Source organism: Actinomadura craniellae (assembly GCF_003289645.1).
Classification (GTDB): domain Bacteria; phylum Actinomycetota; class Actinomycetes; order Streptosporangiales; family Streptosporangiaceae; genus Actinomadura_D; species Actinomadura_D craniellae.
The window spans coordinates 621330-733740 of record NZ_QLYX01000001.1; the positions used below are offsets into that span (position 1 = coordinate 621330).

Annotated in this window: 104 protein-coding genes and 1 pseudogene (2 of these 105 only partly in view); 56 read left to right on the forward strand and 49 right to left on the reverse strand. The window is 73.4% G+C overall.

Features of this window, described 5'->3' with window-relative positions; all coding sequences use genetic code 11:
* The 5 genes in view from DPM19_RS02760 to DPM19_RS02780 are tightly spaced (at most 28 nt apart) and all read left to right on the forward strand, a layout consistent with a single transcriptional unit that may run on beyond the window.
* On the forward strand, window positions 1–1569 hold the 3' portion of the coding sequence (locus DPM19_RS02760) for an ABC transporter substrate-binding protein (protein ID WP_199484793.1). 132 nt of this gene lie to the left of the window's left edge; the window shows 1569 of its 1701 coding nt (coding positions 133–1701); its start codon lies off the left edge, out of view; it ends in the stop codon at window positions 1567–1569.
* 10 nt (window positions 1570–1579) lie between these two features.
* On the forward strand, window positions 1580–2533 hold the full coding sequence (locus DPM19_RS02765; protein ID WP_111863154.1) for an ABC transporter permease: 954 nt from the start codon (window positions 1580–1582) through the stop codon (window positions 2531–2533).
* A gap of 28 nt (window positions 2534–2561) precedes the next feature.
* The gene (locus DPM19_RS02770; RefSeq protein ID WP_111863155.1) at window positions 2562–3551 is read left to right on the forward strand and encodes an ABC transporter permease; all 990 of its coding nucleotides are present in this window, start codon (window positions 2562–2564) and stop codon (window positions 3549–3551) included.
* A complete protein-coding gene (locus DPM19_RS02775; protein WP_111863156.1) occupies window positions 3548–5158 on the forward strand; it encodes a dipeptide ABC transporter ATP-binding protein in 1611 nt (536 codons plus the stop codon). The genes DPM19_RS02770 and DPM19_RS02775 overlap by 4 nt, the downstream gene beginning before the upstream one ends.
* Before the next feature lie 19 nt (window positions 5159–5177).
* On the forward strand, window positions 5178–5855 hold the full coding sequence (locus DPM19_RS02780; protein ID WP_111863157.1) for an acetoacetate decarboxylase family protein: 678 nt from the start codon (window positions 5178–5180) through the stop codon (window positions 5853–5855).
* Between the two features lie 15 nt (window positions 5856–5870).
* Here DPM19_RS02780 and DPM19_RS02785 read toward each other — a convergent pair whose 3' ends face one another.
* Window positions 5871–7277, reverse strand: coding sequence for an MFS transporter (locus tag DPM19_RS02785; RefSeq protein ID WP_111863358.1), 1407 nt, complete (start codon window positions 7275–7277; stop codon window positions 5871–5873).
* Between the two features lie 282 nt (window positions 7278–7559).
* Window positions 7560–8447 (reverse strand): CDP-alcohol phosphatidyltransferase family protein, encoded by an 888-nt coding sequence (locus DPM19_RS02790; RefSeq protein WP_199484794.1) that lies wholly within the window; start codon window positions 8445–8447, stop codon window positions 7560–7562.
* 89 nt (window positions 8448–8536) lie between these two features.
* Here DPM19_RS02790 and DPM19_RS02795 point away from each other — a divergent pair, with 89 nt between their 5' ends.
* From DPM19_RS02795 to DPM19_RS02815, 5 genes are read left to right on the forward strand one after another with little or no spacing between them, the layout of a single operon-like run.
* Window positions 8537–9550 (forward strand): zinc-dependent alcohol dehydrogenase, encoded by a 1014-nt coding sequence (locus DPM19_RS02795; RefSeq protein WP_111863360.1) that lies wholly within the window; start codon window positions 8537–8539, stop codon window positions 9548–9550.
* Between the two features lie 5 nt (window positions 9551–9555).
* Complete coding sequence (locus DPM19_RS02800; protein WP_111863361.1) at window positions 9556–9954, forward strand: 6-pyruvoyl trahydropterin synthase family protein; 399 nt, start codon at window positions 9556–9558, stop codon at window positions 9952–9954.
* A complete protein-coding gene (locus DPM19_RS02805; RefSeq protein WP_233509758.1) occupies window positions 9951–11057 on the forward strand; it encodes a glycosyltransferase family 4 protein in 1107 nt (368 codons plus the stop codon). The genes DPM19_RS02800 and DPM19_RS02805 overlap by 4 nt, the downstream gene beginning before the upstream one ends.
* Window positions 11058–11061: 4 nt before the next feature.
* Window positions 11062–11901, forward strand: a complete 840-nt coding sequence (locus DPM19_RS02810) for a class I SAM-dependent methyltransferase (RefSeq protein WP_111863159.1) — start codon at window positions 11062–11064, stop codon at window positions 11899–11901.
* Entirely contained in the window at window positions 11898–12878 is a 981-nt protein-coding gene (locus DPM19_RS02815) for a lysylphosphatidylglycerol synthase transmembrane domain-containing protein (RefSeq protein WP_111863160.1), read from the forward strand. The genes DPM19_RS02810 and DPM19_RS02815 overlap by 4 nt, the downstream gene beginning before the upstream one ends.
* On the opposite strand, the gene DPM19_RS02820 is transcribed toward DPM19_RS02815, so the two are convergent.
* Window positions 12825–13553, reverse strand: a complete 729-nt coding sequence (locus DPM19_RS02820; RefSeq protein ID WP_111863161.1) for a creatininase family protein — start codon at window positions 13551–13553, stop codon at window positions 12825–12827. The genes DPM19_RS02815 and DPM19_RS02820 overlap by 54 nt on opposite strands.
* Window positions 13554–13672: 119 nt before the next feature.
* Here DPM19_RS02820 and DPM19_RS02825 point away from each other — a divergent pair, with 119 nt between their 5' ends.
* The 15 genes from DPM19_RS02825 (at window position 13673) to DPM19_RS02895 (ending at window position 30905) form a co-directional block, all read left to right on the forward strand.
* A complete protein-coding gene (locus DPM19_RS02825) occupies window positions 13673–14326 on the forward strand; it encodes a GTP cyclohydrolase II (protein ID WP_111863162.1) in 654 nt (217 codons plus the stop codon).
* Window positions 14319–15128 carry an inositol monophosphatase family protein gene (locus DPM19_RS02830; protein WP_111863163.1) on the forward strand — a complete coding sequence of 270 codons (810 nt, stop codon included), beginning with the start codon at window positions 14319–14321 and terminating at the stop codon, window positions 15126–15128. The genes DPM19_RS02825 and DPM19_RS02830 overlap by 8 nt, the downstream gene beginning before the upstream one ends.
* A gap of 98 nt (window positions 15129–15226) precedes the next feature.
* The gene (locus DPM19_RS02835; RefSeq protein ID WP_199484795.1) at window positions 15227–16930 is read left to right on the forward strand and encodes a sulfatase-like hydrolase/transferase; all 1704 of its coding nucleotides are present in this window, start codon (window positions 15227–15229) and stop codon (window positions 16928–16930) included.
* Between the two features lie 110 nt (window positions 16931–17040).
* A complete protein-coding gene (locus tag DPM19_RS02840) occupies window positions 17041–17982 on the forward strand; it encodes a hypothetical protein (protein ID WP_111863165.1) in 942 nt (313 codons plus the stop codon).
* An 82-nt stretch (window positions 17983–18064) separates the two neighbouring features.
* Window positions 18065–20545, forward strand: coding sequence for a beta-glucosidase (locus DPM19_RS02845; protein WP_111863166.1), 2481 nt, complete (start codon window positions 18065–18067; stop codon window positions 20543–20545).
* A gap of 191 nt (window positions 20546–20736) precedes the next feature.
* Window positions 20737–21501: a carboxymuconolactone decarboxylase family protein gene (locus tag DPM19_RS02850; RefSeq protein ID WP_111863167.1), complete on the forward strand. Its 765-nt coding sequence runs from the start codon at window positions 20737–20739 to the stop codon at window positions 21499–21501.
* A 50-nt stretch (window positions 21502–21551) separates the two neighbouring features.
* Window positions 21552–23018: an aldehyde dehydrogenase family protein gene (locus DPM19_RS02855; RefSeq protein WP_111863168.1), complete on the forward strand. Its 1467-nt coding sequence runs from the start codon at window positions 21552–21554 to the stop codon at window positions 23016–23018.
* A gap of 14 nt (window positions 23019–23032) precedes the next feature.
* Window positions 23033–23866 carry a mycofactocin-coupled SDR family oxidoreductase gene (locus DPM19_RS02860; RefSeq protein ID WP_111863169.1) on the forward strand — a complete coding sequence of 278 codons (834 nt, stop codon included), beginning with the start codon at window positions 23033–23035 and terminating at the stop codon, window positions 23864–23866.
* Window positions 23867–23990: 124 nt separating this feature from the next.
* The gene (locus tag DPM19_RS02865; protein ID WP_111863170.1) at window positions 23991–25151 is read left to right on the forward strand and encodes a helix-turn-helix domain-containing protein; all 1161 of its coding nucleotides are present in this window, start codon (window positions 23991–23993) and stop codon (window positions 25149–25151) included.
* 219 nt (window positions 25152–25370) lie between these two features.
* The gene (locus DPM19_RS02870) at window positions 25371–25574 is read left to right on the forward strand and encodes a hypothetical protein (RefSeq protein ID WP_146778722.1); all 204 of its coding nucleotides are present in this window, start codon (window positions 25371–25373) and stop codon (window positions 25572–25574) included.
* 279 nt (window positions 25575–25853) lie between these two features.
* A complete protein-coding gene (locus DPM19_RS37015; RefSeq protein ID WP_111863172.1) occupies window positions 25854–26147 on the forward strand; it encodes a helix-turn-helix domain-containing protein in 294 nt (97 codons plus the stop codon).
* A 166-nt stretch (window positions 26148–26313) separates the two neighbouring features.
* Window positions 26314–27459 carry a sensor histidine kinase gene (locus tag DPM19_RS02880; protein WP_111863173.1) on the forward strand — a complete coding sequence of 382 codons (1146 nt, stop codon included), beginning with the start codon at window positions 26314–26316 and terminating at the stop codon, window positions 27457–27459.
* Entirely contained in the window at window positions 27456–28124 is a 669-nt protein-coding gene (locus DPM19_RS02885) for a response regulator transcription factor (protein WP_111863174.1), read from the forward strand. The genes DPM19_RS02880 and DPM19_RS02885 overlap by 4 nt, the downstream gene beginning before the upstream one ends.
* A 354-nt stretch (window positions 28125–28478) precedes the next feature.
* On the forward strand, window positions 28479–28721 hold the full coding sequence (locus DPM19_RS02890; RefSeq protein ID WP_111863175.1) for an ABC transporter permease family protein: 243 nt from the start codon (window positions 28479–28481) through the stop codon (window positions 28719–28721).
* An 18-nt stretch (window positions 28722–28739) separates the two neighbouring features.
* Complete coding sequence (locus tag DPM19_RS02895) at window positions 28740–30905, forward strand: MMPL family transporter (RefSeq protein ID WP_111863176.1); 2166 nt, start codon at window positions 28740–28742, stop codon at window positions 30903–30905.
* Between the two features lie 186 nt (window positions 30906–31091).
* Here the strand turns inward: DPM19_RS02895 and DPM19_RS02900 are convergent, their stop codons facing one another.
* Window positions 31092–31541 (reverse strand): VOC family protein, encoded by a 450-nt coding sequence (locus tag DPM19_RS02900; protein WP_111863177.1) that lies wholly within the window; start codon window positions 31539–31541, stop codon window positions 31092–31094.
* Window positions 31542–31651: 110 nt separating this feature from the next.
* Between DPM19_RS02900 and DPM19_RS02905 the strand changes: the two genes are divergently transcribed.
* Window positions 31652–32665, forward strand: a complete 1014-nt coding sequence (locus DPM19_RS02905) for a helix-turn-helix transcriptional regulator (protein ID WP_111863178.1) — start codon at window positions 31652–31654, stop codon at window positions 32663–32665.
* Here DPM19_RS02905 and DPM19_RS02910 read toward each other — a convergent pair.
* Window positions 32638–33168: a hypothetical protein gene (locus DPM19_RS02910; RefSeq protein WP_146778723.1), complete on the reverse strand. Its 531-nt coding sequence runs from the start codon at window positions 33166–33168 to the stop codon at window positions 32638–32640. The two genes, DPM19_RS02905 and DPM19_RS02910, sit on opposite strands and share 28 nt — an antisense overlap.
* Window positions 33169–33487: 319 nt before the next feature.
* Here DPM19_RS02910 and DPM19_RS02915 point away from each other — a divergent pair, with 319 nt between their 5' ends.
* Window positions 33488–34294 (forward strand): MIP/aquaporin family protein, encoded by an 807-nt coding sequence (locus DPM19_RS02915; protein ID WP_111863180.1) that lies wholly within the window; start codon window positions 33488–33490, stop codon window positions 34292–34294.
* A 60-nt stretch (window positions 34295–34354) separates the two neighbouring features.
* Here DPM19_RS02915 and DPM19_RS02920 read toward each other — a convergent pair whose 3' ends face one another.
* From DPM19_RS02920 to DPM19_RS02930, 3 genes are all read right to left on the reverse strand, one after another.
* A complete protein-coding gene (locus tag DPM19_RS02920; protein WP_111863181.1) occupies window positions 34355–34543 on the reverse strand; it encodes a DUF397 domain-containing protein in 189 nt (62 codons plus the stop codon).
* Window positions 34544–34606: 63 nt separating this feature from the next.
* Complete coding sequence (locus tag DPM19_RS02925; RefSeq protein WP_111863182.1) at window positions 34607–34795, reverse strand: DUF397 domain-containing protein; 189 nt, start codon at window positions 34793–34795, stop codon at window positions 34607–34609.
* On the reverse strand, window positions 34792–35670 hold the full coding sequence (locus tag DPM19_RS02930; RefSeq protein WP_111863183.1) for a helix-turn-helix domain-containing protein: 879 nt from the start codon (window positions 35668–35670) through the stop codon (window positions 34792–34794). Before DPM19_RS02930 ends, DPM19_RS02925 begins: the two co-directional genes overlap by 4 nt.
* Before the next feature lie 454 nt (window positions 35671–36124).
* Between DPM19_RS02930 and DPM19_RS02935 the strand changes: the two genes are divergently transcribed.
* A complete protein-coding gene (locus tag DPM19_RS02935) occupies window positions 36125–36574 on the forward strand; it encodes an ATP-binding protein (protein ID WP_111863184.1) in 450 nt (149 codons plus the stop codon).
* A 214-nt stretch (window positions 36575–36788) separates the two neighbouring features.
* Here the strand turns inward: DPM19_RS02935 and DPM19_RS02940 are convergent, their stop codons facing one another.
* Entirely contained in the window at window positions 36789–37346 is a 558-nt protein-coding gene (locus DPM19_RS02940) for a helix-turn-helix domain-containing protein (RefSeq protein WP_111863185.1), read from the reverse strand.
* A 77-nt stretch (window positions 37347–37423) separates the two neighbouring features.
* On the opposite strand from DPM19_RS02940, the gene DPM19_RS02945 reads away from it, so the two are divergent.
* Window positions 37424–39049, forward strand: coding sequence for a bifunctional NAD(P)/FAD-dependent oxidoreductase/class I SAM-dependent methyltransferase (locus tag DPM19_RS02945; protein WP_111863362.1), 1626 nt, complete (start codon window positions 37424–37426; stop codon window positions 39047–39049).
* A gap of 215 nt (window positions 39050–39264) precedes the next feature.
* Here DPM19_RS02945 and DPM19_RS02950 read toward each other — a convergent pair whose 3' ends face one another.
* A complete protein-coding gene (locus DPM19_RS02950; RefSeq protein WP_111863186.1) occupies window positions 39265–40230 on the reverse strand; it encodes a maleylpyruvate isomerase family mycothiol-dependent enzyme in 966 nt (321 codons plus the stop codon).
* Between the two features lie 70 nt (window positions 40231–40300).
* Window positions 40301–41008: an RNA polymerase sigma factor gene (locus tag DPM19_RS02955; RefSeq protein WP_233509826.1), complete on the reverse strand. Its 708-nt coding sequence runs from the start codon at window positions 41006–41008 to the stop codon at window positions 40301–40303.
* A gap of 402 nt (window positions 41009–41410) precedes the next feature.
* On the opposite strand from DPM19_RS02955, the gene DPM19_RS02960 reads away from it, so the two are divergent.
* Window positions 41411–42328: a hypothetical protein gene (locus tag DPM19_RS02960; protein WP_111863187.1), complete on the forward strand. Its 918-nt coding sequence runs from the start codon at window positions 41411–41413 to the stop codon at window positions 42326–42328.
* A gap of 210 nt (window positions 42329–42538) precedes the next feature.
* Here DPM19_RS02960 and DPM19_RS02970 read toward each other — a convergent pair whose 3' ends face one another.
* The 9 genes from DPM19_RS02970 to DPM19_RS03010 form a co-directional block, all read right to left on the reverse strand.
* Complete coding sequence (locus DPM19_RS02970; protein WP_111863188.1) at window positions 42539–45451, reverse strand: helix-turn-helix transcriptional regulator; 2913 nt, start codon at window positions 45449–45451, stop codon at window positions 42539–42541.
* Window positions 45452–45578: 127 nt separating this feature from the next.
* Window positions 45579–46994 (reverse strand): NAD(P)/FAD-dependent oxidoreductase, encoded by a 1416-nt coding sequence (locus DPM19_RS02975; RefSeq protein ID WP_111863189.1) that lies wholly within the window; start codon window positions 46992–46994, stop codon window positions 45579–45581.
* 169 nt (window positions 46995–47163) lie between these two features.
* The gene (locus tag DPM19_RS02980; RefSeq protein ID WP_111863190.1) at window positions 47164–48390 is read right to left on the reverse strand and encodes a cytochrome P450; all 1227 of its coding nucleotides are present in this window, start codon (window positions 48388–48390) and stop codon (window positions 47164–47166) included.
* 23 nt (window positions 48391–48413) lie between these two features.
* Window positions 48414–50009, reverse strand: a complete 1596-nt coding sequence (locus DPM19_RS02985) for an FAD-dependent oxidoreductase (RefSeq protein WP_111863364.1) — start codon at window positions 50007–50009, stop codon at window positions 48414–48416.
* Window positions 50010–50228: 219 nt separating this feature from the next.
* Window positions 50229–51371 carry a sulfotransferase family protein gene (locus tag DPM19_RS02990; protein ID WP_111863191.1) on the reverse strand — a complete coding sequence of 381 codons (1143 nt, stop codon included), beginning with the start codon at window positions 51369–51371 and terminating at the stop codon, window positions 50229–50231.
* A 17-nt stretch (window positions 51372–51388) separates the two neighbouring features.
* On the reverse strand, window positions 51389–52165 hold the full coding sequence (locus tag DPM19_RS02995; protein WP_111863192.1) for an SDR family oxidoreductase: 777 nt from the start codon (window positions 52163–52165) through the stop codon (window positions 51389–51391).
* On the reverse strand, window positions 52165–53337 hold the full coding sequence (locus tag DPM19_RS03000) for a hypothetical protein (RefSeq protein ID WP_111863193.1): 1173 nt from the start codon (window positions 53335–53337) through the stop codon (window positions 52165–52167). Before DPM19_RS03000 ends, DPM19_RS02995 begins: the two co-directional genes overlap by 1 nt.
* Before the next feature lie 49 nt (window positions 53338–53386).
* Complete coding sequence (locus DPM19_RS03005) at window positions 53387–53869, reverse strand: nuclear transport factor 2 family protein (RefSeq protein WP_111863194.1); 483 nt, start codon at window positions 53867–53869, stop codon at window positions 53387–53389.
* 148 nt (window positions 53870–54017) lie between these two features.
* Window positions 54018–54545, reverse strand: coding sequence for a MarR family winged helix-turn-helix transcriptional regulator (locus DPM19_RS03010; RefSeq protein ID WP_111863195.1), 528 nt, complete (start codon window positions 54543–54545; stop codon window positions 54018–54020).
* 100 nt (window positions 54546–54645) lie between these two features.
* Between DPM19_RS03010 and DPM19_RS36905 the strand changes: the two genes are divergently transcribed.
* The 3 genes from DPM19_RS36905 to DPM19_RS03025 all read left to right on the forward strand — a co-directional run bounded on the left by DPM19_RS36905 (window position 54646) and on the right by DPM19_RS03025 (window position 57380).
* The gene (locus DPM19_RS36905; protein ID WP_111863196.1) at window positions 54646–55539 is read left to right on the forward strand and encodes an LLM class flavin-dependent oxidoreductase; all 894 of its coding nucleotides are present in this window, start codon (window positions 54646–54648) and stop codon (window positions 55537–55539) included.
* On the forward strand, window positions 55536–56879 hold the full coding sequence (locus tag DPM19_RS36910; protein WP_111863197.1) for an FAD-binding oxidoreductase: 1344 nt from the start codon (window positions 55536–55538) through the stop codon (window positions 56877–56879). The genes DPM19_RS36905 and DPM19_RS36910 overlap by 4 nt, the downstream gene beginning before the upstream one ends.
* Window positions 56880–56957: 78 nt before the next feature.
* Window positions 56958–57380: an ML domain-containing protein gene (locus tag DPM19_RS03025; RefSeq protein ID WP_146778724.1), complete on the forward strand. Its 423-nt coding sequence runs from the start codon at window positions 56958–56960 to the stop codon at window positions 57378–57380.
* Between the two features lie 104 nt (window positions 57381–57484).
* Here DPM19_RS03025 and DPM19_RS03030 read toward each other — a convergent pair whose 3' ends face one another.
* Both DPM19_RS03030 and DPM19_RS03035 read right to left on the reverse strand, forming a co-directional pair.
* On the reverse strand, window positions 57485–58204 hold the full coding sequence (locus tag DPM19_RS03030) for an alpha/beta fold hydrolase (RefSeq protein ID WP_111863199.1): 720 nt from the start codon (window positions 58202–58204) through the stop codon (window positions 57485–57487).
* 163 nt (window positions 58205–58367) lie between these two features.
* The gene (locus DPM19_RS03035) at window positions 58368–59957 is read right to left on the reverse strand and encodes an SMI1/KNR4 family protein (protein ID WP_146778725.1); all 1590 of its coding nucleotides are present in this window, start codon (window positions 59955–59957) and stop codon (window positions 58368–58370) included.
* A 171-nt stretch (window positions 59958–60128) separates the two neighbouring features.
* Here DPM19_RS03035 and DPM19_RS36715 point away from each other — a divergent pair, with 171 nt between their 5' ends.
* The 4 genes from DPM19_RS36715 (at window position 60129) to DPM19_RS03055 (ending at window position 64820) form a co-directional block, all read left to right on the forward strand.
* A complete protein-coding gene (locus tag DPM19_RS36715; RefSeq protein WP_111863201.1) occupies window positions 60129–61520 on the forward strand; it encodes a carboxylesterase/lipase family protein in 1392 nt (463 codons plus the stop codon).
* Between the two features lie 182 nt (window positions 61521–61702).
* Complete coding sequence (locus DPM19_RS03045; RefSeq protein WP_111863202.1) at window positions 61703–62344, forward strand: hypothetical protein; 642 nt, start codon at window positions 61703–61705, stop codon at window positions 62342–62344.
* Window positions 62344–63708 (forward strand): radical SAM protein, encoded by a 1365-nt coding sequence (locus DPM19_RS03050; RefSeq protein WP_199484797.1) that lies wholly within the window; start codon window positions 62344–62346, stop codon window positions 63706–63708. The genes DPM19_RS03045 and DPM19_RS03050 overlap by 1 nt, the downstream gene beginning before the upstream one ends.
* The gene (locus DPM19_RS03055) at window positions 63705–64820 is read left to right on the forward strand and encodes an SUMF1/EgtB/PvdO family nonheme iron enzyme (RefSeq protein ID WP_111863366.1); all 1116 of its coding nucleotides are present in this window, start codon (window positions 63705–63707) and stop codon (window positions 64818–64820) included. Before DPM19_RS03050 ends, DPM19_RS03055 begins: the two co-directional genes overlap by 4 nt.
* An 18-nt stretch (window positions 64821–64838) precedes the next feature.
* On the opposite strand, the gene DPM19_RS03060 is transcribed toward DPM19_RS03055, so the two are convergent.
* Entirely contained in the window at window positions 64839–66269 is a 1431-nt protein-coding gene (locus tag DPM19_RS03060) for a WGR domain-containing protein (protein ID WP_111863203.1), read from the reverse strand.
* 144 nt (window positions 66270–66413) lie between these two features.
* Window positions 66414–67592 (reverse strand): hypothetical protein, encoded by a 1179-nt coding sequence (locus DPM19_RS03065; RefSeq protein WP_146778726.1) that lies wholly within the window; start codon window positions 67590–67592, stop codon window positions 66414–66416.
* Between the two features lie 558 nt (window positions 67593–68150).
* Here DPM19_RS03065 and DPM19_RS03070 point away from each other — a divergent pair.
* The gene (locus DPM19_RS03070) at window positions 68151–69584 is read left to right on the forward strand and encodes a PepSY-associated TM helix domain-containing protein (RefSeq protein WP_199484798.1); all 1434 of its coding nucleotides are present in this window, start codon (window positions 68151–68153) and stop codon (window positions 69582–69584) included.
* Between the two features lie 6 nt (window positions 69585–69590).
* Here DPM19_RS03070 and DPM19_RS03075 read toward each other — a convergent pair whose 3' ends face one another.
* The 5 genes from DPM19_RS03075 to nhaA form a co-directional block, all read right to left on the reverse strand.
* A complete protein-coding gene (locus tag DPM19_RS03075; protein ID WP_111863206.1) occupies window positions 69591–70316 on the reverse strand; it encodes a hypothetical protein in 726 nt (241 codons plus the stop codon).
* Window positions 70313–70837, reverse strand: coding sequence for a SigE family RNA polymerase sigma factor (locus DPM19_RS03080; RefSeq protein ID WP_111863207.1), 525 nt, complete (start codon window positions 70835–70837; stop codon window positions 70313–70315). Before DPM19_RS03080 ends, DPM19_RS03075 begins: the two co-directional genes overlap by 4 nt.
* A 109-nt stretch (window positions 70838–70946) precedes the next feature.
* Entirely contained in the window at window positions 70947–71999 is a 1053-nt protein-coding gene (locus DPM19_RS35605; protein ID WP_199484799.1) for a peptidoglycan-binding domain-containing protein, read from the reverse strand.
* Between the two features lie 151 nt (window positions 72000–72150).
* Window positions 72151–72522 (reverse strand): YciI family protein, encoded by a 372-nt coding sequence (locus tag DPM19_RS03090; protein WP_111863208.1) that lies wholly within the window; start codon window positions 72520–72522, stop codon window positions 72151–72153.
* A gap of 126 nt (window positions 72523–72648) precedes the next feature.
* A complete protein-coding gene (gene nhaA / locus DPM19_RS03095; protein ID WP_233509760.1) occupies window positions 72649–73857 on the reverse strand; it encodes a Na+/H+ antiporter NhaA in 1209 nt (402 codons plus the stop codon).
* 187 nt (window positions 73858–74044) lie between these two features.
* On the opposite strand from nhaA, the gene DPM19_RS03100 reads away from it, so the two are divergent.
* Window positions 74045–74410, forward strand: coding sequence for an ArsR/SmtB family transcription factor (locus DPM19_RS03100; RefSeq protein WP_111863209.1), 366 nt, complete (start codon window positions 74045–74047; stop codon window positions 74408–74410).
* A 70-nt stretch (window positions 74411–74480) separates the two neighbouring features.
* Here the strand turns inward: DPM19_RS03100 and DPM19_RS03105 are convergent, their stop codons facing one another.
* Window positions 74481–75518 (reverse strand): NADH:flavin oxidoreductase/NADH oxidase, encoded by a 1038-nt coding sequence (locus tag DPM19_RS03105; RefSeq protein WP_233509828.1) that lies wholly within the window; start codon window positions 75516–75518, stop codon window positions 74481–74483.
* A gap of 189 nt (window positions 75519–75707) precedes the next feature.
* On the opposite strand from DPM19_RS03105, the gene DPM19_RS03110 reads away from it, so the two are divergent.
* Window positions 75708–76052, forward strand: a complete 345-nt coding sequence (locus DPM19_RS03110; RefSeq protein ID WP_111863211.1) for an ArsR/SmtB family transcription factor — start codon at window positions 75708–75710, stop codon at window positions 76050–76052.
* Here DPM19_RS03110 and DPM19_RS03115 read toward each other — a convergent pair.
* The 4 genes from DPM19_RS03115 to DPM19_RS03130 all read right to left on the reverse strand — a co-directional run bounded on the left by DPM19_RS03115 (window position 76037) and on the right by DPM19_RS03130 (window position 80491).
* Window positions 76037–77284, reverse strand: coding sequence for a cytochrome P450 (locus DPM19_RS03115; protein ID WP_199484800.1), 1248 nt, complete (start codon window positions 77282–77284; stop codon window positions 76037–76039). The genes DPM19_RS03110 and DPM19_RS03115 overlap by 16 nt on opposite strands.
* Before the next feature lie 229 nt (window positions 77285–77513).
* Window positions 77514–78887 (reverse strand): tannase/feruloyl esterase family alpha/beta hydrolase, encoded by a 1374-nt coding sequence (locus tag DPM19_RS03120; protein WP_199484801.1) that lies wholly within the window; start codon window positions 78885–78887, stop codon window positions 77514–77516.
* 201 nt (window positions 78888–79088) lie between these two features.
* Window positions 79089–79730 carry a 3-oxoacid CoA-transferase subunit B gene (locus DPM19_RS03125; protein ID WP_111863213.1) on the reverse strand — a complete coding sequence of 214 codons (642 nt, stop codon included), beginning with the start codon at window positions 79728–79730 and terminating at the stop codon, window positions 79089–79091.
* A complete protein-coding gene (locus tag DPM19_RS03130) occupies window positions 79730–80491 on the reverse strand; it encodes a CoA transferase subunit A (protein ID WP_111863214.1) in 762 nt (253 codons plus the stop codon). The genes DPM19_RS03125 and DPM19_RS03130 overlap by 1 nt, the downstream gene beginning before the upstream one ends.
* A gap of 273 nt (window positions 80492–80764) precedes the next feature.
* On the opposite strand from DPM19_RS03130, the gene DPM19_RS03135 reads away from it, so the two are divergent.
* The 7 genes from DPM19_RS03135 to DPM19_RS03165 all read left to right on the forward strand — a co-directional run bounded on the left by DPM19_RS03135 (window position 80765) and on the right by DPM19_RS03165 (window position 88172).
* Entirely contained in the window at window positions 80765–81523 is a 759-nt protein-coding gene (locus DPM19_RS03135) for an ABC transporter ATP-binding protein (protein ID WP_111863215.1), read from the forward strand.
* The gene (locus DPM19_RS03140) at window positions 81510–82220 is read left to right on the forward strand and encodes an ABC transporter ATP-binding protein (protein ID WP_199484802.1); all 711 of its coding nucleotides are present in this window, start codon (window positions 81510–81512) and stop codon (window positions 82218–82220) included. The genes DPM19_RS03135 and DPM19_RS03140 overlap by 14 nt, the downstream gene beginning before the upstream one ends.
* Before the next feature lie 80 nt (window positions 82221–82300).
* A complete protein-coding gene (locus tag DPM19_RS03145; RefSeq protein ID WP_111863216.1) occupies window positions 82301–83539 on the forward strand; it encodes an ABC transporter substrate-binding protein in 1239 nt (412 codons plus the stop codon).
* A gap of 58 nt (window positions 83540–83597) precedes the next feature.
* Window positions 83598–84461: a branched-chain amino acid ABC transporter permease gene (locus DPM19_RS03150; protein WP_111863217.1), complete on the forward strand. Its 864-nt coding sequence runs from the start codon at window positions 83598–83600 to the stop codon at window positions 84459–84461.
* Window positions 84458–85438 carry a branched-chain amino acid ABC transporter permease gene (locus tag DPM19_RS03155; RefSeq protein WP_199484803.1) on the forward strand — a complete coding sequence of 327 codons (981 nt, stop codon included), beginning with the start codon at window positions 84458–84460 and terminating at the stop codon, window positions 85436–85438. Before DPM19_RS03150 ends, DPM19_RS03155 begins: the two co-directional genes overlap by 4 nt.
* 5 nt (window positions 85439–85443) lie before the next feature.
* Window positions 85444–86223: a 3-hydroxybutyrate dehydrogenase gene (locus DPM19_RS03160; RefSeq protein WP_111863372.1), complete on the forward strand. Its 780-nt coding sequence runs from the start codon at window positions 85444–85446 to the stop codon at window positions 86221–86223.
* Window positions 86224–86273: 50 nt separating this feature from the next.
* A complete protein-coding gene (locus DPM19_RS03165; RefSeq protein WP_111863218.1) occupies window positions 86274–88172 on the forward strand; it encodes a helix-turn-helix domain-containing protein in 1899 nt (632 codons plus the stop codon).
* A gap of 69 nt (window positions 88173–88241) precedes the next feature.
* On the opposite strand, the gene DPM19_RS03170 is transcribed toward DPM19_RS03165, so the two are convergent.
* On the reverse strand, window positions 88242–89012 hold the full coding sequence (locus tag DPM19_RS03170) for an RNA polymerase sigma factor SigF (protein WP_111863219.1): 771 nt from the start codon (window positions 89010–89012) through the stop codon (window positions 88242–88244).
* Between the two features lie 101 nt (window positions 89013–89113).
* Complete coding sequence (locus DPM19_RS03175) at window positions 89114–89275, reverse strand: hypothetical protein (protein ID WP_233509768.1); 162 nt, start codon at window positions 89273–89275, stop codon at window positions 89114–89116.
* A gap of 182 nt (window positions 89276–89457) precedes the next feature.
* On the opposite strand from DPM19_RS03175, the gene DPM19_RS36720 reads away from it, so the two are divergent.
* Window positions 89458–90168, forward strand: a complete 711-nt coding sequence (locus tag DPM19_RS36720) for a DUF3618 domain-containing protein (protein WP_111863221.1) — start codon at window positions 89458–89460, stop codon at window positions 90166–90168.
* Window positions 90169–90238: 70 nt separating this feature from the next.
* Here DPM19_RS36720 and DPM19_RS03185 read toward each other — a convergent pair whose 3' ends face one another.
* On the reverse strand, window positions 90239–90676 hold the full coding sequence (locus DPM19_RS03185; protein WP_111863222.1) for a VOC family protein: 438 nt from the start codon (window positions 90674–90676) through the stop codon (window positions 90239–90241).
* A 223-nt stretch (window positions 90677–90899) separates the two neighbouring features.
* Here DPM19_RS03185 and DPM19_RS03190 point away from each other — a divergent pair, with 223 nt between their 5' ends.
* From DPM19_RS03190 to DPM19_RS03200, 3 genes are all read left to right on the forward strand, one after another.
* Window positions 90900–92312 carry a family 2B encapsulin nanocompartment shell protein gene (locus tag DPM19_RS03190; protein ID WP_407642469.1) on the forward strand — a complete coding sequence of 471 codons (1413 nt, stop codon included), beginning with the start codon at window positions 90900–90902 and terminating at the stop codon, window positions 92310–92312.
* An 89-nt stretch (window positions 92313–92401) separates the two neighbouring features.
* The gene (locus DPM19_RS03195) at window positions 92402–93820 is read left to right on the forward strand and encodes a family 2B encapsulin nanocompartment shell protein (RefSeq protein WP_111863223.1); all 1419 of its coding nucleotides are present in this window, start codon (window positions 92402–92404) and stop codon (window positions 93818–93820) included.
* Entirely contained in the window at window positions 93817–94857 is a 1041-nt protein-coding gene (locus DPM19_RS03200) for a family 2 encapsulin nanocompartment cargo protein polyprenyl transferase (protein ID WP_111863224.1), read from the forward strand. Before DPM19_RS03195 ends, DPM19_RS03200 begins: the two co-directional genes overlap by 4 nt.
* Before the next feature lie 179 nt (window positions 94858–95036).
* Here DPM19_RS03200 and DPM19_RS03205 read toward each other — a convergent pair whose 3' ends face one another.
* From DPM19_RS03205 to DPM19_RS03225, 6 genes and pseudogenes are all read right to left on the reverse strand, one after another.
* A complete protein-coding gene (locus DPM19_RS03205; RefSeq protein WP_233509829.1) occupies window positions 95037–95729 on the reverse strand; it encodes a biliverdin-producing heme oxygenase in 693 nt (230 codons plus the stop codon).
* Window positions 95712–96008 (reverse strand): annotated as a pseudogene (locus DPM19_RS36060) (DUF2470 domain-containing protein); the annotation flags it as partial. The gene DPM19_RS03205 and the pseudogene DPM19_RS36060, both read right to left, overlap by 18 nt.
* Entirely contained in the window at window positions 95978–96880 is a 903-nt protein-coding gene (locus DPM19_RS03210; protein WP_111863225.1) for a heme ABC transporter ATP-binding protein, read from the reverse strand. The pseudogene DPM19_RS36060 and the gene DPM19_RS03210, both read right to left, overlap by 31 nt.
* Entirely contained in the window at window positions 96877–97992 is a 1116-nt protein-coding gene (locus DPM19_RS03215; protein ID WP_111863226.1) for a FecCD family ABC transporter permease, read from the reverse strand. Before DPM19_RS03215 ends, DPM19_RS03210 begins: the two co-directional genes overlap by 4 nt.
* Entirely contained in the window at window positions 97989–99017 is a 1029-nt protein-coding gene (locus DPM19_RS03220) for a heme/hemin ABC transporter substrate-binding protein (protein ID WP_111863227.1), read from the reverse strand. The genes DPM19_RS03215 and DPM19_RS03220 overlap by 4 nt, the downstream gene beginning before the upstream one ends.
* On the reverse strand, window positions 99017–99631 hold the full coding sequence (locus DPM19_RS03225; RefSeq protein ID WP_111863228.1) for a hypothetical protein: 615 nt from the start codon (window positions 99629–99631) through the stop codon (window positions 99017–99019). Before DPM19_RS03225 ends, DPM19_RS03220 begins: the two co-directional genes overlap by 1 nt.
* A gap of 115 nt (window positions 99632–99746) precedes the next feature.
* Here DPM19_RS03225 and DPM19_RS03230 point away from each other — a divergent pair, with 115 nt between their 5' ends.
* From DPM19_RS03230 to DPM19_RS03240, 3 genes are all read left to right on the forward strand, one after another.
* On the forward strand, window positions 99747–100517 hold the full coding sequence (locus DPM19_RS03230; RefSeq protein WP_111863229.1) for a hypothetical protein: 771 nt from the start codon (window positions 99747–99749) through the stop codon (window positions 100515–100517).
* Window positions 100518–100585: 68 nt separating this feature from the next.
* A complete protein-coding gene (locus DPM19_RS03235) occupies window positions 100586–101572 on the forward strand; it encodes a WxL domain-containing protein (protein ID WP_111863230.1) in 987 nt (328 codons plus the stop codon).
* 65 nt (window positions 101573–101637) lie between these two features.
* Entirely contained in the window at window positions 101638–102615 is a 978-nt protein-coding gene (locus DPM19_RS03240; protein WP_111863231.1) for a WxL protein peptidoglycan domain-containing protein, read from the forward strand.
* A 1184-nt stretch (window positions 102616–103799) separates the two neighbouring features.
* Here the strand turns inward: DPM19_RS03240 and DPM19_RS03245 are convergent.
* Together DPM19_RS03245 and DPM19_RS03250 are read right to left on the reverse strand one after the other, a co-directional pair.
* On the reverse strand, window positions 103800–104576 hold the full coding sequence (locus DPM19_RS03245; protein ID WP_111863232.1) for an ABC transporter permease: 777 nt from the start codon (window positions 104574–104576) through the stop codon (window positions 103800–103802).
* Window positions 104573–105493 (reverse strand): ABC transporter ATP-binding protein, encoded by a 921-nt coding sequence (locus tag DPM19_RS03250; protein WP_111863233.1) that lies wholly within the window; start codon window positions 105491–105493, stop codon window positions 104573–104575. Before DPM19_RS03250 ends, DPM19_RS03245 begins: the two co-directional genes overlap by 4 nt.
* Window positions 105494–105599: 106 nt before the next feature.
* On the opposite strand from DPM19_RS03250, the gene DPM19_RS03255 reads away from it, so the two are divergent.
* Both DPM19_RS03255 and DPM19_RS03260 read left to right on the forward strand, forming a co-directional pair.
* The gene (locus DPM19_RS03255) at window positions 105600–106283 is read left to right on the forward strand and encodes a HemK2/MTQ2 family protein methyltransferase (protein WP_111863234.1); all 684 of its coding nucleotides are present in this window, start codon (window positions 105600–105602) and stop codon (window positions 106281–106283) included.
* The gene (locus tag DPM19_RS03260) at window positions 106261–106497 is read left to right on the forward strand and encodes a CDGSH iron-sulfur domain-containing protein (RefSeq protein ID WP_111863235.1); all 237 of its coding nucleotides are present in this window, start codon (window positions 106261–106263) and stop codon (window positions 106495–106497) included. Before DPM19_RS03255 ends, DPM19_RS03260 begins: the two co-directional genes overlap by 23 nt.
* Window positions 106498–106524: 27 nt before the next feature.
* Here the strand turns inward: DPM19_RS03260 and DPM19_RS03265 are convergent, their stop codons facing one another.
* The 4 genes from DPM19_RS03265 to DPM19_RS03280 all read right to left on the reverse strand — a co-directional run.
* Window positions 106525–107538: an iron-containing redox enzyme family protein gene (locus DPM19_RS03265; RefSeq protein WP_111863236.1), complete on the reverse strand. Its 1014-nt coding sequence runs from the start codon at window positions 107536–107538 to the stop codon at window positions 106525–106527.
* Window positions 107535–108719: a carboxylate-amine ligase gene (locus DPM19_RS03270; RefSeq protein WP_111863237.1), complete on the reverse strand. Its 1185-nt coding sequence runs from the start codon at window positions 108717–108719 to the stop codon at window positions 107535–107537. The genes DPM19_RS03265 and DPM19_RS03270 overlap by 4 nt, the downstream gene beginning before the upstream one ends.
* A gap of 99 nt (window positions 108720–108818) precedes the next feature.
* Complete coding sequence (locus tag DPM19_RS03275) at window positions 108819–111629, reverse strand: AAA family ATPase (protein WP_111863238.1); 2811 nt, start codon at window positions 111627–111629, stop codon at window positions 108819–108821.
* 438 nt (window positions 111630–112067) lie between these two features.
* Window positions 112068–112411, reverse strand: partial view of an RNA degradosome polyphosphate kinase gene (locus DPM19_RS03280; RefSeq protein ID WP_111863239.1) — the final stretch only. 1720 nt of this gene lie beyond the right edge of the window; 344 of the gene's 2064 nt are visible here — the last part of the coding sequence; the start codon falls outside the window, past its right edge; its stop codon occupies window positions 112068–112070.

Here is a 112411-nt window from a genome sequence, read left to right on the forward strand (position 1 = left end):
CTCACCGTGCTCAACCAGGGCGGCCTGAACGAGTTCGACCCGGCACGGCTCTACACCTCGGGCGGCGGCGCCCTGCCGACGCTGGTCTACCGCACGCTCACCACCCGGCAGCGAGTTCCCGGCGAGCCCGGCACCCGACCGGTCCCGGACCTGGCCACGGACCTCGGCACGCCCAGCGACAACGCCAGGACCTGGAAGTACACGCTGAAGGACGGGCTGAAGTTCAGCGACGGCACCCCCATCACCGCCGCGGACGTCAAGTACGGCATCGAGCGCTCGTTCTCGCCCGACCTGCCCGGCGGCGCCCCCTACCTGCACGACTGGCTGATCGGCGGCGCCGACTACAAGGGCCCCTACACCGGCGGCGAGCTGAAGTCGATCGAGACTCCCGACGCCAGAACGATCATCTTCCGGCTGCGGCGGCCGCACGGAGACTTCCCCTACCTCGCCACCGCCACCCAGTTCGCCCCGGTGCCCAGGGCCAAGGACACCGGCGTCAAGTACAAGAACGCCCCGGTCTCCAGCGGCCCCTACACGGTCGAGAAGTACGAGCAGGGCAGGAAGCTCATCCTCGCCCGCAACCCGCACTGGTCGCGGGCCGTGGACACCCAGCGGCTGGCCTGCCCGGACCGCATCGAAGTCACCTCGGGCCTGGACAAGACGGTCATCAACCAGCGGCTGGTGAGCGGCACGGGCGCCGACGCCAAGGCGATCACCACCGACACCACCGTGGGACCCGAGCAGCTCGCCCGGCTCGACGGTGACCGGCGGCTCGCCGGGCGGGTGGCCCGCGGGGTCTTCGGCGAGACCAAGTACCTGGCGTTCGACCCCACCAGGAAGCCCTTCGACGACGTCCGGGTACGGCAGGCCTTCGCGTACGCGATCAACCGGCAGTCGGTCGTCAACGCGGTCGGCGGCACCGCGCTGGCCTCTCCCGCCACCACCTTCCTGCCCGAGGACAAGGCGTTCGGCCACCGGCCGCACGACCACTTCCCGGCCGGGGCGGCCGGGAACCCGGCCAAAGCCAGGGAACTGCTCGCCCAGGCCGGCCACCCGAACGGGCTGACGGCCGAGCTCACGTTCCCCAACACCGACGCCGGAGGCTACGGCCCCAAGGTCGCCGCGGCGGTGCAGGACGCGCTCAAGCAGGCGGGCATCACCGTCAGGCAGCAGCCACTCGGCGAGGAGGACTACCGGACGATCACCGGCAAGCCCGCCACCCAACCGCCGCTCACCCTGCAGTCGTGGGGAGCCGACTGGCCGGCCGGCGGCCCGTTCCTCATCCCGATCTTCGACGGGCGGCAGATCCTGCGCGACGGCGGCAACTTCAACCTCGCCCAGCTCGACGACCCCGCGGTCAACCGGGAGATCGACGCGATCAGCCGGCTGACCGACCTGGACCGGGCCGCGCCGCGCTGGGGTGCCCTGGACGCGGAGATCGCGAAGAAGGCCCTGCTCGTCCCGCTGTACCACCCCCGGACCGTGGTGCTATACGGCAAGGACGTCAAGAACGCCTACATCGACCGGTGGCGGGGCTGGTACGACGTCTCCATGGTCTCGGTGAGGTGACCCGCTCGCCGTGACACTGCTGGACACCGAACTCGCCCCCGGCGCGGAACCGGCGCGGAAGGTCCCGCTCCGGGGGCGGCAGACATGGCGGCGGCTGCGCGCCGACCGCCCGGCGATGGCCGGCCTGGCGATCGTGGCCTCGATGATCGTGGTCGCCCTGGCCGCCCCGCTGCTGTGCGCGCTGGAGGGGCAGGACCCCACGACCTTCCACAGCGGGCTGCTCGACTCGGCCCGCGGCGGGGTGCCGCACGGCGCGTTCGGCGGGATGAGCGGCGACCACTGGCTGGGCGTCGAGCCAGGGACGGGCCGGGACGTGTTCGCGCGCGTCGTGCACGGCGCCCGCGTCTCGCTCGCCGTCGCGCTCGGCGCCACCGTGCTGGAACTGCTGGTCGGGATCGCGATCGGGCTCGGCGCCGGGCTCGGCGGGCGCCGCGCCGACGCCGTCCTCAGCCGCCTGATCGAGCTGTCGCTGGCGTTCCCGCCCTTCCTGCTCGCGCTGGCGCTGATGGCGATCGTCCCCCAGTCGGTGCCCCGCCCGCTGCTGCTCGCCTGCGTGCTCACGGCGGTGAACTGGGGGAGCGTCGCCCGCGTCACCCGCAACCAGGCGATGGCGCTGCGCGGCCGGGACCACGTGGCGGCGGCCCGGCTCAGCGGCGCCCGACCGGCCCGCATCGCCGTCCGCGAGATCCTGCCGGGGCTGGCGGCGCCGCTGCTGGTGCTCGCCGCGCTCAAGGTGCCGGCCAACATGATCAGTGAGGCCGGGCTGTCGTTCCTCGGCGCGGGCGTCCGGCCGCCCACCCCCTCGTGGGGGCAGATGCTGTCCACCGCGACGACCTGGTTCCGCACCGACCCGGCGTACGTGATCATCCCGGGCGCGCTGCTGTTCACCACCCTGCTGGCCTGCACCCTGCTCGCCGACGGCGTGCGCCGGGCCGTGGACCCGCGCTGGAACGGCCGGTCATGACGGTCCCGCGGCCTCGGGGGAGGAACACGTGATCTGGTACCTGCTGCGCCGGCTCGCAGCCGCGGCCGTGGTCCTGCTGGCCCTGTCCGCGATCGTGTACGCGCTGTTCTACCTGTCGCCGGGCGACCCGGCGGTGCTCGCCTGCGGGCGGGGCTGCGACGGGGAGCGGTTGGCCCTGACCCGGGAGAAACTCGGCCTGGACGACCCCGTCCACCTCCAGTACTGGCACTTCCTCGAAGGGCTGGTGGCCGGCCGGGACTACTCCGCGGGCCCGGACGTGGACCACTGCGCCGCGCCCTGCCTGGGCTACTCCTTCCAGACCGACCAGCCCGTCACGACGATGCTGCTGGACCGGCTGCCCGTCTCGGCCTCCCTCGCCGCCGGCGCGGCGGCGCTGGCGCTGCCGCTGGGCGTCTCGGCCGGGCTGCTGTCGGCGCTGCGGCGGGGCCGGCTCACCGAGCGGGTCATGACGGGCGTGACCCTGCTCGGTTTCGCCACCCCGGTCTTCCTGATCGGGCTGGTGCTGCTCATGGTGTTCTGCGCGTACCTGCAGTGGCTGCCGTTCCCCGCGTACGTGCCGCTGACCGAGAGCCCGGCGCGGTGGGCGCAGAACCTCGTCCTGCCGTGGGTCGCGCTGGCGCTGATCCAGGCGGCCGTCTACGCCCGGATCACCCGGGCCGGCGCCCTGGAGACGCTGGTGGAGGACCACGTCCGGACGTTCCGCGCCTACGGGCTGCGCGAACGCCAGGTGATCCGGCGGCACGCGCTGCGCGGCGCCCTGATCCCCCTCATCACCCTCACCGCCCTGGAGGTCGCGCAGGTCATGACGGCCGCCGTGCTCACCGAGACGATGTTCGGGCTGCCCGGCATCGGCAAGCTCACCGTCGAGTCGGTCAACTCCGTGGACCTGCCGGTCGTGGTCGGGGTGACCGTGCTCGCCGGCACCGTCGTCGTGGTCGCCAACACCGTCGCCGACCTGCTGCACGCGGCCGCCGACCCGCGGGTGAAGCTCGCGTGAGCCCGGTGCTGCGGGTGCGCGACCTGCGGGTGCGGTTCGGCGGCTTCGAGGCGGTCAAGGGCGTCTCGTTCGACCTGGCGGCGGGCCGGGCCCTCGGCGTGGTGGGGGAGTCCGGCTCGGGCAAGAGCACGCTGGCGATGTCGCTGCTACGGCTGACCGAGGGGGCGGAGACGACCGGCGAGATCCGGGCCGGCGAGACCGACGTGCTCGCCGCGCCGAAGGCGGAACTGCGGCGGCTGCGCGGCGGCCGGATCGCCATGGTCTTCCAGGACCCGCTGTCGTCCCTCGACCCGTACCTGCGCGTCGGCGACCAGATCGCCGAGGTCTACCGGGCGCACACCGGGGCCACCCGCAGGGCGGCCCGCGCCAAGGCCGTCGAGGTGCTCGACCGGGTCGGCATCCCCGACGCGGCGCGGCGCGCCCGCGCGTACCCGCACGAGTTCTCCGGCGGCATGCGCCAGCGGGCGCTCATCGCGATGGCGCTCGCGCTCCGGCCGCGGATCCTGATCGCCGACGAGCCGACCACCGCGCTGGACGTGACCGTCCAGGCACAGCTCCTCGACCTGCTCGGCGACCTGCGGGCCGCCACCGGGATGGCGCTGCTGCTGGTCAGCCATGACGTCGGTGTGGTGGCCGGGAACGTGGACGAGGTCCTGGTCATGCGCGACGGGGAGGCCGTCGAGCACGGCCCGGTGGGGACCGTGCTCCGCGCGCCGCGGGCCGGCTACACCCGCGAACTGCTGGCCGCCGTGCCCCGGATGGACGCGCCCCGCACGGCGGCGCCCACCCCGGGCGAGCCGCTGCTACGGGTGACGGACCTGCGCCGCGAGTTCGTCCTCGGGCCGCCGCTGCGCCGCCGGGCCGTCCCCGCGGTGGACGGCGTCACGTTCGACGTGCGGCGCGGCGAGACCCTGGGGATCGTGGGGGAGAGCGGCAGCGGCAAGAGCACCCTGGCCCGGTTGCTGGTGCGGCTGCTGGAGCCCACCTCCGGCCGTGTCGTGTTCGACGGCCGGGACCTGGCCGGGCTGCCGGAGCGGCGGCTGCGCCCGCTCCGCCGCGACCTCCAGCTGGTCTTCCAGGACCCGGGGGCGTCACTGAACCCCCGCCGCACCGTGGGCGACAGCATCGCCGAGCCGCTGCGGGTCCACGGCGAGCCGGATCCCGGCGGGGCCGCCCGCGCCCTGATGGAGCGGGTCGGGCTGGACCCGCGGCGCGCCCGGGACTACCCGCACGAGTTCTCCGGCGGCCAGCGGCAGCGGATCGGCATCGCCCGCGCCCTGGCGCTGCGCCCCCGGCTGCTGGTCTGCGACGAGCCGGTCACGTCCCTGGACGTCTCCACCCAGGCCCAGGTCCTGGAACTGCTCACCGACCTGCGCCACGAGTTCGACCTGACGCTGGTCTTCGTCTCCCACGACCTGGCCGTGGTCCGGCAGGTCAGCGACCGCGTCGCGGTCATGCGGCACGGCAAGATCGTGGAACTGGCCGGCACGGACGCACTCTTCGAGTCACCGGAACACCCCTACACCAGGGAACTCCTCGCCGCCGTGCCCACCCTGGACCCGCGGATTCCGCACGGGAGGGGCGGAGCCCTTGAGGCGCCGATTTAGAACCTGTTCTACTTGAATCATGTATGTGATTCAGAATCAGAAGATCGCCATGCCGGTCGAGATCCGGCATGCCCGGGTGGCGTCCGCGATGTTCCCGGTCCCGGCCCGGACCGCGCAGGAGGTCGTCGGCTACAGCGGTCTGGCGGTCACCGCGACGCTCGGCCGGTCCCTGTGCTCCCTGGCCTTCATCGAGTACTTCGACGGGGACCTCGGCCCCTACCACGAGTTCGCCGTCGCCTTCCTGGTGGACCAGCCGGACACCCGGTCCCCGGGCGCCTTCATCCACTGGCTGCCCGTCGACGGTTCCTTCACCCTCGACGCCGGCCGCACGATCTGGGGCTTCCCCAAGGTGCTGACCCACCTGCCGATCGACTGGTCGGCCCCGCACCGCGCCGCCGTCCACGAGGGCGGCCGGCCGGCCGTGGCGATGCAGGTCAGGCCGGGTCTCCCGGTTCCCGACGGGGCCGGTGCCCCCAAGATCGACGCCTACTCCCACCTGGACGGCGTCACCCGCCGCACGCCCTGGACCATGTCCCCCTCGGGGGTCCGGATGCGTCCCGGCGGCGCCGTCGTCCGGCTCGGCGACCATCCGGTCGCCGAAGACCTGCGGCGGCTGGGGCTGGACCGTACTCCGGCGCTGTCGAGCACGACGGTCACCCACCTGACCATGAGCTTCGGCGAGGCCACCGCGCTGTGACGGACCCCGCCGGCGTCACGCTCCCTTCGCGGTCGGTGCGGTCGGTGCGGTCGGTGCGGTTGGTGCGGGCGGGCGTTCGGCGGTCGCGGGCCGGTCTCCGGCGGGGATGGGCTGCGCGCCGCGGGGCAGGGCCAGGGTGAGCAGGGCCGCGACCGCGGAGGCCGCCGCGCCGATGACGAAGGTCGCCTGGAAACCCGACTCGGCCGGTACCGGGACCGAGCCCAGCTGCGTCGTCATGTTGGCCAGCACCGCGCCGACGACCGCGCTGGAGGTCGAGGTGCCGATGGAGCGGGCGAGGGCGTTGAGGCCGTTCGCCGCCGCGGTCTCCGACAGGGGGACCGCCCCCATGATCAGCGCCGGCATGGCGGCGTAGGCGAGGCCGATGCCCGCGCTGATCAGCAGGCCGAAGATCGTGATCCCCCATGCCCAGTTCATCAGCACCAGGCCCAGGCCGTACCCGCCGGCCATGACCAGGCCGCCCAGGAGCAGCGCGGCCCGGGGCCCGCGGGCGCCCGAGAGCCGGGCCGCCAGCGGGGCCACCACCATCATCGCGAGGCCGCCGGGGGCCATCCACAGCCCGGCCGCGAGCATCGACTGTCCCAGCCCGTGGCCGGTCTCCGCCGGCAGTTGCAGCAGCTGGGGGCCGGCGAGGGAGGTGGCGTACATGCCGAAACCGATCAGGACCGAGACGAGGTTGGTCACCAGGACCTGCCGGCGGGCGCTGGTGCGCAGGTCGACCAGCGGGGACCGGGTGCGCAGCTCCCACCACCCCCACAGCGGCAGGACGGCCGCCGCGGTGGCGAACGATCCGACGGTCGGGCCGCTGGACCACCCCCAGTCGGCGCCCTTGGAGATCCCCAGCAGGAGGGCCACGAGCCCCGTGCACAGGCCGATCGCGCCCAGCAGGTCGAACCGCTCGCGCGTCCGCGCGGGCGAGTCCGGGACGACGAGGAACAGCAGCAGGCTGACCACGGCGCCCAGACCTGCGGAGACCCAGAAGAGAACGTGCCAATCGGCGTGCTGGGCGATCAGCGAGGCCACCGGGAGCCCGAGCGCGCCGCCCACCCCGAGGGACGAGCTCATCAGGGCCATCGCCGAGCCGAGGCGCTCCTGCGGGATCACGTCGCGCATGATGCTGATGCCGAGCGGGATGATCGGGATGCAGACGCCCTGGAGCGCCCGGCCGATGACCACCGGGACCAGCGAGCTGCTCAGCGCGCAGATCACCGACCCGAGGGTGAGCAGGACCGCGCAGAGCACCAGGAACGGCTTCTTGCCGTACATGTCGCCCAGGCGGCCGAGGACGGGGGTCGACACGGCGGAGGCGAACAGCGTGACCGTGATCGCCCACGAGGCGTTGGCGGCGCTGGTGTCCAGGAGTTGCGGCAACTGGGGGATCAGCGGGACCACCAGGGTCTGCATGATCGAGACCGTGATCCCGGCGCCGGCCAGCACACCGATGATCAAGCTGCTCCGGGGCGCCGGGGCTGGAGTGTCCACGCTGACTCCGTCGGGGGAAGGACCGGGCGCTGTGCACCCTACCCTTCGTATGCATGATGCATAGATCGCGGGGGTGGGTTTGCCGCGTTCCAGGACGTGGCCATGGGTGAGGGCACGCCAGGAGCCCGCGCTCCAACCGTGCCCGGCCCCGTGCGGCGACCGTCGTGAACCTTCGCGGAGGCGGAGCCGTCCGCGGGCCGCGGGTCAGGCGGCTCCCGGCATGCCGGCGGGGGCCGTCTCCTGCCGCCCCTGGAGGAGGCCGCCGGCCCAGGAACGGTCGCCGGCCGGCAGGGACGCGGGCGACGCGCCGGCGCGGAGCGCGGGGAGGGCAGGGAGGGCGGCGGGGAGGCGAGCCGGGGTCCGGTACTCGATCCCGGCGGGGCGGTGCCGCCACAGCCATCCGGTGTCCCGGCCGAAGGACCACGAGAGCGTCGCCAGCGCCAGCCCGAGCAGGCCGATCGTGACCGGACGGGGGAGAACCCCGGCGGCGGCGACCACGAGGACGACGCCCTGGACCACGGCCACGGCCTTCCTGGCGAGGCTGGGCGGCAGGGGGGCCCGCAGCCACGGTCCGGCCCAGGCCGCCGCCACGAAGACGTACCGCATGGCCCCGATGGCCAGCACCCACGGCCCGGCCGACCCGGCCATGAAGAAGCTGAGCACCAGGATGAGGAACGCGTCGACCTCCATGTCGAACCGGGCGCCCAGCGCCGACACCGTCCCCGTGCGCCGGGCGACCTGGCCGTCCACCGCGTCGAGGACCAGCGCCGCGGCGGCGAGCGCGACGATGAACGCGACCGGCACCGGCCGGCCGGCCAGGGCCGCGGCCACCAGGGCGGTGACCCCGCCGACCAGCTCGGCGCGGGCCAGGGTGACCTGGTTGGCCGGCCCGAGCGACCGGGCACCGGACCGGGACAGGGCACGGGTGAGGACCGCCGAGAGGACCGCCGCGTAGCCGATCCCCGCGGCCCAGCCCACCGGGCCCAGGCCGACGCAGATCTCCAGCACGGCGAGCAACCCGACCTGGACGCCCACCACGGCGACCGGCCGCCGGGCCGGTGCCTGCGTTCCCCGCCAATCAAGTACGGCCACCGCGTCTCCAGCTCCCTACGCCACGTAGCATTCAGCTGCTCCGAGCCGGAGCAACGATCCGATGCCACCTGGAACGTGTGGGAATGCCGATGGAGTTCAAAGCGTCCGCATTTTGGGTTCGAGCCCCCGGTTCGGGGGAGATCCGGCCGGTCACGGTGGCACCGCCCGCCGCCGGCGAGGTGCTGGTCCGAACCCTCCACTCCGGGATCAGCCGGGGCACCGAGACCCTCGTCTTCCGCGGCGGCGTGCCGGAGAGCCAGTACCGGGCCATGCGGGCGCCCTTCCAGGAGGGCGAGTTCCCCGGCCCGGTCAAGTACGGCTACCTCAACGTGGGGGTCGTCGAGGAGGGGCCGCCGGACCTGCGGGGCCGCACCGTCTTCTGCCTCTACCCGCACCAGACCCGGTACGTCGTCCCGGCCGCCGCGGTGACGCCCGTCCCCGACGACGTGCCGCCGGGCCGGGCGGTGCTGGCCGGCACGGTGGAGACCGCGGTGAACGCGCTGTGGGACGCGGCGCCGCTGGTCGGGGACCGGGTCGCCGTGGTCGGGGCGGGGATGGTCGGCTGCTGCGTGGCCCGGCTGCTCGCCGGGTTCCCGGGCGTGCGGGTGCAACTGGTGGACGTCGATCCGGCGCGGGCGGCCGTCGCCGCGGCGCTCGGGGTCGACTTCGCCCCGCCCGAGCGGGCCGCCGGCGAATGCGACCTGGTCGTCCACGCGAGCGCCACCGAGGCGGGGCTGGCGCGGTCGCTGGAACTGCTCGCCGTCGAGGGGACCGTCCTGGAGCTCAGCTGGTACGGCGACCGGCAGGTCAGGGTGCCGCTGGGCGAGGACTTCCACTCGCGCCGCCTGGTGGTGCGCGCCAGCCAGGTGGGGGCGGTGTCCCCGGCCCGGCGGGCCCGCCGCACCTTCGCGGACCGGCTGGCCCTGGCCCTGCGGCTGCTCGCCGACCCCGCGTTCGACGCGCTGATCACGGGGGAGTACGCCTTCGCCGACCTGCCCCGGGTGTTGCCGCGGCTCGCCGGCGGTGAACTATCCGGCCTCTGCCTGCGTATTGACTACGGGCCCACCAGAGGCCGCTCGGAAGTAGATCTTCCTGGGGGGTGAACCCGCTGTTCAGCGTTACCGTTCGCGACCACCTGATGGTCGCGCACAGCTTCCACGGCGAGGTCTTCGGACCGGCGCAGCGCCTCCACGGCGCGACGTTCGTTGTGGACGCGACCTTCCGCCGGGCCGAACTGGACTCGGACAACATCGTGGTCGACATCGGACTCGCCGCCAGGGAACTCGGCGCCGTGGTGGCCGCGCTCAACTACCGCAACCTGGACGACGAGCCGGACTTCGCCGGGATCAACACCACGACGGAATTCCTGGCCAAGGTCGTCGCCGACTGGCTGGCCGACCGGGTGCACGCGGGCGCGCTGGGCGAGCAGGCCCGCGGGCTGGCCGGGATCACCGTGACGTTGCACGAGTCGCACATCGCCTGGGCGAGTTTCGAGCGTTCCCTGTGAGCGCGGACACCGCCCGGTCGGTGCATGTCGTCCTGCCCGGCGACGTGGCCGACCCGACTGTGCCGAGCGGGGGCAACACCTACGACCGGCGGGTGTGCCGGGGCCTGGCCGACGCGGGCTGGCAGGTCCGCGAGGTCCCCGTCCACGGCGCCTGGCCGCGGCCGGACGGGCGGGCGCGCGCCACCCTGGCCCGGACGCTCACCGCCCTCGCGGACGGCGCCGTGGTGCTGCTGGACGGCCTGGTGGCCTGCGGCGCCCCCGAGGCCGTCGTCCCGCAGGCGCACCGGCTGCGCCTGGCGGTCCTGGTGCACCTTCCGCTGGCCGGCGAGACCGGCCTGGCCCCGGACCTGGCCCGGGACCTGGACGCCAGGGAGCGTGCGACGCTGCGCGCGGCCGCCGTGGTGCTGGCGACCAGCCCGTGGGCGGCCCGCGAGCTGGTCGACCGGCACGGCCTGGACCCGGACCGGGTGCACGCGGTCCCGCCCGGCGTCGACCCGGCGCCGCTCGCCCCGGGCACCGACGGCGCGTCCCGGCTGCTCTGCGTCGCCGCAGTGATCCCCCGGAAGGGCCAGGACCTGCTGGTACGGGCGCTCGGGGAGGTCCGGGACCTGCCGTGGGAGTGCGTGTGCGCCGGGCCGCTGCGCCGCGAGACCGGATACGTCGCCCGGCTGCGCCGGCTGATCGGGGAGCTCGGGCTCGCCGACCGGATCCGGCTCGCCGGCCCGCACACCGGCGAGCGGCTGGCCGAGCTGTACGCCGCCGCCGACCTGGTGGTCCTGCCCTCGCGCGGCGAGACATACGGCATGGTGGTGACCGAGGCGCTGGCCCGCGGGATCCCCGTCCTGGCGACGGCCGTCGACGCCGTCCCGGAGACGCTGGGCCGCGCGCCGGACGGCGGCGTGCCGGGGCTGCTGGCGCCCCCCGAGGACCCGGTGGCGCTCGCGGGCGCGCTGCGCCGCTGGTTCGGCGAACCCGCGCTGCGGCGCCAGGCCAGGACGGCGGCCCGCGCCCGGCGCGCCACGCTGCGCGGCTGGGAGCCGGCCGCACGGCGGCTGGGAGACGTGCTCGACGGGCTCCGGCACCAGCCCCTGAAGGCCGGGTGATCGCATGGACACCGCCGAATTCACCCCGGAATGGCTGGCGCTGCGGGAGAGCGCCGACGCCGCGGCCCGCGCCCGGGAACTGCTCGACCCGCTGCGCGCCCACCTGGCGGACGCCCCGTCGCCCGGCGGCGGCCTGGTCATCCGCGACCTCGGCTGCGGCACCGGCTCCATGGGCCGCTGGCTGGCCCGCCGGCTGCCCGGCCCGCAGTGCTGGATCCTGCACGACCGGGACCCCGCGCTGCTGGCCCGGGCCGCCGCCGGGATCAACGGCCCCACGGGCGACGGCAGCCCGGTCACGACGGTGGCCGAGCGCCGGGACATCACCCGGCTCGACCCCGGGCAGCTCGCCGGGACCTCGCTGGTGACCGCCTCCGCGCTGCTGGACCTGCTCACCGCCGACGAGGTGAACGGGCTCGCCGAGGCCTGCACCCGGGCCCGCTGCGCCGTCCTGCTGACCATCTCGGTGGCGGGCCGGGTCGAACTCCACCCGGCCGACCCGCTCGACACCGAGATCGCCGCCGCCTTCGACGACCACCAGCGCCGGGTGACCGGGGGCCGCCGGCTGCTCGGCCCGGACGCCGCCGTCGTCACGGCGGCGGTCTTCGCGCACCGCGGGGCGCGGGTCCAGGTCCGGCCCAGCCCGTGGCGGCTCGGCGCCGACCAGGCCGCGCTGACCGCGGAGTGGCTGCGCGGCTGGGTCGGCGCGGCCTGCGAGCAGCGGCCGGACCTCGTCCCGCGGGCGCGGGACTACCTGCGGCGCCGGCTGGACGAGTGCGCGGCGGGCACGCTGCTGGTCGTGGTCCACCACGATGACGTGCTCGCGCTGCCCGGGGGCCGCCGATGACGCGGACCCGGGCCTGGCTGCAGCTGCTCGCGGGGGTGGCGATCCTCCTCGTGCTCGCCTGGCGGCTCGGCACCGGGGCGTTCGCGGATGGGCTGCGGCTGGTGGACGGCCGGGCGATCCTGGCCGCGCTCGCGATCGGGCTGCTGACCACTGCGTTCAGCGTCTGGCGCTGGTGGCTGGTGGCCCGCCGGCTGGGGCTCCCGCTGCCGCCGGGCACCGCCCTGGCCGACTACTACCAGGCGCTGTTCCTCAACGCCGTCCTGCCCGCCGGTGTGCTCGGCGACGCCCACCGGGCGGTGCATCACGGCAGGCGCGCCGGCGACCTCGGCCGCGGCGTCCGCGCCGTGGTGCTGGAACGGGCCGGCGGCCAGGCGGTCCTCGTCGCCGCCGGGGTGCTGGTGCTCCTCGCGCACCCCGCGCTGGCCGGCGCGGTGGTGGGCGACCCGGGCCGGGGGCTGGGGGCCGCGGCCGCCGTGCTGGCCGTGCTCGCCGCGGTGGCCGCGGTGTGCGCCTGGCGGGGGCTGATCGCCGCGAAGTGGCCCCGGTGGCACGGCGCGGTCGCGACCGTCGCCGCCGACACCCGCCGAGGCCTGCTCGCCCGGAATACCTGGCCGGGGGTCCTGGTGCTGTCCGCCGGGGCGCTGCTCGGCTACCTCGCGCTGTTCCTGGTCGCCGCGCGCACCGCGGGCGCGACGGCGCCGGCCGGGCGGCTGCTGCCGCTGATGCTGCTGGCGCTGCTGGCGATGGCGCTGCCGCTGAACGTCGGCGGGTGGGGGCCGCGGGAGGCGTTCTCCGCCGTGGCGTTCGGCGCCGCGGGGCTGGGCGCCGAGCAGGGGCTCACCACCGCGGTGATCTACGGGGTGCTGACCTTCGTCGCCGCCCTGCCCGGCGCCGCCGTGCTGGTGTTCCGCCGCCGGTCCGCGCTAACGGCCGGCGCCGCCGAGGACGGCCAGGTAGTCGGCGAACGAGCTCACTAGGTGGTCGAGAACATCCTTCCCCTTACGCGCCGAGGCCCGGGACGGCCTGCCCACGACCCCCGACCGGGTGTAGGCCGCCATGCCGAGCGTGAGCAGGTGCCGGCGGTCGTCGGCGAGGTGGTCGCCCGCCTCGTAACCGGGCCTGACCAGGTGCGGGTGGGCGTGCAGGAGCAGGGACGTCTCCAGCTCACCCGCGTGCATGTCGCTCCAGGCGGAGGTCTCCATGCCGGCCGCCGCCTGCGCCGCCTCCCAGTCCGCGGGCCCCGGGAAGAGCGCCACGGGGAACCCGCTCCCGGCGGACTCCTGGACGACGTTGCCCAGCACGTAGTTCCCGCCGTGCCCGTTGACCAGGACGAGCCCGGCGGCACCGGATCCGCGCAGCGAGCCGGCCACGTCCCGCACGATGGCGTACAGCGTGGTGGCGGAGATGCTGACCGTCCCCGGCCAGGCCGCGTGCTCGTGGGAGCAGGAGATCGTGACCGGGGGCAGGCGCACCACGGGGTAGGCCGCGGCGAGCGCCGCGGTGATCGTGCACGCGACGACCGTGTCGGTGGCGAGCGGGAGGAAGGGCCCGTGCTGCTCGTGGGAGCCGATCGGGAGCAGCGCCACGCCGGAGCGCGGGTCGCGCTCCTCGGCGGCCGTGCCCAGCGGCAGGAAGCCGGCGGAGTCGTTCATGGCTCGCCACCCTCCGCCTCCGCGCGCCGCCGCGCAACCGGCGCGGATCCGCCCGGGACGAACCCCCGGACGAACCATGGACGAAGTCTGGTGAGTATGGAGCTGAGGAGGAGCGACCGATGCATGATCATGACATCCCGCTGGACGACATCGCCGAAGCCGACCTGGTGACCCGCCGCGGCACCTTCCGCACCGTCGCCTTCCGGGACCCCGTCGACGGGCATGAGCATCTCGCCCTCGTCCGCGGCGAGATCGGGAAGCGGGACGGCGTCCTCGTCCGGGTGCACTCCGAGTGCGCGACGGGCGACATCTTCGCCGCGCTGCGCTGCGAGTGCGGCGACCAGCTCGACGCCGCGCTCGACGAGATCGTCCGCGAGGGCAGCGGCGTCCTGGTGTACCTGCGCGGGCACGAGGGCCGCGGCATCGGCCTGGTCGCCAAGGTGCGCACGCACGTGCTGCAGGACGAGGAGGGGCTGGACACCGTCGACTCGGCGACCGTCCTCGGGCTGCCGGTGGACGTCCGGGACTTCGGCCCGGCGGCCCGGGTGCTGAAGTACCTGCGGGTCGGCTCGATCAGGCTGATGTCCAACAACAACGACAAGGTGCGCGCGCTCGAGGCGCACGGGATCGCGGTGCAGGCCCGGGTGCCGCTCCTCGTGCAGGCCAACGACCACAGCATCCGGTACCTGACCGCCAAGCGCGACCGGCTCGGGCACGAGCTGCCGCATCTCGACGCGCACTCCCGCAGCGGGTTCGGCGCCGCCGGTGAGTGACACGACCGGGTACGGCCGGCTGCTGCCCGTCGCGCGGGAGGCCGTGGCGCGGGCGCGCCGGATCATCCTGTCCCGGGTGCCGGACTCGGTCGCGGCCAAGGGCGACCGCGACATGGTGACCGACATCGACCTCGCCGTCGAGGAGGCGGTGCGCGACTTCCTGGCCCGGGAGACCCCGGAGATCGGTTTCCTCGGCGAGGAGCACGGGCGCACCGGTCCCGCCGGCGGCGCGCCGTGGTGGGTCCTCGATCCGGTCGACGGTACGGCGAACCTGGCCCGCGGCATCCCGCTGAACGCGGTGTCCCTCGCCCTGGTGTCGGGCGACCGCGGCGTGCTGGCCGCCATCGACCTGCCGTTCCTCCGGACCGGCTACACCGCGGTGGCCGGGCGGGGGGCGTACGCGGGTGAGGAGCGCATCCGCGCGTCCGGGGTCGGGACGCTCCCGGAGGCGGTGATCTCGATCGGCGACTTCGCCGTCGGCGCCGGCGCGGACGCCAAGAACCGGGTCCGGATCGCGCTGCTGACCCGGCTGGGCGCCCGCGCCCAGCGGATCCGGATGATCGGGACCGCCGCGATCGACCTGGCGTGGGTCGCGGAGGGCCGGCTCGACGCGTCGATCAGCCTGGCGAACCTGCCCTGGGACACCATGGCCGGGGCGCTCCTGGTGCGCGAGGCCGGCGGCCTGGTGCTCGATCAGGACGGCACCGAGCACGTCGTCGGCTCGTCCGCCACCGTCGCCGTGTGCGCCGGGCTGCGGGAGGCCGTTCTGGAGGTCCTGCGGGAGGCGCACCGGGACGCTTGACGGCCCGGGCCGAACCGTCGCCGGCGATCGGCCGTATACACAGGTGACGCCGATCCCGGCCGGCGTCGCATCAGGTCCGCAACTGAGGGGTCCCCGCATTGTCGTTCCTCACCCGCTCTCCCCGACCACCGGCCGTGGACGCCCCGGCCACCGACGACGCGGGCGGTGCGGACGGCGCCGGCGGGCGCCCGAAGCGTCCCGTCGGGGCATGGGCGGTCACGGCCCTGGCCTGCCTGCCCGTGCTGTTCGCGCTCGTCGCCCCGAGCGAGCTCAGCCGCTACGGGCCGGGGGCGTTCGTGCGCGTCCCGCTGGAGGGGCTGCTCTGCGTCGCCCTCGTCCTCGTCCTGCCGGCGCGCAGGAGACGGGTGGCGGCGCTGCTCGTCGGGGCGCTCTTCGGCCTGCTGGCCGTGGTGAAGGTCGTCGACCTGGGTTTCCAGGCGACCCTCGACCGGGCGTTCCGCCCGGCGTCGGACCGGCCCTTCATCAGCGCCGGCGTGGGGTTCCTCAGCGAGTCGTTCGGCCGGCCCGCCGCGATCACCGTGGTGGTCGCGGTCGTGCTCCTCATCGTCGCCGTGATCGGCCTCACCATGCTGTCGGTCCTGCGGCTGACCCGGCTCGCGGCCCGGCACACCGTGGTGGCCGCCCGCTCCGTCGCGGTGCTCGGAGCCGTCTGGGCGGCCTGCGCCGTGTTCGGCGCGCAACTCGTCCCGGGCACCCCGGTCGCCGCCGTCGCCCTCGACCGCGCCCTCCAGGTGCGCGACGACCTGCAGGGGCATCGGCTGTTCACCGAGCAGGTCACCCACGACGCCTTCCGCACCACCCCGGGCCCGGAACTGCTGACCGCGCTGCGCGGCAAGGACGTCCTGTTCTCGTTCGTTGAGAGCTACGGGCGCGACGCGATCGAGGATCCGCGGTTCGCGCCGCAGGTGGGCGCGGTGCTCGACGCGGCGGACCGCCGGCTGCGCGCCGCCGGGTACGCCTCCCGCAGCGCCTTCCTCACCTCGCCGACGGCGGGTGGCGGGAGCTGGCTCGCCCATGCCACGCTGCTTTCGGGCGTGTGGGTCGACGACCAGCAGCGCCACCACGACCTGCTGGGCACCGACCGGTTCACCCTCACCCGCGCCTTCGGGCGGGCCGGCTGGCGGACGGTCGCCGTCATGCCGGGCAACACCAAGGCATGGCCGGAGGGGGCGTTCTACGGCCACGACCGGGTCTACAACCAGCCGGACCTGAAGTACCACGGCCCGCCCTTCAACTGGGGCACCCCGCCCGACCAGTACTCCCTGTCGTTCTTCCAGCGGACCGAGCGCGCGGCGCCGGACCACGCCCCGGTGATGGGGGAGATCGCCCTGGTCTCCAGCCACTCGCCGTGGACACCGACCCCCCGGCTCATCCCCTGGGACCGGGCCGGCGACGGGGCGGCCTTCGCCGCCGCCGCCGCGTCCGCCGGCCGGTGGGGGGACGCGCTGCGCGACCCCGGCCGGATGCGTACCGCCTACCGGGGCTCCATCGAGTACTCCCTGAGCGCCCTCCTCTCCTACGTGGAGACCTACGGCGACGACGACCTCGTGCTCGTCTTCCTCGGCGACCACCAGCCCGCCCCGCTCGTCACCGGCCAGGACGCCAGCCGGGACGTCCCGATCACGATCGTCGCCCGCGACCGGGCCGTGCTCGACCGGATCTCCGGCTGGGGCTGGCACGAGGGCCTGAAACCCGGCCGGCGCGCCCCGGTCTGGCGGATGGACGCCTTCCGCGACCGCTTCCTGGCCGCCTTCGGCTCGCGGCCCGCCCCGCAGCGGTGAAGGGGTAGATACCTATAGGGGGTAAGGGTTGTTAGCGTGCTCACGGCATGGCAGTATCGACTCCGTAAGATACCCCCTCAGGGTATTTATGGAGTGAAGGGCCGACTGAAGTGAACACCTTGACCCGACCCTGGATCTACGGTGCGGGGCTGGCCGTCGTCTTCGGTGGATCGCTGGCGATCGGCCAGTGGGCCGGACCGTTGGGCGCCACCGGCGGCGACGAACCCGCCGGACACGCCGCGCACGGCGGGGACGGCGGTACCGCTCCGGCGGGGCCGGTCGTTCCCGGCGGGCTACAGATCTCGCAGGACGGGTACACGCTCGTCCCCGAGACCACCACGGTGCGGGCGGACCGGCGGACCGACTTCCGGTTCAGCGTGACCGGCCCCGACGGCAGGCCGGTCACCCGGTACACCACCATCCACGGCAAGAAGCTGCACTTCATCGTGGCCCGCCGGGACCTGTCGGGATTCCAGCACCTGCACCCGACCGAAGCCGGGAACGGGACGTGGACCGTGCCGCTGACCCTGCCGGAGCCGGGGACCTACCGGGTGTTCACCGACCTGCAGCCCGCGGGCGTCAAGGAACAGCTCACCCTGGGCATGGACGTGTCGGCGCCGGGCGACCTCGAGCCGGAGCCGCTGCCGAAAGCGGAGCGGGCCGCGCGGGTGGGTGACTACGAGGTGAAGCTCGACGGCGCCCTCGTCCCGGGCCGCACGAGCAAGTTGACCCTCACCGTCAGCAGGAACGGCGCACCCGTCACGGACCTGGAGCCCTACCTGGAGGCCTACGGCCACCTGGTGGCGCTGCGCTCGGGCGACCTGGCCTACCTGCACGTCCACCCCGACGGCGAGCCCGGCGACGGCAGGACCCGCCCGGGACCGCAGATCACCTTCTACGCCGAAGTGCCCAGCACCGGCGCCTACCGCCTCTACCTGGACTTCCAGCATCGGGGCAAGGTCCGCACCGCCGAGTTCACCGCCGTCGCCGGCCCGGCCAAGGTGCCCGCCGAACCCGCCGGCGGCCACGAGGACGACGGTCACGGCCACTGATCCGCGAGCACTTCTCCGCGATCCCGGCGCGGCCTAGAATCGGCCCGGTGGCGCGCCCCCGCGACCGGCATTGGAGAAGACCATGCCCCAGTCGATGGCCGACCTCGAAGCGCGCGTCGCCGCGCTCTCCCTGGAGCAGAAGGTCCGGCTGCTGAGCGGCGCCGACCCCTGGTCACTGCACGCCGAACCCGCCTGCGGGCTGCGCAGGATGGTCCTCTCCGACGGCCCGGCGGGGGTGCGCGGCGAGGTCCTGGACGAGCGCGTCCCCTCGGCGAACGTGCCGTCGCCCACCGCGCTCGCCGCGACCTGGGACGAGGAACGGGTGGCGGCGGTCGGCCGGCTGCTGGCCGCCGAGGCCCGGCGCAAGGGCGTGGACGTCCTGCTCGCCCCGACCGTCAACCTGCACCGGTCCCCCTACGGCGGGCGGCACTTCGAGTGCTTCAGCGAGGACCCGCTGTTGACCGCCCGGATCGGCGTGGCGTTCGTGCGCGGCGTGCAGGACGGGGGAGTCGGCGCGACGGTAAAGCATTTCGTCGCCAACGACTCCGAGACCGAGCGGTTCACCCTGGACGTCGAGGTGGACGAGCGCACGCTGCGCGAGCTGTACCTGGCCCCGTTCGAGGCGATCGTCCGGGAGGGCGGCGCGTGGGCGGTGATGGCCGCCTACAACGGCGTCAACGGCGCCACGATGACCGAGAGCCCCCTGCTCCGGCGCGTCCTGCAGGAGGAGTGGGGCTTCGACGGGGTCGTCATGTCCGACTGGTACGCCGCCCGCTCCACCGAGGCCACCGCGAACGCCGCGCTCGACCTGGTCATGCCGGGCCGCGGGCCGTGGGGCGCGGCGCTGGTCGAGGCCGTGCGCGCGGGCCGGGTCGCCGAGCACGTCGTGGACGACAAGGTGCGCCGTGTCCTGCGGCTGGCGGCCCGGGTGGGCGCCCTGGACGGTGCCCCCGCCCTGGACGGCGCTCCTGTCCAGGATGGCGTTCCCGCCCAGGAAGGCGTTCCCGCCCGGGACGGGGAGTACCCGCCCGAGCGGGTGTCCGCGGAACTGCGCGCCACTGCTGCGGCCGGGTTCGTGCTGGTCCGCAACGAGGGCGCGGCGCTCCCGCTGGAGGCCGCCGCCGTGCGCCGGGTCGCCGTCGTGGGCCCGAACGCCCGGGTCGGCCGGACGCTCGGCGGCGGCAGCGCCATCGTGTCCCCGCCCTACGCGGTGTCCCCGCTGGACGGCCTGGCCGCCGCGCTCGACGGGGCCGCCGAGGTCGTCCACACCCAGGGCGTCATCGCGCACACCCGCGCCCCGATCGCGCGGTCCCCCTGGCTGGTCCGGCCCGACGGGTCCGGCCCCGGCGCGCTGATCCGCTACCTGGCCGCCGACGGCACGGTGCTCGCGGCCGAGCACCGTACCGCCGGCGTCTACCACTGGGCGCTGGGTGCGCCCCCTCCCGGTGTCCGCCGGCGCGACGTGGCGACGGTCGAGGTGAGCGCGCTGATCCGGGCCACCGTGCCGGGTGACTACGAGATCGGCTTCTCCGGGCTGGGCCGGTACCGCTGCACCATGGCCGGGCGCGAGGTCTGCGACACAGTGCTGGCGCCGCCGCCCGACGCCGACGTGGTCGCGCACCTGCAGGCGCCGCCGCAGTGGACCATGCCTGTGCGGCTGGCGGCGGGGGAGAGCGTCCCGATCACGCTGGAGGCGATCGGGCTGCTCCCGGCGGTCCTCCAACTGAACCTGGAGCCGCCGCACGGCACCGACGACGAGGAGATCGCCCAGGCGGTGGAGCTGGCCCGCGGCGCCGACGCCGCCGTGGTGGTCGTGGGCACCACCGAGGAGGTCGAGAGCGAGGGCCACGACCGCGCGACGCTGGCACTGCCCGGCCGCCAGGACGACCTGGTGCGCGCGGTCGCCGCGGCCAACCCCCGCACGGTCGTCGTGGTCAACTCCGGCGCCCCGGTGCTGATGCCGTGGAGCGAGGAGGTCGCCGCGGTCCTGCTGGTCTGGTTCCCCGGCCAGGAGTTCGGCGACGCGCTCGCCGACGTGCTGCTCGGCCGGTCCGAGCCCGGCGGGCGGCTGCCGACGACCTGGCCGGCGGCCGAGGGCGACCGCTCCATGGTCGAGCCCGCCGCCGGGGTGCTCGCCTACCGCGAGGGGTTGCGGGTCGGGTACCGCGGCGAGGTCGCGGCCCGTTACCCCTTCGGTCACGGCCTCGGCTACACGACCTGGCGGTACGTCTCGGCCGCCGCCGGGGCGGATGGGCGGGTGACGGTGCGGGTCCGCAACACCGGCACGCGGCCGGGCCGGGAGGTCGTCCAGGTGTACGCGAGCCGCCCGGACGGGGCCGTCGAGCGCCCCCGCCGCTGGCTGGCCGGGTTCGCCGGTGTGGCCGCCGCCCCCGGCGAGGAGGCGGCCGTGACCGTGATCCTGCGCCGGCGTGCCTTCGAGCACTGGGACGGCGCGGCAGGCCGGTGGGTCGTCGAGCCGGGCGCGTTCCGGCTGGAGATCGGCCCGTCGTCGGCGTCGCTCCCGCTGACGGCCGAGATCGTCCCCGGCGAGATCGTCTCCTAGGCCGCCCGAACCGCGCCTGCGCGCGGGTCCGCATCACCTCGTGCGGTACTGCCGTGGAGAGAAATACTTCGATGCATTGACAACTATCTACCGTGTGGTGTTCCGTGAGCGGACGTCCACCACCCCGCAGGACCCACGGACGCATCGTTCGACCATCGCTGCCCGACCGATGCCGCTACCAGGGAGGACCCATGGCCATCGCCACCACCGACCAGGCATTCCGCGAGGTCATGACAGTCGATCCGCCCGAGCCGACCACCCCGTTCGACCTCGCCCGGCGCGACTTCGTGTACGGCCACGTCTGGCGGCGGCCCGGGTTGGAGCGGCGGGAACGGCGGCTCGTCACCCTGGCCTGCGTGGCCGCGGCGGACTCGCCGCACCCCATCGAGGAGCACGCCTACGCGGCCCTCAACAGCGGCGACCTGACGCTGGCGGAGATGCTCGAACTCGTCCTCCACTTCGCCGTGTACTGCGGCTGGCCCAAGGCGTCCCATCTGGAAGGCGTGATCCGCGCACAGTGGACCCGCATCCGGCAGGAGCGCGGCGAAGAGATCGCCCCGTGGCCGGTACTCGACAACGGCACGCTCGGTCTCGCCGACTGGGACGCGCGACTGGCCCGGGGCGCCCAGGAGTTCGCCGAGGTCAACCTCATCGGGGCGCCCGCGGCCGACACGCCCTACTCCCACGCGGGCATCATCAACTACGTCTTCGGCCACGTGTGGCAGCGACCCGGCCTGAGCAGGCGTGACCGGCGGTTCATCACGGTCGCCTGCGTGGGCGTGAGCGACGCGCCAATGCCGATCATGGCCCATGTCGGGTCCGCCCTGCACTCGGGCGACATCTCCAAGGCGGAGATGGACGAGCTCATCCTGCACTTCTCGGCGTACTCGGGATTCGCCAAGGGCGACGCGCTGCGCCGCACCGCCGACGAGGCGTGGAACCGCTCGGAAAGCTGACCCCGCTACCCCCGGCCGGCCAGCGAGAACCAACGAAGGATGGGCAGACCATGACGGCCACCCCAGTACTGGACGCCGCGGCTTCACTGCTGATCGGTGACGACCGGATCGTCGACGCCTCCGGCGGCACCTACGACCACATCTTCCCCGGGACCGGCCAGGTCAACGTGACGATCCCGATGGCCGGCGCGCAGGAGGTCGACGCGGCGGTGCGCAGCGCGGCCGCCGCCCAGCGCGAGTGGCAGGCCATGCCGGTCGACCGCCGTCGCGACCTGATGTTCGCCCTGGCCAGGGCCGTGGAAGGCGACCTGGAGACGCTGGGCGCGCTCAGCGTCCACGACTACGGGGTCCCCATCGCGATGAGCCCGGGCATGGGCCAGATGCTCGCCCGCTTCCTCGACTACTACGCGGGCTGGGTCGACAAGGCCACCGGCCAGACCGCGCCGGTCGGCGGGTCCCACGACGTGAACATGATCGAGCGGGAGCCGTACGGGGTCATCGGGCTGATCGTCCCCTGGAACGGCCCGCTCGTGGGCATCGCGATGGCGGCCGCGCCCGCCCTCGCCGCGGGCAACGCCGTGGTCATCAAGCCGCCGGAGCTCGCCCCGCTGGCCACCGTCCGCTTCGGCGAGCTCTGCCGGCGCGTCGGCCTGCCGCCCGGCCTGGTGAACGTCATCCCGGGCGGCCCGGCGGCCGGTGACGCGCTCGTCCGGCATCCGGGGGTGGGGAAGCTCCACTTCACCGGCAGCGGAGCGACCGCCCGCAAGATCGCCGTCGCGGCCGCCGAAGGGCTCAAACCGCTGTCCTTCGAGCTCGGCGGGAAGTCGGCCAACGTGGTGTTCGCCGACGCGGACCTGGACCGCGCGGTGAGCATCGCGGCCTTCATGGGGCCGCTCACCCAGTCCGGCCAGAGCTGCGCCTGCGGCAGCCGCATCCTGGTGGAGCGCAGCGTCTATCCCGAATTCCAGGAGCGGCTGGTCGAGGCCGTCCGGCAGGCCCCCATCGGCGACCCGTTCGACCCGGCCACCCTGATGGGGCCGGTGGTCAGCCAGGCCGCGGTGGACCGCATCATGGGCGCGATCGGCGACGCCGTGCGGCACGGCACCGGCAAGCTGATCACGGGCGGCGACCGCCTCGGCGGCGAGCTCGCCGCCGGCTACTACATCGAGCCCACGATCTTCGCGGACGTGCCGAACGACAGCCCCCTCGCCCGGATCGAGACCTTCGGGCCGGTGGTGTCGGTGATGCCCTTCGACACCGAGGACGAGGCGGTGGCGATCGCCAACGACACGGACCTCGGCCTGGTCGCGTACGCCCACACGTCCAGCTTCGAGCGCGCCCACCGGGTGGCCCGCCGGCTGGAGGCCGGGTCCGTCTGGATCAACACGATCAGCGACATCCAGCCGAGCGGGCCCTACGGCGGCTACAAGCAGAGCGGCTACGGACGGCTCGGCGGGATCGAGGGGCTGCACGAGTTCAGCCAGGTCAAGAACACCCGCATCACCATGGGTGCGTAGTTGAGGAGGAAGTCATGACCAAGGGACTCGAAGGCAGGGTCGCGTTCATCACCGGGGTGGCGCGCGGGCAGGGCCGCGCACACGCGGTGCGGCTGGCCCGGGAGGGCGCCGACATCATCGGCGTCGACATCTGCGCGCCCATCGAGACGATGACCTACCCGAACGCCTCGGAAGCCGACCTCGCCGAGACGATCAGCCTCGTCGAGAAGGAGGGCCGCCGGATGGTCGGCCGCAAGGCCGACGTCCGCGACTACGCCGGCCTGTCGGCGGCCTTCCAGGAAGGTCTCGCCGAGTTCGGCCGGGTGGACATCATCATCTGCAACGCCGGGATCATCCGGATGGGCGAGGAGTCCGACGACTTCCTGGCCGACTGGAACGACGTGATCGACACCAACCTCACGGGCGTGTTCCACACCGTGCGCGCCGCCGTCCCGGCGCTGCGGGCGGGCGGCCGCGGCGGCTCGATCGTCATCACCAGCTCGACGGCCGGGCTCAAGGGCAGCGCCTCCCTGAACTCCAGCGGCTGCGCCTACACCGCGGCCAAGCGCGGCATCGTCGGCCTGATGCAGAACCTGGCCCTCGAACTCGCACCGGAGTCGATCCGGGTGAACACCATCCACCCGACCGGCGTGGTCAGCGGGATGACGCAGAACGAGGCCATGGCCCAGCTCATGGAGCAGGCCGCGGCGGGCGGGGAGAACGGGATCTCCGGCATGCTGAACGCCCTGCCGATCGAAATGCTCCAGGCCGAGGACATCGCCAACGCGGTGGCGTTCCTGGTCTCCGACGAGGCGAAGTTCATCACCGGCGTCCAGTGGCCACTGGACGCCGGCTTCGCCGTCCGCTGACCGACCCGTGACCTGCCTGCCGGCACCCGCCCGGAGCGGGTGCCGGCAGGCACACCAAACCGCGAAAGCCCGGAACGGGGAGAACTCCCGGCATGGGCGCCGGCCGGCGCTTAGCCTGGACGGCATGGCGAACCTGGGCGAGCGGCTCCGGGCGGTGCGCAAGCGGCGGGGCCTGACGCAGCGGGAACTCGCCATGCTTTCGGGCATCTCCCTGTCGCTGGTGCGGAAGTTGGAGCAGGGAGAGCGGGAGGACACACGGCTGGAGACCCTGCGCAGGCTCGCGACGGCGCTGCGGGTACCGACCAGTGATCTGATCGTGCGGGGTGACTCGGTGGACGAGACGGCCCCAGCCGGTCTGTGGTCGCCGGTGCGGGCGGCGCTGAAGGGGCTCCCCGCCGATGGTGCGGATGAGGCTCCGACCATCGCGGGTGTTGCCGGTGTTCTTTCTTCCGCCATGCCGCTGTTCTCCGGAGACCAGTACGCGGAACTGTCGCGCGTGCTGCCTGGCCTGCTGCGTGACGCGGATGCGCTGGGCGCGGAGGGGCGTCCAGTCCGTTCCCGGGTGTTGCATCACACCGGCTGGTTGCTGACGCAGACTCGGCAGTTCGATTCGGCGGAGCTGGCGTTGCGGCGGGCCCTGGACGAGGCGCCGGACCGGTTGGATGGGGCGGCGGTGGTGAACACCTGGTGCTGGCTGCGGATGCGCCAGGGTGATCTGCGGGGCACGATCGAGCTGGCGTCGCGGTGGGCCGATGACGTCGAGCCCCGGATGTCGCGGGCGACGATGGCGGAGCTGTCGGCGTGGGGCTGGTTGCTGGTGCGGCTGAGCACGGCGGCGGTGCGCGACAACCAGCCCGGTGAGGCCGAGGACGCCATCCGCCTGGCGCGCACGGCCGCGGTTGCCATGGGCGGCGAGTACTCGCCCGCCGGGGACTTCCTGCGGGCCTTCGGGCCGCTGACGGTCGCGATGAAACGAGCCGAGAACGCGATGGTGGAGGACCGTCCGGACCGTGTGATCGACATGGCCGAGAAGATCCCGGCCCGGGACCTGCGTCCGACGTCCAACAACCGCAACCGCCACCTGCTGGACGTTGCCGCAGCGCGGGTCCAACTGCGCCAGTACCCGCACGCCTTCGAGTTGTTGCAGAACATCCGGCACGACGCCCCGGAATGGATCGTCAACCAGCGCTACGCCCGGGACATCCTCGGCCAGATCATCGGCAGGCGGCGTACCCTCACCCCCGACATGCGCGATTTGGCGGACTTCATCCACTTGGCCTTGTAACTCCTGGTGGCACTTCCCGTCGCGTCGAGCTGAGAGTGCCATTGTTGGCCTGAACAGGCACTTTTAGCGTTACTGGGCATGGACGCAGCGACAGCGATCAACGCACTCAGCACCGTGCTGGAAAGCCGTAGTCTCACTACGCGCCTGTCTCGGAGCGGGACCCTCACCGTACGGAACCCGGCCGGAGAACCGGACGGATCCGACCCGTATGGACAGATGATGAGCCCCGGCCTGCGCCAGGACATCGCCTGCCTGCGCCGCGACGACGCGGGCGGCGCCCTGTGGTGGCACTGGGTCTGGTCCGGCCCGACCCGTGACGCCCCGGGCGAACTGGAGCCGCTGTGCCCGGCGGACGAGATCGAGACCGCGGCGGAGCGGATCACGCGGGTTCTGGCACTGCTGGTCCAGGAGACGGATGCGTGAGTGCCGAGGCGCCGGAAGCGGAGCTTCGAAGGACCGTCATATGCACTTTGCAAAGGCAGTTCCCGGGGGTGATGGCCTGGTACGGGGAAGCGACCAGAGCGTGGTGGGCTCTGGTGCCGCTGCGCAGCGGCAACCGGTTGGTGGAGGCGATCAATCCTCGCGAGCTACGCGAAGCGATCATGCACGCGGAAACGTGGCCATGGCCCGTTGCAAAGATTCAACGGGAATGCACACCCACCAGAGATCGCAGACGATGAGGAAGAGGCCCAGGGACCGTTCATGCCCCCGACTCCCACAGTGATTCCCAACGGAAAACGCCTCAAGGAACTGCGCGAGGGGACCGGCTTGAGCGCCGCCGAACTCGCCGCCAGGCTCCGCCGCCACGTCACCACGATCCGGAACGCTGAACGCGGCAGACCCGTCTCTTTGATCATCATTGGACAACTGTCGCGGGCTCTATCCGTACCGCCTGCCGAACTCATCGCCGGCAACTCCGCGACCGGACGACGCTGTGACGCACCCGCTGGTTGGCCCCCGGCGGGATACGACGAGCCTCCGAGCGTTGGGTCGTGACTCCGCAGCGTGCCGTGGCGGCCAGTGAGTGTCCTGTGCGGAGCCGATGCGGCAGCCGCGCTACCCCGCCGGTTGCGGGTGCGGAGCCGGACCTACCTCCGGGGTTGCGGCCGCCGTCCGACGCGGGGAGGAGGGGGCAGCCTGGGTCGGCGCCTAGGCTGGTCGCATGGCTGGTGGGACGGGGCCCGGCCCCCGGCTGCCGCGCGGCCGGGCGGGAGACGTGGCCCTGGCGGTCGGTGTCTTCGTGCCGGTGGCCGTCGGCAGCGTGCATTCGCTGATCGGCGCGCGGGCGGAGCCCTGGGCGGTGACCGCCCTCAGCTGGGTGCTGATCGCGGTCGTCTGCGGGGCGCTGTACTTCAGCCGCCGCCGCCCGGTGGCGGTCGGGGCCTTCGTGCTCGCGGTGTCGATGCTCTACTACCTCGTCAGCTTCTACGACGGGCCGCTGATCATCGCGTTCATCGCGGCGCTGTACGAGACCGCGGCGCGGGGGCGGACGCGGGCGGCTGTCGCGCTCGCCGCGCTGGCGGTGATCGGGGTCGGCGTCGGCACGCTGGCCGGCAACCCCGACTTCAACCAGGTCGCGCTGTTCATGCTGGCCGGCTGGCTGGTGGCGATCGTCGCCCTCGGCGGGGCGCGGCACAGCCGCCTGGCGTACGCGCGCGAGGTGGAGCGGCGCGCGATCGGGGAGGAGCGGCTGCGCATCGCCCGCGAGGTGCACGACGTGGTCGGCCACCACATGTCGCTGATCAACGTCCAGGCCGGGACGGCGCTGCACCGCATCGAGCGCGACCCGGCGCAGGCCGCGACGGCGCTCGCCGCGATCAAGGAGTCCAGCCGGGAGGCGCTGCGCGAGCTGCGCGCGACCCTCGGCGTGCTGCGGGAGGCGGGCGAGCGGGCCCCCACCGAGCCCGCGCCCGGGCTGGCGCGGATCGGCGAGCTGGTCCGGGCGGCGCGCTCGGCGGGCCTCACGGTGCGCACGGAGGTCACCGGTGAGGCGGGGCCGCCGCCCACCGAGGTGGACCTGGCCGGCTACCGCATCGTGCAGGAATCCCTGACCAACGTGGCCCGGCACGCCCGCGCCACCACGGCCACCGTCCGCGTCGAGCACCGGTCGCGCGAGGTCGTCATCGAGGTCACCGACGACGGGGACGGCCCGGCGGCCGGTGCCGGCGCGCCCGGCAGCGGCATCCGCGGCATGAGCGAGCGCGCCCGCGCGCTGGGCGGCGAACTGGCCGCGGCGCCCCGCCCGGGCGGCGGCTTCGCCGTCCGGGCCCGGCTGCCCTACCGGAACGGAGCGTCCCCCACACCATGATCAACGTGCTGCTGGCCGACGACCAGCGCCTGGTCCGCGCCGGATTCCGCTCGATCCTCGACGACGAGGACGACATCACGGTGGTCGGCCAGGCGGCCGACGGGCGGGAGGCGTTCGCCGCCTGCCGCGAGCTGCGTCCCGACGTGGTGCTGATGGACATCCGGATGCCCGGCGCGGACGGGCTGGAGGCCACCCGGAAGATCACCGCCGACCCCCGGCTCACCGACGTCAGGGTCGTCATCCTGACCACCTTCGACCTGGACGACTACGTCTACGGGGCGCTGCGCTCCGGTGCCACCGGCTTCCTGCTCAAGGACACCGAACCGGCGGAACTGATCCACGCCGTACGGGTCGCGGCCCGCGGCGACGCGCTGATCACCCCCTCGGTCACCCGCCGGCTGATCGCCGAGTTCGCCGGCCGGGTCCAAGCCCCCGGAGCCGACCCGCGGCTGAACGCCCTGACCGCCCGGGAACGCGAGGTCATGCAGCTGGTGGCCGCCGGGCTCAGCAACGACGAGATCGCCGCCCGGCTGGTCCTCAGTCCCGCCACCGCCAAGACCCACGTCAGCCACATCATGACCAAGCTGGACGTGCGCGACCGCTCCCAACTGGTGGTCCTGGCCTACGAGTCCGGCATGGTCAGCCCCGGCTGGATGGCCCCCTGACGCCTGTCCCGTGGCCAGCGGCCGGAGCACAGGCCGCGGCCGACCACTGAGACCGGCACGACCGGACGCACGGCGGCCGGGCACGGGACGTGGCTGACCGCTGGGACCCGGTACCACCGGACGCGCGGCGGCCGGGGCACAGGGCACGGCCGGCCGCTGGAACCCGGCACCACCGAACGCGCGGCGGCCGGAATCGCACTGGCGGCCCGTGCTGCCGGACCGGCGGGATGACACCCCGGCGGCTCGTCCGCAACCGGTGGGGTAGGTGCCGGGCCCGGCCGCAACCGGCGGTGTAGGGCGGGTGACAGCCGCAGGCCGATGTTGCGGCGGGTCCCGGAACCCGAGGCTGGCGGCATGAGCGGATCACCGTCATCCGGCAAGGCTGCCGCGGCCCTGCTCGGCTTCCTGGTCGGGGGAGCCGCGGGCTTCCTGCTGACCGAGGCCGTGGCCGTCTTCTTCGCCTTCGCGCTCGACCGCGTGCTCGACGTGGAGCACAACGGCGCGCTGCTGGCCGTCTTCGCCGGAGTGCCGGTGCTGTGCGCCGTGCTCGGCGCCGCGATCGGGGCCTACCGCGCCGGTCGCCGTCCCCCAACGTAGAACAGAGGTCGGTCATCCATGTCTTCGACGCGCGACACCCCCGCACCACCGCGCCCGTCCCCGCCCCGCGCGGGCGTGTTCGGGCGCCTGGCGGGGTGGTCCCAACGCCACCGCTGGGCCGCCCTGGCCCTGTGGGTTGTGGTGGTGGCGACGATCACGGTCGGCTCCCAGGCGGCCGGCAGCGACTACCACAACGACTTCTCGCTGCCCGGCACCGACTCCCAGGCCGCCGCCGACCTGATGCAGCGGCACGGGTCCCTGCAGGCGGGCGGCACCGTGCAGATCGTCTTCCAGGACGGGCGGGGGCTGCCCGGCGCCCGCGACCGCATCGAGCCGATGCTCGCCACGGTGCGCGGGCTGCCGAGCGTCGCCGACGTGCGCAGCCCGTTCGCCGACGCCGCGGCCGTCTCCGCGGACCGCACCATCGGCTACGCCACCGTCACCCTCACCGGGACGCCCGAGGACGTCCCGAAGCCGGACGTCGTCAAGATCATGGATACCGCGCAGGCGGCCGCCGGGGACGGCCTGCGGGTCGAGCTCGGCGGCGACGCCGTGCGCGGCGCCGAGGAGGCGGAGGGCGGCGGGGCCGAGGGCGCGGGCATGCTCGCGGCGCTGGTCGTCCTCGTCCTGCTGTTCGGCTCCCTGGTGGCGGCGGCGCTGCCGCTGGTCACCGCGCTGTTCGCGGTGGGCGGAGCGCTCGGGCTGATTGCCATGGCCTCGCACGTCTTCACCGTCGCCGACTTCACCCCGCCGATCATGATGCTGGTCGGGCTGGGCGTCGGCGTGGACTACGCCCTGCTGATCTTCTACCGGCACCGGCACGAGCTCATCCGGGGCGCCGACCCGCGGACCGCGACCCGCATCGCCCTGGACGCGGCCGGCCGCACGGTCTTCTTCGCCGGCTGCACCGTGATCATCGCGCTGCTCGGCCTGGTCGCCCTCGGCCTGGGGTCGCTGCAGGGCGTCGCGCTCGCGGTGGCGCTGACCGTGCTGGTCACCATGGCGGCCTCGCTCACCCTGCTGCCCGCGCTGCTGGCGCTCCTCGGCGGCCGCATCCAGCGGCAGGTGCTCAAGCGCGCCGCCAAGGCGCAGGCCAAGGGCAGGACGGAGGGCGGCCGGTGGCGGTCGCTGGCCGCGGGCGTGCAACGCCGTCCGCTGGCCGCGCTGCTGGTCGCCGTCGTGGCGCTGCTGGCCCTGTCGGCCCCGGCGCTGGGCATGCGCCTGGGGTTCGCCGACGCCGGTAACGACGCCCCGACCTCGACCGGCCGGCAGGCCTACGACCTGCTGGCGCAGGGGTTCGGCCCCGGATTCAGCGGCCCGCTGGTCGTGGTGAGCCAGGGCGACCAGGCCGCCGCCCGGGAGCTGCGATCCGTCCTGGGCCGAACCGACGGGATCGCCGCCACCACCCCGCCGCTGCCCACCAGGGACGGCGCGGTGTCCACCGTCATCGCCTTCCCCGAGACCTCGCCGCAGGACGAGGGCACCACCGAACTGGTGCACTCCCTGCGCGAGGACGTGCTCCCGGAGCTGGGCCGGCGGACCGGCGCGACGTACCTGGTCGGCGGGCCCACCGCCGCCACGCAGGACTTCGCCGACTCGGTCTCGGCGCGGATGCCGCTGTTCGTCGCCATCGTGGTGGGGCTGTCCGCGCTGCTGCTGATGGTGGTCTTCCGCTCGGTGCTGATCCCGATCAAGGCCGCGCTGCTCAACCTGCTGTCCATCGCCGCCGCGCTGGGCGCGATCACCCTGGTGTTCCAGAACGGCTGGTTCGGCGCGCAGCCCGGCCCGATCGAGGCGTTCATCCCCGTGATGATCTTTGCGATCGTCTTCGGGCTCTCCATGGACTACGAGGTCTTCCTGATCTCCCGGATCCACGAGGAGTGGGAGAACAGCCGGGACCCCTCGCACGCCGTCCGCGAGGGGCTGGCCGCGACCGGCAAGGTCATCACGGCGGCCGCCGCCATCATGATCGTGGTGTTCGCCGCCTTCGTGCTGAGCCCCAGCCGCATGCTCCAGCAGTTCGGCCTGGGACTGGCGGTGGCCGTCCTGCTGGACGCGGTGGTGATCCGCTGCCTGATCGTGCCGGCCGCCATGCAACTGCTCGGCGCCCGCGCCTGGTGGCTGCCGGCGCCCCTGACCCGGCGGCTGCCGCGGGTGGCCCTGGAACGGCCGGGCCAGGACTGACCCGCAAGGGCCGCCCAGCGGGGGGAGCGGGCTCGTCCACGATGGGTGACCGCTTCTCCCGCCGCGGGGTTCGCCCGGGCGGGGAGCGCGATCGCCACCCGCTCCAGCAGGGCCGGGGCGAAGCGATACCCGCCTGATCCATGGGGCCGCCGGGGCCCCGCCCTCCGGGGCGGGGCCCGCTCCGGCTCACTGCGCGTCGGGCTCGATCTCCGGCAGCTCGAAGGTCCCTGCCCGCTCCAGAACCTCCAGGTAGTGCCGGTTGTACATGACGCCCAGGACGTTCCCGAAGGGGTCGATCACCGAGGCGGTGACGAACCCCGGCCCGCGTTCGGTGATCGCCTCGTACTCCTTCGCGCCCAGGTCCAGCAGCCTCGCGTGGGCTGCCGGCAGGTCGTCCACGTGCCAGTACACGACGGCGCCGCCCGGCCCGCCCGCCGCGGCCGGGGGCGCCCAGCGGCGGTCGGCGATGCCCAGCTCGTGCTGGAAGTCGCCGGTGCGGAACTCGGCGTACGCGACCCGGCCGTCCGGTCCCCGGCGCTCGAAGTACGCGTCGGCGCCCAGCAGCTCGGCGTACCACCGCCGGGCCGCCGCGACGTCGTCCGCCCAGAAGGTGACGGTGGTGAGACCTCGCAACATCGTTGCTCCTTTTCCGGCCGGCGGACGTCCCGCCGGCGTTCTCCATCTGCCAGGCACGTTACGGAGCCTTGTGGAACCTCCGGTTCCGCAAGGTCTGCCAGACTCGGAGAATGCTGGAGACCTCGGTGCGGCTGCTGCGCCTGCTGGCGCTGTTCCAGGCGCGGCCAGTCTGGTCCGGCGCGGAACTGGCCGACCGCCTCGCCGTGACCACCCGGACGGTCCGCAACGACATCGAACGGTTGCGCATCCTGGGCTACCAGGTGGATTCGACGACCGGCACGGCCGGGGGTTACCGGCTGGGCGCCGGCGCCGCCCTGCCGCCGCTGCTCCTCGACGACGAGGAGGCGGTCGCGGTGGCCGTCGGTCTGCGCGCCGCCGCCGGCGGCACCGTCACCGGGATCGAGGAGGTCTCGCTGCGCGCGCTGACCAAGCTCCAGCAGATGCTGCCGTCCCGACTGCGCCACCGCATCGGCGCGCTGGAGACGGCCATGCTCCCGGTGGCCGGCCGGGGCCCCACCGTGGACGCCGGGACCCTGACCGCGATCGCCGCCGCCATCCGCGACCGCGAGCGCCTGCGGTTCGACTACACCGGCCACGACGGGACGGCCGGCGCCCGCGTCGCCGAACCGCACCGGCTGGTCTTCACCGGGCGCCGCTGGTACCTGCTGGCCTGGGACGACGACCGCGCCGACTGGCGGACCTTCCGCGCCGACCGGATCCGCCCGCGCACCCCGAATGGGCCGCGCTTCACCCCCCGGGAACCTCCCGGCGGCGACGCCGTCGCGCACGTCCTGCGCGGCACGGGCTCGACGGCCTGGAGGTACCGGGCGCGGGTGCGGCTGCACGCGCCCGCCGGGCAGGTCGCCGACCGGCTCGCCCCGGCGGCGGGACTGCTGCACGACGACGGCGAGCACGGCTGCGTCCTGGAGACCGGCGGCGACTCCCTCCCCAACCTGGTGGCCTTCCTGAGCAGCCTCGACGTCGCGTTCACCGTCATCGAGCCGCCCGAACTGCGCGACCTCCTGAACACCCTCGCCGACCGCTACAGGGCCGCGGCGGGCGGCGCGCCCGCCGGCGGGGAGCGCGCGCCCGGCTGTCAGTCGCGGCTGAAGAGCAGCCCGTAGGGCAGGCCGTGCTCCACCGAGGCCGGCACGAAGTCGGGCGCGGTGCGCTCGGCCGCGGCCCGTAGTCGGGCCAGCGCGTCGGCGGCCGGCGGGGGCGTGAGGCCGAGGGCGGACAGGAGGCGGTCGCGGCTTTCGTCGAAGTCGGGCTGGTCGTCGAGCATGTCGGCCTCGAGTTCCTCGACGGGGAAGCCCAAGCCCAGGTCCTGCCAGTAGGGGAAGGCGGCGATCAGAGTGATCGCCTCGGTGAGGTCCTCGCCGATCAGGGACGCCTGACCTTCGGAGTCGGCGTACAGCACCGGCCGCCGGGTGCCCGGCTCGCCGCACAGGAAGTAGGTGCCTCCCGCGGCGCAGCCGGCGATCGGGTGCAGCGGCATCCCGGTGGGCAGGCGGAGCTCCTCCACGGGGTCGCGGCGGGTGACGTCGAAGTCGCCGGGCCAGTTCAGCAGGTCGGCCAGGGCCGGCTCGGTCTCGATCCGGCGGAGCAGGTCATCGGGGGCGGTCATGAACGGGAACGTAGCAGCCTGCCCGGACAGCGCCGGAGGGAGCGCCGTCGCGGGGTCCCGTCCGGTGACCATGCCGATGCGCCGCTTTCGATCTGTCTTATTTTTACGGCTTTTTCCGGCAGGTAAGAATGTGATCGAGGGTAATTGTCGCGAAATTTGCATGTGAGGGGCCTCCCACCACGTTCTGGAAACCCTTCGGTGTTCGACAATGTCGGCACGTATTCCCTGACCGGGAAGGTACAACGCCCGGCTTCTCCGTCGTGGCCGCGAGCGGGTCCGCCGGCCCCGCACGCCCGCGGCACCCACCGAAGGAGGAAACGTGGCAGAGCGATGGACGACCTCGAGGACGACCGCGGAACTCGCCGCCGAGTTCGCCGGCACGATGATCCTGATCCTGTTCGGGGTGGGGGTCGTGGCGCAGGTGGTGGCCGGCGGGCTCGGGGACCACGACAGCATCGCCTGGGCATGGGGCCTGGGCGTCACCCTGGGGGTCTACACGGCCGCCCGGATCAGCGGCGCGCACCTCAACCCGGCCGTGACGGTGGCGCTGGCCGCCTTCAAGGGCTTCCCCTGGCGCAAGGTCCTGCCCTACGCGCTGGCGCAGACCGCCGGGGCGTTCGCGGCGGCGCTGATCGTGCGGTGGAACTACACCGAGGTGCTGGCCAAGGCCGACCCCGGCCACACCATCAAAACCCAGGGAGTCTTCTCGACCCTGCCGGGCAACGGCGTCCTGCCCGTCTCCACCTGGGGCGCGCTGCGCGACCAGATCATCGGCACCGCGATCCTGCTCTTCCTCATCCTGGTCCTGACCGACCTGCGCGGCACCCCGCCGCTGGCCAACCTCGCCCCGTTCGTCATCGGGCTGGTCGTGGTGGCGATCGGGATGGCCTGGGGCACCGACGCCGGCTACGCGATCAACCCCGCCCGCGACTTCGGCCCCCGGCTGGCCTCGTTCCTCACCGGCTACGGCGGCGCGTGGCGGGACCAGTACGGCGCCCTGTACTTCTGGGTCCCGATCATCGGCCCGCTGCTCGGCGGCCTGCTCGGCGCGGCCCTCTACCAAACGCTCGTCGGCCGCTTCCTGCCGCAGGAGGAACCCCCGCCTCCCGGCCGCGAGCCCTCCTGACTCCGGGCGTCCCCGGCGGTCGGGCGGTCGCCGGGGACGCGCGATGACGGGCGGCCTGTGTCAGTTCTGGTAGAGGGCGCGGATGAAGGCGGCCCATTCGGAGGGGGAGAATTCCAGGATGGGGCTGGTGTCTCCGGCCTTGGAGTCACGGACACCGATGGTGCCCCGGTTGCTGCGGGCGAGTTCGACACAGGAGCCGTTCGGTTCGCTGCGACTTGATTTGCGCCAGAGGGTGTATTGCGTGGTCATGGCTTGTCCTGTTTCCACGTGACGATCCGGTTGGCGGGGACGCGCGGCGATGGGTGGCCTGTGTCAGTCCTGGCGGAGGGCGTGGACGAAGGCGGCCCAGTCGGAGCAGGAGAATTCCAGGATCGGGCCGGTGTCTCCGGCCTTGGAGTCGCGGACGCCGATGGTTCCCCTGCTGCTGAGAGCTAGTTCGACGCAGTGGTCGTTGGGGTCGCTGTGATGTGATTTGCGCCAGGAGGAGTATTGCGCGGTCATGTAGGTCCTGTTCGGCTAGTAGTTCGCTCGGAGACCTCGGCCATCAAGGCCAGGCTGTCTTCGGAAGACAGTGCGGCCCGCCTGAGAGATTCGTACCTACGTGTATACCGCTGAACTTCATCCGGTTCCGTGTGAACGTTGTCTGTAGAGATGGTGCTTACGGCAGCCATCGGTGGGTCGTCTGGGTCAGGGAAGGTGTAGAGGGTGAACGTCGACCTCGGTAGCACCGTGTCAAGGCGCGCATCAACAGGCAGGACGCGTACGGTGAGCCCCGGGTGCTCAGGCACTGTCTTGACCATGTGATGGAGTTGGGCCGCCATGATCTCAGGCGGAACGTTAAGACGTCGTATGACGACTTCGTCCAGAACGATTTCATAGACAGGGCCGTCCGGGTGAAGGATGGCGCGCTGCCGTTGCAAACGAGCCGCTGTCATCTTCTCGGGCTTGAAATCGAGATTGCCCTCAGAGGCTCTGGTCAGATCGATCAGTGCCGCGATGAACTCAGGCAGTTGCAGTACGCCCGGGATGGCCGTTTGGTTGTACTCGCAGATGGTGGCCGCGCCGGACTCGATGTCGGCGTACATGCGTTGGCGGGCTCCCATGGCATCGCCGAAGGAGTCCCACCAGCCGCGCTCGGCAGCGTCGCAGGCGATACGGACGGTTCGGTTCCATTGCTCGCCGGTGATCTCAAGGGCGTCCATGATCTTGATGACCTCGGAGACGTCCGGCCGAACCTGCCCGGTCTCCAGCCTGCTGATCTTCATGCGCGAGTAGTGGATGAGCTTGGCGAGCTGGTCGGCGGTCAGGCCGCGCTCCTCGCGGATGGCCCGCAGTTCGATTCCCAGCCGCCTGCGGCGGACGAAAGGACTGGTCATTCTCGACCTCCGGTTCGGGGGGAGCACCACCGCCGCGCCTGCTTTGGCGTGGCTACGGTGCGTATGCGCTGAGAACCTTGTGTCACGGAGTGTGCGGGAGCAAGCGGATGGCCAGGTTGGGCCACTATCCGTTCCGACTTGACAACCTAGAGTGTTCGGTCGGGTGCGAGTCCGGTTGTGAAAGCTGCGATGAGCTGGGAAAACGTCGATTCTGGCCAGCTCGTTGTGGCGCCCGCGCCCGGCGTTCGCCCGCTCATCGGAGGAGCGCCGGGCCCGCGTGCGCACGCGGGATGCGCTCACCGGGTGGGTGAGCACCGGGGCCGCGCGTGCCGATCCATGGCCGAGGCGCTGTTCGGCCACCGTTTCGCCACCCCACGCCGGCACTGGCTGTGACTATTTCGGTGACTCGGCACTGACCGAGATCGATCCATCACTCGAACCCAGAGGTGCCCCCATGTCCCTGGTCACTCTCCTCGCGGCGGACCCCGCCGCCGCGCAGCGCTGGCGCCGCACGTTCCCCGGCGAGCCCGAGCAGGCGGCGGCCGCCCGCCGCTTCGCCGCCGCGCTGCTGCCGGACTGCCCGTTCCTCGACGACGTCCTGCTGGCCACCGGCGAGATGGTCGGCAACGCGCTGCGGCACACGAAGTCAGGACGGTCCGGCGGCCGTTTTGCCGTGGAGATCCGCCGCACCGGCGACCTGATCGCCGTCGCGGTCACCGACGAGGGTGGCCCGACCGAACCGGCAACCCCCGACGCCGACCCGCTCGCCGAGTCGGGGCGCGGGCTGCGCACCGTGTCCGCCTGCACCACCGGGTGGGGTTGGTTCGGCAACGAGACGGGCCGCACCGTCACCGCCGTGTTCGCCTCCGGCGGCCCGTGCGGGGAGGCCGTGCGCGCCCTCTGAGGGGACCGGCATCGGCAAGGGGCCGGCCGGTGAGGGGCGCGGATGACGGGCCGGAGCAGGTGCCGGATCCGCGCCCGGTCATGTCGTGGGCGAGGTGATGACGCTGACCCGGTACGGTACGGTCGCGCGGCACCCGGCCCCGATGACGATCGATTTCGCTGGGTGGGCGGCTTCGGCCCGTCCCGGGTCCGGTCCCGACCGAGCGGCCCGCGGCCTAGTGGTGGACGTGCGCGCGCTGGCCCTCGCGGTCGAAGATCATGATGAGTTCGGCGGGTTCGTGCAGGGCGCTGAACGAGTGCGGGGTCATGGTCGAGAACTCGGCCGCCTCGCCGGTATCGACGTCGATCTCCCGGTCGCCGAGCCACAGCCGGACCCGGCCTTCGAGCACGACGAACCAGTCGTGGCCCGGGTGGACCCGCTGGGCGGGCTTGCCCGTGGAGGGTTCGAGCCGGACCTTGACCGCGATCGTGCGCCCGTCGGGCCGGCTCAGGGGCCAGGTGGTGCGGGTGCCGGAGCTGTGCGGCGCCGGGCGGATGACCACGTCCTCGTCGCCGGGGACCTCGAAGAGCGCGTCGAGGCCCACCTGGAGCGCGTTGGCCAGGGGTACCAGCACGTCGAGGCTGAGCGTCCGCTTGCCGGTCTCGACCCGGCTGATGGTGGACGGGCTGAGGTTCGTGCGCTCGGCCAGCTCCTCCAGTGAGTAGCCCAGCGTGGTGCGCAGGCTGCGCAGCCGCGAGCGGGCCAGTTCCTCGATGCCGGAAGCGCTCCTCATCCTCCCATCTTCGGCCCTTTTTGCAGTTTCCGCAAGGTACCTTTCGGTTTGCACCAGGGGTGCATACCGTCGGCGGCATGACGAACGAGACCGCGCACCGCACCGTCGAACGGCACTGCGACGTCGCAGTGATCGGCGGATCCGCGGCGGGACTGGCCGCCGCCCTGCAACTCGCCCGCCAGCGGAGGTCGGTCATCGTGATCGACGACGGCACGCCGCGCAACGCTCCCGCCGCGCACATGCACGGCTATCTCGGCCGCGAGGGCGCGGCGCCCGCGGAGCTGACGACGATCGGGCGTGATGAGGTCCGCGGCTACGGAGGGGAGGTCCTGCTCGGCCGGGTCCTCGCCGTCCGGCGCGGTGACGACGGCCGGTTCCGCGTGGAGCTCACCGGCGGGCACCACCTGATCGCCCGTCGCGTGCTTGCCGCCACGGGCCTCGCCGACGAGCTGCCCGCCATCGACGGGCTGGCCGAGCAGTGGGGGCGCGCGGTGATCCACTGCCCGTTCTGCCACGGTTTCGAGGTGCGTGACCAGCGGGTGGTGCAGATCGTCACCCATCCGATGGGGCTGCACCCGACCCCACTGTTCCGGCACCTGACCGGCCACCTCACGGTCGTGCTGCACGACGGCCAGGGCGTGGACGACACCATCGTCGAGAAGCTGAGCGCCGAGGTGCCCGTCATCCGGGACACGGTCCGGCGAGTCGTGACAGCGCCCGACGGCCGGCTGGTCGGCGTCGAGCTGGCCGGCGGGACCACGGTCGAGGCCGACGCCGTGGTCGTGGGCCCGCGCTTCCATGCCCGGGCCGAGATGCTCGCCGCCGCCGGTGTCACCACCACGCCCCACCCGTCCGGACTCGGGGATGCGGTCGAGGTCGACCAGACGGGCCGGACCGCCGTGCCGGGGATCTTCGCCGCCGGCAACCTGACCGACCCGGGCATGCAGGTCCTGCACGCCGCCGCCCATGGCAGCCGGGTCGGCGCCATGATCTCCTTCGACCTGGCCGACGACGACCTTGCTGCGGGCACCCGGACGTCCGGCGAGCGGACCGACTGGGAACACCGCTACGGCGCCACCGGGTCGATGTGGAGCGGCAACCCCAATGGCACCCTGGTGGGCCAGGTCAGCGGCCTGGTTCCCGGCCAGGCCCTCGACGTCGGTGCCGGCGAGGGAGCCGACGCGCTCTGGCTGGCCGAGCAGGGCTGGGACGTCACCGCCTCCGACATCTCCGGCAACGCCCTCGCCCGCCTCGCGGCGGAGGCCGACCGCCGGGGGCTCGACATCCGCTGCCTGCGCGGCGACGCCAACGACCCCGACGCCTTCGGTACCGGGACGTTCGACCTCGTGTCGTTGCAGTACGGCTCCTTCCACCGCAGCCCCGACCGACGCGGCCTGCGCAACCTCCTCAACGCCGTCGCTCCCGGGGGCACGCTCCTCGTCGTCGGCCACGACCTCACCCCACTGCGCGATCCGGTCGACGTGAGCAGCCAGACCCGGATCTTCGATCCCGACGCCTACGTGGGGGTCGACGAGATCGCCGCCGCCCTCGACGATGCCTCCACCTGGCACGTTGAACTCCATGAGACCCGCCCCCGTCCCCCAGGCGCGGCCAGCACCCACCACGTTGCCGACGTGGTGCTACGAGCGCGCCGCACACCCGCACCACCACCCGCCACCCACGCTTCGCAGGCCGACCGGTAACGCCCCACCACCATGCCGAAGACGGCGCGGAACAGCACGCGGCCGGACCCCGCGACAGGTCGCCCGCCAGGCAGATCGCCGGCCAGAACCGCGAATGCCTCGCGGCGGGAGAAGGCTGGACCGGCACCCGGTTCGTGTTCGCCGCACCCACCGGCCACCCCGGCGAACCCAACCACGTCACCGACCAGTTCGAACGGTGATGCAGCCGCGCCGCTTCAGTCGCAGCCCAGGGTGGCGGCGACGGCCAGCAGGTCGGCCGCGAGGGCGCGGTCTCCCACCGCCCGGTGGGGGAACGCCGCCGGGACCCGCCGGTTGGCGAGCAGGCGGCAGAACTCCTCCATCGCGGCGGTGATCGTCACATCGGGCCGGCCCGGCTCGTCGCCGGGCGCCAGCGGGACGGTCCACTCGCCGCCGGCCGGGCCGGTGAGCACCAGGCGCGCGGTCCGGCGCGGGTGGTGCCGGCCGGCGGCGCGCAGCGCCTTCGGCAGCAGGCCGATGCCCAGCTCGGCGATGAGGCGCTGGTGCGCGGCGGGCGGCGGCTCGGCGGGCCGGCCCACGACCATGCGGATGTCGTCGGCGTGGATCCAGGTCTCGAAGGTCCGCTGCACCAGCGCGGCGCGCGCCGGCCCGTACGCCGGGCTGGTGCCCGCCAGCCGCACCTGCGCGTCCAGTGAACGGGTGCCGGTGGACACGTCCCGCAGCACGGCCCGGGCCTGCTCGTGCCAGGAGTCGCGGGGCCGGGCGCCGGCCGCGACGGGCGCCAGGCCCAGGTCGGTGGCGAACATGGAGTCGTTCCGGGTGAGGTGGACGATCAGCGCCTCGACCGAGTCGTAGCCGGGGAGCGGCGCCCGCCAGGTCGCGGCGCCGAGCGTGGCGAGCAGCCCGTTCATGCGGGCGACCTGGCCGGCGTAGGCGGCGGTGAGGTCACCGTCCTGGTGGGCCGGCGTGCCCGGGGGGCGGCGCCGGAACGCGGCCGACAGCACGGCCGCGCGCAGCGGCGGGGGAGGGGGCTCCAGGGTGGCGGCCAGCAGCGCCGCGCCGCCGCGCAGCCGGTCGGCCTCCGCGGAGCAGCCCGGGCAGGAGGCCACGTGGTCGGCGACACGGGACGCCTCGTCCGGCGGGCAGGCGTCGATCATCCACGCGGCGAGCGTTCCGTCCATGGCCGGATGCTCCTCGCTCATCCGAGCCTCCCCTCGGGGTCTGGTCCCTGCGTGCGGTCCGGCCGGGACCGCCGGCGGTCAGCGGTGGTCATCAGGGGAGCCCTTCCCGTTCCAGCTCGCGGCCGAGCCGGGCCAGCGCGCTGCGGATCCGCGACTTCGCCGTGCCCTCGGGGATACCCAGTATCGCGGCCACCTCACGGTAGGTGTGCCCGCGGTAGTAGGCCATTTCGAGGACGTCCCGCAGCACCGGGGGCAGCGCCGCCAGCCGGTGCCGCACGGCGCGGGCCAGCTCGCCGGCCAGCACGCCGTCCTCCACCCCGTTCACCGGGCGGCCGTCGTCCGGGGGAACCGTCCGCCGGACCCGGACCTCCCGGCGCACCCAGTCGACCGCCCGCCGGTGGGCGATGGTCGCCAGGAAGCCGCGCAGGGAACCGCGCCCCGGGTCGAAGGCGTGCGGCCGTTCCCAGAGCGCGACGAACACCTCCTGGGTCACGTCGCGCGCGCCCTCCGGGTCGCCGGTCACGCGCACCGCGACTCCGTGGACGACGGGGGCGAACAGGTCGTAGGCGTCCTCCAGCGCGGTCTCGTCCCCCAGGACGAGCCGGTGGCGCAGCCGCCCGTCCCGGGCGGCCGTCGAGTCGGGCACGTCCATCCGCATCACCGTCCCCCTTCCCTGCCGGGCGGGCGCGCTCAGCGCCGCCGTCAGGACGATCCGCATGAACGGGCCCCGCCCCGCCCGCCCGAACGAAGTCATGGTGATGGGCGCCGTCAGCTCGGGCCGATCGGACCCGGTCACCATCCGGTCCACCCGCCGCACGGTCGGCGTCTCGGCATCATCGGTCCTCTCCGCCCGCCCCGGCGGGCCTGTGCCGGCTCTGGTCACTGTTCGCCCGGGAAGCCGGATCGGATGACGCCGTTTTTCAGCCGAGGCGGGGAACGTCGGCCGAAATGGCGACGTGATCGGATCTCGGCCGCCGGTCACGTTCGGGCGGTGGCGATTATCTGCGCCGGAATCACCTGTGAAGGCGCCCGGTGGGGTGCGGGTCGGCGGGGCGCGAGTTGGGGGGGCCGGTGGGGGACATCGCCCATACCGGTGGCGGCCGTCGGATGTGAGCGTGGTGATGGCCAGGACGCGCCGGAGCAGGCACGTCTGGTCACCTACCGGCCGGGAGCCGGTAGCCACCTACAGGGAAGTGGAGACATGAAGCAGTCACGTGCGAACCGGGCCACGCGGGGGCGGCGTGCGTCGTTGCTGGCCACGCTGGCCATGACGGCGGTCGCCGGCGGTGTGCAGGCCGCCGGGGCGGCACCGGCCGGCGCCACGGTGGCGGGAGTCACCCGGCACGTCGGTCCCCTGGTGCCGTCCGACGGACGGCCCCAGACGGAGGCGCAGGCCGAATGCCCGGCGGGCAAGAAGGTCATCGGGGGCGGCGCCCGTGTCACCGGTCCGGCCAAGGCGTCGATCCGCCTGACCAGGCTGGTGCCGGTCAGCGAACCCGGCGGCCCGGATCGCTTCGAGGCGGCCGCCGAGGAACCACCGGGCGGTGCGACGGGCGTCCATTCGCTGGAGGCCTACGCCATGTGCGCCCCGGCGAACACCGTCCCCGGCCACACGATCCGCGCGCTGTCCTCCGCCTGGGAGGCGAAGCCGATCCACGAGGCGGTCGCCGGGTGCCAGGACCCGAACGACGAGGTGCTCGGTGCCGGAGCGGCCATCGACGACAACGGCGCCGGGACCGTTCACCCCGGGCTGCAGATGGCCCGCGTCGGCGCCCCGGCGCTGGACATCGCCCGCGCGAGGGCCGCGCTGGTCCCCGGGTCGAGCCTCGGTAGCTGGCGCGTCCTCGCGTACGCCATCTGCGTCGACAGGACCGCGCTGGACGCCAGGGCCTCCAGCGACGTGCAGCCCCTCAGGCTGGTGCACCAGCCCTGCCCCAGCGAACGGCCGACGTTGCTGTCGGTCGGCGGGGCCACCGGCGCCGACGCGGATGGGTTCCCGTCCTTCCTCAATGATCTCTTCCCCGAGCAGGTCCCGGGCCAGAGCGGGTACCGCACGCTGCTGCGGGTGGCCGGTCCGCTCCCCGCCGACGGCGTGGCCGTCCGGGCGATCTGCGCCTGACCGGCACTCTCGGATCCGCGGCCGGTCCCGCCAGAGCGAGCACGGCGGGGCCGGCCGCTCCCACCAGGATGTACGGCTGGAGCGTCACGCACTGCCTGCCCAGCTCGCCGAGGAGCCGTCGGCCGCCCTGGGCACGGTGCGCGAGCTGGCGGAACAGGCCGGGTACGCGGGAGTCGAGGTCCTTCCGGTGGACAACGACTTCTTCCGCCTCTACCGGCTGCGTTCGGGCGAGCCGTCCGTGCGGGCCAGCAGGTGAATGACGCCGATGCGCGAGGTCAGCCCGAGCTTGGCCAGAAGGCTGCCGACATGCTTCTCGACGGTCTTCTCGCTCAGGTGAAGGCGGCCGGCGATCTGGCCGTTCTGCAGGCCCTGGCCGACGAGCAGGGCGACCTCGCGCTCGCGCGGCGTGAGCGATGCGAGCCGGGAGTCGGGAGGATCTCCGGTGCCCGCCGCGGGGACCCGTGGCCGGTCTCCCAGGCTCCGCAGGACCCGCAGGGCCGCGTCCCGGTAGCCGGTGGCGCCGAGGGCGGCCAGGTCGGCGGCGGCGCGCCGGAGCACCTGCCGGGCCGGGCCCTTCCGTCCCTGGGCGAGGAGCGCCTGCCCGGCGAGCGTGCGGCAGTGGCCGGCCCACAACGGCGTGCCGGCACCGTCGGCGCTCTCCGCGCCCTCCTGCGCCACCCGTTCGGCCTCGGCCGCCCGCCCTGTGGCCAGCAGCAGTGACGCTCGCGCCCGGGCCAGGACGGGGAGGAAAGCGCCCGTGACCCGTCCGCCGATCTCTGCCGGGGCACGGTCCACCCATGCCGCCGCCTCCTCGACCCGGTCGAGGGCGAGCAGCACCCGGACGGTGACGTCGAGCGCGCGCAGCCGATCGCGGGTCCACAGGCCCGGGTTGACCCACCCGTACTCCTCCAGCGACTGGAGAGCGCCCCGTGGATCCCCGGCGGCCAGGCGGGCGTCGGCGATCGTCCACCCGGCCGAAGAGGACGGTCGCGGCCCGAGCAGGCCGCGGGCGGTCTCGCCGTTCGACAGTGCCTCATCGATGTCGCCGCGAGCCAGCGCCACCCAGCCGCCCAGCAGAGCCCCCCAGAAACCGACGGCCCGGTTGCCGGTCACGATGAGGGTCTCCAGCGCCTCCTCGGCCGCCTCCCGCGCGTCGCTGAGCCGGCCGAACTCCTCGTCGACGAATCCTCGGCCGATGCGGAACGACGGTGCGAGCAGGCCCTGCCCGGGGCGCCGGGCCAGATCCAGGCCACGCTCGCACAGCTCCGCGCTGATTCCGTAGTCACCGACCATGAAACGCGCCGTCGCCAGCCAGAACAGCATCCTCAGCCGTGGCGCGAGGGCGTCATCAGGAAGCGCCGCGACGAGTGACGTCGCCTCCTCGATCCGCGCACTGGCGGCGGCCAGCTCGACGGGGTCGTCGCTGCGCAGCGCGCAGTTGGCCGCGTCGGCCAGGCGTACGGCGGCGTCCGCCTCCAGCGCGGGGTCCCCGGCCTCCCGCGCGGCGGCGAGCGCCTGCTCGGCGAACTGCCGCGCCCGGACGTGGGCGCCGCGGTGCGTGCGTTCGTAGGCCGTCGCCAGCGCCAGCTCGGCGACCAGGTCCGGCGTCGGCTCCGTGAGCGCCGTACGTTCCCCCTGCAGGAGCCGATGGGCCGGATCGGGGTCGGAGGTCCACAGCGCCTCGATCTCGCTGAGCACCACGACCAGGCCGACGCGGCCGGTGGTGGCCTGCGCCGGCAGCATGTTCAGCGCCCGGCGCAGGACGTCACGTGCGTCCAGCGGACGGCCGGCCGCGACGAGCGCGTACCCCTGCGCCGTGAGCAGCTCCAGGTGACGCGGCTGGTGCTCGCCGCCGGCGGGAAGCAGGCGCAACGTCGCCTCCAGCCAGCCCGCGGCGCTGGCCGGGGCGGCCGTGGCGACCTCATGCGCGGCCTGTACCAGCAGGTCGATGGCGGCCAGGTCACCGCGCTGGGCGGCGCGTTCGACGTGGTGCGCCCGCTCGGCCGGAGTGGCGCCACGCTTGGCGAGCACGTCGGCCGCGCGGGAATGCGCGCCCAGCCGCCAGCCGCCCCGGGCCTGCTCGTAGACCGCCCGCCGGACGAGGGGGTGCCGGAAGCGGAACTGGCGCGGATACGCGGTGGGGACGACGAGCTCCGCCGCGAGCAGCCCGTCCAGCGCGTCGAGGGCGGCACGATCGTCGACCTCGGCCACCGCGGCGGCCAGGTCGAACTCGAAGGGGTCGCCCGCCACAGCGGCGCCCTCCAGCACCCGCCGCGCTCCGGCCGGCAGATCACGCAGCTCGCTCGCCAGCGCGGCGCGGACCGCGGCGGGGACGGCGAGCCCCGTGATCGTCACGGCGTCCGGCAGGGCGGTGACCGCACCCGCCCTGGCCAGCTCCTCCAGGTAGAACGGATTGCCGCCGCTGGCCTCGTAGAACCGCTCACGAGCGCCACGGCCGACACCGGGCAGCAGCTCTGCCGCGGCTTCGGGTGGCAACGGCCCCAGGTCGAGCAGATCGGTCACACCACTCCGCACGCCCTGAACGAGCGCCTCTTCCAGGTCCGCGGCACGGCCGGTCCGAGTCGAGATCACCAGCAGCACCGGCGCGGGGGGCGGCCGATGCAGCAGCAGGGCCAGCACCCCGGCCGAGGCGGGGTCGGCCCAGTGGACGTCGTCGAGCAACAGCGCGATCGGGCGCTCGCCGGCCAGACACTCCAGTAACGAACGCACCGCGCGCGCCGCCCGATGGCGCTCGCCCGAAGCGGCCGGCGCGCAGCCGACCACCGGTCCGAAGGACGGCAGGATGGCCGCCAGCTCACCGAGCTGACCGCGATCCATGGCGGCCAGGCCCGCGGCCGATGCGGCGGCGGGAGCGTCGAGGGCGTCGACGAGCAAGGCGAACGACAGATCGCGTTCCAGCTCCGAGGCGCGGCCGGTCAGTACCGGCATGCCGTGCGACGCCGCCCGCTCACCGAGCTCGGCCAGCAGGCGCGACTTGCCGATCCCGGCCTCGCCGCGGACTCCGAGCACGTGCGGCTTCCCGCCGCGGACGGCATCGAGCACCGCCTGGATCGTTGACAGCTCCCGCTCCCGGCCTACCAGAGGGGCCGGCCGCCATGTCATGGCGGCAACGCTATCCCAGCGTCCGCTCGGCACCAAGGGCCCGATGTGCGGGTCATCCCCCTACCGCAGGGCCTGGCCGGGAGAGCATCGTGGGCACGGCAGACCACTACTCGGCGGGCCTCCGTCGTCACCCGCGGCCGGGGTTCCCGGCCGGGACCCGCGGGGGTGCCGCGGTGACCACGGACGTCCCGGTCCCGGCGGCGGAGGTGTCGCGGCGGGGCCGCAGCACCCGGGCCAGGATGCCCGGCGCGAACAGGCTCTGCGGGGGAGCCACCAGGTTGGTGACGTGCAGGAAGGCGTTGCCGACCACCGGGTCGGACTCCGCGGCCCGGTGCAGCCGGGCGATGTAGGCGTTGAGCAGCCGGACCCGCGGCGTGCGGTTCCCCTCGATGGCGGGGAACCGCAGGTCGCCGCCGACCGCCATGTCCCAGGGCACATTGATGATCCGCGCCGCCTTCGGGAAGAACCGGCGGGCCAGGCCGTCCGTCCCCGCGCGCAGGCATTCCCGCAGGGCGACCGCCTCGCACGCCGCCACCGTCATCCCCTGCCCGTAGGAGGGGTTGAACTGGCACAGGGCGTCCCCGAACACCACGTATCCCGCGGGGAAGCGGTCGAGCCGCTCGTACCGGCGGCGGATGCTGGTGGGGATCCGCATCCGCCGGGGCGGCCCGAGCGGTTCGAGCCGCTCGACGAGGTGGTGGATGTCCGGGACCGACAGCCGGGCGGCGAACCGCTCGTACCCCTGCGGATCGGCGGGCGGGACGTCGTCGCCCATGCCCAGCAGGGTGATCAGCCAGCGGTCGCCCTCGGCCCTGATCGCGAACCCGCCGCGGGGCGCGGCGGGGCCGTGCGCGGCGAGGATCGCGGTCATGTCCGTGTCGCCGGGCCGGTACCGGTACTCCCGGGTGACGTAGACCAGGCCGGAGTCGACGTGCTCCTCCACGGGCAGGTCGTAGCCCAGCGAGCCCAGCCACACCGCGCCGCGGTTGCCGCGCCCGGTGGCGTTCACCACCAGATCGGCCGGCAGGTCCGCGGGCTCGGTGCCGGGTGCGGCGCCGGCGGGCAGGAACCGGACGCCGCGGATCCCGCGCCGCTCCGCGTCGGCGATCAGCCCGACCGCCTCGCGGCGCTGGTGGATCTCGACGCCGGGCAGGGCGGCCACCCGGGTGCGCAGGTACTGCTCCAGCCGCGGCCGGCTCACGGCCAGCCCGCGCAGCGGGGAGGGGGCCGGGTGCAGCCGCCGGCCGTCGTTGTACCAGGCGCAGTCGTCCTGCATGTCGCATTCGATGGCGCCCCCGGCGACCAGGTCCGCGGTCAGCCCGGGGAAGAGGTCGTCGAGGATTTCGCAGCCCCGGGCCAGCAGGCCGTGCGTGTGGTGGCCCTGCGGGACGCCCCGGCGCGGGACGGACTCGTCGGGCAGCGCGTCCCGGTCGAGCACGCTGACCCGGGCGAAGTGCTCGCCGAGTACCCGGGCCGCCAGCAGCCCGCCGATGCTTCCCCCGATGACGACGGCGTGCCCGGCCCTGCGATCGGTGTCGTTCATGATGGTCCCCTCCGCTGCGTTCGCCTGTGCCGGGAACGACGATGCGCGCAGCGGATTGGGAACCGTTTGGCAATGGCTTGGCGCTGGGGCGTCATCCGGGGATCAGCGGTTCCGCACCGGATGGACGAATACCGTACCGCCTATTTCGGGACGGCCCGGAACGAGCGGGTCATGCCGGGATGACACCGTCGATGTCGACGGGGAGGTGACGCGGCCCCCGCAGGGTGGCCGAACGCCGGTAGGGCGGCGGGTCGGTGACGAGCCGCGGATTGACGACCCGGCGGGAGAATTCGGTCAGCGCGATTCGCGCTTCCTGCCGGGCCAGCGGAGCGCCGAAGCAGTAATGGACACCGCCGCCGAAACCGAGGTGCTGGTTGTCGTGCCGGTCGGGATCGAAATGGTTGGGGTCGGGGAAACGGCCGGGATCCCGGCTGCCGGCGGCGAGCATCAACGTGATGACCGAGCCCTGGGGAATGGTGACGCCGGCGACCTCGATGTCGGACAGGGCGGTCCGCCGCGGCCCCAGCATCTGCACCGGCGGCTCGTAGCGCAGCAGTTCCTCGACGACGCCGACGGCCAGGCCGGGGTCCCGGCGCAGCCGCTCGTACACGTCGGGGTGGCGCAGCAGGGTGAGCACCCCGTTGGCGATGAGGTTGACGGTGGTCTCGTGCCCGGCGACGAGCAGCAGGGCCGCGGTGGCCAGCACGTCCTCCCGGGACATCTCGCCGTCGGCGGCCAGGGCGGACAGCAGGTCGTCGCCCGGCTTCCGGAGGTGGGCCTCCACCAGCCCGTTCAGGTACTCGCGCAGTTCGGCCGTCGTCCGGCGGCGCCGCTGGTTCCGCTCGGCGACCGATCCGCTCGTCGGGTCGATGGAGTCGATCAGGGTCTGGGACCAGACATGGAAGCGCGGCTCGTCCTCCCGGGGAACCCCGAGCAGTTCGCAGATCACCGTGACCGGGAACGGGTAGGCGAAGTCGTCGACGACGTCGATCCGGTCCCGGCCGGCGAAGTCGTCGATCAGGCCTGCGACGACCTCGCCCATCCACGCCGTCATGCCGTCGATGCGCCCGGCGGCCGAGGGCGGCCCGAAATGCCGCATGACCAGGCGGCGGAGCCGGTCGTGGTCGGGGGAGTCGCGGCCGATGAACGCCGGGGTGGTCCCGGACTCCTCCTCGCTCAGCGCGAGCCCCCTGATGCACGACTCGGGCAGGTTGCGCGGGTCCGCGCTGACGCGCGGGTCGTGGAGCAGCGCGACGATCTCCCGGTAGGAGCTGACCACGTAGCTGCCGTCCGGCTGCCGCGCCACCGGCTCCCCGTGCAACTCGGGGAACAGCGGGTACGGGTCGGCCCGGTGGGCGTGGTCCAGGAACCGTTCGTAGACGCCGGGCTGTGTCATGCCATCGCTCCTTGCCTTCGGGTTCACCCGTTCCGCTCCACCAGGACGGCCCGCCGCTCGTCCGGGTTGTGGCCGGTCACCACGACGGTGGTGTCCTGCATGGCGGAGATCCGGGCCGGCATCTCCGCCGGGAGGACCTGCAGCTCGGCGGGCCGGTCGGCCATCGCGAAGTCGGGCGGGAACGGCGCGGCCCGCTCGATCAGCCCCTGGTAGAACTCCAGCGACATCCCCTGGTCGAAGGTGACCGCGGCGGTGACGCGGCCTCGATGCCCGTAGGCGGCGACGAACCGGCGGTCGGCGACCGAGCCCTGGACGACGGCGACCTCGTCGGCGAAGGTCGGCACGCCGACGGATTTGATGTTGGTGCCGAACTGGACGGACCAGAAGACCGGCAGCGACAGGTGCGGTCGGCGCTCGGTCGGCGCGCTGATCATGTTGTGCGCCGCCACCTGGGCCTGGTTGACCGCGTTCCCCCAGTGCTCCAGGGCCAGGAACTGGTAGCCGTAGACCGGGTGGGGGAAGCGCGCCACGTCCCCGGCGACGAAGACGTCGTCGGACACCATGCCGTTGACGTCCACGGCCCGGCACCCCGCGTCGCAGGACACCCCCCACACGCCGGCGGCCAGGCCGGAGCCCCGCAGCCATTCGACGTTGCGTTCCGCACCGAGCGCGGCGACCGCCACCTCGACGTCGAGGACGTCCCCGTCGGACAGGCGGGCGCGGCGCAACCGCCCCTGCGCGTCCCCCTCCAGCGCCGTGACCGTGGTGTCGCAGCGCAGGTCCACCCCGTGCTCGCGCTGCATCTGTGCGGCGACCGCGCCGATCACCGCGCCCAGCGCCCCCACCAGCGGCGCCGGCCCGCGCTCGACGACGGTGACCTGGAGGCCGAGTTCCCGGCAGGCGGAGGCGATCTCCGAGCCGGTGAAGCCGGCGCCGATCACCAGCACCCGGGGGTGCTCCGCCAGCCGCTGCCGCAGCATGTCCGCGTCCTCCCGGGTGCGCAGCACGAACACCCCGTCCAGGGCGGCCTCCGCCGTGTTCGGCCACTGCCGGGCGCGCACCCCGGTGGCGATCAGCAGCCGGTCGAACCCGATCCGCCGGCCGTCGGCCAGGCGGACCTGCCGGTCGGCCAGGTCCAGCCCGGACGCGGGGGTGCCGCGCAGCCATTCGGCGTCCAGGCCGTCGGCCTGGGGGAAGATGGTGTGCTCGGCGGGGGTCCGCATGCTCAGCACCTGCTTGGACAGCGGGGGCCGGTCGTAGGGCTGGGACCACTCGTCCCCGATCAGGGTCAGCGAGCCGGTGTACCCCTCCCGGCGCAGGGTCGCCGCGGCGCGCAGCCCGGCCAGCGAGGCACCGACCACGACGATGTGGCCGACCCGCTCGTGCGGTCGCCGGCCGTCGGGGGCGGGCCGCGGCCGGCCGAGGCCGCTCATCTCGTCGACCACCAGGGCCTGCACGGGGCAGGCCGCGGCCGCCCGCAGGACGTGCTCGCGCTGTGCGTCGTCGGGGTGCGGGTCGTACATCAGCGCCTCGGCGCCGTTCATCGTGAAGACGTCCGGCGCGGCGAAGACGCACTGCCCGTACCCCTGGCACCGGGTGAGATCGACGACAACTCGCACGGGGACCGTCCCCCTCCGGAAGTCGGGCAGGGAACCGGCGGCGCGGGACGTCCCCGCACCGCCGGGAATGAGCCGGTGAGGCCAGTGCATGGTCGTTACCCTGGACGGGCGCCTGCTACGGCCTCGTCACTGCACATGTCATAGCTGATGTCCGTTTTCTTGATGTTTTAACGGACTTGCTAGGGCAGAGATGTGGCTCTGCCCGAAACAGGGGCCGGCTCAGCCGGTCACGAACCGCTCGTCGACCTCCTCGGCGGTCAGGCCGAAGTCCGACAGGGTGTAGCGGTGCGCCGGGCGGGCCGCGCCCGAACGGCTCTCCTCGTGCAGCCGGGTCATGGCCGCGCGGGCGGCGTCGTCCAGCGGCAGCCCGAACCGGGCGTAGACGGCCTCGACCGTGCCGAGCGGGTCGCGCACGAAGTCGTCGTAGTCCACGTCGCAGAACCGCGCCGGGTCGTGCCTGGCGCGCTCGGCGCGGAACCGGTCGAGCCCGCGGCCCCACAACTCCAGCTGGTCCCGGCCGATCACCGCGCCGGTGAACACCTCCGACCAGCCCGCGGTCACGTGCGCGGCGAGGCTGCACATCGACGCCATCGCCGTCCGCGGGGCGCGGTGGGTCTGCACGATCAGCGCGTCGGGGTAGACCTCCAGCAGCGCGTCGAGGGCGAACAGGTGGCTCGGGTTCTTCAGCACCCAGCGCCGGCCGGCGTCGGGGAGACCGATCAGCTGCAGGTTGCGCCGGTGCCGGCGGTAGGCCGAGGTCCAGTCCTGCGCGTCCAGCCAGGCCGAGTACGCCGGCAGGTGCGCCAGGCACTCGAAGGACACCGACCGCATCGACTGGCGGAGCAGCTGCCAGCACTCCTCGACCATGTCGGCCGAGATGTAGTGCACGCCCATGAACTCGGGATGCTCGGTGTGGTGCCGCTCGTAGCGGGACTGGACGGTCTGGAAGGCGGGGTCCGCGGCCCAGGTGTGGCGGGGCGGGCGCGGCTGCGGCAGCTCGGCCAGCCACAGCTCCAGCCCCTGGTGCGCGGGATCGGCCGTGAGCAGCCGGTGCAGCGCGGTGGTGCCGGTGCGCGGCAGGCCGGTGACGAAGATGGGCCGCTCGACGGGCACGCCGGCGTGCTCGGGGTACCGCTGCCACGCCGCCTCCGACAGCAGCCGCGCGATCAGCGCGCCGCGCAGGTACGAGCGCTTCACCCGGTGGCCCAGCGGGGTGAGGCCCGCGTCCGCGGCGTAGGACTCCAGCAGCGCCGCCAGGCCGTCGCGGTAGGCGTCCTCGCCGAAGTCGGCCAATCCGGTGATCTTGCTGGCCGAGGCGTGCAGGTCCTCGATCGTGCCGATGCCGTCGCGTCCCGCGGTCATGCGCTCGCTCCTCCGGATCAGTGGTGCCACTCGCCGCAGTTGACGTCCAGGCACTGCCCGGTGACCGCCCGGGCGAGCGGGGACAGCAGGAACACCACGGCGTCGGCGACCTCGTCGGGCTCGGGCAGCCTGCGCAGGTCGGTCGTCGCGGCGGCCTCGTCGTAGATCTGCTGCGCCGGGACGCCGCGCTTGCGGCCGAGGTGGTTGAAGTACCACCGCAGGTTGTCGGCCCAGATGTATCCGGGTGCGACGGTGTTGACCCGCACCCCCTGCGGGCCGAGTTCGGTCGCCAGGCTCTGCGCGAGCGAGAGCAGGGCGGCCTTGGCCATCTTGTAGGCGCCGAAGGTGCGCCGCGAGTGCCGCAGCACCGCGGAGTTGATCATCACGACGGAGCCGCCTGACTCGGCGAGCGCCGGGACGAGCAGCCGGGTCAGCCGCAGCGCGGCGAGCGCGCCGACCTCGAAGCCGCCGCGCACCGCGTCCAGGTCGACCGAGCCCAGGTCGGTCAGCGGCGGGATCGCGAAGGCGCTGTTGACCAGGCCGTCGACCCGGCCGTAGGACTCCAGCGCCGTGTCGGCCAGCCGCCGGCAGGACGCCTCGTCGGTGACGTCGGTGGGGACCGTCACCGCACGGCGGCCGAGCTTGGTCACCTCCTCGGCCACCTCGGTCAGCCGCGACTCGGTCCGCGCCGCCAGGACCACGTCGGCACCGGCCCTGGCGCACTGCAGCGCGAGACCGCGGCCCAGGCCCGGGCCGACGCCGGAGATGACGATGACCCGATCTTCCAGCACCATCAGCCCAGCATCCTTCGGGCGACGGCGGTCTGGCGGGCGGAGATCCGGTCCGCCCACTCCTGCGGGGTCACCCGCTGCCGGTCATGGTGGGGCAGCCGCTGCGGCAGCGCGTCGAACGGCATCACCTCCACCGTGGGGCCGTCGTCGGCCTTGAGGTCGCGCGCCAGCCGCTGCCAGCGGAACTGCAGGAACCCCCGGCGGTGCCCGGTGCGCTCGACCCAGTTGGCCAGGCCGGGGTCGCGCTCGCTGACGACGTAGCGGATCCTGCCGTCGGGATCGACCCGCGCCTGGTCGGCGGTGAGGCTGGTCTGGTGGTTGATGTAGTCCAGCGAGACGTACCACAGGCTGCCGAGCTGGAAGCCGTGGTACGGCGCGTCCGCGCACGCCGGCACCGTGATCACCATGACCTGGTCGTCGTCGAGGTCGTAGTGGCCGACCGAGGAGTACTGCGTCGCGAGGCCGCCGGGCGTGAGCCGCGGCTCGGTCATCGTGTTGACCGGCAGATCGAGGTAGTGCCACTGCGGGAAGGCCAGGAACGTGCGCAGCCGGGTGAGCAGGATCCGGCCGGCCACGTCGTAGCGCCGGGTCATCTTCTCCACCGTGGCCGGCGGGGGAGCGGACCCGAGCGTGTCGGCGCGGTGGATGCGGATCTCGCCGGGCCGTTCGGCGTCCCAGTCGCTGGAGACCTCGCGCGCGATGAGCATCGCCGAGCCCGGTGCGAGCGCGAAGCGGTTCGGGCCGGTGTCCGTGCCCGGCGGGCCGAAGCGCAGCTCGTAGGACCCGTCCGCGGCGATCTCGATGTCGCGGTCGTCGAACGCCGTGAGGCTGTCGGGCGAGCGGGCCGGCGAGTAGTCGCCGTTGAGCACCTGGAAGCTCAGGTCGGCGGTGGTGCCGCGGCGGCCGGTGACGACGTACTCGGCGTCGTCGCGGACGTAGGCGTGGAAGTAGAGGGTGTCGGGGTTGTCCAGGCCGAGCTTGGCGTACGGCCCGGTGGAGGCGACGAAGAACGGGAAGTCGCGCTCGTAGGCCCAGGCCAGGTGCAGCGACGCCTTGATGCTGCCGGCGAGGTAGTCCAGGCCCTCGGCCAGGTCCTGCTCGGTCTGCGCGTGGGGCGCCGAGCGGATGATCTGCTCGGCCTCGGCGATCGCCTGGACGAATGACTGCGTGGCCACCGGACTCCTTCGACTGGCGGTACGGACGGCGATGCGGGTAGAACGTGTTCTAGGATGGGTCGGCGGGCGCCCAGCGGTTCGCGGTGAACGCCAGGCTGGGCAGGTCGTCGAGGGACACGGTGAACTCGTAGGTCCGCTCGTGGCCGGTGCGGCTGATCCGCCACCGGCCGTCGGGGCAGCGCCGGTAGTGGTCCTCGTAGTAGGCCGCTCCACGGATCATCAGCCGGTGCTTCATGACGATGACCGTGTCCTCCAGGGACCAGTGGCCGATGGCCCGGTCGCCGTCGATCTCGATGTCGTGCTGGCCGACGAGGTGCGTGGTGATCGTCCCGGGCCCCAGATTGGCCCGCATGTAGTCGACGATGGCGTCCCGGCCGGCCAGGTTCAGCGATTTTCCGAGCACGGGGGTGTCGTACCGGGCGACGGCGTCCTCGGTGAAGGTGTCGCCGAAGTCGTCCCAGAGCTTGAGGTCCACGCAGCGCAGGTAGCGGTACTTCGCCCGGCGGATCTCTTCGAGCGCGATCAGATCCATGCCCCTCAGCTTGCTGGACCGCGCACCGGTTGGCAAGAACGTGTTCTATTTTAGTGCCGATCGAAGGCCGCCCGGCGGCGGGCCGGACGCCTGAGGCACTATCGGTGTTCGCGTGCGCGGGCGGCGACCCGGCGGCCGCCGGGGCCGGCTAACGCGGCGCGGGGATGTCCTTCAGTGCGCTCTCGGCGGCGGTGCACGGGTCGGCGGCCGGCTCGACGTTGCGGAGCCGGCAGGCGGTCCGGCGCAGCAGCAGCCGGAACGCCGCGCGCTCCTGCGCGCTCAGCGCGTCCAGCAACCCGTCCTCGGCCTGGCGTACCCGTTCCTCGAGGTCGGCGAGCGTGCGGGCGCCCTGCGGGGTGGCGACGATCTTCCGGGCGCGGCGGTCGGCCGGGTTCAGCCGGCGCTCGACCAGCCCGGCCTCGACGAGGTCGTCGATGACGTACGTCATCACGGTGCGGTCGATGCCCAGATGCGCGGCCAGTGCCGCCTGGGTGGGCTGGTCTCCGTGGACCACCGCGGCGAGGATCTGGTAGCCGCGGGTGGCGTGCGGAAGCTCGCCCAGCAGCGGGGCGACCGACCCCTGGTAGGCGCTCAGCAGCACCCCCAGATGCCAGCCGAAGTCGCCCTCGGCGTGCACGCGCCCCCCGTCATGCGTCCCGGACCCCGTGCCGCTCATGCGGGAATGCTATCCGGGGATACGCGGTTCGACCAAACGTCTGTGCACTATATGGTCTGTGCGACAACACATCTGTGCCGCCACTGAACGAGGGGGACGCATGCCCGACTACGGCCACGACCTGATCTTCGGGTCCTTCATCACGCCCGCCGCCGCCCCCGAGCGGACCGTCGCCCTGGCCCGCGAATCCGAGGCCGCCGGCCTGGACCTGGTGACCTTCCAGGACCACCCGTACCAGGCGCGCTTCCTCGACACCTGGACGCTGCTGACCTACGTCGCCGCGCGGACCGAGCGGGTCCACGTCTCGGCGAACGTCCTCAACCTGCCGCTGCGCCCGCCGGCCGTGCTCGCCCGGGCGGCGGCGAGCCTGGACCTGCTCAGCGGCGGGCGCTTCGAACTCGGCCTGGGCGCCGGGTCGTTCTGGGACGCCATCGAGGCGATGGGCGGGCGGCGGCTGACCCCCGCCCAGGCCATCCAGGCGCTCGACGAGGCCATCGACGTCATCCGCGGCGTCTGGGACGCGGGCAACACCGCGCACCTGCGGGTGGACGGCGCGTACCACCGGGTCGACGGCGCCAAGCGCGGCCCCGCCCCCGCCCACGACATCGGGATCTGGCTGGGCGCCTACAAGCCCCGGATGCTCCGCCTGACCGGCCGCAAAGCCGATGGCTGGCTGCCCTCCCTGCCCTACATGCAGGGCCCCGACCCGCTCACCACCGGCAACGCCGTCATCGACGAGGCCGCCGCCGCGGCCGGCCGGAACCCCGCCGCGATCCGCCGCCTGCTCAACATCGCGGGCCGGTTCGGGCCGCCGGGCGACCAACCGCTGTCCGGCCCGCCACGGCAGTGGGTCGAGGAACTCGCCGAGCTGACCCTGGAGCACGGATTCAGCGGATACGTCCTCATGAGCGACGACCCCACGGCCATCCGGACCTTCGGCGAGGACGTCGCCCCGGCACTGCGCGAGCTCGTCGCCGCCGAGCGTGCCCGATGACGGGGACGCACGCCCGCCGGGACGCGGACATCGACCACTCCGGTGTGCCGGCGTCGCTGGCCGGCGCCGCGGTCGCACCCGGGGACGCCGGGTACGCGGCCGTCCGCTCCACCTACCTGCGCGGCGGGTCGCCGGGCCTGGTGCTGCGACCGCGCACGCCGGGCGAGGTCGCCGACGCCCTGGGCTTCGCCCGGGCGCAGCCCGTGCCGCTGTCCCTGCGCAGCGGCGGGCACGGCGTCAGCGGCCGGTCGACCAACCACGGCGGCGTCGTCATCGACCTGTCCCGGCTCGACGCGATCGAGATCCTCGACGAGGAGAGCCGCCGGGTCCGTGTCGGCCCCGGCGCGCGCTGGGGCGATGTCGCCGCGGCGCTCGCCCCGCACGGCTGGGCGATCAGTTCCGGCGACTACGGCGGGGTGGGCGTCGGCGGGCTGGCGACCGCGGGCGGCATCGGCTGGCTGGTGCGCGAGCACGGCCTGACCATCGACCACCTCCGCGCGGTGGACATGCTGCTGGCCGACGGCTCCCCGGTGCGCGCGAGCGCGACCGAGAACCCGGACCTGTTCTGGGCCGTGCGCGGCGCCGGGGCGAACTTCGGCATCGTCACCTCGTTCGAGTTCGAGGCGCACGAGGTCGGCCAGGTGGGGTTCGCCCGGCTGGTGTTCGACGCGACCGACCTGCCCGGCTTCCTGCGGCGCTGGGGCGCCGCGATGGAGGCCGCGCCGCGGGACCTCACGTCCTTCCTCATCACGGGCGCGCCCCGGCCCGGACAGCCGCCCCTCGCCCAGGTCATGGCGGTGGTCGACGCCGCCGACGCCGAGACCGTCGTGGACCGGCTGCAGCCCCTCGCCGCCACCGCGCCGCTGCTCGACCACGCGATCCAGATCCTCCCGTACCCGGCGATCATGCATACGCCGCCGGACGTCCACAACGGCCACGGGGAGCCGGTGGCACGCTCCGCGTTCGCCGAACATCTCACCCCGGACCTCGCGTCCGCCGCGGCGTGCCTGGTCGCCGGCGGGGACGCCTACTTCTTCCAGATCCGCTCGGTCGGCGGGGCCGTGGCGGACGTCGCCCCCGACGCGACCGCCTACGCGCACCGCGCGGCGAACTTCCAGCTGACGGCCCTCGGGCCGAGCCGCAAGCGGCTGGACCACGGGTGGGACGGGATGCAGGACCAGTTCTCGGGCCTCTACCTCAGCTTCGAGACCGACCTGCGCCCCGAACGGCTGCACGACGCGTTCCCGCCCGCCACCCTGCGGCGGCTACGGGAACTGAAGCTCCGCCACGACCCCGACAACGTCTTCCGCGACAACTTCAACATCGCGCCCCCGGGCTGAAAGCCGCTTTGTTGACCTTTTGCCGGGAAGCATCCTGCGCAAGGTAACAATAAGAAGTCAAACAACTACGTTGAGTGCATGACTAGTGATTTGATCGAAGACCGGACCTTTCCCGGCTCCGTCCTGGAGATCCAGAACATCGCCTTGACGCCCGCACAGCCCGAGCCCGGCAAGCAGGTGCGCCTGGACCTGGAGGGCGAGCTCAGCGAGCCGGTGGACCTCCGGGAGGTCACCACGGAGTTCACCGTCAAGCTGGGCATGGTCAAGCTGATGCACCGATCGTGCGAGCTGCCCGAACTGCTGGCGATGCTGGGCGGCGAGCTGTCGGGCGACGCGGAGGTGCCCGCCGGCCCCTTCGCGCGGAGCTGGACCCTCCGGGTCCCCAAGGACGCCCCGCGGGGCAGGCTCCAGATCACGCTCCGTGCGGAGACCTCCGCGGGAGAGGAGCTCGCCGACCTGAACTTCCGGCTCGACTTCCAGGGCTCCCGGGTGCCGAGCTGACGATCCGTCGGTAAGGCGCCCCGGCGGGTGGCACCGGCACGCCTGGGCCACTGCTGGCCGCACCTCCGGCGGCCGGCCCGCCTTGCGCGGGCGGGCCGGCCGCTTCAGCTCGCCGCGATCTCCAGGAGGGCGTCGGCGACCGCGCGGGGCTCGGTGAGCATGAGGTCGTGTCCGGTGTCGATGTCCCACAGGCGGCCCGCCGCCCGCGCCTCGGCGATGAGGCGGGGATCCCGGGTGGTCAGGGTCGAGGTGCAGACGACGTGGTACTGCGGGATCGCCCACAGCGCGTCCTCGTTGCCGAGCTTCAGCGGCTGCTCGAAGCACTTCCAGGGGTGGGCGGTCAGCCGCTCGTCCATCCAGGCGACGACGTCGGGGTCGGTCACCCCGTAGAAGGCGCCCGCGCCCGGAGCGGGCAGCAGGACGAGTTCGACGCCGTCCACGACCTCGCCGAAGGGGCGTGCGGACTCGATGATCGGTCCGGCGATGTCACGCAGCGACTGGCCGTCGCGGGGCGTGGCCGCGTCCAGGTACACCAGCCGCCCCACGCGCTCGGCCATGCGGTCGGCGACACCGGTGACGACCATGCCGCCGTAGCTGTGCCCCACGAGGATCACCTCGCGCAGGTCCTCGTAGTGCAGCACCGCGCCGATGTCCTGGATATGCAGGTCCAGGTCGATGCGCGCGCCCATCAGATGGGACCGCTCGCCCAACCCGGTCATCGTGGGCGCGTGCACCTCGTGCCCGGCGGCCCGCAGGATCCGCGCGACCTGCCGGTAACACCACCCGCCGTGCCCTCCACCGTGAACCAGCACATACGTCGCCATGGCGCCCTCCCTGCCCGAGGTGAGAGCGTCATACTCACAGGTGAGAATGCGAGATTCAACCTGGCCTGGCTCGCCGACGACTTCGACGACTACCTCAACGGCCTGCCCGGCTGGCGGGTCCTCCCTTGAGCCGGTGACGGCCGGTAGGAGCGGCTGCCCCGGCTCAGTGGGGCGGCACCCGGCCGGAGCGCCGCAGCACGCCGGTGACGTCCAGGCCGAGCCCGGCGGCCCAGTCGATGACGGCGGGCAGCGGCGTGGCCCCCTTGACGCAGACCGCGGCGAGCGCCGGCGGGCGGGCGACGAACGCGGCCCACTGGTCCGGGCGCAGGGCCAGGTAGCGCAGTCCGGGCAGGTCGGCGAGCGTGTCGAGGTCGGCGACGTCCGCGCCCGACAGGTCCAGCCCGTGCAGCAGGGGAACCGTCCGCAGCGGGGAGATGCGGACGGGGCCGCCGGCGGTGGCCAACGACAGGCTGCGCAGCGTGGGGTGGGAGTCCAGCGGAGCCAGGTCGCCGCCGCTCAGCGTCACGCGCAGGCGCTCCAGGGGCAGGCCGCGCAGGGGGGCGAGGTCCGCGGTGACGGGGCGGTTGAGGTGGAGCGCACGCAGTCCCGGCACCGCGGCGAGAGCGGAGAGATCGACCTCGCCCGCCTGGTTGACGTTGAGGTGCTGGAGCCCGGGTGATCCGGCGAGTTCCGCGCGGTCGAGCGGGCCCTCCTCGGGGCCGAGGATCCGGAACGCGACGGCGCGGGGCGGCCGGTCGTCCAGCAACTCCAGATAGTCGGGCTCCGCGCTGTAGTCGCCCCGGTCGAGCATGTCGAGATAGTCGCCGAGGAGGGTCGTCACGGAGTCGGCGACGTGGCCGGGGCCGTCTCCGTAATCGCGGCCGATGCGGATGATCTGCCCGGGCCGGCCCGCCCGGGCGGGGGCCAGGTCCGCCGCCAGGTAGTTACCGCCGTGGTCGTGGGCGAACGGGATCCAGGCCGGGTGCCCGGTGCACCGCCGGACCGTGTCCGGCGGGTCGGTGTCGCGGACCGTCTTGTCCCACCCCAGCTCCCAGCCGAACCAGTCGCGCTCCCGCGTCCGCTCGTGCACCCGCACCACCTCGTCCAGCGGCAGCCACGTGGAGCCGTCGAAGATCCCGGCGTCCCGGTCGCCGTCCGCGATCTCGTACAGGGCGCGCAGGTCGGCCGGCAGCCGGGCGCCGAGGCGCTGCTCGGCCCGCTCGATCTCGGCGGGGGAGGCCGCCGGGGCGGGCTTCCGGCTCCGTTCCACCAGCCGGGAGAACCGCCGCAGGTACTCCCGGAGGCGGGCCGTCGCCGTCTCCGGGTCGCCCGCGGGGACGGCGTTCCCGGGCCCCTCCTGATCGAGGCCCGGCTCGGCCGGCAGGTACCCGGGGTCCAGGACCGCGACATGGCCCTCGCCGCCCACGAGCGGCTCGACCGCTCCGTGGAAGGCGGTCGCCTCGACCTCGCCGGACGGAGCGCACGCCACCTCGAAGTGCACCTGACGCCAGCCGTGCGCCGCCGCCACGGCGTCGGCGAGTTCGGCGAGGACGTCATAGTCCTTGGGGAACACCCGCGTGTTCGTGCCGTCGGGCAGGTCGTAGGTGACCCCGTAGCTGTAGCTCATGGCGGACGCGTTGCCGGAGAGCAGCCCGCGCGACCACTCGCCGGGCGCCTCGCGATGCACGCTGCGCGCCAGCTCGTCGAGCAGTTCCGCGATCCGCGCGTCCATCGAACTCCGCCCTCCGGTCATGATCGGCTCCCGTGCCGCCGGCCAGGGTCCCACCACCGCCCGTCCGGTGGAGCCCGTTTCGAAGCACCCTGCCGGAACTTCTCGGAAAGCCCGTCCCCTGGCCGTCCCTCGGACGGAGGGTTCGCCACCGGGCCGTTTGTCCGCGGCCGTTGCACGCCCTAGCGTCCCCCTGTGACCGACGTGGTGGTGAAGATCTCGCAGGGCCTGCTCCGGGGACGGCAGGAGGGCGGAGCCGTCTCGTTCAAGGGGATCCCGTTCGCCGCGTCCCCGCAGGGGCCGCTGCGCTTCCGCGCCCCGGCCCCGCCGGCCGGCTGGGACGGGGTGCGCGACGCCGTGGCGTTCGGCCCGGCGCCGCCCCAACTTCCCCCGGCGCCGGGCGTCCCGCCCGTCTGGCGGCCCGGTGACGGCATGGACTGCCTGACGCTGAACGTCTGGAGCCCGGACCCGGGCGCGACGGGGCTGCCGGTCATGGTGTGGATCCACGGCGGCATGTGGCGGCACGGCGCGGCGAGCATGCCGCACTACGACGCGACCACGCTGGCGGGGGCGGGGGTCGTGGTGGTGACCGCCGGCTACCGGGTGGGGTTCGAGGGGTTCGGTCACCTGCCCGGCGCCCCGGACAACCGCGGCCTGCGCGACCAGATCGCGGCGCTGGAGTGGGTGCGCCGCGACATCGCGGCGTTCGGCGGAGACCCCGGTAACGTGACCGTCTTCGGCCAGTCCGCGGGGGCGGCCTCGGCCGTCCTGCTCATGGCGGCCCCGGACGCCGCGGGGCTGTTCCGGAGGGTGATCGCGCAGAGCGTCCCGGACGGCCTCCGCACCACCGCCGAGGCTGCGCGGGTCACCGGGGCGCTGGCCGCCGCGGCCGGGGTGCCCGCCACGCTCGAGGGCTTCGCCGCACTGCCGGCCGAGGCCGTCTTGGCTGTGCAGGACGCGGCCGGCCCCGGCGGGTTCGGGCCGGTCCTCGACGGCGACCTGGTCACCGGGCCGCTCGGGGCGGGCGTGGACCGGGAGGTGGACCTGGTCTGCGGGTTCACCCACGAGGAGTACCGGGGGATCGCCCCGGTTCCCGCGAACGCCGACCCGGCGGCCGTGGCGGCCTCGTTCGGGCTCGGCCCGGAGGAGGTGGCCGCCTACCGCGCCGCCCATCCCGGCGCCGACGACACCGGCCTGTTCGTCGTGATGCTGTCGGACGCGCTGGTCCGCATGCCCACCGTCCGGGTGGCCGAGGCGCACGCCCGGGCGGGCGGGCGGACCTGGCTGTACGACTTCGCCTGGCGGGGAGCCGCGCTCGGCGCCGGCCACGGCGTCGACGTGCCGTTCACTTTCGGCAACGGCGACGGCCGGTTCGCCGCCCGGCTGCTGGGCACCCCGCCGCCCGCCGACTTCGCCGCCCTGTCGGGCCGGATCCGCGCGTCCTGGACGGCCTTCGCCGCCACCGGCGCTCCGGGCTGGCCGCGCTACGACCTCGAACGCCGCCGCACCCGGATCTGGGACACCACGCCCACCGACGTGGACGACCCGCTGGCCGCCTCCCGCCGGATCTGGGCGCGGGCCGGGTAGGGCGAAGGCGCGCCCTTCATCCAGAAATTTGGAAAACGTCATGGTTTGGTCCGCCCGCACGGTGACACCGACGATCGGAGGCCACCATGCACATCGTTCCGCGACAGGTCCGATGAACCACCCGAACCCGGCATGTGGTGGCAGGATGAAGATCGCATAGGTCCGCGGGTGGCGAGGAGAGCATGGACGACCGGGAGCTGAAGCTCAACTCGCTGTCGCGGTATTCCAAGGACTCGCCGCTGTTCATCCTGGAGGAGCACGGGCACTGCGAGGTGCCGGCCGGCTGCGGAGGGGTGGTGCTGCGCTGGCGGAACCCGCGGGCCGGGGTCCCCTTCACCATGTGGCTGCACACCGCCGGCGACTGCGCCTTCCGGCTGGACGGGGCCGAACCGCCCTCGTCCCGGCCCGTGGTCTCCTACGGGGAGCACGTGCTGGCGTTCACGCTGTCCGGCGTCGACCCGGACTTCATGGTGCTGATGTTCGCCGGAGGGCACCGGCCAGAGGAGCGCCGCAACGTGCGCCGATCCCGTCCCGACCCGGTGGAGACGACGATCGTCTCGGCGGCCGACGGAAGCTGGCGGTACTCGCTCGCCGAGCCCGCGGACGACACCTGGATGCACGCCGGGTTCGACGACTCCGGCTGGTCACCCATGGTGCCGCAGGAGGAACGGCCGCCACCCGACGAGCAGGGCCGGGACCGCGACGCCTACCGGGTGGGGAGGCTGGCCGAGTTCGGCGCGGCAGGTCTGGGAGTGGCGGGGCGGGGCGAGCGGATCTGGGTCCGCAAGGCCTTCACGATCCCGGCGCCGGAAGAGGAGGCGTGATGGTGGTGGACCGTGCCCCGCTGGTGCTCGTGCGGCAGTTCTTCGGTTGCCTGGTGTTCGACCGCCGGACCTCGCGTTACCTGCCGTTCGACGCCGATACCACCGCGCTGCTGGTCCGGCTGCGCGACGTGCCGGTCGACGACGTTCTGGTCGAGACGGCCGACGCCGGGGAACGCGAGCGGATCCGGCGCTTCTTCGAGCACTTCCACGAGTTGGGCTTCTTCACCGTGGACGGGAGGTTCGCGGGCACGATCCTGTCGGGCGCGCACGTCCCGCCCGGCCACCTGACCGGGCCGCTGGCGGTGCACCTGGAGGTCGTGTCGGCCTGCAACCTCACCTGCACGCACTGTTTCGCCGGCGAGCTGCCCCGCCGCGAGCGGCGGCTGACCCTGGCGGAGATCGACCGGCTGTTCGCCGAGATGGCGGCGCTGGGCAGCTTCCGGATCGGGCTGACGGGCGGGGAACCGCTGCTGCGCAAGGACCTCTTCCAGATCATCGACCTGGCCCTGGAGCACGGCCTGGCCCCCTGCGTCACCACCAACGGCCTGCTCGTCACCGAGGAGATCGCCCGCGAGTTCGGTCGGCGCGAGCTGGCCTGGCTGAACGTCAGCCTGGAGGGCGCCACGGCCGAGACCAACGACCGGGTGCGCGGCGCGGGCACGTTCGAGAAAGTGCTGGACCGCCTGGCGGTGCTGCGCCGGCACGCCCGCTTCACCCTGGCCTTCACCATCATGAAGAGCAACGTCGCGGAGATCGAGGCGTGCGCCCGGCTCGCCCACGAGGTCGGCGCGGACACGGCTGTGTTCCGGCCGCTGTACCCGGTGGGCGTGGCCCGCGAGCACCTGGAGCTGATGCCGAGCTTCGCCGAGTACAACACGGCGCTGAACACGCTGGCCCGAATGGAGGACGACGGGTCGCTGGACCTGCGCCACATCGACTCGTTCGGCCCGCACTCCCGGCAGGAGACGCAGTCGGTGATCCACCAGAACTACGGGTGCGGCGCGGGCAACCTGGTGTGCTCGATCTCGGTGTCCGGTGATGTCAACCCCTGCAGCTTCCTGGGCCCGCGGTTCGTGGCGGCGAACATCCGTGACTCCTCGCTGGCCGAGATCTGGCACCACAGCGCCGGGTTTCGTGGCATCCGGGCGTTGCCCCGCGCCGAGCCGTCCGGCGAGCGGGGCCACACGGCCGCCTTCGCCGGCGGCTGCCGGGCCCGCGCACTGGTCCTCAACGGTTCGATCAACGCGCCCGACCCCTGGATCGAGGGTCAGGTCGCGCTGGAGCGGGCCGCGCCGGAAGCGGTGCACAACCCGCTGGCCGTCCTCGACGTGACGCCCCACCGGCGTACCGGGTGCTGCGGATGACAGGTACGGAGCACGACTGGCTGCTGGCCGACCACGGGACGTCGGGCGACCCCCGCGCGCTGCTCCGGCGGGGGCGGGAGCTGGCGGCCGCGGGGGAGACCCGGCTGGCCGCGACCGCCTACGACCGGGCCTACGGGCTGGACCCGGCAGACCCCGAGGTGGCCGGTGCCCGCCGCGCGTTGCTGGACGCGCTGGCCGTCGAGGAACACGGCATCAGGTTCCGCTACGTTCCCGCCGGCACCTTCCTGATGGGTTCGGAATCCGGTGACCCGGACGAGTGGCCGGTCCACCCGGTTCGCCTGGACGACTACTGGCTGGCCGAGACGGCGATCAGCTGGGCCTCCTACTGCGCACTGATGGGCTGGGAACTCCCGCCCGCCGGGCGCCCGCGGGAGACCGAGGTGGCGCGGGCGGCGATGTTCCACCTGGGGGAGGAGAACCGGATCCGCATGCAGTACTGCGAGGACGCGACCACGCGGGCCCGTGACTGGCACGCCCACATCCCCCCTGGAGAGGACGGCCGGCGGAGCGACCTCTTCGGCACGCCGCCGCGCGAGGACCCGGACCGGCCGTGGCGATACGACGCCAAGCCGATGGTGGCCGCCTCCTGGCAGGAGGCGGAGGAACTGTGCGAGCGGCTGAGCGGCGAGGCCGTCCAGTACCGGCTGCCCACCGAGGCGGAGTGGGAGCGCGCGGCGCGCGGCGGGCTGATCGGCTGCCGGTATCCGTGGGGGGACGAGCCGCCCACCCCGGAGCGTTGCGACTGCGACCGCTTCGACCGGCTCTCCCTCGTGCCGATGCGGAGCCTGCCGCCCAACGGCTACGGCCTGTACGGGATGGCCGGATCGGTGTGGGAGTGGACGGCTGACTGGTACGACCGGGACCGCTACCGGGAGAGCCCCGGGGCCGACCCGGCCGGGCCGGCCACCGGGCGGGAGCGGGTGTTGCGCGGCGGGTCCTGGGCCGACTGCGCCGAAACGGTCACCGTTTCGTTCCGGGCGTCCCGGGACTCCGGCGACTGGCGGTCCGGCGAGTGGGGCGATCACCTGGCTCCCAACATCGGCTTCCGGTTGTGCCGCACGGTGCGCGGCGATGCCGGGCCGGCGCGCTGAGGCGCGGGGCTGCGAGGGTCACGGCAGCCGCTTGATGTCGCCGTAGGCGCGGTAGAAGCCGCCGCGTTCGGAGACGCGGACCCCCTCGACCAGGTAGCGGGCGCCCGCCGCCCGGATGTCCTTGGGGAACTGCACCCGCCAGCCGGGGTCGTAGCCGGGGCTGGTCACCCGGACCCGGAGGCGGGAACCGTCCTGGTAGCACTCCACCACGATCCCGCCGTCGTCGGCGGAGGCGGTCTCCAGGGTGAGGGTGTGCTCCACGGTGGTGAGCGACGCGGCGGCCTTGACGTCGACCGGTTCGGGGACCGTGCCCTCCTGTGCCGCCCGGATCGCCTGTTCACCGGCGTCGATGCAGGCGAGCGCCCCGTCGGTGGTGACGATGTACAGCCGGTCGTCGATGAACTGCATGGACAGCGCCGAGCCGCAGCCGGTGCCGAGCTTCCACAGCCGCTCGCCGCCCTGGTCGAAGCAGTACACCGACGAGCAGTTGTCGCCCGCGAACACGTACCGTCCGCCGGGGGCGGTGGCGCAGGAGAACACCGCCGCGTCGCACCGGTACACGGCCTCGACGACGCCGTCGTCCTTGGCCAGCCGGTAGACCCGGCCGCGCCCGGTGCCGGCGTAGACCGTTTTCTCCTCCTGCCAGCCGAACAGGACGTTGCCCTCGACCTTGGTCTGCCAGCGCGGCCTGCCGTCGGCGGTGTCGTACCGGGCCACGCCGCGCGAGTGGCCGTGGTAGACGGCGTCGGCGTCGCAGCGGACCATCCAGGCGGAGTCGCCGTCGACGTCGCGCGCCCACTGGAACTCGTCCTCGTGGTCGATCGCGGTCATCCGCCCGCCCCGGTCGGAGACGCCGAGCACCGCGTCGTCGATGTCGAGCCAGTAGATGTCGACGTCGGCGGAGATCTCGTAGGCGACGCGGGGAACCTTGCCGCTGAGGTCGTAGACCTTGCCGTCGTCGCAGCCCGCGTAGATCCAGAAATCGTCGGCGACGATGCACTTGACCCCGTCGGGCAGCCGGAACCGGCCGGTCACGGCGCCGCCGTGGGTGATGGTGAAGACGTCGCCGCGCTGGTTCCCCACCCAGCACCGCTCGTCGTCCACGAAGATGCCGAACGCCGTCGAGCCGCTGGCGAACCGCCACAGCACGGGCGCCTGCCTGGCGGTGGACCTGCTGCTGGTGACGGCCCGCCGGGTGACGGGGCGGCGTTGCCGCACGCCCCGCACGGCGGGGGCGTATCCCTTGCGCAGCTTCTCGCCGACCTTCTTGGCCGCCGCCGCCTCGGCCTTCTGCAGGGTGCTGAAGTCGGTTGTCTTGGTCTGCCCCGGGGTGCCGATCCGGCCGTAGGTGACGGTGACCCGGGTGCCGGACCGGACGACCTCGTAGAACTTGTGCGCGCTCCCGCCGCCGTCCTCCGACAACTCCAGGTACGTGGTCTGCTCGGACATCACATGACCTTTCGGATCCGTCCACCATGATCGATGCCCGGAGCGTAGGGGGCGGGTCCGACAAACCACCTGAGCTTCGGCACGCCGGCGCGGCCCGCACCTGGCAGGTGCGGGCCGCGCGGTCGGAGTTCGGCCGGTCGCCGGTCAGGCGATGTAGACGACCATGATTCCCATGGCGCCCGGATCCACGTCCCTCATGTTGTAGGTGGTGTGCATCCGCACCTTGTCGAAGAAGGCGATGGGCATGTCGGGTTCACAGGTGGTGAAGTTGGCCACCGTCTTGTGGTAGGAGCTGAGCGGTGCGTTCGGATGCCCTGTTCGGGTGAGCACGTGGGCCTCGGCCGGATGCCCGGGTGTGCCCGCGCCCGGACCCGCCGGTCCGTGCGGTGTCCCCGCCTCGTAGCCGGGGATCGACGTGCAGTACCACTTCCCGTTGGAGGCGTTCTCCAGGGACACACCGAGGATGCCGTCGTGACCGTGGCCGCCGAGGCTCAGCACGGTGCCCCTGCGCCACAGCCGCGCCTCGTAGTGGGTGTCGGAGTAGCCGGCCGGCACCTCCTTCTCGGAGTTGCCGCACTGGTCGATGTCCAGCCAGTAGGGGTGGGCCTGCTTGGCCGACTTGACCCAGGTGAAGGTGTACTTGAACTCGACCGTCAGCGGCTGGTGGGTGTGGTTCATCAGGTGGTAGACCAGGCCCCACTTGTCGCCGGCGTTGACCCGGTAGCCGTACTGCCCGCTGGAGTGGACGCTGCCGAACGTGCGTTCGTTGCCGGCGGCGAAGAACCGTTCGTTCCCGCCTTGCATCAAGCCCAGCATGTTGATGTGTTTGCCCAACCCGGGCCCGCACAACGGGTCTTTCCGGCTGATGTTCATGTTCACCACGTGGTGGAGCATGCCGCCGGTCTCGATGTTGACGCTGGTGTCGGTCCCGGCGATGACCAGGTCGGGCAGGATGCCCGTGATGTAACAGTCCTCGCACGGCTTCTGGATCTTCATCTCCCGGCAGCCCGAGTACAGCTCGACGAAGATGCTGCAGGTGCCGTCGACGGCGACCTCGTTCTTCAGCTCACCGGCCGGGCCGTGCCCGTGGTCATGTCCCGGTGGGGGCTCCTGCGTCTCGGGGGCGGCGGGGATGGTGATCGGACCCCACTTGACCGTGGTGACGTTGTGCCCCGGAATGGGCTGCCACGTCGGCGGGTCGTAGGGCTGGGCGGCGGCCGACGGGGCGGCGGACGCCGTCGTGGCCGATGACAGCAGCGCCGCCGCGAGCAGCGTGGCGGCGGCCATCACCATCATGCGGAACCAGCTACGTGGTCTTCGCATGTTCTTTCTCCTTTCACACGGGGGCGGTGTCACGCGACTGATCGGTACCTCCATCGGTGTCTTTCGCGGGGTCGCCGGCGGCAGGTCGCGTCGAATGCTGAAACGGCTCTCCTGAAGTCGCTTTGCTGAGGTCTGCCATAGGGTGACGCCTGTTGGAACCTTCGTCAATAGAGATCAATTGACAACGAATATTCCGAGGTGTGTGTCGGTGTGCTAACTGTGTTGGCCGGCTGTCACCTGGTGGGTGGAGATCCTTTGTGCGGATATTTTCCCTGTTCAGCGGAGTGATCTCGCCGCCACTTAATAAGTGGATGCCATTCTCTGGCCTATTTTTATCTGTTCCCCGTGTGCATGGGTGTGGGGTTCTGTTGCGCCTTGAGGTCCTGTGTGTCGAGTGACAAAAAAACCGGGCTGCTCTGCGTCAGTGACCCAAAGACATCCCAGGGTGACGCACTTAACATGACAGTGAATGAATGATCACCATGGGCGGTAATGGCTGGGAGTCGAGCCGGATGACTTTCGGTCATTCCGTTCGTGCTGCACGCCGGGTGAGTTCACATGACAATGATCGCTGATCGGCCGAGCACGGCGGCGGCCCCGGCCGCCGCGCGCAGGCGTTCCGCCGAGCCGAGCCTGTGGCCGCTGGTGACCCGCCTGCATTTCTACGCCGCCCTGTTCGTGGCGCCCTTCCTGTTCCTGGCCGCGCTGACCGGGCTGGCCTACGCGTTCGCTCCGCAACTCGACCAGATCGTCTACCGCGACGTCCTGCGCGTCGAGCAGGTGACCGGCGACCCGCGCCCGATGCACCAGCAGATCCGGGCCGCCCGCGCCGCGCACCCCGAGGGCAGGATCGCCTCCGTCGTCCCGCCGGCCACCCCCGAGGAGACCACCCGGGTCGTGCTGGAGGTGGCCGAACCGGACGAGCGGCGGCGCAGCGTGTACGTCGACCCCTACACCGGCGAGGTGACCGGCGCGCTCACCACCAAGCTGGGCGGCACACCGATCACGACCTGGCTGAGCGAGGCGCACAGCAACCTGCACCTGGGCGCACCGGGACGCATCTACCTGGAACTGGCCGCCAGCTGGCTCTGGCTGGTCGTCGTCGCCGGGCTGCTGATGTGGCTCGGCCGCCGGCGCCTCTACCGGGGCAAGGCCCCGTTCTGGCGGGCGCTCTGGTACGACCGCTCCGGCCGCGGCGTTCGCCGCGACCGGAGCCGCCACGCCACCCTCGGCCTCTGGCTGTCCATCGGGGCGGTCTTCCTCAGCCTGACCGGGCTGAGCTGGTCCGACCACGGGGGCGCCCGGTTCGAGGCCGTCGAGCGGTCCCTGGGCGCGAAGGCTCCCGCCCTCGACACGGCCCTTCCCGTCCCCACGGGCAGGAAGGCCAGGCCACCCGGGGACGACGCGGCGACCGCCGGGGCCGCCGACCCGGCCCGGCGGGTCGGCCCGGTCCTGGCCGCCGCCCGGGCGGCCGGGCTGTCGGGACCCGTGGAGGTCGGCCTGCCCCGGGTGGACGGCACGGCCTGGACCGTCACCCAGACCGACAACCGCTGGCCGGTCCGCAAGGACCAGGTCGCCGTCGACCCCGCCACCGGCAAGGTCACCGACCGGGTCGACTGGGCCGACCATCCGCGGTCGAGCCGGCTGCGCTTCCTCGGCAGCCAGGTTCACCGCGGGCCGCTGTTCGGGCCGGTCAACCAGGCCGTGCTCGCCGTCATCGCGCTCGGCCTGCTCGTCGTGATCGCCTGGGGCTACCGGATGTGGTGGCGGCGCCGGCCCACCGGCGCCGAGCGGTGGACCCTCGGCGGCCGGCCGCCGCCCCGCGCCGCCTGGCGGAAGCTGCCGGTCCCGGTGCTCGTGACCGGGTTCCCCGTGCTGCTCGTCCTGCTGTGGGCGATGCCGGTGCTCGGCCTCAGCCTCGCCGGCTTCCTCGTGGCCGACGCGGTGGTGGGCGCCGTCCAGCGGCGGCGCGCCGCCGACCCGGCGCGCTGAGCCCGATCAGTCCGAGAGCGCGATGCCCCGCAGGAAGCGGTACGTCTCCTCCGTGGCGACGTTGACCCCCTGGACCAGGATCACCAGGTCCGGCCGGGGCCGCCACAGGACGATCGACTGGTGGTGGTGGCCCCGGCTGGTCGAGCCGGTGGCCGTTCCCCGGGGCACCCACACCGGACCGAACGGGCGCGCCTGGTCCAGCGTGTGGAGCGTGTCCCGGGTCGCCGACGGGTCCACCTTCCCGGTGGTCACGGTCACGATGATCAGCGGGACCTTCCGCCGCTGCCCGGGCGGGGCCGATCCGCGGTAGACCATCAGCCAGCGCCGCGTCCCCTCCGGCACGGGCCGGGTCTCCATCAGCCCGGGCCCGGGCAGGAGAGGTGTGTTCTCCTCGCGCAGGCCCGCGGGCACGTAGCCGAACTTGATCATCGCGGTGGGGTCGTAGGCGGCGGGCCGCCCGGCGGCCGTGGCCACCGGGGAGGCGGCGGGGGAGGGCCCGGGATCCCGCACGATCCCGGCGCCGAGGACGGTGGTGACGGCGACGGTGGCCACGGCGGCGCAGACCAGGGACAGCTGGGCCGCCCGCCGCGCGCGCCGGGGCGGGGCGCTGCCCATGATCACCCGCAGTGCCATGTCGTCGGGCAGTTCGACGTCCTCGACCAGGCCGTCGAGGTAGTCGCGGACGAGTTCCCGCGCCCGCTCGTCCGCGGGCTCGCCGGAATGTGCCGTCATCGTCCCGCTCCTCGCACCGGTTCGTTCGCCTGGTCGTCCAGCGACAGCTGCTCCCGCAGGGCCTTGAGGGCCCGGTGGGCCTGGCTCTTGACGGTGCCGACCGAGACGCCCATGAGCTTGGCGGTCTCGGCCTCGGTCAGATCCGCCCAGTAGCGCAGCACGATCACCGTGCGCTGCCGGTGCGGCAGCCGCTCGACGACCCCGCCCACGGCCTTGCGGGTGAGCATCTCGTCCCAGGGGGCGTAGCTGCCCCCCTCCTCGTCCCGGAGGCCGATGCGCTCGGGGCGCCGCTGGCGCTGCCGCCAGCTGTCGCGGGTCGCGTTCACCAGGGCGCGGCGCACGTAGCTCTCGGGGTCGCCCCGCCGGGCGATCCGGTCCCACTTGCGGTACACCCGTTCGAGCGCGCCCTGCAGCAGATCCTCGGCGAGGTCGTGGTCACCGGTGAGCGCCACGGCGAAGCGCAGCAGCCCCGCACCGCGTTCCTCCACGAACGCGGTGAAGGTCGCCGGATCTGCGTTCATGAAGCCTCCGTACTCGCGCCACCGTGGAGAACACGGCAGGTGCGGCCGGATGGTTGCACGTGCAGATCACATTTCCGGGAGAAAGTTCCGGGGCCGCGGTGCCGCCCGGTCAGCATCCCGGCAGGGTGCCGCCCGACCTGTTGTAGGTGATCCGGATGCCGTTGTAGTAGTAGTAACCCGCGCCGGAGGAGCGGGTGAAGCTGAGCGTTCCCGTCGCGCCGAAGTAGGTGACGGCGGTGCCGTTCGCGGCCAGGTAGTTGTCGGCCCGGCCCCGGGTGTTGGGGCCGACGACCCCGTCGGCGGTCAGCCCCTCGGCGCGCTGCCACTGCCGGGTCGCGGCGGCGGTGCCGCCGCCGAACACGCAGTCGACCTCGGACCAGAGCATGTTGTTGTCGGCGTACAGGATGTACTGCCACATGCCGGTGTAGTTGCCGTTGGAGTAACCGCATCCGGCGCACAGGGTGGCCTCGTTGCCGAGGTCGTCGGTGGCCGTCCCCGCGCCGTCGACGACCAGGTTCCCGGTGCCCAGCGCGGTCACCTCGCCCTCGGCGGGGACCTTCACGACCTGGTCGAGGGTGCCGGGGGCCGGCGGCTTGGCCTGGGCGATCACCGACCGGGTCTTCGCCGCGACCTTGGTGCCGTCCGCGGGCAGTGCCCGGGCGATCGCGGTCAGCTGGTCCCGGGTGACGGCGCCCTTCCCGATGACCTGGTAGTTCACGCCGGGACGCTCCGACCAGGTCACGATCGTCAACCCCGGTCCCCACTGGTCGGCGGTGCCGGCCACGACCGCGGGCCGCGTCCCCGCGCCGGGCCGGGGCACCCGCAGGCTGCCCAGTACCCGCGCGTTCGCGGCCACCGACGTCGCCGACGCGGTCCGGACCGCCCCCACCTCGCGCACGACGCTGACCAGGTTGCGGCCGTGGGTGAAGGTGAGGAGGTCGCCCTGGACCTTCTCCGCCTGGTCCAGTTCCGACGCGTCGGAGCGGGCGATGCGGTCGCGCGGCGCGTAGCCGGGCAGCACCTTGGCGACCACGGCCCGGACGTCCGTGGCGAAGTCGGCCCGGACCGCGGCGTGTCCCGCGGGGGCGAGCAGGGAGGCGACGCACAGCGGTGTCCCCAGGATCACCAGCCGGGCGGCCGCCGTGCGCAGTCGCTGTGCCAAGGTCTTTCCTCTCGCTCGTGAACTCGCCTGAGATGTACTAAGGATCTTCGAGTGACAAGAGTGGCACGAGCAATACGCGAAAGTGGCCTGACACGGCCAAGATGTGCGCAATGCACGATTCATTGGTATTCTCGCCAGGTGAGGAGATCCCTCAGGCCCTGGGGGCGGCGTCGCCGGGGGCGAGGACCTGGAGGATCTCGCCGTGGCCCTCCCAGCCCTCCCACAGGTCGCGGTGCAGCCGCAGGAGGCGCGAGCACCACTCGACCACCTCCTCCTTCGACCGCACCTGGTACAGCGCGTAGCCGACGATCTCCCTGCTCCCGGGGGAGGGACCGTCGGTCACGCCGAGCTCCCCGCCGGAGACCTCGATCCGCGCGCCCGCCGCACTCGGGGCGAGCCCGCCGCCGTCGAGCAGCACGCCCGCCCGGATCGCCGCGTCCCCGAGCTTCGAGATCTCCTCGAACAGCTCGGGCGGGGGTGGGGTCGCGGGCCGGGCGGCCTTCAGCAGCGCCAGGTAGCGCATCGTCGGATCTCCTCGCTCCGGGCCGGGTCCGGCCGACCGGGCCTCCACCTACTCCTCGAACGGCGGTCGCGGAAATCGACGGGCCGTACCGGATTCCCCGAAAAAACCGGGAGCGGCGCCCCGGCGTCAGCTGTGGGCGCGGGTGCGCAGCCGCAGCAGGACCAGCCCGACGGCCGACGCGATGAACGAGGCGGCCAGGACGGAGGTGGCGGCGTGTTCGGCCGCCACGGGGTCGTCGGTGGTCAGCCGGGCGATCAGCAGGCTGACGGTGTAGCCGATCCCGCCCAGCACCGCCACGGGCAGGACGTCCGCCCAGCCCACCCCGCTCGGGAGGGAGGCCAGCCGCAGCCGCACCGCCAGGTACGCGCCGCCGAAGATGCCGACCACCTTGCCGACCAGCAGGCCGAAGAAGATGCCCTGGGCGATCGGGTCGCTCACCGCCGTGCCGATCGCGCCGAGCCCGATGCCGGCCGCGGCCAGCGCGAACAGCGGGACGATGAGCCCGGCCGAGATCGGGTGCAGCCGGTGCTCCAGCCGCTCGGCCGGGGACTCCTTCTCCCCGGGTCCGGCGACGACCGGGGTGAGCAGGCCGAGGAGGACGCCCGTGACGGTGGCGTGCACGCCGCTGGCGTGGATGCAGACCCAGGCGGCCACCACCAGCGGGATCATCAGCGGCAGCGGGGTCCGGCGGTGGCGCTGGGCCAGCCAGTAGGCCCCGCACAGCGCCAGCCCGGCCAGCAGCCACAGCAGGTTGAGGCCCTGGGTGAACAGCACCGCGATGAGCGCGATCGCGCCGAGGTCGTCGATGACGGCCATCGACAGCAGCAGCACCCGCACCCCCGCCGGCAGTGCCGAGCCGGCCAGGGCCAGCACCCCCAGCGCGAAGGCGATGTCGGTGGCCACCGGGACCGCCCACGCCCCGCCGTCGGCGGCCCGCCCGCCCGAGACGGCCAGCGCGACCAGCGCGGGCACGATCATCCCGCCGGCGGCGGCCAGCAGGGGCAGCGCGGCGGCCCGCCATCCGGCCAGCTCGCCGACGGTCAGCTCGCGCTTGACCTCCATGCCCGCGACGAAGAAGAACACCGCCAGCAGCCCGTCGGACACCCACGCCGCGACCGGCAGGTGCAGGTGCAGCCAGTGCGGTCCGAGTTCCGCGCCCCAGATCTGCTCGTAAGCGCCCGGGGCGAGGTTGGCCCACAGCAACGCGATCGCGGTCGCCGCCAGCAGCAGCTTCCCGCCCGTGGTCTCCTCGCGCAGGAACTCGGCGAGCGATTCGGATCGCTCGTCCTTGCCGTTCGAGCGGCCGAACGGAAGGGACGGGCGAGGCATGCGCATGGGGGCGGCTCCTGATCCGAAGACGACGACGGCACCGCCGACCAGACTTCCCGGCACACCCTGCGCGAATCGGCCACGCATTGTCTCCACCCTAACCGCGGCCGTCACCTGCGATCACCGGCGGGGCGGACCGCCGGCAGGCGTATCGCCTTTGATTTATATAAGTCAATGCTTGTATTCTCGAGCAGTGCACGCGTTCGACGTTCTCGGCGATCCGGTGCGGCGCAGGATCCTCGAACTGCTCGCCGACGGGGAGATGACCTCCGGCGCGGTGTGCGCGGTGATCCGCGAGGAGTTCGGAATCTCCCAGCCGGCCGTGTCGCAGCATCTCAAGGTGCTCCGCGACGCGGGCTTCGCCACCGTCCGACCCGAGGGAACCCGGCGGCTGTACGCCGTGAACTCCGAACCGCTGCGCGAGGTGGACGCCTGGCTCGACCGCTTCCGGCGGTTCTGGACCCCCCACCTGGACGCGTTGGCCACGGAGCTGGCCCGCGGCAAACGCGAGCGCCGCCTCCGCGACGGCGGGAGCGGCCCGGCGGCGAGGACCTCGTGACCGACGTCACCGGCCGGCGGCGGAGTGGGCCGCGGCCTTCTCCACCCCGTTCCCGGAACCCCGCCCCGGTTCAGCCGGCCCGCAGGTACTGGTCGGGCAGCCGGGGCTCGGCGCCCAGCGTGCGGGCGGCCCGGTTCGGCCAGTAAGGGTCGCGCAGCAGCTCCCGGCCGAGCAGGACGGCGTCGGCCCGGCCGGCGCCGATGATCTCCTCGGCCTGGTGCGGGTCGGTGATCTCGCCGACGGCGGCCACCGGCAGGTCGGTCTCGGCGCGGACCCGGGCCGCGAACGGCACCTGGTAGCCGGGGCCGGTCTGGATCCGCGCGCCGGACGCGTTGCCGCCGCTGGAGACGTCGAGCAGGTCGACGCCATGGGCGAGCAGTTCCTTGGCCAGCCGCACGGTGTCGTCCAGGGTCCAGCCCGCGCGCTCGTCCTCGGGGTTCTCGGTGAGCCAGTCGGTCGCCGAGATGCGGAAGAAGACCGGAAGGTCGTCCGGCCAGACGGCGCGCACGGCGTCGACGACTTCGAGTGCCAGCCGGGTGCGGTTCTCGAAGGAGCCGCCGTAGGCGTCGGTGCGATGGTTGCTGTAGGGGGAGAGGAACTCGCCGATCAGGTAGCCGTGCGCGCCGTGCACCTCCACGGCCTGGAAGCCGGCCCGCAGCGCGCGCCGCGCCGCGCGGGCGAAGTCGTCGACGACGCGGCGGATCTCGTCCACGCTCAGCTCGGTGGGTACCGGGTGGTCCTCCCGGAACGGGACGGGGCTCGGCGCGACCGGCCGCCATCCGCCGTCGCCGGGGGCGACCGGAGCGCCGCCGCGCCACGGCAGGTCGGTGGAGGCCTTGCGCCCGGCGTGCGCGAGCTGGATGCCCGGCACCGTGCCGTGCCGGGCCAGGAACCGGGTGATCCGGGTGAACGCCGCCTCCTGGCGGTCGTTCCACAGTCCCAGGTCGGCCGGGCTGATCCGGCCCTCGGGGGAGACCGCCGTGGCCTCGGTGAGGATCAGCCCGGCGCCGCCCACGGCCCGGGCCGCGAGGTGGGCGAAGTGCCAGTCGTCCGGGACGCCGGTCTCGGGGCCCTCGGTCGCGGCGGAGTACTGGCACATCGGTGCCATCCAGACCCGGTTGGGAATCGTCAGCGACCGCAGGGTGATGGGTTCGAACAGCACGGTGGGCCCCTCTCAGGTTCGTCGGGCGACTCCTTATACGATAAGCATCGTACTACGATGGTTGTCAAACTACGATGATGGTCGTACTACGACGAGCGTCGTACGATTGGGGTCGAGGGCGAGGAGGAGATCCCCATGACCGGCAGGGTTCTGGAACATCCGGAGGTCGAGGAGATCCGGCTGGAGGCCGTGCTGCACGCGCTCGCCGACCCCATGCGCCTGGAGGTGGTGCGCTTCCTGTCCTGCGTGGACCGGGAGGTCGCGTGCTCGGAGATCGACCTCGTGGTGAGCAAGTCCACCACCACGCACCACTACCGGGTGCTGCGCGAGGCCGGCGTGATCAACCAGGTCTACCGCGGCACCGCGAAGATGAACTCCCTGCGCCGCGCCGACCTCGACGCACTCTTCCCCGGCCTGCTCGACAGCGTCGTCGCCGCGGCCGTCCGGGAGGCGGAGCAGGCCGATCAGGCCAGCGTGTAGCGGATCGGCAGGTGCTTGAGGCCGCCGACGAAGGTGGTGGCGGTCAGCTCCGGCTCCCCGGCGAGCTCGACGGAGCGCAGCCGGGGCAGCAACTCGGCGAAGAACTCCTGGATCTCCATCCGGGCCAGCGCCGCCCCCAGGCAGTAGTGCACGCCGAACCCGAAGGCGAGATGCCGGTTGGGGTCACGGCCGACGTCGAAGCGGAACGGGTCGTCGAAGACCCCCTCGTCCCGGTTGGCCGAGGGGTAGGACAGCAGCACGGACTCGCCCGCGCGCACCGGCACCCCGCCGACCTCGGTGTCGGCCTCGGCGGTGCGCATGAACTCCTTGACCGGGGTGACCCACCGGATCATCTCGTCGGCGGCGAACGGCATCAGGCCGAGGTCGTTGCGGAGCCGGGCGAGCTGGTCCGGGTGCTCGATCAGCGCGTGCAGGCCGCCGGAGATGGTGGAGCTGGTGGTGTCGTGGCCCGCGGTCGCGATGATCACGTAGTAGGAGGCGGCGTCCAGGTCGCTCAGCGGCTCGCCGTCGACGCGGGCGTTGGCGATGGCGGAGGCCAGGTCCTCGGTCGGCTCCGCCCGGCGGGCCGCGGTGAGCCGCTGGAAGTAGGCGAAGAAGTCCAGCAGCGCGGCGAGCTGCTCCTCGGGGCTCACGCCGCGCCGCAATTCCTCGTCGGCGCCGCCGAACAGCTCCTGGGTGAGCTTGAGCATCCGTGGGAAGTCCGACTCGGGCAGCCCGAGCAGCGACAGGATCACGTACAGCGGGAAGTGCACGGCGATGTCGGCCGCGAAGTCGCACTCGCCGTCCAGCTCGGCCATCCGGTCGACATAGCGGCGGGCGAGCTCCCGCACCCGCGGGCGGAGCGCCCGCATGGCCTTGGGCCGGAACCAGTCGGCGCCGATCGCCCGGACGACCCGGTGGTCGGGGTCGTCCATGTGGACCAGGGTGCGCAGGCCCGTCCCCTCCTCGGCCCGCTGCCGGTTGATGGCGTCGAACTGGGCGGTGGCCAGCAGCGGCCGCGGCTCGTTGCGGAACAGCCCGTGGTCGCGCTCGACGGCCATGACGTCGGCGTGCCGGGTGACCGCCCAGAAGGGGTTGTAGCCCGGAGCCTCCACCCAGTGCACCGGTGCCTCGCGCCGCAGCAGGGCCAGCGACTCGTGCAGGCGGTGCTCGTCGGCGTACGCGGTGGGGTCGGCGAGCGCCCGGCCCGCCTCGTGCACGGTCACGGTCACAGCGGTCTCCCTCGGGGCGGGGGTGGCCCCTCCACTATGCCGGATCGGCCGGCTCGCCCTCCGGCGAGATTGCCGGGATGGACGATGCGGCCCGCCGGTGGACGGCCGAGGCGATCGGGCGGCTGCGGGCCGAGCCCGGCATCCCGCATGCCGGCCGGACCGGCGGGTAGGGCAGGCCGGGCACGGATGGACTCCGCCCCTGTCCCGGCCGGGACAGGGGCGGGGCCGGTCAGCCCGTCAGCGAGCAGGTCTCGCGGAGGTCCACCCCCGCGGGCTTGGGCAGGGTGGCGTCCGGCGGGGGCGTGCGGCCCGCCGTGGTCCAGCCCTCCAGCGCGGTGAAGGCAGTGCGGAAGCACGGCAGGATCGGGCGGACCAGATCCGGGTTGGCGTCGTACAGCCCGTCGGTGTGGGTACCGCCGGCGAGCCGGTAGTAGCGGTGCAGCCGGTCGCGTCCCTGGCCGTTCACCAGGGCGGTGTAGGCGTCGCCCGTCCTGCTGATCGGCAGCAGCGCGTCGAGGGTGCCCTGCAAGGTGATCATCGGGCGCCCGATCCGGCCGGTCAGCGAGATCTTCCGCACCGCGTCGTGCACGGCCGCGGGGCGCGCGGCGTAGTCGTAGTCGGCGTCGCACCGCGGGGTGCCGGAGGCGCAGTACGGGACGCCCGCCTCCAGGTCGCCGTCGAAACCGGGGTCGAGTTCCTCACGGTAGATCCGCTGGGTGAGGTCCCAGTACACCTGGTCGTGGAAGGGCCACAGCGCCTCCGACCCGGCCGGGATGCCGGCGGCCGTGATCGCGGCGTGCGCGGCGGGGTCCCCCGTCGCCTTGTAGGCGGGGTAGTTGCGCAGCACGGGCGGCAGGAAGGTCAACAGGTTGGGGCCGTCCGCCCGCCACAGCGTGCCCTCCCAGTCGACGCCGCCGGTGTACAGCTCGGGGCGGTTCTCCAACTGCCAGCGCACCAGGTAGCCGGCGTTGGAGATCCCGGCCGCGTAGGTGCGCGCGGCCGGGCGGCCGTAGCGCCGGGCGACGACGGCCTTGGCGGCCAGGGTGAGCTGGGTGACGCGGTGGTTCCACTCGGCGATGGCGTCCCCGGGCCTGGTGCCGTCCCGGTAGAACTGGAGGCCGGTGTTCCCCTTGTCGGTGGCGGCGTAGGCGTAACCCTTGGCCAGCGCCCAGTCGGAGATCGCGAAGTCGTTGGCGTACTGGCGCCGGTTGCCGGGCGTCCCGGCGACGACCAGCCCGCCGTTCCACTTCTTCGGCAGCCGGATCACGAACTGGCTGTCGTGGTTCCAGCCATGGTTGGCGTTGGTGGCCGAGGTGTCGGGGAAGTAGCCGTCGATCTGGAGGCCGGGCACGCCCGAGGGGTTCGTGGTGCCGGTCGCCTGGAGGCCCGCCCAGTCGGCCTGGACGGTGTGCCCGGAGGCGACGGTGCCCGCGGTGGTCAGGTCGTCCAGGCAGGCGGAGATCTGCTTCTCCGCGCCGGGCACCTTGACCGGACGGGAACCGCAGTCGGCGCCCGCGGCATGCGCGGGTGCGGCCGGCCCGAGCAGGGCGGCGCCGGCGGCGACCGCCGTCGCGGCGTGCAGCAGAGGACGCAAGGGGGGCATTCGGGCTCCTCGCCGGGGTGGGGGTTCGGGGAATCCCGCAATCATGCGGAGGGTGTGTGCGCCGGGCCACGTCCGCGATCGCCACTTTCCGCCGGCCCGGCATGTTCGCCGGGACCATGTGGCGGTCACTTCCGTTTCCCGGCGGAGCGCATGACGGGGGGGCCGGCGGGCGCCCGTGCCCGCCGGCCCGCTGTGGTGGGCTCAGGCCGACCGCTGGACGAGCAGGGGAGCGGCGGTGGCCGCCCGGACCTCCTCGACGTCCACTCCGGGGGCGACCTCGCGCAGCGCCAGGCCCGCCGGGGTGACGTCGATGACGGCGAGGTCGGTGATGATCCGGTCCACCACGCCGCGGCCGGTCAGCGGCAGCGTGCAGCGCGGCAGGATTTTGGGCGACCCGTCCCTGGTCAGGTGCTCCATCAGCACGATGACGCGGCGGGCGCCGTGCACCAGGTCCATCGCCCCGCCCATGCCCTTGATCATCTTTCCGGGGACGGTCCAGTTGGCCAGGTCGCCGCTCGCCGAGACCTGCATCCCGCCCAGGATTGCGGCGTCCAGCCGGCCGCCGCGGATCAGGCCGAACGACAGCGCGGAGTCGAAGAACGACGCGCCGGGCAGGGCGGTCACCGTCTCCTTCCCCGCATTGATCAGGTCGGGGTCCTCCTCGCCCGGATGGGGGTAGGGGCCGACGCCCAGGATGCCGTTCTCGCTGTGCAGCACGACGTCCGAGCCCGGCGGCAGGAAGTTCGGCACCAGCGTGGGCAGCCCGATGCCGAGGTTGACGTAGGAGCCGGGGCGCAGTTCGCGGGCCGCGCGCGCCGCCATCTGGGCACGGGTCAGCGCCATCAGGCGGCCTCCGTCCCGGGCCGGGGACGGGTCGTCGTCCGCTCGATGCGCTTGCCGGACCGCCCGCCGGCGACCACCCGGTCCACGAAGATCCCGGGCAGGTGCACCTCGTCGGGGTCGAGCGCGTCCACCACCTCGTCGACCTCGGCGATCGTGGTCCGCCCGGCCATCGCGACCAGCGGGTTGAAGTTGCGGGCCGAGGAGCGGAAGCACAGGTTGCCGTGCCGGTCGCCCCGGTCGGCGCGGACCAGCGCCACGTCGGTGGTGATCGCCTCCTCCAGCACGTACTCGCGCCCGCCGAACGCGCGGACCTCCCGGGGCGGCGAGGCCGTCGCCACGGTGCCGTCCGCGGCGTACCGCCAGGGCAGGCCGCCCTCGGCGATCTGGGTGCCCACCCCCGCCGGGGTGTAGAAGGCGGGGATGCCGCAGCCGCCGGCCCGCAGCCGCTCGGCCAGCGTGCCCTGCGGCACCAGTTCCACCTCCAGTTCGCCGCCCAGGTACCGCCGGGCGAACTCCTTGTTCTCGCCCACGTACGAGCTGGTCATCCGGACGATCCGGCCCTCGGCCAGCAGCACGCCCAGGCCCCAGTCGTCCACGCCGCAGTTGTTGGACACCACCCGCAGGCCGGTCGTCCCGCGCTCGCGCAGCGCTTCGATCAACTCCATGGGGACGCCGCACAGCCCGAAACCTCCGACGGCGACCGAGGCCCCGTCGGGGATGTCGGCCACGGCCGTCGCAGCGTCGGCCACCACCTTGTCCATGTCACCTTCCTCGTCGTCCGCAGGGACGGCAGCACGGTAGGGGCCGGAAACGGGCCGCTCCTACGTGTCCGGGCCACACAGCGGGACCTGTCGCGATGTGCCCGGCAGGCCGGCGCGGGTGAAGTGTGGCCGGACCACCTTTTGCGGCGCATGAATGTGGTTGAGGTCCACATGGATCACGTTTTTCGGTTCGCCTAGTGTTCCCCGTCACAACGAACTCGCCGCAGACCGGCGAAACGCCCGAAACAGCGATCCGACGAGGAGGGAGGCCCCTTGACCGGTCCCATTCTGCGGGCCCAGGGCCTGACCAAGGACTTCCGGGGCTTCCGCGCCGTCGACGGCGTGGACCTGGACGTGACGGAAGGCTCGGTGCACGCGCTGGTCGGCCCGAACGGCGCCGGCAAGACCACGCTCTTCCACCTGTTCACCGGCTTCCTCAAGCCGAGCGCCGGCCGGATCACGCTGGGCGAGCGGGACCTCACCGGCAAGAGCCCCGAGCGGGTCGCCCGGCTGGGCATGGCCCGGTCGTTCCAGATCACCAGCCTGTTCGCGCAGCTCACCCCGCGCGAGCACCTGGAGCTGGCGCTGGCCGGCGGCAGCGGGATCACCTGGCGGTTCTGGCGCTCGGACAAGGCGCTCGGCGCCTACTCCGAGCGCGCGCTGGAACTGCTGGACCAGGTGGGGCTGGCCGGGCACGCCGACGTCCCGGCCGGCTCCCTGGCCTACGGCCGCAAGCGGGCGCTGGAACTGGCCCTCGCGCTGGCCCTGGACCCCCGGGTCCTGCTGCTGGACGAGCCGACCGCCGGGATGGGCGTGGAGGACATCGACCGGACCATGTCCCTCATCGAGCGGGTCCGCGCCGGCCGCACGGTGGTGATGGTGGAGCACAACATGAGCGTCGTCTCGGCCCTGGCCGACAGGGTGACCGTCCTGCAGAGCGGCCGGGTCCTGGTCGAGGGCCCGTACGAGGAGATCCGCCACGACGAGCGGGTCATCAGCGCCTACCTGGGAGACGCCCATGCCGAGCAGTGACACCGTGCTGCGGGTGGCCGGCCTGTCGGCCTGGTACGGCGAGGCGCAGGTGCTGCGCGACGCCGCGCTGGAGATCGGCGAGGGCGAGATCGTCACCCTGATCGGCCGCAACGGCGCCGGCAAGACCACCCTGCTGCGCTGCGTGATGGGGCTGCAGGAGCGCAGCGCCGGGACGGTCGAGTTCCTCGGCCGGGACCTGACCGCGCTGCCCACCCACCGGCGGGTCCGCACCGGGCTCGGCTACGTCCCCGACGACCGGGGCATCTACGCCGGCCTCACCGTCGAGGAGAACCTGCTGCTGCCGCCCCGGGTCGGCCCGGACCCCTGGTCGCTGGACCGGGTGTACGAGACGTTCCCCCGGCTGAAGGAGCGGCGCAGGTCGCCCGGCACCAAGCTGTCGGGCGGCGAGCAGCAGATGCTGGCCATGGCCCGGGTGCTGCGGATGGGCGCGCGCCTGCTGCTGTGCGACGAGCCCACCGAGGGGCTGTCCCCGCTGATCGTCCAGCAGATCGGCTCGATCCTGCGCGAGGTCAAGGACCAGGGCGTGACGGTGCTGCTCATCGAGCAGAACGTGCACTTCGCCCAGTCCGTGGCCGACCGGCACTACCTGCTGGCCGAGGGCCGGATCGTCGAGTCGCTGGCCAACGACGAGCTGCGCGCCCGGGAGCGCGACCTGCTCGAACACCTCGGAATCTGACCCCGCGTTTCAGGGGGGCGAGAGGGGGCTCGCCCGTGTCCCACCCCCGAGTCCCGTTTCGACACCCGACAGGAGTAAGTATGAAAGCTCTGGGCAGCGTCGCCGCGATGACCGCGGCCGCGATCCTCGCCGCCGGCTGTGGCGGTGGCCCCGCCGGCGGCGGTGGCAAGATCAGCGACGGCAAGGTCGTGCTGGCCGTCCTCAACGACCAGTCGGCGATCTACGCCGACCTGTCCGGCAAGGGCAGCGTGGAGGCCGTCAAGATGGCGGTCGCCGACTACAAGGCCAAGTACGGCGACAAGGCGGTCGCCAAGACCGTCGAGGTCCTGTCCGCCGACCACCAGAACAAGCCGGACATCGCCAACTCCAAGGCGCAGGAGCTGTACGACCGGCAGCGGGCCGACATCATCCTGGACGTGCCGTCCTCGGCCGCCGCGCTGGCCGTCGCCAACCAGGCCAAGACCAAGAAGAAGCTCTTCATGGACATCGGCGCCGCCACCACCGAGCTGGAGGGCGCCCAGTGCAACAAGTACACGTTCCACTACGGCTACAACACCTACATGCTGGCGTACGGCACCGGTGACACGGTCACCAAGGACGGCGCCAAGAACTGGTACATCGTCTACCCGGACTACGCGTTCGGGCAGGACATGCAGAAGAGCTTCACCGCCGCGGTGAAGGGCGCCGGGGGCACGATCGTCAAGGCCGACCCGACCCCCTACCCCAACGACAACTTCTCCACGTTCCTGCTCAAGGCCCCGACCCTCAACCCCAAGCCGCAGGTGATCGGTGCCATGCAGGCCGGCGGTGACCTGGTCAACCTGGTGAAGCAGTACAACGAGTACAAGCTGCGCGACAAGGGCATCGGGCTGGCGGTGGGCCTGATGTTCATCACCGACATCCACTCCCTCGGCCCGGACGCGCTGGCCGGCACCAAGTTCACCGAGCCCTGGTACTGGAACGCCGACCAGCAGAACCGCGCCTGGGCCGACAAGTTCCAGGCCAAGACCGGCAAGCGGCCCAGCTTCGCGCACGCCGCCAACTACTCGGCCGCCACGCAGTACCTGGAGGCGGTGCAGCGGGGCGGGACCGACGGCTCCGACGACGTGGTCAAGCAGCTTGAGGGCCACAAGTTCCAGGACGTCTTCGCCCGCAACGCCTCGATCCGCGCCGAGGACCACCTGCTGCTGCACGACGTGTCGCTGGCCCAGGTGAAGCCGTCCAGCGAGGTCAAGGAGCCCTGGGACTACGAGAAGATCCTCAGCACCATCCCGGCGGACAAGGCGTTCCAGCCGGCTTCCCCCGCCTGCAAGCTCTGAGCCCGCCCGCGAGCGGGGGGCGCACGCCCCCCGCTCACCCGATCCCTTTGGAGGTCACGTGCTCCAGCAGGCTTTCAACGGCCTGGTGGGCGGCGCCTTCTACGCTCTGCTCGCCCTCGGCCTGGCCGTCATCTTCGGCATGCTGGGCGTGGTCAACTTCGCCCACGGCGCGTTCTACATGCTCGGCGCCTTCGGGGCGTACATCCTGCTGAGCTCGTTCGGGGTGAACTTCTGGGTCGCCCTGATCGCGGTACCGCTCGTGCTCGGCCTGCTAGGGGTGCTGCTGGAGCGGTTGCTCATCCGGCGGCTCGTCCAGCTCGACCCGCTCTACAACTTCCTGCTCACCTTCGGCATCTCGCTCATCCTGCAGGACCTGGTCCGGCGGCAGTACGGGGTGCAGTCCCAGCCGTACCCGCGGCCCAGCGAGCTCAGCGGCTCGCTCAACCTCGGGCTGTTCACCTACCCCGCCTACCAGGTGTTCGTGCTGGTCGTCGCCGTGCTGGTCTGCGCGGGCGCCTGGGTGGTGCTGACCCGCACCCGGGTCGGCATGATCGTCCGGGCGGCGACGGAACGGCCCGAGCTCACCCGGGCGCTCGGCATCGACGTGGCCCGCTGGGTCACCCCGGTGTTCGGCTTCGGCATTGCCCTGGCCGGGCTGGCCGGGGTGCTCGCCGCGCCCATGCGGGCGGTCAACCCGCTGATGGGCGGCGACCTGATCATCATCGTGTTCGCCGTCGTGGTGATCGGCGGGCTGGGGTCGATCTTCGGCTCGGTGACGGCGGCTTTCGGGATCGGGCTGATCACCGCCCTGGGCAACCTCTACCTGCCCACGATCTCCCAGACCCTGGTCTTCATCCTGATGGCCGCCGTGCTGCTGTGGCGCCCGGCCGGCCTGTTCGGACGCGAGGAGGCACTGACGTGATCTTGTCCCGGCTGGCCGCCCGGCCGCTGCTGCTGGCCCTCGGCCTGGTCGCGGTCCTGGCACTGCCCTGGCTGGTCTACCCGCCGGTGGCGATGGACATCGTCTGCTGGGCGCTGTTCGCGATCGCGGTGGACCTGCTGCTCGGCTTCACCGGGCTGCTGTCGTTCGGGCACGCCGCCTTCTGGGGGAGCTCGGCCTACGTGAGCGGCCTCATCGCGCTGCACTCCGGGCTGCCGTTCCCGCTGGCGGTGCTCGGCGGCGCGGCGTTCGCCGCGGTGCTCGCGGTGCCGATCGGCCTGCTCTCGGTCCGGCTGAACGGCATCTACTTCGCGATGGTCACCCTCGCCTTCGCGCAGATGGTCTACTTCGTGGTCAACCAGTGGCGGGACCTCACCGGGGGCGAGAACGGCCTGCAGGGCGTGCCGCGCGAGCTGTTCGGCATGGACCTGTCCGACCCGTTCATCTTCTACTACGTGGGCCTGCCGCTGATCCTGCTCGGGATGCTGGTCGCGTGGCGGATCGTGCGCTCCCCCTTCGGCCGGGTGCTGGTCTCCATCCGCGACAACCCCGCCCGCGCCCAGGCACTCGGCTACCCGGTGGAGCGCTACAAGCTGCTGGCCTTCGTGCTCTCGGCCGCGCTGTCGGGGCTGGCCGGCGGGGTGTTCGCGATCAGCCACGGGTTCGCGTCCCTGCACGATGTGTACTGGACCACCTCGGGACAGGCCGTGATGATGGTCGTCCTCGGCGGGATCGGCACCCTGTGGGGCGGCACGATCGGGGCGGCCCTGATCGTCCTGCTCAACGACTACCTGGCCACGGCCGGATTCCAGGAGATCGGCATCGTCACCGGCTCCATCTTCGTGATCATCGTTCTGGTGTTCCGCCGCGGGGTCTGGGGCACCGCCCGCGACCTGGTGCAGGCCCGCGTGGCCGCCCGGCGGCGAACGACCACCCGACTCCGCACCGCCGAGGAGTGACCGCCGTGCTGTCAACGAGCGTGACCGGCCGGGCCACCGCCCCGGACCTGGCCGGCCGGCGGGCCCTGGTGACCGGCGGGGCCAGCGGCATCGGCCGGGCCTGCGCCCGGCGGCTCGCCGACGCGGGCGCGCGGGTCGTCATCGTGGACGTCCACGACGAGGCGGCGCGCGCGGTCGCCGACGAGATCGGCGGCGTGGCGGTGGCCGCGGACCTGTCTGACATGGCGGTGGTCGACGGGCTGGACTGCGACGTCGACATCGTGGTCAACAACGCCGGCTTCCAGCACGTGGCGCCCCTCGGGGACTTCCCGCCGGAGACCTTCGCCAAGATCATGCGGGTCATGGTGGAGGCCCCGTTCCGCCTGGTGCGGCGCGCCATGCCCGGCATGAGCGAGCGCGGCTGGGGGCGCGTCGTCAACGTCTCCTCGGTGCACGGCCTGCGCGCCTCGCCGTACAAGGCCGCCTACGTCACCGCCAAGCACGCGCTGGAAGGACTCTCCAAGGTGATCGCGCTGGAGGGCGCGGCGTCCGGCATCACCTCCAACTGCGTGAACCCGGCCTACGTCCGGACCCCGCTGGTGGAGGACCAGATCGCGCACCAGGCCGCCGCGCACGACCTGCCCCCCGAGGAGGTCGTGGGGCAGGTGATGCTGGCCCGGGCCGCGATCAAGCAGCTGATCGAGCCCGAGGACGTCGCCGAGATGGTCGCCTACCTGTGCACCCCGCAGGCAGCGATGATCACCGGGGCGTCGTTCACCATCGACGGCGGCTGGACCGCGTACTGACACGGCACCGGCGGGGCGTCCGGGGCCGGGTAGAACGGCTAAGGGGGATCATGGACCAGGAGAAGAGCGCCGTCTTCCTCGAACTGCTGGCCAGGGAGGCGTCCGCGATCGAGTTCGAGGCGCCGGTGGTCGACGCCCGCGCCGCCGGAGCCCCGCCGGAGACGATCGCGCGGCTGGAGGAGGCCAAGCTGTCCGCGCTGCGGGTCCGGGCGCTGCTGGAGCACCGGGCCCGCCGCGAGGCCGAGCTGTCGGCGCTCTTCGAGACCGCCGGCGACCTGGCCGGGCTGCGCGAGGTCGGCGCGGTCCTGGAGGCCATCGTCCGGCGGGCCCGCCGGCTGCTGAACGCCGACATCGCCTACATCACCCTGCACGACCCCGAGCGGGGCGACACCTACATGGGCGTCACCGACGGCTCGGTGTCGGCGGCCTTCCGCGACCTGCGGCTGCCGATGGGCGCCGGGCTCGGCGGCCTGGTCGCCCAGACCGGCACCCCCTACAGCAGCCCCGACTACTTCGCCGACGACCGGTTCCGGCACCAGGAGGAGATCGACGCCGCGGTCAAGGAGGAGGCGCTGGTCGCCATCCTCGGCGTCCCGGTGCGGCTGGGCACCCGGGTGATCGGGGTGCTGTTCGCCGCCAACCGCAGCGCCCGCCCCTTCACCCAGGAGGAGGTGGCGCTGCTCGGCTCGCTGGCCGCGCACGCGGCGGTGGCCATCGACAACGCCCGGCTGCTGGAGGAGACCCGCGCCGCGCTGGAGGAGCTCAGCGCCGCCAACGAGCTGATCCAGGACCGCAGCGCCTCGGTGGAGCGGGCCGGCCAGGCGCACGACCGGATGCTCGGCCTGGTGGTGCGCGGCGGGGGAGTGGAGGACGTCGCCGCCGTGGTCACCGACGTGCTCGGCGGCGGGCTGGTGGTGCTCGACGCCGACGGCCGACGGCTCGCCGCCGTCGGCACCCTCGGCGAACTGGACGACGTCCAGGTCGCCGAGGCCGCGACCGCCTCCCGCGCGCTGGGCCGCGCCGTCCGGCGCGGCGAGGTGTGGGTGGCGTCGATGGCCACCGGCGCCGAACCCCTGGGCACCCTCGTGCTGCGGGCCGCCGCCGAGGTCACCGCCACCGAACAGCGCATCCTGGAACGCGCGGCGCTGGTCACCGCGCTGCTGCTGCTGTTCCGCCGGACCGCGGCCGAGGCCGAGGAACGCGTCCGCGGCGAACTCCTCGACGACCTGCTCTCCGGGCGGGTCGCCCATCCCGACTCGCTGCGCGGCCGGGCCTCCCTGCTGGGAGTGGACCTGGACGCGCCGCACGTCCTCATCACGGCCCGGCACGCCCCGGGGGAGCCCGGCCGCCGGCAGCGGGCCGCCTTCTGGGCGACCTCCCAGGCCGCCGCCCGGCACGGCCTGGCCGCGGCCCGCGGCGACGAGACGATCCTGCTGCTGCCCGGCACCGACCCCGGGCCGCAGGCCCAGCGCGTCGCCCACGAGCTCGGCGCCCTGCTGGGCATCCCGGTCACGGCGGGCGCGGGCGGCCCGGTCCGCGGCCTCGCCGGGATCGCCGCCGCCCACCGCGAGGCGCAGCGCTGCGCCGACACCCTCCTCGCGCTCGGCCGCGCCGGCGCCGGCGTCAGCGCCGCCGAGCTCGGCTTCGTCGGGCTGCTCATCGGCCAGGACCGCGACGTCGCGGGTTTCCTCGGTTCGGTCCTCGGCGACGTCCTGGCCTACGACAGGCGCCGCGGCACCGCGCTGGTGCGGACCATGGAGGCCTACTTCGGCAGCGGCGGCAGCCTCGCCCGCACCGCCGAGGTCCTGCACATCCACGTCAACACCGTCACCCAGCGGCTGGACCGGATCGGCCGGCTGCTCGGCGACGACTGGCAGGACCCCGAGCGGGCGCTGGAGATCCAGCTCGCCCTGCGCCTGCACCGGCTCCAGGTCGGCGACCTGGGCTGAGGACCCCGGCCGGCGGAGGTTTCGGTCCGGCCTTCGCACTGCTCGATCGACTGTTCTCGACCCTCCTTGTCAGGTGTCGGCGCCGACGTCGGCGCGGAGGCGGGCCAGGCTCTGGGAGATGAGTCGGGAGACGTGCATCTGGGAGATGCCCATCTCCTCGGCGATCTCGCGCTGGGTCTTCTCCCCGTAGAACCGCAGCAGCAGGATCCGCCGCTCCCGGTCGGGCAGCCGGTCCAGCGCGGGCTTGACGGCCTCCCGGCACTCGATGAAGTCGAGGGCGACGTCCTCCTCGCCCAGCGCGTCGGCGAACGTGGGGGCCTCGGGGTCGTCGTCGACCCGCCGGTCCAGGGAGGAGGTGGTGTACGCCTCCCCGGCGACCATCGCCTCGATCACGTCCTCCGGGCAGCACTTGAGCGCCTCGGCGAGTTCGGCCACGGTCGGCGAGCGGCCGAGCCGCTGGAACAGCTCGGGCCGGGCCTTGTTGATCTCCGCGCGCAGTTCCTGGACCGCCCGCGGCGGGCGCAGCGCCCAGCCGCGGTCCCGGAAGTGCCGTTTGATCTCGCCGACGACCGTGGGTACCGCATAGCCCAGGAACCGGGTGCCGCGCCGCGGGTCGAACCTGTCGACGGACTTGATCAGCCCGACCATCCCGACCTGGAAGAGGTCGTCACCGCTCTCCCCGCGCCCGGTGAAGCGGTTCGCCAGGCTGCGCACCAGCGGTATGTACGCTTCGATGATCTCGTCGCGGAGGCGTCGCCGCTCCTCGCTTCCGGGCTGCAACGCCAGCATGCGGTGGAACGGCTCTTCGTCGGTGCGGCCGTCGTCCGGCAAAGAGGTCATCACCGTCTCCGATCTGTCCGCGGCGGCGCCGTGCCGGCGCCGTCCGCCACCCCTTCTCCCCGCCGGACCGCGCGCGGGCGGCCCGGAGGGGAAGTCACACGTCACACCCGGGTCTGCGGCGCGTAGCCGTCGTCCTCGCCCCCGGGGGCGTCGGGCTCGGCGTTGGGCGGGTCGGTGGGACCCGGGGTGTGCTCGGCGCCGATGTCGGCGTCGTCCTCCTGTGGGGCGCCCGCCTCGGCCCGCCGGTCGGCGAGCGACCTCACATCATCATTCCCATGCTTCCCGGTTTCGGTCATGCCTGATACCTGACCTGCCAGACAGCTCTCAACCACCCGGCAGGGACGTTTCCGGACGCCGTTTAGTCCGGTGTGCTGGGGAAGGGGAAAAGTGCCCGCGTACCGCGGCGGGAACGAAACCGAACGATCCCGAACGATCAAGGAAGGGCATGCCGATGACCAGTGACCGGACGCGGGACTCGGGCGCCCCAGGTACCGAGGAACTGCGCGAGGACATCGCCCGCACGCGCGAGGACCTCGGCGACACGGTGGCGGCCCTGGCCGGGAAGACCAACGTCAAGACGCGTGCCAAGGAGAAAGCGGGTCACATGCGAGAACGGTTGAGCGACCAGGCGGGTCACACCGCGCAGACCGCGCGGCAAGGCGCGACCCGGGCCCGCGAGACGGTCGACGACCTCAAGGCGAGGGCGCGGGACGCCGCCTCGTCCGACCAGGCCACCCCCGCGGCGCGGGGCGGCGGGGCCGTCACGCTGCTCGCCGCGGCGATCGCGGTGTGGGCGTGGCGCCGCCGCCGGGCCCGGACGGCCCACGGCAGGCTGCGGCGGACCGCGGTCCGGGCCGGGGCGGCACGCCGGGCGGTGGGCGCCCAGGCGACGTTCGCGGGCCGGCGGGCCCAGACCGGGGTGGCCCGTACCAGGGCGCGCGGCGCCCGGGCCCGGCTGACGGGACGTCCTGTCAGCCGGTTCGGCCGGAGCATGGTCCGGACGGGGCCGCTGCCCACGGGCCGCCTGATGCGGTCCCGGCAGCGGCGGATCGGTGTGCGGCGCGCCGGCATCCCGGGGATGAGCAGGCCGGCTCCCACCGGGATGGCCTGGATCAAGGCCAAGGGCGCCCAGGCCAGGGGAAGGGTCGGGCGCTGACCGCGCCGCCGCGCGGTACCCGCCGGCGGCGCCACCGGCCCCCGTCCCGGTCGGCGGGACGGGGGTCCGGTCATGTCCGGCCCTGCAGTATCTCGATCAGATAGCCGTCGGGGTCCTTGGCGAAACCCACCACGGCGTCGCCGAGTTCGGGGACGGGGGCGGGCTCACGGACGATCTCCAGCCCCTCGGCGCGGATCCGCCCGGCGAGTGCCGCGGGGTCGGGCACGTAGCAGACGATCTTGACCGGCAGGTTCGCGTAGTCGCGCTCCGAGCCGTCGGTCCAGTGCATGAGCGCGATGGCGGAACCGGACCGGCCCTCGAAGCCCACCACGATTTCGTCCATGTACGGCAGCTTGAGCGCCATCAGCCGCCGCATGCCGAGCACCCGGGTGTAGAAGTCGGCCGACCGGGCGAGGTCGCTGACGCCGATGCCGAGGGCGCCGACGACGGACCTGGGGGCGTGGGTCTCGGCGGATTCGGGGGACTCAGGGGACGCAGTCGAGGTCATCGGGCTTCTCCTGCTCTACGGGGACGCTTGACTGAAGCTGATTCTAGAATTTATTTCTAGGATCTTCGCTGTGTCGGGAGCACCGTAAATCCCCGACGAATCGCCAAGACGGCTACAAGTGGATCAATCATGTACCAAGCGGACTACATATTGTGATCAAGTAATTACCAAATGTAGCGTCGCTCGCGTAGGTCGGACCGAACGAGAAGGGGCGGTGGCGCGAGTGACGGAACCGGTAGAAGTCGAGGGTGCCGGTACGCAGCTGAGCCTGGGCACGGCGGCGGCGCGGAATCTGGCATCGACGACGAAGTCGGTGCCGCAGATGCAAGGGATCTCGTCCCGGTGGCTGTTGCGGTTGCTGCCCTGGGTGCAGGTGCCCGGCGGTACGTACCGGGTCAACCGGCGGCTCAGTTACACGATCGGTGACGGGCGGGTCTCCTTCTCGACGGTGGGGGCCACCGTGCGGGTGATCCCCGCCGAGCTGTGCGAGCTGCCGCCGCTGCGCGGCTTCGACGACATGTCGGTGCTGGAGGTGCTGGCCGGCCGGTTCGAGCAGCGCGAGTACGAGCCGGGCGACGCGATCGTGACCAAGGGCGCCGCCGCCGACGAGATCGTCCTGATCGCGCACGGCAAGGTGCAGCAGGTCGGCACCGGCGAGTACGGCGACGAGGTGCTGCTGGGCGTGCTGGCCGACGGCCAGTTCCTCGGCGCCGAGGCGATGACGGGCGAGCCCGGGGAGTGGGACTTCACCGCCCGGGCCGCGACGCCCTGCACGGTACTGTCGCTGCCCGCCCGCGAGGTCCGGGAACTGGCCGGGCGGTCCGACGCCCTGCGGGCCCGGCTGGAGGAGTTCGAGAACCGGCCCGAGCCGCCGAGCAATACCCATGGTGAGGCGTCGATTGATCTGGCGTCGGGTCATGTGGGTGAGCCGGTGTTGCCGGGGACGTTCGTGGATTACGAGGTGGCGCCTCGGGAGTATGAGCTGTCGGTGGCGCAGACGGTGTTGCGGGTGCATTCGCGGGTGGTGGATCTGTACTCGGAGCCGATGGATCAGTTGGAGCAGCAGTTGCGGTTGACGGTGGAGGCGTTGCGGGAGCGGCAGGAGGATGAGCTGGTCAACAACCGGGAGTTCGGGTTGTTGCACAACGCTGATCTCAAGCAGCGCATCCACACTCGTTCCGGCCCACCCACCCCCGACGACATCGACGAACTGCTGGCCACGGTCTGGAAGAACCCCTCGTACATGCTCGCCCACCCCAAGGCGATCGCGGCGTTTGGCCGTGAGTGCAGCCGGCGCGGCGTCTACCCCGACACGGTGACCACCCACGGCCACCAGGTGCCCGCCTGGCGGGGGGTGCCGATCTACCCGTGCAACAAGATTCCGATTTCGGGGTCGGGGGCGACGTCGATCATGGCGATGCGGACGGGGGAGTCCGAGCAGGGGGTGATCGGTCTGCATAAGACGGGGATTCCTGATGAGTACCAGCCGAGCTTGTCGGTGCGTTTCATGGGGGTCAACGATCAGGCGGTGATCTCCTACCTGGTCTCGGCGTACTTCTCCGCGGCCGTTCTGGTTCCCGACGCGCTCGGCATCCTCGAAAACGTCGAGATCGCGCGTTCCGGCGACGGGCGGTAACCGGGCCCACCCCTCGCGGCGCCGGGCGGTCACCGCCCGGCGCCGCACCGGGCGAAGCGCCATGAGAGAGCGGATAGGGCGGGCGGTCCATGACTGAGCAGGACATGATCGACGCGCCGTTGAGCCTGGGCACGGCGGCGGCGCGGAATCTGGCATCGACGACGAAGTCGGTGCCGCAGATGCAGGGGATCTCGTCCCGGTGGTTGTTGCGGTTGCTGCCCTGGGTGCAGGTGCCCGGCGGTACGTACCGGGTCAACCGGCGGCTCAGCCATGAGGTCGGCGACGGGCGGGTCACGTTCATCACGACGGGCTCGCAGGTCTGGGTGATCCCCGCAGAGCTGTGCGAGCTGCCGCCGCTACGCGGCTTCGACGACATGCCGGTGCTGGAGGCACTGGCCGGCCGGTTCGAGCAGCGCGAGTACGGGCCGGGCGACCTCCTGGTCGAGGCCGGCGCCCCGGTCGAGGAGGTGTTCCTCGTCGCCCACGGCCGGCTCGACCGGATCGGGACGGGGGAGTACGGCGCCGAGACCGCGCTCGGCGTGCTGGCCGACGGCGACCACTTCGGCGACCGGGCGATGACCGAGGATCCGGGCGCATGGGAGTGCACCGTCCGGGCCGCCACGCCCTGCACGGCGCTGGTGCTGCCCCGCGCACGATTCGCCGAACTGGCCGACCGCTCCGAACCGCTGCGCGCCCAGATCGACCGCTTCCTGGCCACCGGGCGCGCGCCGAGCAACCGGCATGGTGAGGCGTCGATTGATCTGGCGTCGGGTCATGTGGGTGAGCCGGTGTTGCCGGGGACGTTCGTGGATTACGAGGTGGCGCCTCGGGAGTATGAGCTGTCGGTGGCGCAGACGGTGTTGCGGGTGCATTCGCGGGTGGTGGATCTGTACTCGGAGCCGATGGATCAGTTGGAGCAGCAGTTGCGGTTGACGGTGGAGGCGTTGCGGGAGCGGCAGGAGGATGAGCTGGTCAACAACCGGGAGTTCGGGTTGTTGCACAACGCTGATCTCAAGCAGCGCATCCACACTCGTTCCGGCCCACCCACCCCCGACGATCTCGATGCCCTGCTCACCCGGCGGCGGAGCACCCATCTCTTCCTCGCGCATCCGAGGGCGATCGCGGCATTCGGCCGCGAGTGCACCCGGCGCGGAGTTCAGCCGGGCGCCGCGACCGTCCAGGAGGACGGGAGCGGTGCGGGCCCGGCCGTCACGACCTGGCGGGGGGTGCCGATCTATCCCTGCGACAAGATTCCGATTTCGGGGTCGGGGGCGACGTCGATCATGGCGATGCGGACGGGGGAGTCCGAGCAGGGGGTGATCGGTCTGCATAAGACGGGGATTCCTGATGAGTACCAGCCGAGCTTGTCGGTGCGTTTCATGGGGGTCAACGATCAGGCGGTGATCTCCTACCTGGTCTCGGCGTACTTCTCCGCGGCCGTTCTGGTTCCCGACGCGCTCGGCATCCTCGAAAACGTCGAGATCGGCCGGGAAGGCGGGAGCGCGTGACCGCGGCGGAGCAGACGGCCGAGGACCGGCCGGTGACCGAGGTGCTGGCCTGGAGCCGTTCCCTCCTCGACCCGGCGTTGCGCGAGGCGGTCGAGACGCTGCCCGCCTCGATCAGGTCCATCGCCGACTACCACTTCGGCTGGCGGGACGAACAGGGCCGGCCGGTCGAGGGGGGTGCCGGAAAGGCGATCAGGCCCGCCCTGGTCCTGCTGGCGGCCGAGGCCGTGGGCGGCGACCCGGCCGAGGCGGTGCCCGCGGCCGTCGCGGTGGAACTCGCGCACAACTTCTCCCTGATGCACGACGACGTGATGGACGGCGACACGGTCCGGCGGCACCGTCCCACCGCCTGGAACGTCTTCGGTGTCAACTCGGCGATCCTGGCCGGTGACGCGCTGCTCATGCTGGCCTTCGACGTCCTCGCGGCCAGCGGGCACCCGCTGCTGGGCGAGGGGATGCGCCGGCTCGGCGCCGCGGTGGCGGAACTGCTCGACGGGCAGCGGGCCGACATGGGGTTCGAGCGCCGGGCCGATGTCGGGCTGGAGGAGTGCCTGCGCATGGCCGAGGCCAAGACCGGCGCGCTGCTGGGCTGTTCCAGCGCGCTCGGCGGCGCCTTCGGCGGCGGCGCCCCTGACCAGGTCAAACGGCTGGACGGGTTCGGTCGCCGGCTCGGCCTGGCCTTCCAGATGGTGGACGACCTGCTGGGCGTCTGGGGCGATCCGGCCGTGACCGGCAAGCCCGGCCACTCCGATCTCCGCAACGGGAAGAAGTCGCTGCCGGTGGTGGCCGCGCTGACCTCCGGCACCCCGGCGGGAGAGGAACTGGCCGCCTTCTACCGGGCGGGTGGCCCGCCGGCCGGGGCCGACCTCGACCGGGTCGCGGGGCTGATCGTTCAGGCGGGCGGGCGTTCCTGGTGCCGGACGCGGGCCGACGAACTGCTGTCGGACGCGTTGCGCGAGCTCTGGCTGGCGCGCCCGGGCCAGCGGCCGGCCGCCGAGCTCGGCATGCTGGCCCGCCACTCCGTCCGCCGCGACCACTGACCCTCCCAGGCGCGGGCCGTGTTCTCGGCCCGCCCCGATCGGCCGGCGCATCCTCCCCCGCGCCGGCCGATCGGCTATTTTGGGACCGGTCCAAGACCGGGTGTGGCCGCCGGAGCCAGAATTTTCTTACTACGTAAAGGCGCTGGGTGGGCCGCCCGCAGACCCGTCCCCGGTGCCGGTCAGGCGGCGGGGCCCATCCGCGGCGCGGAGCCGAGGGCGGCGTCCAGCTCGGCGTTCAGTTCGGTGTTCAGCCGGTAGGCGACCTTGACCTCGTCGATGATCCGCGCCTGCTCGGCCTCGTCCCAGGGAGCGGTGTCCAGGAGCGCCCGGTAACGGTCCTTGAGGGCTTTCGGCCTGCCCTCGAACCGGTAGAACCGCACGCCATGGCCGTCGGTGAGACCGTAGGCGCGGACCAGCCGCGCGGCGATGACCTGCCCGCCCGACAGATCACCGAGGTAGCGGGTGTAGTGGTGGGCCACGAAACCGCCGGGCCAGTCGAAGCACACCTCGCGCAGCCGGTCGAGGTACCGGCGGGTGGCGGCGGTGGGCCGGACCTGTTCGGCCCACCGCGGGCCGTGGAAGAACGCCAGGTCCGCCCGGAGGGCGTCGCGGCGGCGGAACCCGGGAAGGTCGAAGGCGCTCGCCACCTCGTCGGAGCGCATCCGGTCGGCGGCCTGCTCCAGGACGTCGTAGAGGAGGTAGAGCTGCGTGACGAGAACGGCGTACTCGTCCCGGCCGAGCCGCCCGCCGGCCAGCGCGCTCATGTAAGCGGACTGCTCGCCGGCGTCGTGGTCGGTCCGGGTGGCCGCCCGCAGGCGGGCCGCGAAACCCGGTCGCGGACGGGCGGGGGCGGGCCGGGCCGGCAGCCCCAGCGCCTGGCGGGCCTCGTCGTACATGCGCACCACCTCCGCCCGGACCTGCGCCCGTTCGGTCAACCGCCGGCTCCAGGGGATGCGCACCGGCAGGCGCTGCTCGCCGGCCGTCACGGCGAAGTCGATGCCGTCGGCGTCCATGCCGGTCGTCACCGCGGCGGTGGCGGCCGGCTGCCCGCCCAGCGCCCGTACGATCAGCACCGAGTCCTCGGCGTGGTCGTCGTTCATGTGCCGGGTGATCGCCTCGATCACGTCCGGGGTGAAGGGTCCGTGTTCCACGGGTGCTCCTTTCGGGGAGGCCGGTCGTCGCCGGCCTGGGGGGTCCCGTGCGGGCGTTCGGGGAGGACGAGCGGGTGGTCCGTCCGGGGATGGGGCAGCACTTCGACGCGATACCGGTACACGTCGCTGAGCAGCGGCGCGGTGAGCACATCCCGGGGCGGGCCGCAGGCCACCAGCCGCCCCTGGGACAGCACGCCGACCCGGTCGGCGTACGCCGCGGCCAAGCCCAGGTCGTGCACCACCGCCACGACAGCCGTGCCGCGCCCGGCCTCGGCCGCCAGGGCCGAGAACACCAGTTCCTGGTGCCGGATGTCCAGCGCGGCGGTCGGCTCGTCGAGCAGCAGCGTCGTGGCGCGCTGGGCGAGGACGCGGGCCAGTGCGGTCCGCGCCTGTTCGCCGCCCGACAGCGAGGTGAACGGCCGGTCGGCGAAGGAGGTGACGGTGGCGTCGCGCATGGCCTGCCGGACCGCCGGATCGTCGTCCTCCTGGTGGACGGTGCCGGTCCAGGGGGTCCGGCCCATCCGCACGACGTCGACGACGGTGAAGGGGAAGGCCAGGACGTGCTGCTGCGGCAGCATCGCCCGGCGCATGGCGGCCTCACGCGTCGTCCAGGACCCCAGGGGGTGGCCCTGGAGCGTGACCCGGCCGCCGGTCAGGGCGGTGTCTCCGGCGAGCGCGGCCAGCAGGGTGGACTTGCCCGCACCGTTGGGGCCCACCAGTGCCAGCATCTCACCGTGCCGGACCTCCAGGTCGACGCTCGACAGCACGGCCTTTTCGCCGTACTGCACGGTGACGTCGTGCGCGGCGAGCGCCACGGTGCCCGGGACGGCGGGGCCGGGCAGGCGCGGGCGGCGGCGGCGGAGCGCGATCATCCCCAGCCTCCCGACCTGGCCCGGGTGCGGCGCAGCAGCCAGAAGAAGAACGGGCCACCGGCCAGCGAGGTCAGCACGCCGAGCGGCAGTTCCTGGTAGGGGACGACGGTGCGGGCGACCAGGTCGGCGGTGACGACCAGCAGCGCGCCGCCCAGCGCGCTGGCGGGGAGCAGCGTGCGGTGCCCGGGCCCGGCCGCCAGCCGGATCAGATGCGGGACGACCAGGCCGACGAAGGCGATGATCCCGCTGAAGGCCACGGCCGCCGAGGTCATCAGGGCGATGACGGCGATGCCGGTGAACCGGAGCCGTTCCACGTCCACCCCGACCTGGCGGGCGGCGCGCTCGCCCAGCGACAGCACATCGAGCCGGCGGGCGCAGGCGCAGGCGACGGCGATTCCGGCGGCGGCGCACGGCGCCACGACCGCCACCGCGGGCCAGGTCGCCGAGGCGAGGCTGCCGAGCTGCCAGGAGACGATCGCCCGCAGCGCGTCGTCGCCCGAGATGTACATCAGCAGGCCGAGTGCCGCCGTGGCGACCGCGTTCACCGCGATGCCGGTCAGGAGCAGGGTGACGACCTCGGTGCGGCCGCCGGACCGGGACATCGCGTAGACCAGCAGCGTGGTGAGCAGCCCTGCCACGAACGCGGCCAGCACGATCGTCCAGGTGCCGAGCGCGTTCAGGCCGAACACGATCACGGTGGCGGCTCCCACCGCCGCGCCCCATGACACCCCGATGACGCCCGGCTCGGCCAGCGGGTTGCCGAAGACGCCTTGCATCATCGCACCGGCACAGGCCAGCGCCGCGCCGGTGACGACGGCCAGTGTGACGCGCGGGAAGCGCACCACCCACAGCGCGTTCTCGGCCTGTGGCCCGGACGGTAGCGGGCCGAGGTCCAGCCCGAGCCGGTGCGCGGCGGAACCCAGCACCTCCGCGGGGGAGATGCTCACCTGGCCCCGGCTCGCCGCCACGATCACCATTATCATCAGCGCGCCCGCGAGCCCCGCAACCAGCAGTGGCCCGCGGCGCCGCGAGCCGGGCCCGGCGGGTTCCGGCGCGTGGTCGCCGGCGTCCGGCGCGGGGCGGGGCGGGGCGGGCGTTCGAGGCGCCGTCATGACGCGCAGGGCCGGTGGACGGCGGCGGCCAGCGCCTTGATGATCGCGCCGGTACGGGCGCCGAAGGTCAGCAGCGACCCGTCGTCGGCGGAGACCACCCGCCGGCCGCGGCCGGCGGGTGTCTGCGCGATGCCGGGCAGTGCGACCAGGCCGCGTACCCCGCCGACCGACTTCAGGCCGCCCGACAGCACCAGGATCACGTCGGGGGCGGCGTTGATCATGCCTTCGCTGGTCAGCGGCCGGAACCCGGACAGCCCGGCGGCGGTTCCGGCGTCGGTGGCGCCGATCGCCTCGATCAGCGCGTCCGATCCGGCGCCCCGCCCTCCGATGAGGTAGACGCCCGCCGTCCCGCGCAGGTACAGGAACGCGATCCGCAGCGGCTTTCCCGTGGCCGGGGCCGAGGCCCGGGCTGCCGTGATGTCCGCGGTGACCCGGGCGCGCAGGGCGCGGCCGGCGGCCGGGACGCCCAGCGCGGCGGCCACCGCGGTGATGTGCTCGCCGACGGCGGGCAGCGTCTGCTCGTCGCCGATCAGGACGACCGGGATGCCGGCGGCACGGAGCTGGTCCAGCACTTCGGGCGGGCCGATCCCGGCGTCGGTGATGATCACGGTGGGGTCCAGCCGCAGGACGGCCTCGGCCGACAGGTCGTGACCGCTGGAGGTGACCAGCGGTAGCGCCCGGGCGGCGGTGAAGGTGGTGGAGGTGTCGCGGCCGACCACCCGTTCTCCGAGCCCGAGCCCGAAGACGATCTCGGCGAGCGAACCGTACATGTTGAGGGCCAGGATGCGGTCCGCGCTGCGGACGGTGACGGAGCGACCGTCGGCGGACCGTACGGCGACCGGCAGGCGGGGCGCGGGGGAGGGACGGACCGGAGCGATCTCGCCGGTGACCTCCACCGTGGACGGCCCGCACGCCGCCCCCGGCCCGGCGGCTCCGCCGCCACCGGGGGCGGTGCCCGCCGCGCATCCGCCCAGCGCCGCCGCCAGCAGGGCGGCCGCCAGGGCGGCGCGCGCGATCCGGCTCATCAGGCGGACCCGCGGCCGGTGGCGCGGGACCGGCGTACGGTCACGACGCCGCCCGCCGCCAGGACGGCGGCGACCGCGGCCCCGCCCGCCACCAGGGCCACCGGGACGCCACCGTCGTCGAACGAGATCGGGACGCGGACGTCCTGGGTGCGGTCGGTGGACCTGGTGTGGTCGGCGCGGGTGGCCACCACGCACCTGACCTTCATGCAGTCCATCGCACCGGACGGTCGCGCGGAGATCCGGATGGTGACCCGGAAGGAGCCGTCCGGCCCGTAGGGGGTGGCCAGGCCCCGGCCGTAGGGGGGCGGGTTGGACGACACCCAGTGGGACCCGCCGCCGCTGCCTGTGGTGTCGGCGCCTCCGCCGCACGGGGAGGGCGGCTTGCCCGGCCCGTTGTCCCGGCAGAAGGCGACGTAGATGCCCTTGCGGACGTCGTAGCCCCGGCCCGTCACGGTGAGGGTCGCGCCGCCCGGCGATACGCCGTCGGCGGCGGAGACCGTGAGGGTCTGGCCCTGGGCTCCGCGGGCCGAGGCGCCGTCGGCGTGCGCCGGTGTCCCGGCCCACAGGGCCAGGCCCGCCATGCCGAGCAGGAGGGGGGTTCGCAGCGGTCTCATCAATCCGTCCCAGCCATCGTCACGGTCAGCGCTCCTCTTTACGCCGGAGCGATCATTGCCTTAGCTTAGCCTTACCTAAGTTTTGTTAGGCAAGCCTTACCTAAGGAGATGGCACATGGTCGGGAGCCGGCGACTCCTCGCCGCGGTCACGGCCGGGACGGTCGGCGGGCTGAGCCTGGTCGCCACGGCCGGGCCCGCCGCCGCGGCGGCCCTGCGGGTCGCCCCCTCGGCGGGGGTCGATCCCACCGGCCAGACGGTGTCGGTCTCGGGCTCGGGCTTCGACCCCCAGCGCAACAACAAGGTGGGCGTGTACGTGGTGTTCGGACCGCGCCGAGCCGACTTCCACCGCAACGCCAACGCCTACGCGGCGGCGGTCTGGGTGCACCCGGGCGGTGGCGGCGGAGGGGGCCAGGCCAGGATGAGCCCGGCGGGGACCTTCTCGGTCAGCCTGCGGATCAAGGCCCGGTACACCGACGGGGACGGCCGGGCGGTGGACTGCACGGTCACGCGCTGCTACGTGATGACCATGGCCGCGCACGGCTCCGCCGACCGCGGCCAGGACGTGGTCGTCCCGATCGGTTTCAAGGGTTCCAGCGGTTCCGGCGGTTCCAGCGGTTCCGGGCAAGGCCGCCCGGCCTCCGGCACCACGCCGCCGGGCGGCGGGGCCGCGCTCGGACCGCGGGCGACGCCGGCGCCCGGCGCTGCCCGCGGTCCGAGCGCGGCCCCGCCGCCCCCGTCCGCGGGCGCGACCCCGCCTCCCGCCGTCCAGCCGTTCCGGCTGACCGCCGCCGGACCTCCCGCCCGGTCGCCCTGGCCTTTCTGGCTCGCCGTCATCGCCGTGATCGTCGCGGCGCTCGTCACCCGGCGCCTGGCCCGGCGGCCCTGACGCCGCGGTGCCCGCCGCCTCCAGTCTCCGGCGTGATCCCACGCTGGTGTCCCCATCAAGGAGTTCACGTGAAACTCGATACCCGGCGATTCCTGCGCGGAGCCGCCGTCATGGCCGGTGCCGGTGTGCTCGGTATCGGCCTGACCGCCGTACCCGCCTTCGCGGACGGCCCGGCCACCACCGTCACGCCGGCCACCGGAGCCGACCCGGCCGGCCAGGACGTCCGCGTCACCGGTTCCGGATTCGACCCCGACAAGAACAACGGCTTCGGGGTGTACGTCGCCTTCGGCCCCCGCAGCGGCGACGACTGGTACCTCAACGCGAACGCCTTCCAGGTCGCCAGGTGGGTGCACAAGAACGCCTCCAGCAGCCCCGGCCAGGCCAAGATGAACCCCGACGGGACCTTCGACCTCACCCTCGCCGGAATCAAGGCGCGGTACACCGACGGGGACGGCAACCAGGTCGACTGCCTCGTCACCCAGTGCTACATCCTGACCCTCGCGGCCCACGGCTCGCCCGACCGCAGCCAGGACACCGCCACCCCGGTGACGTTCGTCGGCGGGGAGAACCCCGGCGATCCCGAGGACCCGCCGCCCGGGGGCGGCAGTGCGGGGCAGCTCATCACCGCCAACGTCACGCGGGCCGGGGCGCTGAGCCTGTCGGTGGCCGGCACCGACGTGACGCTCAGCGACGCGGCCCCGGGCGAGACCGCCACCGGAGCGCTCAACAAGGCCACCGTGACCGACGCCCGCGGCACCGGCGCCGGCTGGAACCTGGTCGGCCAGATGAGCGACCTCACCTCGGCCGAGGGCGGCACCGTCCCCGCCGCCAACCTCGGGTGGAGCCCGTCGGCCACGGTCGTGGACGACGGTTCCACCGGCACGGTCACCCCCGGCCCCGACGTCACCGGCCTGGAGGCCGCCCGGACGCTGGCGAGCTCGGCGGCCGGTGCCAGCGGCGGCATCTTCGAGGCCGGGGCCGGCCTGAACCTGCTCATCCCGGCCGGGGTGGCCCCCGGCTCCTACGTCGGCACCCTGACCCTGACCCTGTCCTGATCCGCAGGTGCGGCGCCGCGCCACCGGCGTGGCGCCGCACCCCGACCACGGCGGAGCCCGTACACATGACCACGACGACCGTCCTCGCGGCCGGGAGCGCCCTGACCGCGGCTCTCCTCGCCGTGCCGCCGGCCCCGGCCACCGCGGCCCCGGCCACCGCGCCCGAACCCGGCGGCATGACCTGGGCGGTACGGCCCAGCGGGCCCAAGGGCCCCAACAGCCGCGACTACTTCGGCTACACCGTGTCCCCGGGGCAGACCCTCAAGGACAAGGTGTCCATCTCCAACCTGAGCCGCCAGGCGCAGACCTTCCGGGTCTACGCCACCGACGCCTTCAACACCGCCGACGGCGCGTTCGCCCTGCTCACCGCCGATCGCCGGGCGACGGGCGCCGGCACCTGGATCGCCTTCGACGCCGGTACCCACCGCATCAGGGCGGGCGCGACCGTCGAGGTGCCGTTCACGCTGACCGTGCCCCGGAACGCGACTCCCGGAGACCACGGCGGGGGCATCATCGCCTCCGTCACCCAGCAGCAGGCCAACGCCCGGGGCCAGCGCATCAACGTCGACCGGCGGGTGGCCGCGCGGGTCTACCTGCGGGTCGACGGCCCCGTCACGCCCGCCCTCCAGATCTCCGCGCTGCGCCTGAGCTATGCCGCCCCGCTGCTGAGCAGCGGCCGGATGGAGGTCACCTACACGGTGCGCAACACCGGCAACGTCCGGGTGACCGCGCTGGCCAGGATCGGCGCCCAGGGACCCTTCGGGCTGGCGCTGGGCGGGCAGGTCTCGCGGCGCGTCCCGGAACTGCTGCCGGGCAACAGCTACACCTTCACCGAGCAGATCGGCGGGGTCGTCCCGGCCGGCCGGCTGACCTCGTCGATCAGGCTCTCGCCCACCGACTCCGGCAGCGGTGTCCCCGTGGCCGGCCGCCCCCTCACCCGCCAGGCCTCGCTGTGGAGCGTCCCGTGGCTCCCGGCCGCGGCGGTCCTCGTCATCGCCGCCACGCTGTACGTCCGGCGCCGCCGCTCGGCGGCGGTCCGATGACGGCGCCGTTCCCGCCGCGGGCAGGAGCCGTTCCGGCCCGTCTGCTGGTCCTGACCGCGGTTCTCGCGCTGCCGGTCCTCCCCGCCGCACCGGCCCATGCGGAGCCGGCCATCGAACTGGATCGCACCTCGGCCAAGCCCGGGCAGACGGTGACCGTCCGCCTCACCGGCTGGAACGCGGGCAACGTGCTCGTCGAACTGTGCGGCAACCAGGCGCGGCGCGGTACGGCCGACTGCGCCGTGGGTTCCTCGGCCGGCACCTTCCTGCGGGAGGGCAGAACCGGTGTGGTCCTGCTCAACGTGGTGGCGCCACCGGTCGGCTGCCCCTGCGTGATCGCGGTCCGGCCGGTCACCGGCGGCACCCCACGGACCGCCCCGATCACCGTGACCGGCGTTCCGGTCCTGGCCGCCGGGCAGCGGCCCACCGCCACCGGTGCGGGCACCCGGCGGCTCACCGCCACCAGGGTCGCCGTGCGCGGCGGCGGCCCGGTCGAGGCATGGTTCGGCGGTTCCGCCCGGCGCACCCTCCGGGTCACCCTGCGCAACGAGGGGACGGTGCCGCTCATCGACCCGCTGCTGTCCCTGACCGCCGGGCGCGGCCCCGAGCCCGCCAACCTGATCACCGCGCCGGCCCTGGGCACGCTCGCCGCCGGTCAGGAGCGCAGCTACGACATCCCCTTCTCGCTGGCCGCCCCCGCCTTCGGCCGCTACACCGTCCGCGGCGAGATCACCGGGCTGGACGAGCCGATCGCCTTCACCGCCGAGACCGCCAGTTACCCGTGGGCCCTGCCGCTCCTCGGTGCCCTGCTCGTCCCGCTGCCGCTGCTGACCCGTCGCCGGCGGCCCGCCGCTACGGCGGCGCCATCGGCCACCGCCGGCCGGACGGACCGCACGATGAACCAGGTCGTCGCCGCCAACGTCGCCTGGTGGGCCCAGGCCCGGGGCCTGCCGGCGCAGGCCGTGGCGGACGGTCTCGCCGCGCGGACGGGCCGCCGCCGCACGACCGCGGAACTGCCCCCCGCCGTCTCCGACTGCTCGCTGGACGCCGATGACCTGCTGGCCCTGAGCCAGATCCTCGACGTGCCGATCGCGGCCCTGTTCCTGCCCGGGCCGGCCCACCGGTCCGGCGAGCCGGCCGCGCACCCCGCCGGCCGGCCCGCGGGGAAGCGCCCGTGGCGGAGCCGGTCAGGTGATGTCGCGGCGGACCGTGGTGACGGTGGCGATGGCGGCGAACGCCAGCCCGTAGCCGAGCAGCAGCAGCGTGCCGCCCCAGACGGGCAGGGTGTCCAGCTCGGCTCCACCGCCGAAGCCGGTGACCCGGGTGATCGCCCGGACCGCGCCCACGGGCAGCCACTGGCCGACTGACGGCACGAGGACGGTCAGCAGGCTCTCGACGAGCTGGGTCCAGCCGACCGCCACGATGATCGCCGCGACCTGGTTGCGGATCAGCGCGCCCAGCCCCAGCCCGACCAGCGCGTACAGCGCCATGGCGAGCACCGTGCCGCCGAGGATGATCGGCACGTCGTGGTCGAGCAGCGAGGTCGAGCCGCCCTTGATCGCCAGCGCGGGCAGCGCGATCGCCACGGTGAACACCACGTTCGCCACGCCGAAGGCGGCGCCGAACAGGGAGTAGGAGATCAGCTTGGCGATCAGCACCCTGTTCCGGCCCGGGGTGGTCAGGAACGCCTGGGTGATGGTCTGGTGCCGGTACTCGCCGGTGATCCCGATGATTCCGAGGATCATCATGAAGAGCACGCCGCCGCTGGCGGAGGCGTAGAACCCGCGGACGGTCTCGGGGTCGGTGACCGGTGGGAGGCCCGGCTGCCCGTTCATCTCGACCCCGGCCAGGGCGATGAAGAAGCCCAGGCCGAGCAGGGTGAAGCCGAGGCTCAGCGCGAGCATGCCGAGCCACATCCGGGTGCTGCGGATCTTCAGCAGCTCCGCCTGGATCAGCCGGATCACGAGCCCGCCACCGTCCCGGCGGGCTCGGCGCCCAGCATCTCGTCCCTGGTCAGTTGCAAGAAGATCTCCTCCAGTCCCGAGCGCTCCTCGGTGAGTTCGGTGAGCACCGCCCGGGCGTCGAGCGCGGCCTGGCCGATGCGCTCGGCGCTCACCCCGGTGACCAGCAGCCGCCCGTCGTCGGTCCGGACACTCGCCCCGGCCCGCTCCAGCTCGGCGGTCAGTTCGGCGGCCTGTGCGGTGCGCACCCGCAGCCCGCCGTGGTCGTGCATCAGCTCCGCCAGCGCCACGTCCCGGACCAGCCGGCCGCGCGCGACGATCACCACGTGGTCGACGGTCTGCTCGACCTCGGAGAGCACGTGGCTGGACACCAGGACGGTGCACCCGCCGTCGGCGAGGTTGCGCAGCAGCGACCGCAGCCAGGCGATGCCGGCCGGATCCAGGCCGTTGGCGGGCTCGTCGAGGATGAGCACTTCGGGCTCGCCCAGGACGGCGGCGGCGAGGGCGAGCCGCTGCCGCATGCCCAGCGAGAAGCCGCCCACCCCGCGGTCGGCGGCCTCGGTCAGCCCGGTCAGCTCCAGGGCGGCGTCGACCCGCTGCACGGGGAGCCCGGCGGCCGCGCAGATGACGCGCAGGTGGTTGCGGGCGCTGCGGCCGGGGTGGAATCCGGTGGCTTCCAGGGCGGCGCCCACCAGTTCGGCGGGGCGCTCCAGTTCGGCGTAGGGGCGGCCGTCGATCAGCGCCCGGCCGGAGGTCGGGGTGACCAGGCCCAGGAGCATCCGCAGGGTGGTGGTCTTCCCGGCCCCGTTGGGCCCCAGGAACCCGGTGACCGTGCCGGGTTGGGCGCTGAACGTCAGCCCGTCCACCGCCCGGACGGAACCGAACGATTTGGACAGTCCATCAATCGTGATCACGGACATATGCTCCCATCGCGGCCCTCCTCCTCATGGAGGAACCGAACCGGCCGTTCCCGGGGGCTGATGCCAGAGTCGAGGCTATATGTCCTGATATAGAGGGTTTGTAGTGATGCTGTGGCGGTACTGGTGGGGGGTGTGGCTGCTGAGACCACCCGGGGTGTACCGCCCCCAAGGCGACACCTTCCTGCTGGCCGCGGCGTTCCGCGACGCGGCACCCCCCGCAGGGGCCAGGGTGCTGGACGTGTGCACGGGCACCGGCGCGCTGGCACTGGCCGCGGCCCGGCACACCGGCGCCCGGGTGACCGCGATCGACGTGTCGGCCCGGGCCGTGTACACCGCGCGGCTGAACGCCCGGCTGCGCGGGCTGCGCGTACGGGCGCTACGGGGGGACCTGCTCGCCCCGGTCGCCGACGAGTCCTTCGACGTGATCCTGGCCAACCCGCCCTACGTGCCCGGCCCGGACGTTTCCCCGCCCCGGCACGGCCGGAGCCGGGCCTGGGAGGCGGGGCCGCACGGGCGGTTGCTGCTCGACCGCATCTGCGCGGGCGCACCGCCGCTGCTGGCCCGCGGCGGAACGCTGCTGCTGGTGCATTCGGCGCTGTGCGGGATACGGACGACACTGGCCTCGCTACGCGCCGCGGGGTTGAAAGCAGCCGTGATCGCCCGGCGGCCGGAACCGTTCGGACCGGTGATGCGAACCCGGGCGGCCCGGCTGGAGGCGCACGGGCTGATCGCCCCGGGCCAGCGTCACGAGGAACTGGTGGTGATCCGTGCCGACCGGCCCCAGGCATGAGACGGACCCCGACCGGCGCCGGGTGACGGTGGTGCCCGACGGCCCGATCCTGGTGGAGGGCCCGGTGGAGATCGTCCTCGACGACGGCCGGAAGGTCGTCTCCGACCGGTTCGTGGTAGCGCTGTGCGCCTGCCGCCGCAGCCGCCGCTTCCCGCTCTGCGACACCAGCCACCGCCGCCGGACCCGCCCGGCGGACCCGCGGCCGGACGGCTGACCGGGCCCGCGGACCTCAGGAGTCGCCTCAGGAGTCGGCGGTCAGCGGCTCGCGCAGGGAACTGCGGCCCGCCCGCCACCGTGCCAGCAGGTGCGCACCCAGCCGGTCCTCCAGGAAACCGGTGGCCTGGATCCCCAGGACCACGTCGGCGGCCAGACCGGGCTCCCGGTCGAGCAGGTCGCCGATCACCTCCCGGCGGATGATCTGCTCGTGCACGGCGTCCGCCTCGATGTGCTCGGTGTAGAACAGCGCGCACCCGGGGTCGGCGCCCAGCCGTTCCAGCGCCTGGGCCATCCGCCGGGCCGCCGGGGCGGTGGTGATCTCAGCCGCGGCGAAGTGACCCACCAGGGCTCCGCGCAGCGCCCGGTGCAGCCCGAACAGCGACATCATGTTCACGGTCGCCAGCATCTCGGCCGGTACCGCCTCCAGGTAGCGGCCGTAGCCCGGATCGAGGCCGATCCCCGCCATCAGGTCGGCGAACAGCCGGGAGTGCATCCGCTCGGCCCGCCCGCCGCCGTACTCGTCGAACTCCACCGCCACCAGGGCCGCCTTCGCCCGGCCCTGGAGCCGGGGGATCACCCAGGCGTGCGGGTCGGCCTCCTTCAGGTGGTAGATCGAGCGGTGCGCCGTGTGCTCGCGGAACTGCCACCATTCGCCCTCGTCCCGCAGATGGTGCGAGACACCCGCGCCGTCCGCCGGCTCCACCAGCAGCTCCGCCAGCGCGCCGGTCACGTCCGAGCCGCCGGGCAGCGCGGCGCGCAGCGCCGTCAGGAAGGCGTTCTCCAGCGCGGCGCGCAACCGCAACAACTCCGGCTCCCACTCCCAGCCGGGATCCACCCCCGCGAAACCCTGGTAGTGCAGTTCGTAGCAGACGTACAGGGCCAGTTGCAGGTCCTCGCCGAAGGGCTCGGCGGGAACGGCCCGTAGCGGCGCGGCCGGCCGGCGCCGGGTCAAGACGTGCAGCACGGCCTCCGACAGCGGGCCGCGCGGCCCGGGCAGCGGCGGCGCGGACGTGCCGGCACCCGTCTCGGTGACGGTCATCTCTCCTCCCCGGTGCCGCCGGGCCGGTTCGCGGCGGCGCCGATGCGGTACCCCGCGAGGGCGGGCCCATGCCCGCCCGTCCCCTCCAGGGTCTGCGCGGCGAGCATGCCGAGCACCGCCCGGGACCCGCCGGCGCCGGCCGCAGCCCGGCGCTGCCGGTCCGCGCCCGTGCCCCGCCGCAACGCCCCGGCCAGCAGGGTGCTCGCCGGGGCGAGGTCACCCGCTTCCTCCAGCGCGGGACGTACCCGGTCCACCAGCTCGGCGACCAGCCGCACCGCGGGGACCCGGTGCTCCTCCAGCGGGTGCACCCCAGGCCCGCCCAGCCCGTACCGGGCCGCCGACCACACGGCTGCGGCGCACACCGGGTCACCCACCCGCGGCGCCTCCCGGCCCGCCGCCAGGTCGTCCAGCGCGGTGCGGACCAGCCCCCGGACCAGCGCCGCCTGCAGGAGAGCCTCGTCCGCGGTGGCGGCGGCGTCCGCGGCCCGGACCTCCACGGTCGGCAGGTGGGGGGACGGCCGGGCCAGCCAGAACGTCATGGCGGAGTCGACCAGCGTCCCGCACTCGACGAGCCGGTCGACCTCCCGCCGGTAGGCCGCGGCGGAGGGGAACCACGGCGGTGTCCCGGCGCCCGGGAAGCTCGACTGCTCCAGTATTCGCCAGCTCGCATACCCGGTGTCACGACCCCCGCCGAACGGCGAGTTGGCCGACAGGGCGAGCAGGGTCGGCAGCCAGGGCCGCAGGTGGTTGACCACGGCCACGCCCGTCCCGGCGTCGGGAACCCCGACATGGACGTGGCAGCCGCAGGTCTGGTAGCCGTCCACCACTCCTGCGTACCGCCGGACGATCTCCGCGAACCGCTCACCGGACGAGTGCGGCGGCGGGGGAGCGGCCACCACCGGGGTGCCGGAGGAGATCAGCAGGACGCCCTCGGCCCGGGCCGCGGCGGCCAGCCGGTGCCGCCCCGCGCGGAGGTGGTCGCGCAGCCCGGCGAGGTCGGTGCACACCCCGGTCGTGGCCTCCACCTGGGTGGCGGACAGCTCGGGGTGGAGTTCCGCCCCCGGCGGGCACGGTTCCCGGCCAGCCCGGGCGAGCACCGCGGCGGCGCACGGCACCGCCCGTCCCGAGCCCGGGTCGACCAGCAGGAACTCCTCTTCGACCCCCATCGTGAGCCCGCTCATCCGGCCGCGCCTCCTCCCGGGACCGGGCGGCCCCGTACCGCCACTCCCCGTGCCCCGGTGCGGACCGCTCATCCCGGCGGGCCGCACCGGACCGCCGGGCTAGTGGAAGAGCCGGGCGAGCTCGATCCGGGAGCGGATCTGCAACCGGGCGAAGATGTTGCGCAGATGGTGGTCGATGGTGCGGGGGCTGAGCGCCAGCTGGGCGGCGATCTCCCGGTTGGTGGCGCCCTCGGCGACCAGCCGGGCGATCTGCAACTGGTGCGGGGTCAGCTCGTCGACCGTCCGGGAACCGGCCGGCTCGACGGTCTCCCCGGTGGCGCGCAACTCCGTCCGCGCCCGCTCGGACCACTTCTCCGCGCCGTAGTGCTGGAAGATCTGCAGGGCGTTCCGCAGGTGCTCCCGGGCGGTCCGGGGCTTGCGGCCGCGGCGCAGCCAGCAGCCGTACAGCAGCTCGGTGCGGGCGAGCTCGAACGCCGAGTACCCGCTGTGGTGCAGCCGCAGCGCCTTGGCGAAGTGCTCGCCGGCGGAGTCGTCGGTGTCGGCGAGCAGGGCGCGGCAGCGCTCCACCAGGGCCAGCCAGCCGGGGCTGCCGGTGCCCTCCGCCCAGAGGGCGAAGATCTGCAGCGCCCGGACCGCCCGCTCGTGCTGGTCGCAGCGGACGGCGGACTCCACGAAGCTCGGGGTGGCCAGCACCCGGACGGTGGTGTGCGCCGGCCCGGTGAAGGCCATCAACCGCAGCCGGGCGGCGGCCTCGGCGGGCCGGTCGTCCGCCAGGTCCAGGCAGGCCAGCGCCCAGGAGACGGTGGCGCCCGCCTTGGCCATGCCCCGGGTCCGCAGCGGTTCGGCCAGATCCTCCAGGTGTGACATGGCGGTCTCCCGGTCGCCCTGGGTGGCGGCCAGCAGGCCCAGCAGCGCGAGGTGTTCCAGCGCCACGTTCTCCTGGCCCGTCGCCCGGGCCAGCCGCAGGCCCTCGGTGGAGTTGGCGGTGGCGGAGGAGAACCGGCCCAGGCACATCTCGGCGCGGGCGAGGGACTCCAGCGCCCACGGCACAAGGGACTTCGCCCCCTGGGCCCGCGCCTCCGTGACGCCCTTGACGGCCAGGTCGTGGGAGCTCTGCACATCGCCCAGGGCCAGCGCCGCAACGCTTCCCCACACCCGGATCGCGCAGCCGTCGATCGAGTCGGCGAGCTTCACCACACGGTGGAGGTTCTCCTTCGCCTCGACGTGCCGGCCCCGGTAGGTGTCGGCCATCCCGCCGAGCATGTCGATCAGCAGTTCGTCGGCCGGGGTACGCACCGCGTCGCGCAGCGTCTCGGCGCGGTCCGCGAGGCCCACCCGGCTCTGGTTGTCGCCGGTGAGATAGGCGGCCTCCGCCGCGAGCTTCAGCGCCCGGACGGCCTTGGCAGGGTGGGAACCGGCCAGCCGCTCCGCCGTGTCGGTCAGGATCTGGGCCGCCGTGGCCGGAACGCCGTCGCGCAGCTCGATCTCGCCCTGGAGCAGGTCGGCGTGGCCGCGCAGCTCGCCGGTGCCGGTGAACGGCCGGACCTGCCGGAGCAGCGCGGCGGCGCGGCGGGTCCGCCCGGACATCCAGTGGTCGGTGGCCGCCTCGATGAAGCGGCTGGCCTTGAGTTCGAGATCCGGGGTGAGCACGGCGGCCCGCTGCCACGCGCGGGCGGCGGCGACATGGTCGCCGCCGGCCCGGGCCTCGGCGGCCGCCTCGCCGAGCTCGTCGGCGAGTTCGGTGTCGGGCTCCTCGGCGCCGGCGGCCCGGTGCCAGGTCCGGCGCAGCCGGTGCCACTGCCGGTCGAGCGAGTCCGCCAGCAACCGGTGCACGGTGCGGCGTTCGGCCGGTGGCGCGTCGGCGTACAGGCAGGAGCGGATCAGCGGGTCCGGTACGCCGACGGCCTCGCCGTCGACGTGCATCAGGCCGGCGGCCCGGGCGGCGTCCAGCTCCGCCAGGTCGATGCCGGCCAGCGCCGCGGCCCGGGCCAGCGTGTCCATGTCCAGCCGTTCGTCGGCCACGGCCATCATGACCAGCCGCCGGGCTCCGGTCGGCAGCCGCAGGTAGCGCCGACGGTACAGGGCGCGCAGGGAGCTGTGCGCGGGCAGCGCCCGCGGCGCGGGGGCCTCGCCGCCGCGCTGGGCGGGGGTCAGCGCGGCGGCCAGCTCGACCAGGGCCAGCGGGTTGCCCGCGGCGAGCTCGACCAGCTCCCCGGCCAGCTCGCCGGGGACCGGGCCGTCGAGCAGCCGGTGCGCGGCGTCCTCGCCGAGGGCGGCGAGGGAGAGGGCCGGGATGTCGGCCAGGCAGCGCTCCCGGAGCGTGCCCTCGCGGTCGTCGCGGGCGGCGAACAGCATGACGACCGGCTCGGTGGTGAGCCGCCGGGCCGTGAAGGTCAGTGCCTCCAGCGAGACCCGGTTCAGCCACTGGGCGTCGTCGATCCAGCACAGCACCGGGCCGCCGCGCGCGGCGTCGGCCAGCAGGCCGAACACCGCGGCGCACAGGGTGAAGGAGTCGCCGGCCGGGCTCTCGCCGTCGCCGGTGACGGGGGCGAGCGCGGCGGCCTGGGGGCCGGGGAGCTGCCGGGTCCGCGCCGCCATCGGGCGCAGCAGCCGGTGCAGCCCTGCGTAGGGAAGCGCGGTCTCCTGCCGGATGCCCCGGGTGCCGAGCGTCCGGAAGTCCGCCGCCTGCCGGACCGCGGCCTCCAGCAGTGCCGTCTTACCCATGCCCGGGCCGCCGAGGATCGCCAGTGCGCCGCCCTGTCCGGCGCGGGCACGGGTGAGGAGTTCTGTCAGGGCGGCGAGCTCGCGGTCACGTCCGTACAGCGGCGAAGGGGTGCCGCCGCCGGCGGCCGGCTCGGCCTCGTGGCCAGGGGTGTCGGCCGGGATTACGCAGAGCGGATCGAGTCGCATGTCGCTCCTTCCCGCCCGGGGCGGTTTCGGCCCTGGGCGACCGTCCACGCGCCGTTACAGGCGAAGGCTCCCGTCCGCCCGGGGTGGTCCCGGCCTGCCGGCGCCGGTGGCGCCGGGACCGGAATGTGTGCCGGAGCGGTCTGCCGGGTCGAGCGCGGGGGCACCCGGAAACCGCGTGATCGGCATGGCGGGCAGGGCCGCAACCCCTGATTTCGTCGGTGTTGCATTCATCCTGCCTCCCTCAGGGGTCAAGGCCCAGACCAACATGGGCGCCCGACCCAGGTCCAGTGCCCGGGGCGGAAATTGGGCGCCGGGGCAACCGCTCACCGGCGCTGTTGTGAACCACCACAGCCGTGGGCAGGCGTTGCTGACCGGATGGTCATATCGCCGTCCCGGACGGTCCATGACCACTCGGCGGAGGTGGCCGAAAACGGTGTTTCAGCTTTCTTCGACGGTGACCCGAGCGCGCCCGTGCAGGCGCATCAGGTGCTCCTGGACGTCGTCGTGCCCGCACCTGGTCCAGTGGCCGGCCGAGTCCAGCCGCCAGGTCGTGGTCTCGTCGTCCATCGCCCGGTCGAACAGCGCGGCCAGGTAGCCGGCGCCGACCGGATCGGTCACCTGGACCAGGGTTTCGACCCGGCGGTCGAGATTGCGGTGCATCAGGTCCGCGCTGCCGATCCACACCTCGGGCTCGCCGCCCCCCTCGAAGGCGTAGATGCGGGAGTGCTCCAGGAAGCGGCCGAGCACGCTGCGCACCTGGATCGTCTCCGACAGGTCCGGGA

Bases quoted from the DNA above. Each gene is read 5' to 3' on its own strand.
- DPM19_RS02780 (WP_111863157.1), top strand. From the start codon at position 5,178: ATGTATGTGATTCAGAATCAGAAGATCGCCATGCCGGTCGAGATCCGG.
- DPM19_RS02785 (WP_111863358.1), bottom strand. From the start codon at position 7,277: ATGCAGACCCTGGTGGTCCCGCTGATCCCCCAGTTGCCGCAACTCCTG.
- DPM19_RS02795 (WP_111863360.1), top strand. From the start codon at position 8,537: ATGGAGTTCAAAGCGTCCGCATTTTGGGTTCGAGCCCCCGGTTCGGGG.
- DPM19_RS02810 (WP_111863159.1), top strand. From the start codon at position 11,062: ATGGACACCGCCGAATTCACCCCGGAATGGCTGGCGCTGCGGGAGAGC.
- DPM19_RS02815 (WP_111863160.1), top strand. From the start codon at position 11,898: ATGACGCGGACCCGGGCCTGGCTGCAGCTGCTCGCGGGGGTGGCGATC.
- DPM19_RS02820 (WP_111863161.1), bottom strand. From the start codon at position 13,553: ATGAACGACTCCGCCGGCTTCCTGCCGCTGGGCACGGCCGCCGAGGAG.
- DPM19_RS02825 (WP_111863162.1), top strand. From the start codon at position 13,673: ATGCATGATCATGACATCCCGCTGGACGACATCGCCGAAGCCGACCTG.
- DPM19_RS02845 (WP_111863166.1), top strand. From the start codon at position 18,065: ATGCCCCAGTCGATGGCCGACCTCGAAGCGCGCGTCGCCGCGCTCTCC.
- DPM19_RS02850 (WP_111863167.1), top strand. From the start codon at position 20,737: ATGGCCATCGCCACCACCGACCAGGCATTCCGCGAGGTCATGACAGTC.
- DPM19_RS02855 (WP_111863168.1), top strand. From the start codon at position 21,552: ATGACGGCCACCCCAGTACTGGACGCCGCGGCTTCACTGCTGATCGGT.
- DPM19_RS02860 (WP_111863169.1), top strand. From the start codon at position 23,033: ATGACCAAGGGACTCGAAGGCAGGGTCGCGTTCATCACCGGGGTGGCG.
- DPM19_RS02865 (WP_111863170.1), top strand. From the start codon at position 23,991: ATGGCGAACCTGGGCGAGCGGCTCCGGGCGGTGCGCAAGCGGCGGGGC.
- DPM19_RS02870 (WP_146778722.1), top strand. From the start codon at position 25,371: ATGAGCCCCGGCCTGCGCCAGGACATCGCCTGCCTGCGCCGCGACGAC.
- DPM19_RS37015 (WP_111863172.1), top strand. From the start codon at position 25,854: ATGCCCCCGACTCCCACAGTGATTCCCAACGGAAAACGCCTCAAGGAA.
- DPM19_RS02880 (WP_111863173.1), top strand. From the start codon at position 26,314: ATGGCTGGTGGGACGGGGCCCGGCCCCCGGCTGCCGCGCGGCCGGGCG.
- DPM19_RS02885 (WP_111863174.1), top strand. From the start codon at position 27,456: ATGATCAACGTGCTGCTGGCCGACGACCAGCGCCTGGTCCGCGCCGGA.
- DPM19_RS02890 (WP_111863175.1), top strand. From the start codon at position 28,479: ATGAGCGGATCACCGTCATCCGGCAAGGCTGCCGCGGCCCTGCTCGGC.
- DPM19_RS02895 (WP_111863176.1), top strand. From the start codon at position 28,740: ATGTCTTCGACGCGCGACACCCCCGCACCACCGCGCCCGTCCCCGCCC.
- DPM19_RS02900 (WP_111863177.1), bottom strand. From the start codon at position 31,541: ATGTTGCGAGGTCTCACCACCGTCACCTTCTGGGCGGACGACGTCGCG.
- DPM19_RS02905 (WP_111863178.1), top strand. From the start codon at position 31,652: ATGCTGGAGACCTCGGTGCGGCTGCTGCGCCTGCTGGCGCTGTTCCAG.
- DPM19_RS02910 (WP_146778723.1), bottom strand. From the start codon at position 33,168: ATGACCGCCCCCGATGACCTGCTCCGCCGGATCGAGACCGAGCCGGCC.
- DPM19_RS02920 (WP_111863181.1), bottom strand. From the start codon at position 34,543: ATGACCACGCAATACACCCTCTGGCGCAAATCAAGTCGCAGCGAACCG.
- DPM19_RS02925 (WP_111863182.1), bottom strand. From the start codon at position 34,795: ATGACCGCGCAATACTCCTCCTGGCGCAAATCACATCACAGCGACCCC.
- DPM19_RS02930 (WP_111863183.1), bottom strand. From the start codon at position 35,670: ATGACCAGTCCTTTCGTCCGCCGCAGGCGGCTGGGAATCGAACTGCGG.
- DPM19_RS02935 (WP_111863184.1), top strand. From the start codon at position 36,125: ATGTCCCTGGTCACTCTCCTCGCGGCGGACCCCGCCGCCGCGCAGCGC.
- DPM19_RS02940 (WP_111863185.1), bottom strand. From the start codon at position 37,346: ATGAGGAGCGCTTCCGGCATCGAGGAACTGGCCCGCTCGCGGCTGCGC.
- DPM19_RS02945 (WP_111863362.1), top strand. From the start codon at position 37,424: ATGACGAACGAGACCGCGCACCGCACCGTCGAACGGCACTGCGACGTC.
- DPM19_RS02950 (WP_111863186.1), bottom strand. From the start codon at position 40,230: ATGAGCGAGGAGCATCCGGCCATGGACGGAACGCTCGCCGCGTGGATG.
- DPM19_RS02955 (WP_233509826.1), bottom strand. From the start codon at position 41,008: ATGGTGACCGGGTCCGATCGGCCCGAGCTGACGGCGCCCATCACCATG.
- DPM19_RS02960 (WP_111863187.1), top strand. From the start codon at position 41,411: ATGAAGCAGTCACGTGCGAACCGGGCCACGCGGGGGCGGCGTGCGTCG.
- DPM19_RS02970 (WP_111863188.1), bottom strand. From the start codon at position 45,451: ATGACATGGCGGCCGGCCCCTCTGGTAGGCCGGGAGCGGGAGCTGTCA.
- DPM19_RS02975 (WP_111863189.1), bottom strand. From the start codon at position 46,994: ATGAACGACACCGATCGCAGGGCCGGGCACGCCGTCGTCATCGGGGGA.
- DPM19_RS02980 (WP_111863190.1), bottom strand. From the start codon at position 48,390: ATGACACAGCCCGGCGTCTACGAACGGTTCCTGGACCACGCCCACCGG.
- DPM19_RS02990 (WP_111863191.1), bottom strand. From the start codon at position 51,371: ATGACCGCGGGACGCGACGGCATCGGCACGATCGAGGACCTGCACGCC.
- DPM19_RS02995 (WP_111863192.1), bottom strand. From the start codon at position 52,165: ATGGTGCTGGAAGATCGGGTCATCGTCATCTCCGGCGTCGGCCCGGGC.
- DPM19_RS03005 (WP_111863194.1), bottom strand. From the start codon at position 53,869: ATGGATCTGATCGCGCTCGAAGAGATCCGCCGGGCGAAGTACCGCTAC.
- DPM19_RS03010 (WP_111863195.1), bottom strand. From the start codon at position 54,545: ATGAGCGGCACGGGGTCCGGGACGCATGACGGGGGGCGCGTGCACGCC.
- DPM19_RS36905 (WP_111863196.1), top strand. From the start codon at position 54,646: ATGCCCGACTACGGCCACGACCTGATCTTCGGGTCCTTCATCACGCCC.
- DPM19_RS36910 (WP_111863197.1), top strand. From the start codon at position 55,536: ATGACGGGGACGCACGCCCGCCGGGACGCGGACATCGACCACTCCGGT.
- DPM19_RS03025 (WP_146778724.1), top strand. From the start codon at position 56,958: ATGACTAGTGATTTGATCGAAGACCGGACCTTTCCCGGCTCCGTCCTG.
- DPM19_RS03030 (WP_111863199.1), bottom strand. From the start codon at position 58,204: ATGGCGACGTATGTGCTGGTTCACGGTGGAGGGCACGGCGGGTGGTGT.
- DPM19_RS03035 (WP_146778725.1), bottom strand. From the start codon at position 59,957: ATGACCGGAGGGCGGAGTTCGATGGACGCGCGGATCGCGGAACTGCTC.
- DPM19_RS03045 (WP_111863202.1), top strand. From the start codon at position 61,703: ATGGACGACCGGGAGCTGAAGCTCAACTCGCTGTCGCGGTATTCCAAG.
- DPM19_RS03050 (WP_199484797.1), top strand. From the start codon at position 62,344: ATGGTGGTGGACCGTGCCCCGCTGGTGCTCGTGCGGCAGTTCTTCGGT.
- DPM19_RS03055 (WP_111863366.1), top strand. From the start codon at position 63,705: ATGACAGGTACGGAGCACGACTGGCTGCTGGCCGACCACGGGACGTCG.
- DPM19_RS03060 (WP_111863203.1), bottom strand. From the start codon at position 66,269: ATGTCCGAGCAGACCACGTACCTGGAGTTGTCGGAGGACGGCGGCGGG.
- DPM19_RS03065 (WP_146778726.1), bottom strand. From the start codon at position 67,592: ATGCGAAGACCACGTAGCTGGTTCCGCATGATGGTGATGGCCGCCGCC.
- DPM19_RS03070 (WP_199484798.1), top strand. From the start codon at position 68,151: ATGACAATGATCGCTGATCGGCCGAGCACGGCGGCGGCCCCGGCCGCC.
- DPM19_RS03075 (WP_111863206.1), bottom strand. From the start codon at position 70,316: ATGACGGCACATTCCGGCGAGCCCGCGGACGAGCGGGCGCGGGAACTC.
- DPM19_RS03080 (WP_111863207.1), bottom strand. From the start codon at position 70,837: ATGAACGCAGATCCGGCGACCTTCACCGCGTTCGTGGAGGAACGCGGT.
- DPM19_RS03090 (WP_111863208.1), bottom strand. From the start codon at position 72,522: ATGCGCTACCTGGCGCTGCTGAAGGCCGCCCGGCCCGCGACCCCACCC.
- nhaA (WP_233509760.1), bottom strand. From the start codon at position 73,857: ATGCGCATGCCTCGCCCGTCCCTTCCGTTCGGCCGCTCGAACGGCAAG.
- DPM19_RS03105 (WP_233509828.1), bottom strand. From the start codon at position 75,518: ATGGCACCGATGTGCCAGTACTCCGCCGCGACCGAGGGCCCCGAGACC.
- DPM19_RS03110 (WP_111863211.1), top strand. From the start codon at position 75,708: ATGACCGGCAGGGTTCTGGAACATCCGGAGGTCGAGGAGATCCGGCTG.
- DPM19_RS03120 (WP_199484801.1), bottom strand. From the start codon at position 78,887: ATGCCCCCCTTGCGTCCTCTGCTGCACGCCGCGACGGCGGTCGCCGCC.
- DPM19_RS03125 (WP_111863213.1), bottom strand. From the start codon at position 79,730: ATGGCGCTGACCCGTGCCCAGATGGCGGCGCGCGCGGCCCGCGAACTG.
- DPM19_RS03130 (WP_111863214.1), bottom strand. From the start codon at position 80,491: ATGGACAAGGTGGTGGCCGACGCTGCGACGGCCGTGGCCGACATCCCC.
- DPM19_RS03140 (WP_199484802.1), top strand. From the start codon at position 81,510: ATGCCGAGCAGTGACACCGTGCTGCGGGTGGCCGGCCTGTCGGCCTGG.
- DPM19_RS03145 (WP_111863216.1), top strand. From the start codon at position 82,301: ATGAAAGCTCTGGGCAGCGTCGCCGCGATGACCGCGGCCGCGATCCTC.
- DPM19_RS03165 (WP_111863218.1), top strand. From the start codon at position 86,274: ATGGACCAGGAGAAGAGCGCCGTCTTCCTCGAACTGCTGGCCAGGGAG.
- DPM19_RS03170 (WP_111863219.1), bottom strand. From the start codon at position 89,012: ATGACCTCTTTGCCGGACGACGGCCGCACCGACGAAGAGCCGTTCCAC.
- DPM19_RS36720 (WP_111863221.1), top strand. From the start codon at position 89,458: ATGCCGATGACCAGTGACCGGACGCGGGACTCGGGCGCCCCAGGTACC.
- DPM19_RS03185 (WP_111863222.1), bottom strand. From the start codon at position 90,676: ATGACCTCGACTGCGTCCCCTGAGTCCCCCGAATCCGCCGAGACCCAC.
- DPM19_RS03195 (WP_111863223.1), top strand. From the start codon at position 92,402: ATGACTGAGCAGGACATGATCGACGCGCCGTTGAGCCTGGGCACGGCG.
- DPM19_RS03210 (WP_111863225.1), bottom strand. From the start codon at position 96,880: ATGATCGCGCTCCGCCGCCGCCGCCCGCGCCTGCCCGGCCCCGCCGTC.
- DPM19_RS03215 (WP_111863226.1), bottom strand. From the start codon at position 97,992: ATGACGGCGCCTCGAACGCCCGCCCCGCCCCGCCCCGCGCCGGACGCC.
- DPM19_RS03220 (WP_111863227.1), bottom strand. From the start codon at position 99,017: ATGAGCCGGATCGCGCGCGCCGCCCTGGCGGCCGCCCTGCTGGCGGCG.
- DPM19_RS03225 (WP_111863228.1), bottom strand. From the start codon at position 99,631: ATGAGACCGCTGCGAACCCCCCTCCTGCTCGGCATGGCGGGCCTGGCC.
- DPM19_RS03230 (WP_111863229.1), top strand. From the start codon at position 99,747: ATGGTCGGGAGCCGGCGACTCCTCGCCGCGGTCACGGCCGGGACGGTC.
- DPM19_RS03240 (WP_111863231.1), top strand. From the start codon at position 101,638: ATGACCACGACGACCGTCCTCGCGGCCGGGAGCGCCCTGACCGCGGCT.
- DPM19_RS03250 (WP_111863233.1), bottom strand. From the start codon at position 105,493: ATGTCCGTGATCACGATTGATGGACTGTCCAAATCGTTCGGTTCCGTC.
- DPM19_RS03255 (WP_111863234.1), top strand. From the start codon at position 105,600: ATGCTGTGGCGGTACTGGTGGGGGGTGTGGCTGCTGAGACCACCCGGG.
- DPM19_RS03265 (WP_111863236.1), bottom strand. From the start codon at position 107,538: ATGACCGTCACCGAGACGGGTGCCGGCACGTCCGCGCCGCCGCTGCCC.
- DPM19_RS03270 (WP_111863237.1), bottom strand. From the start codon at position 108,719: ATGAGCGGGCTCACGATGGGGGTCGAAGAGGAGTTCCTGCTGGTCGAC.
- DPM19_RS03275 (WP_111863238.1), bottom strand. From the start codon at position 111,629: ATGCGACTCGATCCGCTCTGCGTAATCCCGGCCGACACCCCTGGCCAC.